The organism is Flavobacterium humidisoli (assembly GCF_023272795.1).
Taxonomy (GTDB): domain Bacteria; phylum Bacteroidota; class Bacteroidia; order Flavobacteriales; family Flavobacteriaceae; genus Flavobacterium; species Flavobacterium humidisoli.
Map to the genome: position 1 here is coordinate 5,478,269 of NZ_CP096829.1, position 115,343 is coordinate 5,593,611.

99 protein-coding genes and 2 tRNA genes (2 of these 101 running past the window's edge) are annotated in these 115,343 nt (G+C 33.3%); 47 read left to right on the forward strand and 54 right to left on the reverse strand.

Annotation, left to right across the window (positions count from 1 at the left end; genetic code table 11):
- The 5 genes from M0M44_RS23045 to M0M44_RS23065 all read left to right on the forward strand — a co-directional run.
- Window positions 1-451: the final stretch of a chloride channel protein gene (locus M0M44_RS23045; RefSeq protein WP_248727842.1), read on the forward strand. Its footprint begins 830 nt before the window's first position; 451 of the gene's 1,281 nt are visible here — the last part of the coding sequence; its start codon lies off the left edge, out of view; it ends in the stop codon at window positions 449-451.
- 82 nt (window positions 452-533) lie between these two features.
- Window positions 534-1,133, forward strand: a complete 600-nt coding sequence (locus tag M0M44_RS23050; RefSeq protein WP_248727843.1) for an HPP family protein — start codon at window positions 534-536, stop codon at window positions 1,131-1,133.
- A 163-nt stretch (window positions 1,134-1,296) separates the two neighbouring features.
- Window positions 1,297-1,836: a plasmid pRiA4b ORF-3 family protein gene (locus M0M44_RS23055; RefSeq protein ID WP_248727844.1), complete on the forward strand. Its 540-nt coding sequence runs from the start codon at window positions 1,297-1,299 to the stop codon at window positions 1,834-1,836.
- Window positions 1,837-1,929: 93 nt separating this feature from the next.
- Window positions 1,930-2,289 carry a four helix bundle protein gene (locus M0M44_RS23060; RefSeq protein WP_248727845.1) on the forward strand — a complete coding sequence of 120 codons (360 nt, stop codon included), beginning with the start codon at window positions 1,930-1,932 and terminating at the stop codon, window positions 2,287-2,289.
- 43 nt (window positions 2,290-2,332) lie between these two features.
- On the forward strand, window positions 2,333-3,391 hold the full coding sequence (locus M0M44_RS23065; RefSeq protein ID WP_248727846.1) for a nucleoid-associated protein: 1,059 nt from the start codon (window positions 2,333-2,335) through the stop codon (window positions 3,389-3,391).
- Between the two features lie 91 nt (window positions 3,392-3,482).
- Here the strand turns inward: M0M44_RS23065 and M0M44_RS23070 are convergent, their stop codons facing one another.
- Both M0M44_RS23070 and M0M44_RS23075 read right to left on the reverse strand, forming a co-directional pair.
- Window positions 3,483-4,064: a TetR/AcrR family transcriptional regulator gene (locus M0M44_RS23070; RefSeq protein ID WP_248727847.1), complete on the reverse strand. Its 582-nt coding sequence runs from the start codon at window positions 4,062-4,064 to the stop codon at window positions 3,483-3,485.
- Window positions 4,065-4,137: 73 nt separating this feature from the next.
- Window positions 4,138-4,890 (reverse strand): SDR family oxidoreductase, encoded by a 753-nt coding sequence (locus M0M44_RS23075; protein WP_248727848.1) that lies wholly within the window; start codon window positions 4,888-4,890, stop codon window positions 4,138-4,140.
- A 227-nt stretch (window positions 4,891-5,117) separates the two neighbouring features.
- Between M0M44_RS23075 and M0M44_RS23080 the strand changes: the two genes are divergently transcribed.
- Window positions 5,118-7,487: a GAF domain-containing protein gene (locus tag M0M44_RS23080; RefSeq protein WP_248727849.1), complete on the forward strand. Its 2,370-nt coding sequence runs from the start codon at window positions 5,118-5,120 to the stop codon at window positions 7,485-7,487.
- A 199-nt stretch (window positions 7,488-7,686) separates the two neighbouring features.
- Here M0M44_RS23080 and M0M44_RS23085 read toward each other — a convergent pair whose 3' ends face one another.
- The gene (locus M0M44_RS23085; RefSeq protein ID WP_248727850.1) at window positions 7,687-8,865 is read right to left on the reverse strand and encodes a Pycsar system effector family protein; all 1,179 of its coding nucleotides are present in this window, start codon (window positions 8,863-8,865) and stop codon (window positions 7,687-7,689) included.
- 26 nt (window positions 8,866-8,891) lie between these two features.
- Between M0M44_RS23085 and M0M44_RS23090 the strand changes: the two genes are divergently transcribed.
- Window positions 8,892-12,623 carry a metallophosphoesterase gene (locus M0M44_RS23090; protein ID WP_248727851.1) on the forward strand — a complete coding sequence of 1,244 codons (3,732 nt, stop codon included), beginning with the start codon at window positions 8,892-8,894 and terminating at the stop codon, window positions 12,621-12,623.
- 146 nt (window positions 12,624-12,769) lie between these two features.
- On the opposite strand, the gene M0M44_RS23095 is transcribed toward M0M44_RS23090, so the two are convergent.
- Both M0M44_RS23095 and M0M44_RS23100 read right to left on the reverse strand, forming a co-directional pair.
- Entirely contained in the window at window positions 12,770-13,633 is an 864-nt protein-coding gene (locus M0M44_RS23095; protein ID WP_248727852.1) for an SdiA-regulated/phytase-like domain-containing protein, read from the reverse strand.
- Between the two features lie 84 nt (window positions 13,634-13,717).
- The gene (locus tag M0M44_RS23100) at window positions 13,718-14,770 is read right to left on the reverse strand and encodes a hypothetical protein (RefSeq protein ID WP_248727853.1); all 1,053 of its coding nucleotides are present in this window, start codon (window positions 14,768-14,770) and stop codon (window positions 13,718-13,720) included.
- 106 nt (window positions 14,771-14,876) lie between these two features.
- Here M0M44_RS23100 and M0M44_RS23105 point away from each other — a divergent pair, with 106 nt between their 5' ends.
- From M0M44_RS23105 to M0M44_RS23115, 3 genes are read left to right on the forward strand one after another with little or no spacing between them, the layout of a single operon-like run.
- A complete protein-coding gene (locus M0M44_RS23105; RefSeq protein ID WP_248727854.1) occupies window positions 14,877-15,788 on the forward strand; it encodes an ABC transporter ATP-binding protein in 912 nt (303 codons plus the stop codon).
- A gap of 3 nt (window positions 15,789-15,791) precedes the next feature.
- Window positions 15,792-16,628: an ABC transporter permease gene (locus M0M44_RS23110; protein ID WP_248727855.1), complete on the forward strand. Its 837-nt coding sequence runs from the start codon at window positions 15,792-15,794 to the stop codon at window positions 16,626-16,628.
- Between the two features lie 13 nt (window positions 16,629-16,641).
- Window positions 16,642-18,993: a choice-of-anchor L domain-containing protein gene (locus M0M44_RS23115; RefSeq protein ID WP_248727856.1), complete on the forward strand. Its 2,352-nt coding sequence runs from the start codon at window positions 16,642-16,644 to the stop codon at window positions 18,991-18,993.
- 152 nt (window positions 18,994-19,145) lie between these two features.
- On the opposite strand, the gene typA is transcribed toward M0M44_RS23115, so the two are convergent.
- Window positions 19,146-20,942: a translational GTPase TypA gene (gene typA, locus M0M44_RS23120; RefSeq protein WP_248727857.1), complete on the reverse strand. Its 1,797-nt coding sequence runs from the start codon at window positions 20,940-20,942 to the stop codon at window positions 19,146-19,148.
- A 169-nt stretch (window positions 20,943-21,111) separates the two neighbouring features.
- Between typA and M0M44_RS23125 the strand changes: the two genes are divergently transcribed.
- Both M0M44_RS23125 and M0M44_RS23130 read left to right on the forward strand, forming a co-directional pair.
- A complete protein-coding gene (locus M0M44_RS23125; RefSeq protein WP_248727858.1) occupies window positions 21,112-22,821 on the forward strand; it encodes a PAS domain-containing sensor histidine kinase in 1,710 nt (569 codons plus the stop codon).
- A 5-nt stretch (window positions 22,822-22,826) separates the two neighbouring features.
- Window positions 22,827-23,237: a response regulator gene (locus M0M44_RS23130; protein WP_248727859.1), complete on the forward strand. Its 411-nt coding sequence runs from the start codon at window positions 22,827-22,829 to the stop codon at window positions 23,235-23,237.
- Window positions 23,238-23,465: 228 nt separating this feature from the next.
- On the opposite strand, the gene rpsT is transcribed toward M0M44_RS23130, so the two are convergent.
- The 4 genes from rpsT to proS all read right to left on the reverse strand — a co-directional run bounded on the left by rpsT (window position 23,466) and on the right by proS (window position 25,616).
- Complete coding sequence (gene rpsT / locus M0M44_RS23135; RefSeq protein ID WP_073417115.1) at window positions 23,466-23,717, reverse strand: 30S ribosomal protein S20; 252 nt, start codon at window positions 23,715-23,717, stop codon at window positions 23,466-23,468.
- Window positions 23,718-23,871: 154 nt separating this feature from the next.
- Window positions 23,872-23,943: transfer RNA gene (locus tag M0M44_RS23140), tRNA-Glu, on the reverse strand.
- Window positions 23,944-23,987: 44 nt separating this feature from the next.
- Window positions 23,988-24,059 (reverse strand) — tRNA-Glu (locus tag M0M44_RS23145).
- A 78-nt stretch (window positions 24,060-24,137) separates the two neighbouring features.
- The gene (gene proS / locus M0M44_RS23150; RefSeq protein ID WP_248727860.1) at window positions 24,138-25,616 is read right to left on the reverse strand and encodes a proline--tRNA ligase; all 1,479 of its coding nucleotides are present in this window, start codon (window positions 25,614-25,616) and stop codon (window positions 24,138-24,140) included.
- Between the two features lie 102 nt (window positions 25,617-25,718).
- Here proS and M0M44_RS23155 point away from each other — a divergent pair, with 102 nt between their 5' ends.
- The 5 genes from M0M44_RS23155 (at window position 25,719) to M0M44_RS23175 (ending at window position 31,300) form a co-directional block, all read left to right on the forward strand.
- Window positions 25,719-26,711, forward strand: a complete 993-nt coding sequence (locus tag M0M44_RS23155; protein ID WP_248727861.1) for a hypothetical protein — start codon at window positions 25,719-25,721, stop codon at window positions 26,709-26,711.
- Between the two features lie 42 nt (window positions 26,712-26,753).
- Window positions 26,754-28,256 carry an OmpP1/FadL family transporter gene (locus tag M0M44_RS23160; protein WP_248727862.1) on the forward strand — a complete coding sequence of 501 codons (1,503 nt, stop codon included), beginning with the start codon at window positions 26,754-26,756 and terminating at the stop codon, window positions 28,254-28,256.
- A 207-nt stretch (window positions 28,257-28,463) separates the two neighbouring features.
- Window positions 28,464-29,777: a 30S ribosomal protein S12 methylthiotransferase RimO gene (gene rimO, locus M0M44_RS23165; RefSeq protein ID WP_248727863.1), complete on the forward strand. Its 1,314-nt coding sequence runs from the start codon at window positions 28,464-28,466 to the stop codon at window positions 29,775-29,777.
- Window positions 29,778-29,818: 41 nt separating this feature from the next.
- Window positions 29,819-30,367, forward strand: a complete 549-nt coding sequence (locus M0M44_RS23170; RefSeq protein ID WP_248727864.1) for a hypothetical protein — start codon at window positions 29,819-29,821, stop codon at window positions 30,365-30,367.
- Window positions 30,368-30,394: 27 nt separating this feature from the next.
- The gene (locus tag M0M44_RS23175) at window positions 30,395-31,300 is read left to right on the forward strand and encodes an N-acetylmuramoyl-L-alanine amidase (protein WP_248727865.1); all 906 of its coding nucleotides are present in this window, start codon (window positions 30,395-30,397) and stop codon (window positions 31,298-31,300) included.
- A 569-nt stretch (window positions 31,301-31,869) separates the two neighbouring features.
- On the opposite strand, the gene M0M44_RS23180 is transcribed toward M0M44_RS23175, so the two are convergent.
- The 8 genes from M0M44_RS23180 to M0M44_RS23215 form a co-directional block, all read right to left on the reverse strand.
- On the reverse strand, window positions 31,870-32,964 hold the full coding sequence (locus tag M0M44_RS23180) for an outer membrane beta-barrel protein (protein WP_248727866.1): 1,095 nt from the start codon (window positions 32,962-32,964) through the stop codon (window positions 31,870-31,872).
- Between the two features lie 690 nt (window positions 32,965-33,654).
- Entirely contained in the window at window positions 33,655-34,668 is a 1,014-nt protein-coding gene (locus M0M44_RS23185; RefSeq protein WP_248727867.1) for a glycoside hydrolase family 5 protein, read from the reverse strand.
- Between the two features lie 12 nt (window positions 34,669-34,680).
- A complete protein-coding gene (locus M0M44_RS23190) occupies window positions 34,681-35,913 on the reverse strand; it encodes a glycoside hydrolase family 27 protein (protein WP_248727868.1) in 1,233 nt (410 codons plus the stop codon).
- An 88-nt stretch (window positions 35,914-36,001) separates the two neighbouring features.
- Window positions 36,002-37,261 (reverse strand): fasciclin domain-containing protein, encoded by a 1,260-nt coding sequence (locus M0M44_RS23195; RefSeq protein ID WP_248727869.1) that lies wholly within the window; start codon window positions 37,259-37,261, stop codon window positions 36,002-36,004.
- Between the two features lie 81 nt (window positions 37,262-37,342).
- The gene (locus tag M0M44_RS23200; RefSeq protein WP_248727870.1) at window positions 37,343-38,413 is read right to left on the reverse strand and encodes an IPT/TIG domain-containing protein; all 1,071 of its coding nucleotides are present in this window, start codon (window positions 38,411-38,413) and stop codon (window positions 37,343-37,345) included.
- A gap of 20 nt (window positions 38,414-38,433) precedes the next feature.
- Complete coding sequence (locus tag M0M44_RS23205; protein WP_248727871.1) at window positions 38,434-39,996, reverse strand: RagB/SusD family nutrient uptake outer membrane protein; 1,563 nt, start codon at window positions 39,994-39,996, stop codon at window positions 38,434-38,436.
- An 11-nt stretch (window positions 39,997-40,007) separates the two neighbouring features.
- Window positions 40,008-43,175 carry a SusC/RagA family TonB-linked outer membrane protein gene (locus M0M44_RS23210; RefSeq protein WP_248727872.1) on the reverse strand — a complete coding sequence of 1,056 codons (3,168 nt, stop codon included), beginning with the start codon at window positions 43,173-43,175 and terminating at the stop codon, window positions 40,008-40,010.
- A gap of 313 nt (window positions 43,176-43,488) precedes the next feature.
- Window positions 43,489-44,367 carry an AraC family transcriptional regulator gene (locus tag M0M44_RS23215; RefSeq protein WP_095931031.1) on the reverse strand — a complete coding sequence of 293 codons (879 nt, stop codon included), beginning with the start codon at window positions 44,365-44,367 and terminating at the stop codon, window positions 43,489-43,491.
- A gap of 305 nt (window positions 44,368-44,672) precedes the next feature.
- Here M0M44_RS23215 and M0M44_RS23220 point away from each other — a divergent pair, with 305 nt between their 5' ends.
- The 5 genes from M0M44_RS23220 to M0M44_RS23240 all read left to right on the forward strand — a co-directional run bounded on the left by M0M44_RS23220 (window position 44,673) and on the right by M0M44_RS23240 (window position 51,067).
- Window positions 44,673-45,809 (forward strand): glycoside hydrolase family 26 protein, encoded by a 1,137-nt coding sequence (locus tag M0M44_RS23220; protein ID WP_248727873.1) that lies wholly within the window; start codon window positions 44,673-44,675, stop codon window positions 45,807-45,809.
- A 36-nt stretch (window positions 45,810-45,845) separates the two neighbouring features.
- Entirely contained in the window at window positions 45,846-47,231 is a 1,386-nt protein-coding gene (locus tag M0M44_RS23225; RefSeq protein ID WP_248727874.1) for an MFS transporter, read from the forward strand.
- A 26-nt stretch (window positions 47,232-47,257) separates the two neighbouring features.
- Window positions 47,258-48,448 (forward strand): glycoside hydrolase family 130 protein, encoded by a 1,191-nt coding sequence (locus M0M44_RS23230; protein WP_248727875.1) that lies wholly within the window; start codon window positions 47,258-47,260, stop codon window positions 48,446-48,448.
- A 6-nt stretch (window positions 48,449-48,454) separates the two neighbouring features.
- Window positions 48,455-49,645: an AGE family epimerase/isomerase gene (locus M0M44_RS23235; RefSeq protein WP_248727876.1), complete on the forward strand. Its 1,191-nt coding sequence runs from the start codon at window positions 48,455-48,457 to the stop codon at window positions 49,643-49,645.
- Window positions 49,646-49,777: 132 nt separating this feature from the next.
- Window positions 49,778-51,067, forward strand: coding sequence for a glycoside hydrolase 5 family protein (locus M0M44_RS23240; protein WP_248727877.1), 1,290 nt, complete (start codon window positions 49,778-49,780; stop codon window positions 51,065-51,067).
- An 86-nt stretch (window positions 51,068-51,153) separates the two neighbouring features.
- Here M0M44_RS23240 and mgrA read toward each other — a convergent pair whose 3' ends face one another.
- The 4 genes from mgrA to M0M44_RS23260 all read right to left on the reverse strand — a co-directional run bounded on the left by mgrA (window position 51,154) and on the right by M0M44_RS23260 (window position 57,402).
- A complete protein-coding gene (gene mgrA, locus M0M44_RS23245) occupies window positions 51,154-52,110 on the reverse strand; it encodes an L-glyceraldehyde 3-phosphate reductase (RefSeq protein WP_248727878.1) in 957 nt (318 codons plus the stop codon).
- Between the two features lie 209 nt (window positions 52,111-52,319).
- Complete coding sequence (gene bglX / locus M0M44_RS23250; RefSeq protein WP_248727879.1) at window positions 52,320-54,617, reverse strand: beta-glucosidase BglX; 2,298 nt, start codon at window positions 54,615-54,617, stop codon at window positions 52,320-52,322.
- Between the two features lie 312 nt (window positions 54,618-54,929).
- The gene (locus M0M44_RS23255) at window positions 54,930-56,312 is read right to left on the reverse strand and encodes a sialate O-acetylesterase (RefSeq protein WP_248727880.1); all 1,383 of its coding nucleotides are present in this window, start codon (window positions 56,310-56,312) and stop codon (window positions 54,930-54,932) included.
- A complete protein-coding gene (locus M0M44_RS23260) occupies window positions 56,302-57,402 on the reverse strand; it encodes an SGNH/GDSL hydrolase family protein (protein ID WP_248727881.1) in 1,101 nt (366 codons plus the stop codon). Before M0M44_RS23260 ends, M0M44_RS23255 begins: the two co-directional genes overlap by 11 nt.
- Before the next feature lie 215 nt (window positions 57,403-57,617).
- Between M0M44_RS23260 and M0M44_RS23265 the strand changes: the two genes are divergently transcribed.
- Window positions 57,618-58,127, forward strand: a complete 510-nt coding sequence (locus tag M0M44_RS23265) for a C40 family peptidase (RefSeq protein ID WP_248727882.1) — start codon at window positions 57,618-57,620, stop codon at window positions 58,125-58,127.
- 98 nt (window positions 58,128-58,225) lie between these two features.
- Here the strand turns inward: M0M44_RS23265 and M0M44_RS23270 are convergent, their stop codons facing one another.
- The gene (locus M0M44_RS23270) at window positions 58,226-59,806 is read right to left on the reverse strand and encodes a L,D-transpeptidase family protein (RefSeq protein ID WP_248727883.1); all 1,581 of its coding nucleotides are present in this window, start codon (window positions 59,804-59,806) and stop codon (window positions 58,226-58,228) included.
- Between the two features lie 167 nt (window positions 59,807-59,973).
- Window positions 59,974-60,393, reverse strand: a complete 420-nt coding sequence (locus M0M44_RS23275) for a DUF1573 domain-containing protein (RefSeq protein ID WP_248727884.1) — start codon at window positions 60,391-60,393, stop codon at window positions 59,974-59,976.
- 164 nt (window positions 60,394-60,557) lie between these two features.
- On the opposite strand from M0M44_RS23275, the gene M0M44_RS23280 reads away from it, so the two are divergent.
- The 4 genes from M0M44_RS23280 (at window position 60,558) to M0M44_RS23295 (ending at window position 63,979) form a co-directional block, all read left to right on the forward strand.
- Window positions 60,558-61,823 (forward strand): sensor histidine kinase, encoded by a 1,266-nt coding sequence (locus M0M44_RS23280; RefSeq protein ID WP_248727885.1) that lies wholly within the window; start codon window positions 60,558-60,560, stop codon window positions 61,821-61,823.
- Entirely contained in the window at window positions 61,820-62,506 is a 687-nt protein-coding gene (locus M0M44_RS23285; RefSeq protein ID WP_248727886.1) for a response regulator transcription factor, read from the forward strand. The genes M0M44_RS23280 and M0M44_RS23285 overlap by 4 nt, the downstream gene beginning before the upstream one ends.
- Window positions 62,507-62,590: 84 nt before the next feature.
- Window positions 62,591-63,355, forward strand: coding sequence for an MBL fold metallo-hydrolase (locus M0M44_RS23290; RefSeq protein ID WP_248727887.1), 765 nt, complete (start codon window positions 62,591-62,593; stop codon window positions 63,353-63,355).
- 93 nt (window positions 63,356-63,448) lie between these two features.
- On the forward strand, window positions 63,449-63,979 hold the full coding sequence (locus M0M44_RS23295) for a hypothetical protein (RefSeq protein ID WP_248727888.1): 531 nt from the start codon (window positions 63,449-63,451) through the stop codon (window positions 63,977-63,979).
- A gap of 16 nt (window positions 63,980-63,995) precedes the next feature.
- On the opposite strand, the gene M0M44_RS23300 is transcribed toward M0M44_RS23295, so the two are convergent.
- Window positions 63,996-66,200, reverse strand: coding sequence for a B12-binding domain-containing radical SAM protein (locus M0M44_RS23300; protein WP_248727889.1), 2,205 nt, complete (start codon window positions 66,198-66,200; stop codon window positions 63,996-63,998).
- A 114-nt stretch (window positions 66,201-66,314) separates the two neighbouring features.
- Between M0M44_RS23300 and M0M44_RS23305 the strand changes: the two genes are divergently transcribed.
- Window positions 66,315-69,674, forward strand: coding sequence for a DUF7948 domain-containing protein (locus tag M0M44_RS23305; protein ID WP_248727890.1), 3,360 nt, complete (start codon window positions 66,315-66,317; stop codon window positions 69,672-69,674).
- A 72-nt stretch (window positions 69,675-69,746) separates the two neighbouring features.
- Here M0M44_RS23305 and M0M44_RS23310 read toward each other — a convergent pair whose 3' ends face one another.
- From M0M44_RS23310 to M0M44_RS23325, 4 genes are all read right to left on the reverse strand, one after another.
- Window positions 69,747-71,105 carry an alpha/beta hydrolase family protein gene (locus M0M44_RS23310; protein WP_248727891.1) on the reverse strand — a complete coding sequence of 453 codons (1,359 nt, stop codon included), beginning with the start codon at window positions 71,103-71,105 and terminating at the stop codon, window positions 69,747-69,749.
- A gap of 16 nt (window positions 71,106-71,121) precedes the next feature.
- Window positions 71,122-71,784, reverse strand: a complete 663-nt coding sequence (locus M0M44_RS23315) for an SdpI family protein (RefSeq protein WP_248727892.1) — start codon at window positions 71,782-71,784, stop codon at window positions 71,122-71,124.
- Window positions 71,785-71,788: 4 nt separating this feature from the next.
- Window positions 71,789-72,043: an autorepressor SdpR family transcription factor gene (locus tag M0M44_RS23320; RefSeq protein WP_111289072.1), complete on the reverse strand. Its 255-nt coding sequence runs from the start codon at window positions 72,041-72,043 to the stop codon at window positions 71,789-71,791.
- A gap of 103 nt (window positions 72,044-72,146) precedes the next feature.
- Window positions 72,147-73,424: an MFS transporter gene (locus tag M0M44_RS23325; protein WP_248727893.1), complete on the reverse strand. Its 1,278-nt coding sequence runs from the start codon at window positions 73,422-73,424 to the stop codon at window positions 72,147-72,149.
- Between the two features lie 273 nt (window positions 73,425-73,697).
- Between M0M44_RS23325 and bshC the strand changes: the two genes are divergently transcribed.
- The 3 genes from bshC to M0M44_RS23340 all read left to right on the forward strand — a co-directional run bounded on the left by bshC (window position 73,698) and on the right by M0M44_RS23340 (window position 77,222).
- Complete coding sequence (bshC, locus tag M0M44_RS23330; RefSeq protein WP_248727894.1) at window positions 73,698-75,287, forward strand: bacillithiol biosynthesis cysteine-adding enzyme BshC; 1,590 nt, start codon at window positions 73,698-73,700, stop codon at window positions 75,285-75,287.
- A gap of 123 nt (window positions 75,288-75,410) precedes the next feature.
- Window positions 75,411-76,682: an acyltransferase family protein gene (locus M0M44_RS23335; protein WP_248727895.1), complete on the forward strand. Its 1,272-nt coding sequence runs from the start codon at window positions 75,411-75,413 to the stop codon at window positions 76,680-76,682.
- Between the two features lie 120 nt (window positions 76,683-76,802).
- Complete coding sequence (locus M0M44_RS23340) at window positions 76,803-77,222, forward strand: nucleoside-diphosphate kinase (RefSeq protein WP_012026941.1); 420 nt, start codon at window positions 76,803-76,805, stop codon at window positions 77,220-77,222.
- A gap of 100 nt (window positions 77,223-77,322) precedes the next feature.
- Here M0M44_RS23340 and M0M44_RS23345 read toward each other — a convergent pair whose 3' ends face one another.
- Window positions 77,323-77,619, reverse strand: coding sequence for a DciA family protein (locus M0M44_RS23345; protein WP_248727896.1), 297 nt, complete (start codon window positions 77,617-77,619; stop codon window positions 77,323-77,325).
- Window positions 77,600-78,040, reverse strand: a complete 441-nt coding sequence (locus tag M0M44_RS23350; protein WP_248727897.1) for a lipocalin-like domain-containing protein — start codon at window positions 78,038-78,040, stop codon at window positions 77,600-77,602. The genes M0M44_RS23345 and M0M44_RS23350 overlap by 20 nt, the downstream gene beginning before the upstream one ends.
- Before the next feature lie 359 nt (window positions 78,041-78,399).
- Here M0M44_RS23350 and M0M44_RS23355 point away from each other — a divergent pair, with 359 nt between their 5' ends.
- Entirely contained in the window at window positions 78,400-78,912 is a 513-nt protein-coding gene (locus M0M44_RS23355) for a cupredoxin domain-containing protein (protein ID WP_248727898.1), read from the forward strand.
- Window positions 78,913-79,194: 282 nt separating this feature from the next.
- Here M0M44_RS23355 and M0M44_RS23360 read toward each other — a convergent pair whose 3' ends face one another.
- From M0M44_RS23360 to M0M44_RS23415, 12 genes are all read right to left on the reverse strand, one after another.
- Window positions 79,195-79,359 (reverse strand): hypothetical protein, encoded by a 165-nt coding sequence (locus M0M44_RS23360; RefSeq protein ID WP_248727899.1) that lies wholly within the window; start codon window positions 79,357-79,359, stop codon window positions 79,195-79,197.
- A 6-nt stretch (window positions 79,360-79,365) separates the two neighbouring features.
- Complete coding sequence (gene ftsY, locus M0M44_RS23365) at window positions 79,366-80,319, reverse strand: signal recognition particle-docking protein FtsY (RefSeq protein ID WP_248727900.1); 954 nt, start codon at window positions 80,317-80,319, stop codon at window positions 79,366-79,368.
- A gap of 188 nt (window positions 80,320-80,507) precedes the next feature.
- Entirely contained in the window at window positions 80,508-80,660 is a 153-nt protein-coding gene (locus M0M44_RS23370; RefSeq protein WP_008468081.1) for a DUF4295 domain-containing protein, read from the reverse strand.
- A 75-nt stretch (window positions 80,661-80,735) separates the two neighbouring features.
- Window positions 80,736-80,918, reverse strand: coding sequence for a 50S ribosomal protein L33 (gene rpmG, locus M0M44_RS23375; RefSeq protein ID WP_008253902.1), 183 nt, complete (start codon window positions 80,916-80,918; stop codon window positions 80,736-80,738).
- 27 nt (window positions 80,919-80,945) lie between these two features.
- Window positions 80,946-81,182: a 50S ribosomal protein L28 gene (gene rpmB, locus M0M44_RS23380; RefSeq protein WP_008468080.1), complete on the reverse strand. Its 237-nt coding sequence runs from the start codon at window positions 81,180-81,182 to the stop codon at window positions 80,946-80,948.
- A 71-nt stretch (window positions 81,183-81,253) separates the two neighbouring features.
- A complete protein-coding gene (locus M0M44_RS23385) occupies window positions 81,254-82,507 on the reverse strand; it encodes a CinA family nicotinamide mononucleotide deamidase-related protein (RefSeq protein ID WP_248727901.1) in 1,254 nt (417 codons plus the stop codon).
- A 178-nt stretch (window positions 82,508-82,685) separates the two neighbouring features.
- Window positions 82,686-83,030, reverse strand: a complete 345-nt coding sequence (locus M0M44_RS23390; protein ID WP_008468078.1) for an Hpt domain-containing protein — start codon at window positions 83,028-83,030, stop codon at window positions 82,686-82,688.
- Complete coding sequence (locus M0M44_RS23395; protein ID WP_111289096.1) at window positions 83,030-83,641, reverse strand: fumarylacetoacetate hydrolase family protein; 612 nt, start codon at window positions 83,639-83,641, stop codon at window positions 83,030-83,032. Before M0M44_RS23395 ends, M0M44_RS23390 begins: the two co-directional genes overlap by 1 nt.
- Window positions 83,642-83,728: 87 nt before the next feature.
- Window positions 83,729-84,499, reverse strand: a complete 771-nt coding sequence (locus M0M44_RS23400) for a 3'-5' exonuclease (protein WP_248727902.1) — start codon at window positions 84,497-84,499, stop codon at window positions 83,729-83,731.
- A gap of 218 nt (window positions 84,500-84,717) precedes the next feature.
- On the reverse strand, window positions 84,718-86,076 hold the full coding sequence (locus tag M0M44_RS23405) for a dihydrolipoamide acetyltransferase family protein (protein WP_248727903.1): 1,359 nt from the start codon (window positions 86,074-86,076) through the stop codon (window positions 84,718-84,720).
- A gap of 84 nt (window positions 86,077-86,160) precedes the next feature.
- A complete protein-coding gene (locus M0M44_RS23410) occupies window positions 86,161-87,324 on the reverse strand; it encodes a glycosyltransferase family 2 protein (protein ID WP_248727904.1) in 1,164 nt (387 codons plus the stop codon).
- Between the two features lie 31 nt (window positions 87,325-87,355).
- Entirely contained in the window at window positions 87,356-88,510 is a 1,155-nt protein-coding gene (locus tag M0M44_RS23415; protein ID WP_248727905.1) for a BamA/TamA family outer membrane protein, read from the reverse strand.
- A gap of 162 nt (window positions 88,511-88,672) precedes the next feature.
- Between M0M44_RS23415 and M0M44_RS23420 the strand changes: the two genes are divergently transcribed.
- Window positions 88,673-89,230, forward strand: a complete 558-nt coding sequence (locus M0M44_RS23420) for a hypothetical protein (RefSeq protein WP_248727906.1) — start codon at window positions 88,673-88,675, stop codon at window positions 89,228-89,230.
- A 66-nt stretch (window positions 89,231-89,296) separates the two neighbouring features.
- On the opposite strand, the gene M0M44_RS23425 is transcribed toward M0M44_RS23420, so the two are convergent.
- The gene (locus tag M0M44_RS23425; RefSeq protein ID WP_248727907.1) at window positions 89,297-90,487 is read right to left on the reverse strand and encodes a DUF5009 domain-containing protein; all 1,191 of its coding nucleotides are present in this window, start codon (window positions 90,485-90,487) and stop codon (window positions 89,297-89,299) included.
- Between the two features lie 111 nt (window positions 90,488-90,598).
- Here M0M44_RS23425 and M0M44_RS23430 point away from each other — a divergent pair, with 111 nt between their 5' ends.
- Window positions 90,599-91,336 (forward strand): tyrosine-protein phosphatase, encoded by a 738-nt coding sequence (locus M0M44_RS23430; protein ID WP_248727908.1) that lies wholly within the window; start codon window positions 90,599-90,601, stop codon window positions 91,334-91,336.
- 6 nt (window positions 91,337-91,342) lie between these two features.
- Here M0M44_RS23430 and M0M44_RS23435 read toward each other — a convergent pair whose 3' ends face one another.
- Window positions 91,343-92,761 carry an undecaprenyl-phosphate glucose phosphotransferase gene (locus M0M44_RS23435; protein WP_248727909.1) on the reverse strand — a complete coding sequence of 473 codons (1,419 nt, stop codon included), beginning with the start codon at window positions 92,759-92,761 and terminating at the stop codon, window positions 91,343-91,345.
- Between the two features lie 151 nt (window positions 92,762-92,912).
- On the opposite strand from M0M44_RS23435, the gene M0M44_RS23440 reads away from it, so the two are divergent.
- Window positions 92,913-93,881 carry a T9SS C-terminal target domain-containing protein gene (locus M0M44_RS23440; RefSeq protein WP_248727910.1) on the forward strand — a complete coding sequence of 323 codons (969 nt, stop codon included), beginning with the start codon at window positions 92,913-92,915 and terminating at the stop codon, window positions 93,879-93,881.
- Here M0M44_RS23440 and M0M44_RS23445 read toward each other — a convergent pair.
- Entirely contained in the window at window positions 93,865-94,554 is a 690-nt protein-coding gene (locus M0M44_RS23445) for a DUF4386 domain-containing protein (RefSeq protein WP_248727911.1), read from the reverse strand. The genes M0M44_RS23440 and M0M44_RS23445 overlap by 17 nt on opposite strands.
- An 18-nt stretch (window positions 94,555-94,572) precedes the next feature.
- Entirely contained in the window at window positions 94,573-95,004 is a 432-nt protein-coding gene (locus M0M44_RS23450; RefSeq protein ID WP_248727912.1) for a DUF6326 family protein, read from the reverse strand.
- A 204-nt stretch (window positions 95,005-95,208) separates the two neighbouring features.
- Here M0M44_RS23450 and M0M44_RS23455 point away from each other — a divergent pair, with 204 nt between their 5' ends.
- The 4 genes from M0M44_RS23455 to M0M44_RS23470 all read left to right on the forward strand — a co-directional run bounded on the left by M0M44_RS23455 (window position 95,209) and on the right by M0M44_RS23470 (window position 99,521).
- Window positions 95,209-97,071, forward strand: a complete 1,863-nt coding sequence (locus M0M44_RS23455; protein WP_248727913.1) for an ABC-F family ATP-binding cassette domain-containing protein — start codon at window positions 95,209-95,211, stop codon at window positions 97,069-97,071.
- Window positions 97,072-97,189: 118 nt separating this feature from the next.
- Window positions 97,190-97,672 carry an FKBP-type peptidyl-prolyl cis-trans isomerase gene (locus tag M0M44_RS23460; RefSeq protein WP_248727914.1) on the forward strand — a complete coding sequence of 161 codons (483 nt, stop codon included), beginning with the start codon at window positions 97,190-97,192 and terminating at the stop codon, window positions 97,670-97,672.
- Window positions 97,673-97,693: 21 nt separating this feature from the next.
- Window positions 97,694-98,473: an O-methyltransferase gene (locus tag M0M44_RS23465; protein ID WP_248727915.1), complete on the forward strand. Its 780-nt coding sequence runs from the start codon at window positions 97,694-97,696 to the stop codon at window positions 98,471-98,473.
- Window positions 98,400-99,521: a pyocin knob domain-containing protein gene (locus M0M44_RS23470; protein ID WP_248727916.1), complete on the forward strand. Its 1,122-nt coding sequence runs from the start codon at window positions 98,400-98,402 to the stop codon at window positions 99,519-99,521. Before M0M44_RS23465 ends, M0M44_RS23470 begins: the two co-directional genes overlap by 74 nt.
- Before the next feature lie 56 nt (window positions 99,522-99,577).
- Here M0M44_RS23470 and M0M44_RS23475 read toward each other — a convergent pair whose 3' ends face one another.
- Window positions 99,578-100,237: a DUF6565 domain-containing protein gene (locus M0M44_RS23475; RefSeq protein WP_248727917.1), complete on the reverse strand. Its 660-nt coding sequence runs from the start codon at window positions 100,235-100,237 to the stop codon at window positions 99,578-99,580.
- A gap of 290 nt (window positions 100,238-100,527) precedes the next feature.
- On the opposite strand from M0M44_RS23475, the gene M0M44_RS23480 reads away from it, so the two are divergent.
- The 4 genes from M0M44_RS23480 to secA all read left to right on the forward strand — a co-directional run bounded on the left by M0M44_RS23480 (window position 100,528) and on the right by secA (window position 105,751).
- Window positions 100,528-101,214: an ABC transporter ATP-binding protein gene (locus tag M0M44_RS23480; protein WP_248727918.1), complete on the forward strand. Its 687-nt coding sequence runs from the start codon at window positions 100,528-100,530 to the stop codon at window positions 101,212-101,214.
- 75 nt (window positions 101,215-101,289) lie between these two features.
- A complete protein-coding gene (locus M0M44_RS23485; protein ID WP_248727919.1) occupies window positions 101,290-101,859 on the forward strand; it encodes a cob(I)yrinic acid a,c-diamide adenosyltransferase in 570 nt (189 codons plus the stop codon).
- 240 nt (window positions 101,860-102,099) lie between these two features.
- Window positions 102,100-102,321 (forward strand): DUF2795 domain-containing protein, encoded by a 222-nt coding sequence (locus M0M44_RS23490; protein WP_007138072.1) that lies wholly within the window; start codon window positions 102,100-102,102, stop codon window positions 102,319-102,321.
- Window positions 102,322-102,406: 85 nt separating this feature from the next.
- The gene (secA, locus tag M0M44_RS23495) at window positions 102,407-105,751 is read left to right on the forward strand and encodes a preprotein translocase subunit SecA (protein WP_248727920.1); all 3,345 of its coding nucleotides are present in this window, start codon (window positions 102,407-102,409) and stop codon (window positions 105,749-105,751) included.
- 102 nt (window positions 105,752-105,853) lie between these two features.
- Here the strand turns inward: secA and M0M44_RS23500 are convergent, their stop codons facing one another.
- From M0M44_RS23500 to cysC, 4 genes are read right to left on the reverse strand one after another with little or no spacing between them, the layout of a single operon-like run.
- Complete coding sequence (locus tag M0M44_RS23500; RefSeq protein WP_248727921.1) at window positions 105,854-106,516, reverse strand: TrmH family RNA methyltransferase; 663 nt, start codon at window positions 106,514-106,516, stop codon at window positions 105,854-105,856.
- A gap of 60 nt (window positions 106,517-106,576) precedes the next feature.
- A complete protein-coding gene (locus M0M44_RS23505) occupies window positions 106,577-107,545 on the reverse strand; it encodes a sulfotransferase family protein (protein WP_248727922.1) in 969 nt (322 codons plus the stop codon).
- Window positions 107,546-107,549: 4 nt separating this feature from the next.
- Window positions 107,550-108,236, reverse strand: a complete 687-nt coding sequence (locus tag M0M44_RS23510; protein ID WP_248727923.1) for an aspartyl/asparaginyl beta-hydroxylase domain-containing protein — start codon at window positions 108,234-108,236, stop codon at window positions 107,550-107,552.
- 4 nt (window positions 108,237-108,240) lie between these two features.
- The gene (gene cysC, locus M0M44_RS23515; RefSeq protein WP_248727924.1) at window positions 108,241-108,768 is read right to left on the reverse strand and encodes an adenylyl-sulfate kinase; all 528 of its coding nucleotides are present in this window, start codon (window positions 108,766-108,768) and stop codon (window positions 108,241-108,243) included.
- A 167-nt stretch (window positions 108,769-108,935) separates the two neighbouring features.
- On the opposite strand from cysC, the gene M0M44_RS23520 reads away from it, so the two are divergent.
- From M0M44_RS23520 to M0M44_RS23535, 4 genes are all read left to right on the forward strand, one after another.
- Window positions 108,936-109,637, forward strand: a complete 702-nt coding sequence (locus M0M44_RS23520) for an SIR2 family NAD-dependent protein deacylase (protein WP_248727925.1) — start codon at window positions 108,936-108,938, stop codon at window positions 109,635-109,637.
- The gene (locus M0M44_RS23525) at window positions 109,634-110,326 is read left to right on the forward strand and encodes a sterol desaturase family protein (RefSeq protein ID WP_248727926.1); all 693 of its coding nucleotides are present in this window, start codon (window positions 109,634-109,636) and stop codon (window positions 110,324-110,326) included. The genes M0M44_RS23520 and M0M44_RS23525 overlap by 4 nt, the downstream gene beginning before the upstream one ends.
- 69 nt (window positions 110,327-110,395) lie before the next feature.
- Complete coding sequence (purB, locus tag M0M44_RS23530) at window positions 110,396-111,742, forward strand: adenylosuccinate lyase (RefSeq protein ID WP_248727927.1); 1,347 nt, start codon at window positions 110,396-110,398, stop codon at window positions 111,740-111,742.
- Window positions 111,743-111,957: 215 nt separating this feature from the next.
- Window positions 111,958-114,195, forward strand: a complete 2,238-nt coding sequence (locus M0M44_RS23535; protein ID WP_248727928.1) for a cation:proton antiporter domain-containing protein — start codon at window positions 111,958-111,960, stop codon at window positions 114,193-114,195.
- 145 nt (window positions 114,196-114,340) lie between these two features.
- Here M0M44_RS23535 and M0M44_RS23540 read toward each other — a convergent pair whose 3' ends face one another.
- Both M0M44_RS23540 and M0M44_RS23545 read right to left on the reverse strand, forming a co-directional pair.
- Window positions 114,341-114,979, reverse strand: a complete 639-nt coding sequence (locus tag M0M44_RS23540) for a peroxiredoxin (protein WP_248727929.1) — start codon at window positions 114,977-114,979, stop codon at window positions 114,341-114,343.
- A gap of 113 nt (window positions 114,980-115,092) precedes the next feature.
- A protein-coding gene (locus tag M0M44_RS23545; RefSeq protein WP_248727930.1) for an AEC family transporter crosses the window boundary here: on the reverse strand, window positions 115,093-115,343 show its 3' portion. The gene runs 661 nt beyond the window's last position; the window shows 251 of its 912 coding nt (coding positions 662-912); the start codon falls outside the window, past its right edge; the stop codon is at window positions 115,093-115,095.

The following is a 115,343-nucleotide window of genomic DNA, read 5'->3' on the forward strand; positions in this document are numbered from 1 at the left end:
TCAATTATATGGAGAAGGTTATCACGCCATTAAAGGAATTTTTGGAAATGCACCTCAAACCCAATTGACTATAACTTTGGCTTTAACATTTATCGGAATTTTAATTCTAAAACCAATTGTTACATCAATAACATTGGCTTCTGGAGGTGACGGCGGTGTTTTTGCTCCAAGTTTATTCATCGGAGCATTTTTAGGATTATTATTATCTTCAATCTTAAATAGCTTTTTCCATGTCAATGTAATTCCGGTTAACTTTATGATTATCGGAATGGCTGCGGTTCTTAGTGCAAGTATTCACGCACCTTTTACCGCGATATTCTTGGTTTGCGGATTAACAAACGACTATACGTTGTTTTTCCCAATTCTTGCAGTTTGTTTAATTTCAAAATACACGGCAAAAACAATTTATCCGTATACCGTTTATAGTTATTCTCCAAGTTTAGTTAAATAATTTACAGACTAATATAATCTGGACAAAAACATACAGCAAAGTATATTTAAAAGCATAACGAGTAAAATATAATACCACAATAATGCCAACTGAAAAAATAAAAAGAAGCTATCGCAAAACACGTTACATTCTTTATAAAGAAACCTTAATAGACTATAAAGAGCATTTTTGGTCATTTTTGGGTTCGTTTGTCGGAATTGGAATTCTGGCCTATCTGGAATCTTCACAATTTACAGGAAGCGATGTTGTTTATTTAATTGGTTCTTTTGGTGCTTCGAGTGTTTTAATTTACGGAATTATTCAAAGTCCATTTTCACAGCCAAGAAATTTAATTGGAGGACATCTTATTTCGGCATTTATAGGCGTTACAGTAAATAAACTTGTACCAGATATCGTTTGGATCTCTGCTCCTCTTGCTGTTTCTCTTTCAATTATTTTCATGCAGATTACAAAAACATTACATCCACCAGGAGGTGCAACAGCCTTAATTGCGGTTACAGGATCAGCACAAATAAAAGCTCTAGGTTATATGTATGTGATTTCGCCAGTTCTAATTGGTGTTTTAATTTTATTTTTAACTGCTTTGTTTTTCAATAATATTACTTCAAGCAGAAGCTATCCAAGCCATAGTACTTATCACAAACATTATCATAAAATTCGAAAAAGACTAACGAGAAAATAAAAGCTTTCAAGTCTCGTTTATTATTTCGAGATCGAGGCTTCGAGATCGAAATAATAAATAAATTGAAAATCAATCTTATAAAATCTTTTCAACAAATCGTAATTCGTAATTCGTATTTCGTTTTTTATATTTTACCTTTGACCTCTCAATAAAAACAAAGATTATGGTTTATAAATTTAGAGTTATTCTAGACGCCGAAGAAGATATTTTTAGAGACATTGCTATTCTTGAGGAAGATACACTTGAGGATTTACACAATGCAATCTTCAACGCTTTTGGCTTTGACGGATCAGAAGTGGCTTCATTTTATACTTGTGATGATACTTGGAATCAAGAAGATGAAATTCCGCTTTTTGATACTGGAGATGTTCCTGGCGAAATAAGAACCATGAACGATTATCCGTTATCTAGTATCTTAGACAAAGAAAACACAAAAATTATCTACGTTTACGATTTCATCAGTATGTGGACATTCTTAGTTGAATTGGCTGCAGTAGAAGACGAAACTGTTGGAGCAACTTATCCTGAAACTTTATTCTCTCATGGTGAAATGCCAGACGAAGCAACAGAAAAAAACTTCGAAGCAGACATGCACGACGATATCTACGGAGAATTTGAAGACGACTTAGACGAAGACGATCTTGACATGTTCGAAGGAGATGACAGCTTCGAAGATTATGGATTTGAGGAGAATTGGAATTAATCTAAGTTACTAAGATTCTGAGATGCTAAGATTCTGAGATTCTTTTAAATTGTAAATATTTTCCTGTTTTTATTAAATATTTAAAAATAAGAAATGAGTCATTTTAGAAAAATTTTAGTTTGGCAGAAGTCAATTTCCTTAGTAGCCAAAATTTACAAAGCAACAAGTACATTTCCAAAAGAAGAAATGTTTGGATTAACTTCGCAAATACGCCGAAGTTCAGTTTCAATTCCGAGCAATATTGCAGAGGGATCAGGTAGAGAAAGCAGTAAAGATTTTATACGATTTTTATATATTTCTCTTGGTTCTATATTTGAGATGCAGACTCAACTCGAAATTGCAAAAAATATAATTTACATAAACGAAGAAGAATTTAACCTTTTATATGAGGACAGTCGAGAGATCGAAAGAATGTTAGTGTCATTAATTAGAAAATTAAAAGACATTAATTAAAAACTTAGAATCTTAGAAACTTAGAATCTCAGAAACTCAAAATATGATCAACTTATTCAATACCCACATCGACACCCTTTCCATACACCGCGTTGGAAACAAAAGTCGTAACGAAGCTATTTTTTTATCAGAGCAGCCATTTAATTTAAATGATGAGATTGTTCCTTTGATTAAAGAATTCTTTTTTAAGCCTTTTAGAGAAAAAGAAGAAAACTATTATCAGTTTGCACACGAAGTGGACTTGGACTACAACGACATGTTTAAGTATGCAACTGAGATTTTTGCAAATCCGTCAAATGTTCATGAGGTTTCTAAAAACATCACAAAACATTTATACGAGCAGTCAAATCACCCACACATCAAAAACGGAGAAGTTTATGTAACGTATTTGACGAACCTAAGTATTGACAACAATGTTGTTGATGCAATCGGAATTTTTAAAAGTGAGCTACAAGCAGACTTTTTACAGTTTGAAGAAAAAAACAGCAACCTTGAAATGATCTTACAGCAAGGAATCAATCTGAATAAATTGGATAAAGGCTGTTTGATTTTCAATTACAAAAAAGAAGAAGGATACAAAATCTTAACTGTAGACAGCAACCGTTATGACGCACGTTACTGGTTAGAGCACTTTTTATCTGTTGATGCTTTTGAAGATGAAAATTTCATCACTAAAAAATATTTAAAATTCTGTCAAAACTTCGCAAAAGACGTGGTTTTGCCAGCAGAAGACAAGAAAGAGGAAGTAATGTTTATGAACCGATCTGTGAATTATTTCGCTAAAAATGATCAGTTTGAAGAACAGAATTTCTTGAATGAAGTAATTGACAATCCTGATTTGATCCCTGAATTTAAAAACTATAAAGTTGATAAAGGAGAAAAATACAGCATCGAAGATGTAACCTCATTCCCTATTGCCAACGCAGCAGTTTCTGACGCTAGAAAATCGATTAAAAATGTAATTAATTTGGATACTCATATTCAGATTAAAATGGATTTTATTAATCCTGAAAGTGCAGAAAAATTTGTTGAAAAAGGCTGGGATGAAGAAAAACAAATGTATTACTACTTAGTTTACTTCAATAAAGAAGAGAAAAGCTAAGAAGTTTTCATTTTCTATTACTTACTTATTAATACAGAAAACGGCAGTTACATTTGTAATTGCCGTTTTTTTATTGTCATAAATTTGAATGCTATAAAACCGAGAATACGGCTTTAACAATATCATCATAAACTTGTTTATCTTTTTCTCCTGTGCGAGCCAAAACTCTAATTCCAGAATAATTATTAAAGATGAATCTAGCTAGAACTTTTGCATCCAGCTGTTTGGAAATATGTCCTGCCTCCTGCCCTTTTTTAACGGCATTTGTAAAAACTTCTTCCATAGTTTGACTGTTGCTTTTTACAATTTTGGCAATTTCTTCATCATGCATAGCGAGTTCTACAGAAGAATTAACCATGAAACAGCCTTTTGTTATTCGGTCTTCTAAACTTTCAATCACCGCTTGCTTAAAAATAGCCTGTAATGTTTCTTTAACATTCTCGGAGTTCTCTAAAAGTTCTTTTACAGCATTTTGAGCCTGCTGCTGATAACGCTGTAAAGACTTCGTAAACAATTGCTGTTTGTCTCCAAAAGTATCATACAAACTAGAACGGCTCAAACCTAAATGAGTTACCAAATCCTGAGCCGATGTTCCGTTGTAACCTTTGTGCCAAAAAATTTCCACTGCTTTATCTAAAGCCTGATCTTCATTAAATTCCTTTGTTCTAGCCATGACTGCAAAAATTAAATTTCTTTACAAAGATAAAAATTAAACGGAACAATCGTTCCTGAATTAGTCAAAAAAATTACACCACAGCATTTACAGTAAGTCCGCCGTCAATTACAATTTCAGTTCCAGTAATAAATGAAGAGTCATCTGAAGCTAAAAAAGATACTGTTTTTGCAATTTCTGAAGATTGAGCAAAACGTTTCAATAAGATCTTTTCACCCAAAACTGCTCCAAAACCATCTACTTCTTCTTTTTGCAAACCTAGCTTTCCGTACAGCGGAGTTTCAACAGGACCAGGAGAAACCGCGTTTACTCTAATTTTTCTTGGCGCCAATTCTACAGCAAAAACTTTATTAAAAGATAAAACTGCTGCTTTGCTTGCTGCGTAAACGCTTGAGTTTGGCATTCCAACATGAGCATTTATAGAAGTATTAAAAATAATAGAAGCACCATCATTTAAAATTGGAAGTAATTTTTGAACTGTGAAATAAACTCCTTTTGTATTTACATTCATAATAGTGTCATAATGATCTTCAGGAGCTAATTCGAGTGGAGCAAAAGAAGCTACCCCGGCATTTAAAAACAGAATATCAACTTTTCCGAATTTTGCTTTTACTTCTTCAACTAAATTATCAATTGATTTTAAGTCAGATTGATCAGCCACAATTCCAGTAACGTTTAATTCAGTTTCTGCTTTTGCCAATGATTCTTTATTTCTTCCCGTTATAATTACTTTTGCACCTTTTGCTGCTAAATCAGCTGCAGCTGCATACCCTATTCCGCTATTTCCTCCTGTCACGATTGCTACTTTGTTTTCTAAATTTTTCATTTTATTTGTTATTTAAGTTATTGATTATTCAATTATTATGATACAAAGATATAATAACGGAACGATCGTTCCGTTATTATTAAAGTTAAAAATATGTTAAAATAATCAACCGATAATAAAAATGCCCGCCAAATAAGGAATTTGTCTATAGAATGATAAATGAAAGAAATCGCAAAATGGCTTTAATTCTTAATTTATGCTTAATTTTGGATTAAAAAATAACTCAGATGGATATTCAGTTTTTCAAAGAAAGTCCTTTTACCACTATAATTTCATTTCACAAGCTAATTGAATCTTTTGAAGAAATTGCACAGTCAGACGTTGATTACCGATCAAATTATGCCAAAGCGATTTTACAACAGATTGAACTAATTCCGGAACTTAGAACTGGAATTCAGGATTATTCGGTTATCAAAAACAATGAAGCTTTAATCAAAAACATATTAGCCGATTTATTTCCGACTGCATTGACGCACAACGAAATAAAAGCGGTAACGATTCCATTTCAAAATATTTCCTTCAATTATACCGAACGTTTCAAGAAAATCTTGAAAAATGCGGGAGACGAGTTTTACATGGAAATTCGTGATTTTAGCGAACATCAATTTTACATCAATAACTGCTGTTTAATTCTCAGTAATTATTACAAACAGCATATTGACTTCAACCAGCCATTTTTCTACGACATTCCAGATGAAAATGGTATTGAAAAGCATTACAGAATTTTGTACAATGCTGATTTCATGGAAATTATTCCGACTGAAAATGCCATTCAGTTGACTCAGGAAGATATTGACCAACTGATTGATAATTACAATGATATCAATTTATGGAAATCTAAATTCCCAAAAGGAAGTTGGATTTTAAGAGGTTTCGGAATTGTTTCATTATTTGATGCCACAACAGAAAGTGCCATTTCCATCTTGAAAAGCAATTTGCTCAAACCTGGACCAAAAACAGTTGCAACAGATCAAGAAGTTTCTAATATTTTTCAGTCCATTTTTAATCTTCCAAATTTAAAAGTCGGATTCATTATTTACAATCCTGAAGAAGAGAAATTTATCAGACCAGCAAAATACGAAAATCAGATGAAAAGTTTTTTACTTTCCGCTGATCAGGAAGTAGATTGCAAAAATGCTTTTTTTGGATGTTCTTTTGAAAATTTATTGGACAACAGAGAACCTTTCGTTATTTCTAATGTCGGCAAATTCACTGAAGAGCAAACCAATAAAAGACTTGGTGAACATTTACTAAAACAAGGAATTCAGAGCTGTATTTTTGCACCAGTAATCAAAAGTGGGCATTTATTAGGTGTTGTCGAATTGGTTTCTGAAAATCCGAGAGATTTAAATAGCGTAAATGCTACAAAACTGGATTTGGTTCTTCCTTATTTGACTGACACAATTGATCGTTACAATACTGATATGCAGCATCAGATCGAAGCGATTATTCAGAGAGAATATACTACAATTCACCCTAGCGTTTACTGGAAATTTAAAAGGGAATCACAGAATTACTTTCAAAATATGAATCATACTAAGGATTATATTTTTAAAGAAATTGTTTTTAAAAATGTATATCCGCTCTATGGCCAAATAGATATTAAAGGTTCGTCTGAACACCGAAATGAAACTGTAAAAATCGATTTAAAAAGTCAACTTACAGCTCTTTTAGAGATCTTTGATAATCAAGAATCTAATTCAAATCTTGTTCTGCTAGAGCAAAGAAGATTTGAACTGGAATCGCTTAGAAGCGAATTGGATTTTCCTTTAAAAGCAGATACAGAGCAACATGTTCAGCGTTATATTGAAGAAGAAATTCATCCTATTTTAAAAAATACTAAAAGCAATGCAAAAAGCGAAAAGCTGGAAGAATTGTACTTTGAAAAACTGGATGAAAAAACAGGAATGTTTTACCACGAAAGAAAAAAATTCGACAATGCAATGTCGATTATCAATAAAAGATTGGCAACTGTTTTAGACAGAAAACAAGTTGAAGCACAACAGATTTATCCGCATTATTACGAACGTTTTAAAACAGATGGCGTAGAACATAATTTATATATTGGTGCTTCAATTTCGCCAACAAAACCATTCGATATCATGTATCTGCACAATCTTCGTTTATGGCAATTGCAGACTTTATGCGAAATGGAATTGGAACATCATGACCTGAAAACTTCGTTACCATACGAATTGGATGTTACTTCCTTAATTTTGGTTTTCAGTTCTGCTCTTTCAATCCGTTTCAGAATGGATGAAAAACGTTTTGATGTTGACGGAACTTATAATGCAAGATATGAAGTTGTTAAAAAACGAATTGACAAATCGCATATTAAAGGGACAAACGAAAGAATTACTGAGAAAGAGAAAATCACAATAGTATATTCTCAAAATAGCGAAGAAGCAGAATATTTAAAATACATTAAATATCTGCAGCATAAAAAAATTCTTGAGCCTTCTATTGAACAATTTGAAGTTGAAGATCTTCAGGGAGTTTCAGGTTTGAGAGCTATTCGTGTTAAAGTAATCAACAATAATGCAGACCCAGGGGTTAAAAAAATAACCTATCAAGATTTATTAGATGAGCTCAACTAAATAGTTGAGCTTTTTTATTTTTTAAACACATAGAAACATAGATTTTGAAACTTAAAAAAGGCGTTTCACTTACATCAATTCACATAGCATGTGTGAAGAAAGTAGTTTCTTTCTTTATTCTTTTAGATCAAGAAAAACATGTTTCTATGTGTTTAAAAACATATTTCTGTATAAAAAACTTTGACTAAGCTCTCTAAAACTAGATTGATTTAAAAGCAATCACAAACGCGATTACGGTTATGATAATTCCGAACATGAAAAAGTTATAGGCAATTCGGAGTAAATTATATTTTCGCTGTAAAACCAAGCCTAGGTAATACAAATCTTTGATCATGGTTGAATACAAATAATCTCTGTCTTTCATCATTTCATTCATTGCCCAATCGTAATCTTCAAGAGGCATTTTATAGAAATTTCCAAAAAACATTAAATTCACTTTTTTAGCTTCCACGTCATCTCTAGTAAAAAATCCAGAAGTTACTTTTGGACGTGTAGAAAGAATTGCAAAAATAATCGTAATTACACTCGACATCAGCATAATAAAAGTGGGAACGACTAAATGTGCATTTTTGGGGCTGTCTAATTTTGGAATAATAGAAGATAATGCAATCGAAATAATAATCGCATTTACCGACAACAATATATTGGCTTTACTATCTGCAATACCACTTAAACGAGTGTGATTTCCAAGCGTAACGCGAAATAAAGTGTCAATTCCGCGGTCTGGTTTTTCTGTTTTATCTTTCTTCTTGTTTTCTTCTTCAAGTGCAGCGGCTGCTTTCAATTCCTGTTTATTGATTTTTTTCTGAATCATCAATAGATTTTTTTCCTTCAAAGGTTGCCATTTTCTTAAGGCGTAATCGGTATAAAATCTATGTTTATTCAACAAGAAATTCAAATTTTCTCTTGTCCATTCGGCATTAGAAAAACTAACTATTCCTGCATTTTTCAATTCCAGACGTAATAATTCGCAAGTTGTAGCATATTCTTCTCCCATTAAATGCGCGTAATCGGCATCTCTTATAATTTTTTCTAAATGCGTTTTAGGCTCATATTCTTTAACTGTCGCCAAAATTAAACTTGAAACAAGCGCAATAAATTCCTCCGATTTTCCTTTTTCGCGCAGAAAGTCAGCAGCAATTTTGGTGCTTTTCTTTTCATGATTTTCATATCCTTCTATATATCCAGTGTCGTGAAACCATGCCGCAACCAAAAGTGCTTCTTTATCCTCACCTTCTACATCTTCTTTTTTACAAAGTTCTTTTACCGCTGTAACCACCGTAAAAGTATGATTAAAATTATGGTAAGAATATAAATTAGAAAGTTTATCTTTGAGTAAATTACCGACAAAATCTTCGGATTGTTCTATTAGATTCATAAAGAATATTTTTATACCACTAAATTATGAAATTGTTTTTGGATAATCATTTTATTGCCAAGATTAAAAATTTTTCTTTGGCAATTATGGCCCTATTCATCGTTTACTCTTGTTCAACGCGCAAGCCGCAGTACGGGAAAAACGTTAGTGCCAACGAAACAGAAAACGCAACTGACACTATAAAAATTGCACATACATTTTTTCTTGTTGGAGATGCTGGAAATGCCGACGAGGAACAAGCGCAACAAACGCTAGAACTTTTGCACCAAAAGCTAAAAAAAGCAAATAAAAAATCAACACTTCTTTTCTTGGGTGACAACATTTACCCAAAAGGTTTCCCGGGTAACAAAAAACCTGAAGACAAGGCTTTAGCAGAAACGAAATTAACGAATCAATTAAAATTAAGTGAAGGTTTTAGAGGAAGAACAATCGTAATTCCTGGAAATCATGATTGGTACAGCGGAATTAAAGGTTTAGAACGCCAAGCCGATTTTGTAACGAAATATTTGAACGATAAAAAAGGATTTCTTCCGAGAAAATCATGCCCGATTGAAGATGTAAAAATCGACAGCACAACAACTTTGATAGCTATTGATAGTGAATGGTTTTTGGAAGATTGGAATAATCATCCAACCATAAATGATAATTGTGAAATTAAAACCAGAGAAGCATTTTTTGAAGAATTAGAAAGTCTTTTAAACAAAAATCAAGAAAAAACAGTTGTCTTAGCCATTCATCATCCATTATTAAGCAACGGAACGCACGGCGGGCAATTTTCTTTAGAAAAACAATTATTTCCTCTAGAGCAAAAAATTCCGCTTCCTGTAATTGGTTCCTTCATTAATTTAGTTCGAAAAACATCTGGGGTTAGTCCGCAGGATATTCAGAATAAGCAATACACAATTTATGCGAAAAGAATAAAAACGCTTTTGCAAAAACAGAAAAATGTAATTGTAGTTTCTGGACACGATCATAATCTGCAATATATCAGCAAAGAAAACATTCAGCAAATCATTAGCGGTGCAGGATCAAAATCGGAAGCTGCAAGAGCGATAAATCCTTATGATTTTTCATATGGCGGAAATGGATATGCTGTCTTAACAATGTTTAAAAGCGGTGATGCAAAAGTTTCATATTATGGAAATGAAAACAACAAAGAGAAATTACTTTTTGAACGTGAAATTATAAAAGCCAAAGAAATTAACTGGGCTTCAGATATTCCGAATAAATTTCCTGCTACAGTAACCACTTCGATTTATTCTCCAAAAATGACTCAAAAAGGTGCGTTTCACAGATTTTTATTTGGCCAACATTACAGAAAATATTACAGTCTCCCTATTAAAGCTACAACTGCAACTGTAGACACTTTGAAAGGTGGCTTGAAACCAATTCGAGAAGGCGGCGGACATCAATCGGTTTCGTTAAGAATGTCTGATCCTCAAGGTCGTGAGTTTATAATGCGTGCGATGAAAAAAAGTGCTACGGTATTTTTACAGTCAGTTGCTTTTAAAGATCAATATGTGGTAAATGATTTTGATAAAACCTATGTTGAAGATTTCTTATTTGATTTTTACACAACATCTCATCCTTATGCTTCTTTTGCAATTGGCGGAATGTCCGATCAAATTGGTTTGAGACATACCAATCCGATTTTATATTATATCCCTAAACAAAATGGTTTAGGTGAATTTAATGCTAGTTTTGGAGATCAATTATATATGGTAGAAGAAAGACCGGCTGATAATCATTTAGACGGAAAAAATTTCGGTAAGCCAAGCAACATCATCGGAACTGATGATATGATGCTAAATCTTCATAAAGATGAAAAATATGGGGTTGATGAAAAAGAATATATAAAAGCACGTTTATTTGATATCCTTTTAGGAGATTGGGATAGACACAGCGATCAATGGCGTTGGGCTGAATATAAAGAAGATGGAAAAGTAATTTATAGACCTATTCCGCGAGATCGTGATCAGGCTTTTGTAAAATACGATGGCGCTTTACTTTCGCTTATCATGAATATGCCTCCGCTTCGTCATATGCGATCTTTTAAAGGCGACAGAATCAATGTGAAATGGCTGGGAAGAGAACCTTATCCAATGGATTTGGCATTTCTAAAAACTGCTCAAGAAAAAGATTGGGTGGAACAGGCTAAATATATTCAGGAAAATCTAACCGACGCAGATATCGATGAAGCTTTCAAAAATATGCCAAAAGAGGTTCAGGACGAAACGGTCGATGAAATAAAAGCAAAACTAAAAAGCAGAAAAAGAGATCTTCAAAAGTATGCTCGCAGATATTCTGATGTTCTAAGCAAAACCGTTATGATTGCTGGAACAGACAAAAAAGATAAATTTGTTTTAAACCATAATGTAAAAAAAGGAATTGAAATTCAGGTTTTCAGAATTAAAAAAGAAGGCGATGAATTGCTTTACACTAAAAATGTAACTGACGATAAAACAAAAAATCTTTGGATTTACGGACTGGACGATAATGATGTTTTTGAAGTAAAAGGAGACCAAAAATCGAGCATTAAAATTCGTTTAATTGGAGGTCAAAATAATGACACTTATAACATTGAAAACGGAAGAAAAGTTATTGTTTACGATTTTAAATCAAAAGAAAACACTTATAATCTGGATTCTAAAACACAAACGCAGTTAACAGATGACTATGATGTTAATTTGTATAACTATGAAAAGCCTAAATACAACGTAATTGCAGGACTTCCGAACATTGGATATAATCCTGATGATGGTGTAAAAATGGGAGTGAACGTAAATTATACCGTTAATAATTTCAAACAGAATCCGTATACACAAAGGCATATTTTTAATGCTTTCTACTATTTTGCTACTGGAGGTTTAGAATTTAATTATGCAGCACATTTCCCAGGCTTATTAGGAAAATGGGTTATTGATGTGGAATCTTTATATACGACTCCAAACTTTGCCATGAACTATTTTGGTTACGGAAATGAGTCGCAGTATGATGATGATTTAGGAATGGATTATAATCGTGTTCGTATCCGAAAATTTAATGCCTCAGGTGCTGTCAGACACGTTGGAAGATTTGGAAGCGAATTTAGCATACAGCCTATTTTTCAGAGAATGACTGTTGAAGAAACCGAAAACCGATACATTAATATTCCTGGAATCGTAAATCCTGATGTATTTAATACCCAGAATTTCGGAAGTTTAAAAGTAAAATACCTTTTTAAAAATTCAGATTTTGCTGCAAAACCAACTTTAGGAATGGCCTTTATGGTTGCTGCAACTTGGACAACTAATTTGGATGATACTAAGAAAAATTTCCCTACTTTGGAGAGTTTCTTAGGTTTTACACACAAGATTGACCACAACGGAAAATTGATATTGGCTACTTACGTAAAAGGAAAGGCTATCTTCAACAATAATTACGAATTCTATCAAGGTGCTTCGCTTGGTGGCGATACCGATTTACGAGGTTTTAGAAACGAACGTTTCTTAGGAAGTTCGTACTTTTCCCAAAGTTCAGATTTACGCTTAAGTATTGGAAAAATTCGTAAAACGATCGTTCCTTTTACTTATGGAATTTTAGGTGGGTTTGACTACGGAAGAGTTTGGCTTGATGGCGAAGATTCTAAAAAATGGCATCACGATTACGGCGGCGGACTTTGGCTAAATGCCATAAATGTTATTACAGCCAGAATTTCTTATTTTAAATCTCCTGACGAAATTGGAAGGGTGATTTTTGGAGCGGCATATAGTTTTTAAGATGCTAAGGTACTGAGGTACTGAGCTGCTAAGATTCTAAGGTTTTCTCTACTTTGAGTTAAAAATAGCCCCGAATTAACGAATAATTTAAGTAAAATCGTCAATTCGGGGCTAATCTTTTCTTAGCACCTCAGTACCTCAGTACCTTAGCGACTTAGAGTAAACTCATAAATCTTTCCTCCTATTTTATTTGTTTTTTCGTCGGCGATTAATAAAGTATTGTTGTCTTTAAAGACGATGGCTTCTTTTTGTGAAAAGTGATTTAGATTTAGTTCTGTATGTGTTCCTTTATGGAATAAATCTCCTTTAAAATCTTTAAACAGTAAAACCTTATCATGGCTTAACAAGGCAACTTTTTTCCCGTCTGGACTTATTGTTGCACTTGTCAGCACACAATGATTGTAATTGCTGCACGTCTTAAATTCGCCAATTTTTACTGCTTTCTGAGTTCCTGCAGCATTTTTTATCTTGTAGATAAAAGCTGTCCCATCAAAACCTTTGCTTCTGTTTTTGGTAAAAAGATAGAAATATCCATTTTGTTCAAAGAAACCTTCAACGTCATAAAACATTTCTTTTTTCTTTGGAGGAAATTCTTTTTGTTCTGGATACGAAAATGAAATTTTATATTCGGCTTTGGCCAGATCAGCATTCAATTGATTTTTTGCCACTTTATAAATACACAAATCTTTTCTTTCGTTATCATTATTTCCAAAATCTCCAATGTAGATATTTCCAGCTTTATCTTTTGTAATATCTTCCCAATCAACATTAGTAGCATTTGAAATTGTGATTGTTTTATCCAATTTTCCTTGAGAATTGATAGCATAAATAGCATTTTTATTCCCGCTGTCTTCCAAAGTGTAAAGAGTGCTGGTTTCAGTAAAATAAGTAATTCCAGAAACTTCTTTTAATTTTTTTGGAAGAGAATAAAGTTCTTTTAACTCAGTATCTGACTGCTGCTGACAAGCCAATAAAACTATCGAAACGGCTACTAAAAAAGATTTTTTCATGATATTATTTTTTATTTGCCACAGATTAAAAGGATTATAATGATTTGAAAATCCTTTTAATCTGTGAAATCTGTGGCTAAAACTTTAAACTAAGTTAGTGTTTTTAAAATTACGTGTAATAAATTCAAACGCGGCTTGCATAACGTGCCCCATCGATTTTGCATTTTTGAACTTCATATCGTTAGTATAACGATACAATTCCATTTTTAACTGCATAAGATGTTCATGCGTCGAAATAGTGTCATGACACATTATATTCAGTAATTTTTTTATTCTGGTTTCAGCAGAATGAATACGTTTTGCCAAAATTGCTCTTTCCTCATCTTTATACTGAATAATCGAACGCTCTTCTAATTTCTCTTTGATCAATTGAATCATTGGAAAATTTTCCTTGAAAAACTGCGGGCGGTACACTTTGAAATTTCCTTCATAACATTGCTGATCAAAATCGATTGGACGAATTTTGTAAACAACCTGATCAAAATCGTGAATTGGAACAATTACATAATTGTAAGCGCGCATATCTCCTAAAAGCCGAATCATACAGCGTTCGTTAAATTTCACAAATTCTTTCGCTATCTGCGCTTTTTCCATTTCGCTGCATTTATCAAGAAGTGTGTCCATAAAAACATCACCCGGAATTCCGATAATATGCTCTTCAATCAAGGTATCTTTATACACCAGAAAGTTGATTTTATCCGGAGAAAGAATATCTTCCAATTCTAACCCATAAATACGAGAAGCATCGGCTTTTTTGATATAAAAATGAACATAGTTGTCGTTGAGAATATTTCGAACTTTTATTCTAAAAGGCTTTGAATTTCCAAAAGTGCAATAATCAATAGCATCGACATTCAAAAATTGAATAATCTCATTATTTCCGTCAGAGTGTAAAAGCGAGTATATTTTCTTTAGATTTAAATCAATTTCATTACGCTCAAATTCACCATAATACACCCTAATCCAAAGCGTGTCTGTGTCATGTTTATCATAGACATTTACAGAACCTGAAAATCGAAGCAAGTCGTCGTAAAACACAGAAACTTTAGAAATACGTTCGTATCGCTCTAAATAACTTAAAAGTGGCTGTGTTAAAGGGTAAGACGGTTTTTTTAAAACCATTAAAGGCTCGCTCATTTTGAATATCTTTATTACAAATTTACGTCAATACGATTTAAAGTTAGAATTTAAAGTAACAAAAATCTATTTGGCTCGTCATACTAAAAACTAAAACCAGAAAAATTTGGAAACCATATTAACCATTGAGAATTTAAGTAAAAGATACGGCCGAATTCAGGCTTTGAAAAATGTATCTTTTCAAATACAAAAAGGTCGAGTTTATGGCATTCTAGGGCCAAACGGCAGCGGAAAATCGACTACATTAGGAATTGTTTTGAATGTTGTTAATAAATCGTCTGGCAGTTATCGCTGGTTTGATGGCAATGTGGAAACTCATGATGCTCTGAAAAAAGTTGGCGCCATTATAGAAAGACCCAATTTCTATCCGTACATGACAGCGGAACAAAATCTGAAATTGGTTTGCAAAATCAAAAACATCAACTATTCTAAAGTCAATGAAAAGTTAGAATTAGTTGGATTAAGCGAAAGAAAAGACAGCAAATTTAGCACTTTCTCATTAGGAATGAAACAGCGTCTGGCAATAGCATCAGCACTTTTGAACGATCCCGAAATTTTAATTTTAGATGAACCAACCAACGGACTAGATCCTCAGGGAATTCATCAAATTCGAGATATCATTAAAAAAATTGCTTCGCAAGGAACTACTATTTTGCTTGCTTCTCACTTATTAGATGAAGTAGAAAAAGTTTGTTCGCAAGTAATTGTTTTAAGAAAAGGTGAAGTTTTATATTCTGGTTCTGTTGACGGAATGTCTTCTAACGAAGGTTTCTTTGAGTTGCAAGCCGAAGATAATTTAGTTTTAAAAACAGTTCTATCAGAACATCCTGCTATTGATAGAATTGTTGAAGAAGAGGGAAAAGTTTTAGTTTACTTAAATTCTAACTTATCTGCCTCAGAGTTAAACCAATTTTTATTTTCTAAAAATATTATTTTAAGCCATTTAGTAAAACGTAAAAACAGTTTAGAAGCACAATTTTTAGAATTAACCAAAAACGCCATCGCTCAAAAAAACTAAACCATGAAAAGACTTCTCTCTATAGAACTTCAAAAAATCTGGATGAACAAAGCCAGCCGTGTATTGACCTTAACTTACTTTGTCTTACTTTCTTTTATCGCCTTAATCGCCGCAATAAAATTTGATATAGGTCCTTTCAAATTTCACTTGGCAGAAATGGGGATTTTTAATTTTCCTTTTATCTGGCATTTCAATACGTATGTCGCAGCTTGGCTGAAATTCTTTTTAGCCATTGTAATCGTTTCTATGATGGCGAATGAATATAGCTATGGGACTTTAAAACAGAACTTAATTGATGGTTTAAGCAAAAAAGAATTTATTTTATCCAAATTCTTAACTGTCGTTTTATTTGCTTTTGGATCTACTGTTTTCGTTTTTATTATGAGCTTGCTACTAGGATTATCTTTTTCATCTTATACCGAATTTGGAATTATTTTTTCTGACTTAGATTATCTTTTAGCCTTTTTTGTAAAATTAACAGGATTCTTTTCGTTCTGTTTGTTTTTAGGAATCTTTGTAAAACGTTCTGCTTTTGCCCTTGGTTTTCTTTTAGTTTGGAGCATAATTGAAGCAATCATAAGAGGCACATTAGCTTTTAAAATTTTTCCAAACAGCGATACTGATGAAAAAATCACACAGTTTTTGCCTTTAGAATCAATGTCAAATCTAATTGTTAATCCTGGACCAAGATTATCAGTAATTAAAAATATTGGCACTCAAATGGGAATCGAAACAGAAGGCAATTTCAGTGTAGATTATAGTGCCGTTTTAATCGTTTTAGCTTGGACTTTTGTGTTCATATATTTTTCTTACAAATTATTAAAAAATAGAGATTTGTAGTATATTTGCTACTATGAGTCTTTCAAGATCTTTATTCACAATTTTTATTTTGTGCTGTTTTTATAATAAAATCAGCGCACAGAATATTTCTGTTGATGATACTACGACACCATCCTATTTAATTCAGAATGTTTTAATAAATAGTTCTTGTATTGATGTAGAAAGCGTGACGGCATCGGGAAACCCGAATCTAGGTGGACAGAGTTACGGTTCCTTTACAGCTGGTGCCAATTTTCCTTTTTCAGGAGGAATTGTTTTAGCTACTTCGCCTAGCAAAAATGCAGAAGGACCTTTTTACAAACAAGATTCCAAAGGAGTAAGGATTTTAGGTTGGAATGGTGACGCTGATCTTAATAAAGCTTTAGGAATTACGAATAGCACGCAAGCAACACTTATAGAATTTGATTTTACAGCGCTGACCAATTCAATAAGCTTCAATTATATTTTTGCTTCGAATGAATATCAAACTAATTTTCCTTGCACTTATTCAGATGGATTTGCTTTCTTAATTAAAGAAGTTGGAAGTTCTGAAGAATATAAAAATCTTGCCGTTCTACCTAATTCAACTACAGCAGTGTCAGCTACAACGGTTCATCCTAAAATTGAAACCGTAAAAGACAGTTATGGACAGCCTTTAGAGGGATGTGAAGCTTTAAACGAAAGCTATTTTAATGGCTATAATGCAAATGGAAGCCCCATCAATTATGCAGGGCAAACTATCGTGATGAATGCCTCTACAAGTGTAATTCCGAACAAAAAATACCATTTAAAATTGGTCGTTGCCGATGATGAAACCAGACAATACAACTCTGCCGTTTTTATCGAAGCGGGTAGTTTTATAACTAAAATAAATTTTGGAGAAAACAGAACTGTAGCCAATAACAATCCAGTTTGTTATGGCGAAACTTACGTTTTAAATACCAACTTGGGTACAACAGGATATACTTTTAAATGGTTTAAAAAAGATGCTTCTAACACTTATGCTGAAATTTCAGGTGCTACATCTCCTTCTTACAACGTAACATCGTCGGGAACGTATAAAGTAGAAGCAACCTTGGATAATACAACTTGTGTTTCTGTTGGAGAAATCACTGTTGAATTTGCTCCCGAAATCCCATCGACAAATACTTCTTTGCTTCAATGTGATGATGATACAGATGGTATTTCAATTTTTGATTTAACTAAAGCTGGAAATTTCATCAAAAACAATGATTCTCAAATTATTAATCAGGGATATTATGAAACTTTGGCAGATGCTCAGGCAAAAACAAATCCAATTTCAAATCCCGAACGATACACCAATAAAGGCGCAGATCAAATTATTTTTGCACGAATTGAAAACAAGTTTGGCTGTTATAAAATAGCTGAAATTACACTCAACATCTCTAATTCTACTATTCCAAACCAATCTCCTGTAGAAACTTGCGATGGAGACGATGTGCAAGACGGTTTATATCAATTTGATTTAAACGCAGAAGTGACTCCTCAAATTTTAATGGGTTTGCCGACAGGCTTGGCAATTAATTATTTTTTAACAGCTACTGATGCGCTTACAGAAACCAATCAGCTACCTAATATTTTCAAAAATACAACTCCAAACAGCCAAACGATTTATGCTCGTGTCGTAAATGGCCCAAGTTGTTATGATATTACTTCAATAGAATTAATTGTACACACGTTTGATCCTCCTAATTTTGAAGACGAAACTCATTATTTATGTAAAGGAGACGAAATGACGCTAACCGTTGCGACGGGCTATAGCAGTTATTCATGGTCTAATGGGGGCAGTACTAATTCTACCATAATTAATGGCGCTGGCGATTACTCCGTAACTGTAAAAGATGCAAATGGCTGCCAAAAAACTAAAAATTTTAAAATAATTTTATCCGAACCAGCTTCAATTACTGGAGCAGATGTAAAAGATTTCTCTGGAACTGATAATACAATTCAAGTTCAGTACACTGGTGTTGGAAATTATGAATTTTCTCTCGACGGAACTGTTTTTCAAGATAGCCCTACTTTCACACAAGTAAATCCGGGCATATATAATGTTAAGGCTAGAGACAAAAATGGTTGCGGTTTATCTAATTCATTTTTAGTATATGTTTTGGATTATCCGCGTTTCTTTACTCCAAACGAAGACGGATACAATGATCTTTGGGTCATTAAAAACATTGATCAAATGCCAGATTACACCATTTCTATTTTTGATCGTTACGGAAATTTGCTAAAACAAATGAATCAAAATGGTACAGGCTGGAACGGGATTTTTAACGGAAGACAAATGCCTTCAGACGATTACTGGTTTACTCTTCAATTTATTAATGGAAAAAATGTAAAAGGTCATTTCTCTTTGAAAAGATAGCTTTTTAAGATCTAAAATCTGAAATTCTAAATTTCAATACTGGGTCAAAAACTCCAAACTTTATAAATTCCACTTGTAAACTAAAGCATAAAAAAGAATCCCAAACTCCTTGATTGGAATTTGGGATTTTTTATATTGAAAATTAAATCGAATTAGATTTTATATCTTTTTCTGTCTGTTTCGCTTAAGTAGATTTTTCTTAAACGTAAAGATTTTGGAGTAACTTCAACATACTCATCTTTTTGGATATACTCTAAAGCTTCTTCTAATGAGAATTTGATAGCAGGAATAATTCTAGCTTTATCATCAGCTCCAGAAGAACGTACGTTAGAAAGTTTTTTCGTTTTAGTTACGTTAACCGTCATATCGTCGCTACGAGTGTTTTCTCCAATTACTTGACCTTCATAGATATCCTCGTTAGGATCAACGAAGAATTTACCACGATCTTGTAATTTATCGATAGAATAAGGAATAGCTTTTCCGTTTTCCATAGAGATTAATGAACCATTGTTACGTCCAGGAATTTCTCCTTTGTATGGTTCGTACCCGATGAAACGGTGTGCCATAATAGCCTCACCAGCAGTAGCAGTAAGCAATTGATTTCTTAAACCAATGATTCCACGAGATGGAATGTTGAATTTAATAATCATACGCTCTCCTTTACCTTCCATAGAAAGCATTTCTCCTTTACGGATCGTTACGAACTCAACCGCTCTACCTGAAAGGTTTTCTGGCAAGTCGATAGTTAATTCCTCAATTGGCTCACATTTCACACCATCAACTTCTTTGATGATAACTTGCGGCTGACCAATTTGAAGCTCATACCCTTCTCTTCTCATTGTTTCAATAAGAACAGATAAGTGAAGTACACCACGACCAAAAACCATGAATTTATCAGCAGAATCAGTTTCTCCAACTTTCATCGCCAAGTTTTTCTCAAGCTCTTTTGTTAATCTCTCACGAATATGTCTAGAAGTAACAAATTTACCTTCTTTACCAAAGAAAGGAGAATCATTAATTGTAAACAACATACTCATAGTTGGCTCGTCGATAGCGATTGTCTGTAAAGCTTCTGGATTTTCAAAATCAGCAATAGTATCACCAATTTCGAAACCTTCAATACCTACAACAGCACAAATATCTCCAGCAACAACCTCTTCTACTTTTCTACGGCCTAAACCTTCAAAAGTGTGTAATTCTTTAATTCTAGATTTGATGATTTTACCATCTCTTTTTACTAAAGAAATTGGCATTCCTTCTTTTAAAGTTCCTCTTTCAAGACGTCCGATAGCGATACGACCTGTAAATGAAGAGAAGTCTAAAGATGTGATCAACATTTGAGGAGTTCCTTCAGAAACTTTAGGCGCTGGAACATTAGCGATAACCATATCTAATAATGGTTCAATGTTTTCTGTTTGATTTCTCCAATCATCAGACATCCAGTTGTTTTTAGCAGAACCGTAAACCGCTGGGAAATCCAACTGCTCTTCAGTAGCACCTAATTCAAACATTAAATCAAAAACTTTCTCGTGAACTTCTTCTGGAGTACAGTTTTCTTTATCTACTTTATTGATAACTACACAAGGTTTCAATCCTAAATCGATCGCTTTTTGCAAAACGAAACGAGTTTGAGGCATTGGACCTTCGAAAGCATCAACTAGCAAACATACACCATCGGCCATGTTCAATACACGTTCTACTTCACCTCCAAAATCGGCGTGGCCAGGAGTGTCGATAATATTGATTTTTGTTCCTTTATATTGAACAGATACGTTTTTAGAAGTAATTGTAATACCTCTCTCACGCTCCAAATCATTATTATCTAAGATTAAATCACCTGTGTTTTCGTTCTCACGAAATAACTGACAGTGATACATAATTTTATCAACCAAAGTTGTTTTACCGTGATCGACGTGGGCAATAATTGCAATGTTTCTAATAGATTCCATCTGTGATTTTTAATGGGCGCAAAGGTACACTTTATTTTTTAAAAAAAAATGTTTCTATCATAGTTTGCGTATATACAATCAATTAGTTAATATAAATCATGCAAAATATCGGTTTCAAAATGATATTAACATACGTTTAGTTATAGTTAAATTAACTATATTTGAAGTGATGAAAAGTAAAACTCTCCAAATTACTCTTATTTATACCATCATCTCGATAATTATGGCGGTCCTATGTCATAAATTACTCATAACCTACTTTTCCTCATCAGAATATCTATATCTATCCTTAGTAAAAGATGTTATATTTATTCTAATTACAGTATTGGTTTTTAGCTTTATCCTTTCAAAAAACGAAAAAAGAAACATAACCATTTTTGAAAAGTTAAACAAAACTAACGAAGAAATAAAAGAATCTAATGAGAAATATGACATTGTAGCAAAAGCGACAAGCGATACTATTTGGGATTGGAAAATTCAAGAGGACAGTATTAATTGGAATAAAGGAATTGAAGGTGTTTTTGGCTATGACCCAAAAGAAGTAGGAAAAACTTCTAAATGGTGGTTTGACAAAATTCACCCAGAAGACAGTATCCGAATGTCAATAAAACTATATTCTTTTATAGAACAGAAAACTGAAAAATGGCAAGACCAATACCGTTTTAGATGCGCTGACGGATCGTACAAATATGTTCTGGATCGAGGTTTTTTATTAAAAGATGAAAACGGAAGAGCCATCAGAATGATTGGAGCCATTCAAGATATTACAAAACAAAAGGAAGAAGAACAGCGATTAAAGCTTTTAGAAACCGTAATTACGCAATCTAAAGATTCAATTTTAATTACCGAAGCCAATTCTTCTGAAAGAAAAATACCGAAAATAGTTTATGTAAATCCTGCATTTTCTCAAATGTCGGGTTATCAGTCAAACGAAATCATTGGAAAATCACCGAACATTTTTAAAGGTCCAAAATCGGATTCAGATGAATTAAAAAAACTTCTGAGAGCCATAAAAAATGAAGAGGAATGCTTAATTGAAACCATTACATACACTAAAAGCAAAGAAGAATACTGGGTACGCTTTTCTATGATTCCTATTTTTAATAACGAAGGCGTTATCTCGCACTGGATTTCGATACAAAGAGATATTACAGATGAGAAAAAACTAGAAACAGAAAAAGAACATCTAATTCGAGAATTAACACAAAACAATAAAGACTTAAAGCAATTCTCTTACATTACATCACACAATCTTAGAGCTCCACTTTCTAATTTAATTGGACTATTAAATTTAATGGAAGACATTCCTATAGAAAATGAAGAACTCCAAGAAATAATAGCAGGATTTACAAAATCGACACATTTACTAAATGAAACCATTAATGATTTAGTAAAAGTTATCATTATTAAAGACAATCCTTCAATGCAAAAAGAAGAAGTGTCTCTAAAAGAAGTTTTTGAAAATGTTTTCAGCCAGCTTTCATTTCAGATTGAATTACACAAACCTATAATAAAACTAAAATTTGATAAAGTCCCTGAACTTATTACCAATAAAGCCTATATAGAAAGCATTCTATTAAATCTGCTTACTAATTCTATAAAATACAAATCGGAAAATAGAAAATTAAAAATATCAATAACAGCCGAACAAATAGAACAAAAAACAATCTTAACCTTTAAAGACAACGGAATCGGAATTGACTTAGAAAGAAATCGCGACAAAGTATTTGGACTTTATCAAAGATTCCACAATTATCCCGATAGCAAAGGATTAGGATTATACCTTGTAAAATCGCAGGTAGAAACTATGGGAGGAACAATCTCTATCGAGAGCGAAGTCAATAAAGGAACCACATTTACAATAACATTTAAAAATTAATTATTATGCTTGAGCAGATTTTATGCATCGATGATGACCCTATCACGCTGATGCTATGCAAAAAGGTAATTTCAAAATCTTCATTTTCACATGAAGTCATTACAGCTCAAAACGGTGAAGAAGCCCTTCATCATTTCAATGTTTTAAAATACACCAACGATCAAGCTAAGAAAAGACCAGAATTAATTTTTTTAGATTTAAATATGCCAATTATGGGAGGATGGGAATTTCTGGATCATTTCACTTCTTCAGATTACAAAGAATTTAATACCGTTCCAGTAATCGTATTATCTTCCACTATTGATCCCGAAGATCTTGCTAAAGCAAAAAAATATCCTATTATAATAGATTTCCTTTCCAAACCTATTACACAACCAATGCTAGAATACCTTAAAAAGAAAATTGATTTAGAATAAAATTTAAATCCCAATATCTTAAATTCCAAATCCCAAAACCTTCAATATAAAATTACATTAAGGTTTATAAAATTTTGAATTTCACAAATAGCAAAATTCCAAATTCCAACTATTCATAAAGATTGGAATTTGGAATTTATTTTTTATTGGAATCTCATTTAAATTAGGGGTAAAAACAAAAAAGTCCTCTAAGAAGAGGACTTTTATATATCTTACAAACTGTATTAATTACAATTTAGCAACGTGTTTCGTTAATTTAGACTTCAAGTTAGAAGCTTTATTATCGTGAATGATGTTCTTTTTAGCTAATTTATCAATCATAGAGATTACAGTTGATAATTTTGCAGTAGCATCAGCTTTATCAGTAGCTAATCTTAACGCTTTAATAGCATTACGAGTAGTTTTATGCTGATATCTGTTAAGAACTCTTCTTTTTTCGTTACTTCTGATTCTTTTTAATGCTGACTTATGATTTGCCATTTTCTTTTAATTTTAGATGTAATAATTATTATAAATACTAGTTAAAAAAGAAAAACCTCCCACAATTGTAAAAACAATCACTTTGGTTTTAACTAATAAAACAAAAACCGAGACACCAATTTTTGTTTTACAAAACTTATTTACAACTAATTTGTAGTCCGTAGGGGAATCGAACCCCTGTTACCAGGATGAAAACCTGGCGTCCTAACCCCTAGACGAACGGACCAATATTCTCCTAAGTTGGAAACTTTTCAATATGTAATAAACTTGTAGTCCGTGGGGGAATCGAACCCCCCTTACCAGGATGAAAACCTGGCGTCCTAACCGATAGACGAACGGACCGCGCTTCTGTATTGCGGATGCAAAGATACATCTATTTTTTATTTGCGCAACACCTAATGCAAAAAAATCTATATTTTTTTAATATGCCTTAGCAAAAAGCACTCTTTTAGAAGAAGGTTTCCCAGTAAATACGCAGGTTCCCGCCTCTTCTACAGCATCCAAAGGAATGCAACGAATCGTCGCTTTTGTCAATTCTTTTATCTTCTCTTCTGTCTCAGCAGTTCCATCCCAATGAGCAGATAAAAAGCCTCCTTTTCCTTCTAAAACTTCTTTAAATTCCTCAAAATTATTTACTTCCGTAATATGAGTATTACGATAATCTAATGCTTTTGTAAATAAGTCCGTTTGAATCTGTTCTAAAAGATCATTTACGTGTTCAACGATTTTTTCGTTAGAAACAACTTCTTTTGTCAAATTATCACGTCTTGCCACCTCAAAAGTTCCGTTCTCAAGATCTTTTGGACCAACTGCAATTCTAACAGGCACTCCCTTAAGTTCCCATTCTGCAAATTTAAATCCTGGCTTTTGTGTTGTTCTATCGTCAAACTTGACAGTGATTTTCAGTTTTCTCAATCTAGCTGTCAAATCCTTAACTGCCTCTGTAATTTGAGCCAATTGTTCATCTGTCTTATATATAGGAACAATTACTACTTGAATTGGAGCCAAATTAGGAGGCAACACCAATCCTTGATCATCAGAATGCGTCATAATTAATGCCCCCATTAAACGAGTAGATACTCCCCAAGAAGTTCCCCAAACATGCTCTTGCTTTCCTTCAGCATTAGCAAACTTAACATCAAATGCTTTTGCAAAGTTCTGCCCTAAGAAGTGAGATGTTCCTGCCTGTAATGCTTTTCCGTCTTGCATCAATGCTTCAATACAATATGTTTCGTCTGCTCCAGCAAAACGCTCTGTTTCAGTTTTAAAACCTTTTACAACTGGAATTGCCATAAAGTTTTCTGCAAAATCAGCATAAACATTCATCATTTTCTCTGATTCCTCAATTGCCTCATCTTTTGTAGCGTGAGCAGTATGCCCTTCCTGCCATAAAAACTCAGCAGTTCTTAGAAATAAACGGGTACGCATTTCCCAGCGAACCACATTAGCCCATTGATTAATTAACAAAGGTAAATCTCTATAAGATTGCACCCATCCTTTATATGTAGACCAAATAATAGCTTCACTTGTAGGTCGAACAATAAGCTCTTCCTCTAATTTTGCGTTTGGATCAACCATTAGTTTCCCAGGTCTATCCTCATCGTTTTTCAACCTATAATGCGTTACAACAGCGCATTCTTTTGCAAATCCCTCAGCATTTTTCTCCTCCGCCTCAAACATGCTTTTCGGTACAAACAAAGGAAAATATGCATTTTGATGTCCAGTTTCTTTGAACATACGATCCAACTCAGCTTGCATTTTTTCCCAAATAGCATATCCGTATGGCTTTATTACCATACATCCTCTAACTCCTGAATTTTCAGCTAGATCTGCTTTTACAACCAGTTCGTTATACCATTTCGAATAATCTTCTGATCTTGTAGTAAGGTTCTTACTCATATTATATTTTTTGGCACAAATTTTGTTTTATACAATTTTAACTAAATAGTTTGACAAAACTAACTAATTTTGTAATGTGCAACAATAAAAAACACCACAGATATGAAAACTTACCTTTCACTCCGCCAAAACTCTAATCATTTTTACTTAATCGGATTACTGAGTTTACTGCTAGCATCATGTGGTTCTTACCAAAATTCATCTTATTACGATAATGATGGAGTATATGGTGGTTCATCAGTTAAATATGTACAGACAGGTACAAACAACCAATACAAAGAATATTTCAGATCATTACAAGATGATAATCAACCGACTGAGATATTTACAGACGTTGACAATTACACTAATTATTCAGACAGCACCCAAACTGCATCTGTAGGTTATCCTGCATGGGGAAGCAGCAGCTCTGACGTTTCTGTAAATGTTTATTCTAACCCATCATGGTCAATCGGATTTGGATGGGGATATCCTTACTACGGATGGGGATATGGAGGTTATTACGGATGGGGCTACCCATATTACGGATGGGGATATCCAGGATGGGGTTACCCTGGTTGGGGCTACCCAAGTTGGGGATATCCATACTATGGATACAATTACTCTTATAACTATGGAAGAAGAGGCTCTGCAGGATATTATGGTGACAGAAACTATGCTTATAACAGAAATTACAGCACCAATAGAAACTATACTTCTAACCGAAATTATACCACAAACAGAGGAAGCTACACAACAAATAGAAATTATACCACAAATAGATCAAACGGTTACACTGATTTCAGACGTTCTAATATGAATGGAAGAACAAGCAGCCCTACGTTTACAAACAGAAGATCTTACAACAATAGCTCAGACTACAGCAATAGCAATTACAGCAATAGAAGATCTTACAATAATAGCGGAAATACCACAACAAATAGGACTTATACACCTAGCAATAGTGGCTCATCAAGAACCTATGCCCCTAGCAATAGTGGATCATCAAGAAGCTACACCCCTAGCAATAGTGGTGGAGGTTCTAGATCATACAGCGGCGGTGGCGGCGGTGGCGGAATGAGATCTGGCGGCGGTGGCGGTGGAGGCAGAAGATAATTATTCCTCAACCCTCTAAATTTCTAACTTAAACTTATCAAAATGAAAAAAATATTATTCCTATTTATAACAGGACTAACTGTCAGCGCGTCATATTCACAAGAAGTTTCAGATGCTTTACGTTATTCTCAAGAAAATCTTACTGGAACTGCACGCTATAGAGCCATGAGCGGTGCTTTTGGAGCAGTTGGAGGAGACATTTCTTCTTTAAGCGTAAACCCAGCAGGATCTGCAGTTTTCAATAGCAACCAAGTTGGCGTAACCTTTAGCAATCAAAATATAAAAAACAATTCTAATTATTTTGGCACTCAAACTTCTGATAAAGAAAACTCTTTTATTTTAAATCAAGCGGGAGGTGTTTTTGTATTCAAAAACAACAACCCAAACGTTGGATGGAATAAAATTGCAATTGGTGCAACTTATGAGAATACAAACAATTTTAACAACCAAGTTTTTTCAGCTGGAACCAATCCCACCAATTCTGTAGATGGCTATTTCTTAGATTACGCGAACGGAATTCCATTGGGAAACATTGCAAATGCAGATTATAGAGATTTAAATTATAGTCAACAACAAGCTTTTTTTGGACTTGAAGGATACGTAATCAATCCCGTAACAGGAGACAACAACAACACACAATATTTCACAAACGTTCCTGCTGGAGGAAATTACCATCAAGAAAATGAAATCTACACCAGAGGCTATAATAGCAAAATAGGCTTTAACATTGCAACCTCTTATAAAGACAGATTATATTTTGGAGCGAACTTAAATGTCCACATCACAGACTACAGAAGAACGTCAAGTTTCTATGAGTACAACAACAACCCTTTAGAGACCTACGAAACTATTTCTAATGTACGTTTCAATAATGAACTTTATACATACGGAAACGGTTTCTCTTTCCAACTTGGAGCAATTGGCAAAGTTACTGATGCTTTTAGACTTGGAATAGCATACGAATCAAATACATGGTATGAACTTTACGATGAATTATCACAAAGTTTATATTCAACTACAGAAACTAGCGCCGGTGAGACTTTTAATAATTCTATAAATCCAAACATTGTAAACGTATACGAGTCTTACACTTTACAAACTCCAGACAAATGGACTTTTAGCGCAGCTTATGTTTTTGGAAAATCAGGTTTATTAAGCGTTGATTATGGCATAAGAAATTATGGCAACAGCAAATTTAAACCTACAAATGATGCTGCTTTTAGAGGGATCAATAATGACATCAGTAATACTTTAACTAGTACTGGCGAACTTCGTATTGGTGCCGAATATAAAATCAAACAGCTAAGCCTAAGAGGCGGATATCGTTATGAAGGAAGCCCTTATAAAAACGGAATTACAGTAGGTGAATTAAACAGCTATTCTGCTGGTTTAGGTTATAATTTTGGATCTACAAAGCTTGACCTTGCTTATTCCTATTTGGAAAGAGAGTCAAATCAAGGTTTCTTTTCAAGAGGATTTACAGATGGAGCTAACATTACATCAAAACTAAACAATGTTACTATGACTTTATTATTTGAATTGTAATTAAAAATCAAAATAGATGATTGAAAATTTCCATCAGGTTTTACTTGATGGATTTTTTTTTACCATTTGAAAGACCTTTGTTTTTAGTTTAATTTAAAATGAATAGTCAAGAAGTCAGAACTACTTCATAAAAAACAGCTAAAACAAACTGAAACTAGTGTTGTTTGAATAAAAAAAGTGTAATTTTGCACTCCAATTTATAAAAGTATGAGAACCAAGTCTTTAAAAAAGAACAAAATTAACGTAATCACTCTTGGGTGTTCAAAAAATGTTTATGACAGTGAAGTCCTAATGGGACAGCTGCGTGCAAATGGAAAAGAAGTTGAACATGAAGCTCCTGCAGAAAAAGAAGGAAACATTATTGTAATCAATACTTGCGGATTTATTGATAATGCAAAAGCAGAATCGGTAAATATGATTTTGGAATATGCCGACAAAAAAGACAGAGGACTTGTAGACAAAGTGTTTGTAACAGGATGTTTGTCTGAGCGTTACAGACCAGATTTAGAAAAAGAAATTCCGAACGTTGACCAATATTTTGGAACAACAGAATTACCTCAATTGCTAAAAGCTTTAGGTGCAGATTATAAACATGAATTACTTGGAGAGCGTTTAACGACAACTCCTAAAAATTATGCTTATTTAAAAATTGCCGAAGGATGCGATAGGCCTTGTAGTTTTTGCGCAATTCCTTTAATGAGAGGTTCTCATGTTTCGCAACCAATTGAAAAATTGGTCAAAGAAGCTCAAGGTCTTGCTAAAAATGGGGTTAAAGAATTAATATTAATTGCTCAAGACTTAACTTACTACGGACTTGATCTTTATAAAAAAAGAAATTTAGCAGAACTATTAGAAGCTCTAGCAGCTGTTGAAGGAATCGAATGGATTCGTTTACATTATGCTTACCCTACTGGTTTCCCTATGGACGTTTTAGAATTAATGAAACGTAAGCCAAAAATCTGCAACTATATAGATATCCCACTGCAACACATTTCAGATTCTATTCTAAAATCGATGCGTCGCGGGACAACTCAAGCTAAAACTACTCAGTTATTAAAAGATTTCCGTGCAGCAGTTCCTGGAATGGCAATTAGAACTACATTAATTGTTGGTTATCCAGGCGAAACTCAAGAAGATTTTGAAATTTTGAAAGATTTCGTTCAGGAAATGAAATTTGATAGAATGGGATGTTTTGCTTATTCTCATGAAGAAAATACTCATGCTTATTTATTGGAAGACAATGTTCCAGATGATGTAAAACAAGCTAGAGCAAACGAAATTATGGAACTGCAATCTCAAATTTCTTGGGATTTGAATCAGGAGAAAGTTGGCAAAGTTTTCAGATGTATTATTGACAGAAAAGAAGGTGCTCATTTTGTGGGACGTACAGAATTTGACAGTCCAGATGTTGACAACGAAGTTCTAATTGATGCTTCTAAACATTATGTAAAAACTGGAGAATTTGTTAATATAAAAATAATTGAAGCAACAGAATTTGATTTATACGGAGAACCTGCTTAAATTTACACATAACTATTGCTAACATTAGACAAAATACTTTTATGAAACCTACGCTAAACTTAATTATTTTCGTTTTCACTTTATTCTGTTTCAATACTGTTTCTGCTCAATATGGAAACGGATACTACAATAATGGTTATGGTAACGGTTATGGACGAGGGGGCGGAATAGGCATGGATAGAAGTATGATGGCTGGTCCGCAAAGCACACCAAGCAAGCCTAAGGAAACTCCTCCTGAGCAAACTGCAGCACTGATTGTGGATCAGATGAAACAGCAAATCAATTTAGATGAATTGCAGTCAATTGCAATTTCTAATGTTTTGGCTGATAGTATACGCGAACAAGGTATTTTATTAAAAAACGAAAGTAGTAGCCAAGATCAAAAAATTGAGCAGATAAAAGCGTTACGCGAAAGTACCGATAAAAAAATTAGCGCTTTTTTAAATCCAGACCAAGTTGAAAAGTATAAAACTTTCATGGATTCTTTAAAAGAAGTAAAAAAGACTAAATCAAAAAAGAAAAAAGATAAAGATTCTAAAGAAGATTCCAAAGAAGTAAAAGACCTTCCAGATACGAAAATTTCAGAATAATCGTTATTAACTATAAAACAACGAATTATGACAAAAAAGCATTTTTGTTATCTGATTTTAGCTATTATAATTAGTTCTTGCTCTACAAATCCGTACAAGACTACAGAAAAAGCTTATGATCAGCAACTGAAAACTTTAGAAAACCAGATTACAAGCAAAGAAGCCAAAACAATTCCTGCGGTTCCACCTTTGGCAATTGACACTTCTTATGCACAACAGCTAGGAATCGTAAAAGACACTTTATCTAAAACCGGCTCTACTTATTTGGTAAACGGAATAAATACAGAATGGGTTGGTACTGTAAATTTTAATTTAAGAAAACCAAGTTTTGTTATTATTCATCATACTGCGCAAGATTCGCTACAGCAGACGATTAATACTTTTACAAAAACCAAAACTCAAGTAAGTGCTCATTATATCATTTCTGAAAACGGAAAGGTGGTCCAAATGCTTAATGATTATCTAAGAGCTTGGCATGCTGGAAATTCTACTTGGGGAAAAACAACAGATTTAAACTCTTGTTCGATTGGTATTGAATTAGACAATAATGGTTTTAAACCTTTTACTGAGGCGCAAATTAACAGCTTACTGGCTTTGTTAACTAAACTAAAAAAGGATTACAACATTCCTACTCAAAACTTTTTAGGCCATGCTGATATTGCACCAGGAAGAAAACAAGATCCGAGCGCGTTATTTCCGTGGAAAATTTTAGCAGAAAAAGGATTCGGAATTTGGCCAGACGAAATCTTAGAACCTGCTCCCTTTGATTTTAAAATTGAACCAGCACTTAGAATAATAGGCTATAATACTAAAAATTTAAGTGCCGCAATTCAAGCTTTTAAACTGCATTATATTCAAACTGATGCAACATCAGTTTTAGATAGAAAAACCATCGATACAATTTATTCGATATATAGAAAACAGGTTCAATAAACCTCAGCAATAAAATTTAAAAAGCGTTTCTATTAATTTAGGAACGCTTTTTTATTTCCATATAGTGGGTAGCTTCAAATAGAGAGTCAAGAACAAAGAAGAAAGAGGAAAGAGGAAAGAACAAAGAACAAAGAAGAAAGAACAAAGAAGAAAGAAGAAAGAAGAAAGAAGAAAGAAGAAAGAGGAAAGAAGGAAGAATAAGGAGCTGAGAAACTTTATATTGAAGTTTAAAACAAACACAAAAAAGAGCCAAGAAACCCGAAACTTGGAACTTGGAACTTGAAACTTGAAACTTGAAACTTGAAACTTGAAACTTGAAACTTGAAACAACTAAACCACTCTGCACTGAAAGTGCAGAGGTTTGTTTGACCAGAGACTGAAAGTCTCTCAATTTTGAAAACTTTTTATCAAAACTAAAAAAGTCAAAAGATTATATTTTTTCGTATTACTAAAGTACTGCAATAAATTGCAGGGTTTTAAACCCCGATCTGAGACCAATAAAAAAGCTGCCAAAACATTAGAATGTTTCGACAGCTCCAAAAAAAAAAAAAAAATATCAATCTTTATCTCTAGAAAGAGTATGTTGTTGCAATTAAACCATAGAAGCTTCCTCCTGTTGGCAATGCATTTTTATCTAAAAATATATCCTCAGAAGCAGCATCGTATCTTAATTCAGGAATTATTGTAAGTTTACCAACTTTGTAATTTAAAGAAACTGTGTTGGCAAATACACTTGATCCTGCTAAAGTTCCTAAACTTGGAGCAGCGTCTTTTGCATCAAAATATTCTATTCTGTAAGCCAATAATAATGCTGGGTTGAAAGTATAATTAGCATAACCTACCACAGAAAACCAATCTCCATCTAAATTGCTATCAAAATCATTTGTTGTTTTTGCATAAGTTGCATTTAATCCAAGAGCAAAACTATCACTAATTGTTTTAGACGCAGTTAAATCAAACTGTGTTTTATTTTCGTCTGAAACTGGAATTGTACTTCCTGGAATTGGATTACTACTTCCTGTTGTAAAATTTAAATACGCACTCCCTGTATCGCCAATATATCCTACTTGACCGATGAATGTTTTTTGGTAAGAACCTGCATCCATAGCCGATTTAAAATCTGTCGGGTTGGTTAATCCTAACATCGCAGTAAATTGACCTGAAGTATATTGTGCTTTAACCCCAGTATTAAAAAATGGCCCATAAGAAAACGCATACGACATACTGTAATTTTTGTTATCTACTGCATCTAACACTTCATATCCAATGTGGGTTCCGAAACTACCTGCCACTACCTTAAACTCTTCAGTTAAATTGTATGTGAAAAATAATTGTTTAATCATAAATTTTGCGCTTGCATCTTTATCTGGCGTTTCATTATATGAAAATTCTGCTGCTCTTTTTCCGAAACCTAAGTCTACAAAAACAGAAGCTTTTCCAAAAGTATGACCTGCTTCAATCGACGCCATTCCTAATTCGAATGAATTCTGTGAGTTGGTAAAGCTCGTTAATCCATTCATTTGTTTTGAAAAATCATATTTATAGTACGCATCTGCAGAACCTCCCCATGTGGTTGCTGGAGCGGTAGCGGCTGCTTCCTCTTCTTGGGCAAAGGCAAAAGAACTTGTTAACATCGCGGCTAAAATGTGAAATGCTTTTTTCATGTTTTAATTTGGTTTTTAGTTATTAATTGATTCTGGTTAGTTAATCTTTTTATATATCTATTTTAATAGTATAAGTCATTTCTAAAACCTTGCATGCGCCCTTCAAATCATCATCATTTTCATTAGCGAATTTATTAACTTTTGTATGAGTAGAATAATTCAAAACCGCTTTTTTGACGTTTTAGACGAAGAATTACGGATTACAAAAATTAAATCTCCAATAATCGTGATTTGACATTTATAGATTATTGTTTTTGAAAATTCAACAACAAAATTTTAAGCGTTTTTTTAATTTTTACACATCATAAAGCAAAAAATACTACAAAAACCCATAGTAATTCAATAAATAAATCAACACAAAAGACAAGTACCCCTATTTTTATAGGGGTGAAATCCAAAATATATAAAAATTAAAAAAAATAATAATATTCAAAAAACAATATAACCTTATCTTTTTACTTCAAATAAATTCTTACAAAAACAAACCATTTAAACCCTATGCTACGCTATAAACCTCAACTTCATTTCTCAAAAAAAATGAAGAGAAAAAAAACTGTACTTGTATGTCTAATAAAGGTTGCTGGAAATTACATTTGTTCAAATATTGGCATAAAAAAAAGACGCACCTTCGAGTGCGTCCGTTTTTTGTCAATCCTATTAAATACAAAGCATTAAAATCTTTTCATGATTTTAGTCCTTAAGGCGATATCCTGTCTCTTTCCAATTTGCAGGCAAATATCTTTCATAAGTCCATTGATTGTATTTTTTAAAATATTCACGGGCCTTTACGCCAGATTCTTTCAGGTCTTTATTTTTCCATTTTCCTCCCGACTTAGCAGATTTATATAAAATCGAGCAGGTTTCATCTTTATCAGAAACAGACCATAAAATCCAACTCAATTTTCTCTCCTCCATCCAATCTATATAGTCTTGCCAAGCTTGGTAATTTAATGGGCCGTCACCGGAAGCCTCCATCCCTGCAGATTCTGAAATAAAAATTGGAAGTCCTTTTTTTATTGCGGCATCAGTTCTGTCTCGTAATTCTTTCCCGTGGGTAGCGGCGTAAAAATGCATTGTGTACATTATATTATCATACCCCAAAATAGGATCTGAAGCAGGAAGATCTATATCTTGATCCCAATGCGGTGAGCCTACCAAAATTATATTATCAGGATCATTTTCTCTAATTACCTTAATTATCTCTTCAGAATAAGCTTTAACCTCTGCCCACGTTTCATAATCAGGTTCATTAAATATCTCATATATAATGTTAGGATAGTTACCATACTTTTTTGATATCTTTTCAAAGAACTCTTTAGCTTCTTTCAAATTAATATTATGGGTATGCCAATCAACAATCACATACATATCCTCTTTTATTGCTCCTTTAATAACGGCTTCTATTTTCTTTTTTGAAAATTCTGGATTCTTCATATACGAATACTCACCAAGCTCCACTCCTAATGCAGCACGAACAATGTTGCAATTAAAATCTTTTCTTAACCAACTTACTGCCTTTTTATTGTAAAATCTTGGCCACATACTATGCCATCCAAAACTCATTCCTCTTAAAACAATTGGCTCTTTATTTTTATTTACTAATTGCGTACCATTTACACTAAGTTTTCCATGTGTCTCCACCTGAGCATTTGAAAATGAAAACCCCAACATAAAAACAAGCGCTAAAATTTTACTCACCTTCATAATCAGTTAGATTTAAGGAATTAACTTTAAAGTAATCACATCATGAGGAGCTATTTCAGCCGTAAAAGCCTTTTTTGTATTTCCGATTTCTTTGTTTTTCCAAAGGTCTTTTATTTTGAAAATTGTCTTATCAAAATCGGCTTCATAACCAAAATCAGCATCTTTGATATTGTTTTTCTTCCAATCGAAATATACTTTTTTTGAAGTTTCGGTTCTATTGACAAAGCTTACTGCCCATGCTCCATCAGAAAGTGGTTTTACCCATACTTCCACTCCATCTAAAATTGCATATTTAAAACCTTGAATTCCAAGCTTATCTTGATTTACAGAAAGCAATTCTTTATTGGTTAAAATTGCCAAAGTTTCTTTAGACATTTTACGATAATCGTTTCCTGTAAATAAAGGAGAAGAAAGCATACACCACATTGCGAAATGCGTTTTATCTTCGGTATCATTCATTTCATTTCCAACTTCCATCATATCAAAATCATTCCAATGATCTGGACCTGAATATTTACGAATATCTTTTCTCATATCAGCAATTTTCATGAATCCCCAAGATGACCAATTTTCAGGATGTTTGAATTCGCAGTCAAAACAAGGATAAATATCTCCTGAAATTCTCCAAAGATTTCCAACTGGTTTTCCCCATTCCCACGGCTGATTATCTCCCCATTCGCAAAGACTAAAAACAATTGGTCTTCCAGCTGTTTTTAAGGCATTACTCATTGTGGTGTAAGCTTCTTTGGCCGTGATCCCTTCTGTATTACACCAGTCGTATTTCAAGAAATCAATTCCGAGTTTTGCATAAAATCTAGCATCTTGATATTCGTAACCTCTTGTTCCAGGATAACCTGCGCAAGTTTTTGTTCCAGCACAATTATACAATCCGAACTTTAAACCTTTATTGTGAACATACTCTATAAGCGCTTTCATTCCGCTTGGAAATTTTTCTGGATCAGGTACTAAATCACCGTTTGTGTCACGCTCGTGCGTCATCCATCCGTCATCTAAAACAATATAATTATAACCCGCCGCTGCCAAACCAGAAGAAACCATGATATCGGCCGTTTCTTTTACTAACTTTTCATCAATATTAGTGGCAAACGTATTCCATGAATTCCACCCCATTGGCGGTGTCATTGCAAGACCATCAAATTTTCCACCTTGCTGTTTATGAGTATTCCCTTGACCGAAAGCAAAACTTGAAATACCGAGAAGAAGTCCTAAAACTATTTTTTTCATTTTTTACGTATTTAAAAAATATTATAAAAAGATATTCCCTAATTTCTCAATTAGGGAATATCTCAAACTAACTCAAAAACCTATTTTTTTATAAAAATCCTATATCATCTATATAAAGAATACTAGATGGAGTAATTGTTCCTCCCGAAAATTCTTGAATAAACACACTATCAAAATTTCCATCAGTTAAAAGTTCAGGATGCAAAGCTGAAATAGGAATTGAAATATTATTCCATTGCCCTGGCACTAAAGTTACAGTCGTACCTTTAGCAGAATCGCCTGTATCACTATTTATGGTAACCATAATTTTAGTGCTTTCTGTTGGGAATATAGACATTTTGACAAATTGGTAATCTGTAGCATGCAGAAGAAGATCGGAGTGCATGAAAAGTCCGCTCCAAGCTTCTGCAACTTTTTTGATTGCATTAGTTCCTCTGCTCACTTTTTCGGTGCTTTCCCAGGTAATGTCGCCTCCCCAGCCCCAGCCCCATCCTTTCAATGAGTCTTCGTATAATAAATATTTAAGCCCTATTCCGCTTGGAGCAGACACTCCAAACTCAGTTTCTACAACAATAAGCGCATATGAATCAAAATCAGCTGGAACTGTTGCTTTTATTTCTGTTTTAGAAACCGCAGTAAACGTAGCTTCAGTAGATCCGAACTTAACACTTTTAACTTTTACAAAATTCTGTCCGGTAATTGTAATAACATCTCCCGGAGAAGCCAATACTTGCGATAATCCTGAAATTACTGGCGCTGGCGGAGTTAACTCAATAACATTGCTTAAAACATTTACGAAACCATTTGTTCCGTAATAATCTAATCCTGGAGCTTCTTTATCAGATCCGTTTACCTTTAAAACACCGTTGGTTACGTTAATGCTTAACAAGTATAAATCTGAATTTACAGCATTTGCCATTGTAGCATAATCTCCCGTTTCTAAATAATCGGCTTCAACTCCTGCAAGTTTGCCCACTCTTTTTTTAACACCTTTAATAACGTGACTTAAAACAAGTTGCTTTAAATCTTCTACAGGAACTAGCGTAATATCTGGATATCCAAGTTCATTCACATAACCACTGGCTACCAAATAAGCATCGAAAGTAGCGTCGTTAGGAACAAAATACGTGTAATTATCAGGTGTATTTAATGTCGATTCTAAACCCGCTAATTTTATTGCTTTTGTAAACGTAGTTAAATTACTATTTGCCTGAATTAAGCCATACGCTGTATTATAATTTTGCTGTGCTCCCCCAATATCTTCAATTTCGTTATCGCAGGAAGAAGCTGCAACAACCAAAAAGACACTTAGAGCAATATGTTTTATTTTACTATATATATTTTTCATAAATTCTCTTTTAGTTTTTTAATTATGGATTCTGATTAATAGACTGAACTTTTGTCGAAATCTTTATTTGAATCCTAACCATTATTTTAACACCAATCCGATATCATCTAGATAGATCACATTACCTCCAAAACCGCCAAATTCTTGATATCCAATTTGAGTTAATTCAGTTGGATTACCTAGCGAACTATATGGCACCTCAACATAAGTCCAAGAAGTTCTGACATCAACGATCACGATGTTTTTCTCAGCATCTCCATTTGCAAAAAACTTCACTTTTCCAGCTTTTTCACCCTTAACCCAAAACCTTACCGCTTTGAATTTATCTGTATCATGATAAGACCAATTGTTAATTCCAATAACATATCCATCCCATTCACCAGCTTTCCATTGAACACACTTAGTTCCTTGATAAACATCTTTGGCGTAGGCTGCATCAAACTCATTAGTTCCATCCCAAAGAGATTGCCATCCCCAAATATTAGTGAAAGCGTCATCATAAATTTCTGAACCTATTACTTGTGGAGCCACTGTTGTTCCCGAGACATTTGTTACTGATAAATTTTTCAAATAACTTCCTTCGGGAACTTTAACTACAATTTCTGTTAACGTAGAAGATACAGGCTCAACTTGGATATCGCCAAAATTAACGACAGGACGCAAGAAATATTCGCCTGTAATGGTAATAATATCTCCTGGATTTGAATTGACAGGAAACCCTGTAATATTAGGACTTGGAGGTCTGATAGCCACTTTATAGTTCAAGGTGCCTAAATTGGTTACGATCTTCATTTCGTCCATTTCATTATAGTATGGCGTTTTTGAATCTACCAAAACCACAATTGCATTATCTGTTACAAATGTTGGATTAAAATAAGATTCTAGACCATTGAATGAGATTGATTTTAATGTCGCAAAACCAGATCCTCTAATTATATAGTAATTTCCAGCATTGATAACTTCTGTAGGAACATCAACCTGTCTATCTCCTTCAACCAATGGATCATCTACAACAGATCTGCTAATTCCTGTTACTTCAAGCTTTCCAGATGAACCCGTTGAATCATCATTTGAACAAGAAGCGAATAGGAAAATTGAAATCGAAGCTAAAAAATACAACTTCAATAACATTCTATTTTTTATATTTTTCATAGTGATTTACTTTTAAAAAATTATTTGAAAGTGTAAGGAACTGGTGCCTCTTTCAATTTTGGATTTTTTCTAACTTCGACATCTGGTTTTGGATAAATAAAATCAGTTGGAGTTGGCGTGTAATGTGTTACTCCCTGAGAATCGAAACCTCTGTCTTGCTGAGAAATAATATTGATTGCTTCCTGACGTGGCAGTCTTCCTAAATCGAACCAAAATTCTCCTTCAAAAGCAAATTCAACTCTACGCTCATGAAACAAAGCTGCTTTTGTTAAAGGCACATTAGTTCCTAAAATTCCAAGACCTGCTCTAAGTCTCACTTTGTTATACGATTCTTTTGCCGCAGCATTAGTCGTCTCATCAGCTCCAGCCATAGTTGCTTCAGCATGAATTAGCAAAAGGTCTGCATAACGCATAATATAATTACAGTTACTCATTCCTCCCCATCCATCAGCTGGACCTGTCTCGCTAGTAACTTGCCCTACAACATATTTCTTAACCGCTGCTCCCGTATTGGCTAATACATCTGGATATTTTGTTTTATCCATAACAAAACCTACAACACCATCTCCTTTAATGTTAGGATAAGAATCTCCATAAATCATAAAAGATTCTTTTCTTCTTAAATCTCCAATTTCAAAAGCATCTTGAACGTCATTGCTTGGTACATAAGTAGCACCATACGAAGCGTTATCATTCAAAATATCTAAACCATATTGGATATTAGAGAAATTTCCTCCTCCGTAAGTATTTATAGCGCCTGACCATTGCCAAGAATAAATAGATTCTTCGTTATTGTTTTTACTTGTCAAAAACAAATCTGCAAAATTTGGCAGTAATCCAAACTCACCTGAGTTAATCACTTTTTCAGCCATTGTTTTAGAATCAGCATATTTTTTTTCATATAAATATACTTTGGCTAAAAATGCTTCTGCCGAACCTTGCGACACAAAAATATTTTCTCCGTTAGCAGATCTAGATCTAATTTTTGATTTTAGATTGGATGCTGCAAATTTTAAGTCGTTTTCAATGAATGTATAAACATCTTCAATTCTATTTGTATTCACCATCGGATCTTTTGCCAAAGCTAAATTATCTTCAATAATCGGCACTGGTCCATACAAACGAACCAAATAGAAGTAAGCTATCGCTCTAAAAAAATGTGCTTCTGCAATAGTGTTTTTAATAACTGCTCTGTTAACATCGGCAGTAGCATTTTTTTCTATGTTATTAATTAAATTATTAGACTGTGCTACGATTGCAAAACAAGCTCTCCAAGGATCCAACAATATTGGACTATCAGAAGTCAATTTAAACTGAATCAGTTCTGGCCCATCAGCATACGCCAAGCAATTTCCTGATGACAGCTCTGATAATGCGTAAAAGTTTTTAGTATAATAAGGAGCCCACATTGCACCATACATTCCATAAGTGGTTCTTGCAACTTGCTCATCAGTATTATAAAACTGGTCACTGCTGTAACTATCTTCAGATGGGCGATCCAAGAAATCTTCGCTACAAGAAGTAGTTGCCAAACCTAGCGTTAAGAATAAAACTAAGGTCTTTATATTGATACATTTTTTCATAAGAGTAGTAATTAAAATTCTAAATTCATTCCAAAAGTGAAACTACGATTGGTTGGGTAACGCCCTGAATCGATTCCAGATAATAATGGATCTTGGTTATATGATCCGATTTCAGGATCATAGCCTGTATATTTGGTAAATGTGTAAAGATTTTGAATACCAAAATAAAATCTTAATTTACTAATGCTCGCTTTTGAGATCACATCTGAAGGCATGTTATACCCTAAAGTAACTTGCTGAATTCTTAAATACGACCCATCTTCTACATAGCGATCAGAGATTGCAATATTTGGATGTCCGTCTCCGCCATCAGGTCTTGGATATTTTGCATCGGTATTTTCTGGTGTCCAAAAATCGGCTGCTTCTGCCAATTGATTTTCATACAAACGTTGGTTTTTAGTACCTGCACGTCTTGTTAAGTTCATTACTTTGTTACCATACGATCCTTGCAAAAAGACTCCTAAATCGATATTTTTATATTTAAAAGTATTATTGAATCCGTAAGTAAATTTTGGTGCTGGATTACCAATGTAGGTTAAGTCCTTATCATCAATCAAACCGTCTTTATTTTGATCTACATACTCAACATCTCCCAACTGGCTTTTTACTGCTTTATTTCCTGTAAAAGGAATTGGAGCATTGGCCAATTGTTCGTTGGTTCTGATAATACCAACTGCTTGATATCCGTAAAATTGACCAACTGGCTGACCAACTATCGTTTTAGTTACCGCTTTTGTCGTATAATCATTAAGTAACACATCTTTTGTCAAATCGAAATTATCTTGTAAACTCAACAATTTATTTTTGTTTGTAGAGAAAATTACTTTTGAATTCCATGAAAAATCTTTTCCAAACTTCTCATTATAATCCAAAGTCATCTCAAAACCTTGATTTCTTAAACTCCCTAAATTTACACTTGGCGCTCCTAAACCTCCTTGATACGCATCTGTACCTGTAACATAGTAAGGCAATGGCAACACAAATAAAAATCCTTCAGACTCTTTTCTGTATACATCAAATGTTGCTTGAAGTTTTGAATGGAAAAGTGTAAAATCCAAACCAAAGTTGGTTTGTTTAGAAGTTTCCCAAGTTAAATCTGGATTGGCAATATTATTAACCGTAAAGAAGTTACCCATTGCCGATTTTATTGCACGAACCGTGCTCATGTAACCGCCACCGCCAATATTTTGATTTCCAGTTTCTCCATATCCTCCTCTGAACTTGATATTATCAATATATTCTCTAGTTCCCTCCATAAACTTTTCGTTCGAAAGTTTCCAATAACCTGAAACTGATGGAAAGTAACCCCATCTTTCACCTGGACCAAAATTAGAACTTCCGTCTGCTCTCATGGTTGCCTGCAAACCATATCGATTATCATAGTCATAATTAAAAGATCCGAAGAAAGAATACAAAGCAGAGCTTCCCTTATATTCTGAAGCAACAACTGAATCGGGATCTCCCAAACTAATAGAATGAATATCATTACTTAATAACCCAGAAACAGATTGCGAATTACCGAACCAATGACTATCATTTGCCTCTTGACCAACCAAAACATTAAAATGGTGATTACCAGCATCAGCTTTATAAGTTAAAACGTTTTTAACGTTAAGTCCATACCAATTGTTTGCTCTCTCTGTCAGCATATTAGTTTCTCTAACCGCTGCACCCCATTTATAAGTAGGCTGAAAACCTTCAAAATTATCTATATTAGTAGATCCGCCAAAGTCAAAACGATACTCCAATCCTTTTGCTATTCTAAAATTGGCATAAAAATTTCCTATAAAATTCTTCTTAATCAACTTGTTCGTATTCATCAAAGCCGAAGCCACCGGATTGATCCAAACCCCAATTGATCCATCTGCTGGCGGGCCAGCGTAGTTACCATTCGTGTCTTTTACCGCAACATCTGGTGTAGACAAAATAGAAGTACTGATAATACCATTGCTAGCACCATTGATTGTAATATCTTCATTGGTTACACCTGCCCCAACAGAAACTCCAACAGTTAACCAATCTTTTAGTTTGCTGTCAACATTTGTTTTAAAACTATACCTTTTGAAACCAGAACCAATAACAATACCCTCCTGATTGGTATAACCACCTGAAATATAATAGTTAGTACCGTCTTTTGCTCCTGAAAATGAAATCTGGTGATTGTTCATTATCGCGGTTTTATAAATCTCATCTTGCCAATTTGTTCCTTTACCTAAAACAGATGGAACAGCAAATTCATCTCTTGGCGCCACACCATAAACTGCTGCCAAAGCATTTTGCTGTTCAGCGTATTGGCTCAAAGTCATTGTGTCTAATAAACGAGTAACATTTTGAATAGAAAAATAGGTATCATAAGTAATTTTTCCTGCCCCTTTTTTTCCTCTTTTTGTAGTTATAATTACAACTCCATTCGACGCTCTAGAACCATAGATAGCAGTTGCAGAAGCATCTTTCAAGATATCCATTGTTTCAATATCGTTAGGATTTAAAAAAGCTATTGGGCTCGAAGTTACATTTCCTGTGTTTGATCCTAAATAACCTGTAACAATTGAACCTCCAGTTGCAGTATTGGCGGCATCTCCAGAAATTGGAATACCATCGATAATATACAATGGCTCATTGGTTCCGGAGATAGAAGTAGTACCACGTATTTTAACCGACACACTACTTCCTGGCTGTCCAGAATTGTTCGTAACGGTTACCCCAGCGGCACGTCCTTGCAACAATTGATCTACAGATACTTGTGGAGAGTCTGCAATATCCTTAGAAGTAACAGTAGAAATAGCCCCTGTCAAATCCTTTTTCTTTACACTTCTATACCCTACGTTTACCAAAACCTCACGCAGATCTTCGGCGCTAAGTTTCAAAATAACGTTTACTGTTCCACCATTTTTAACGTTAATCGTTTGCGAAACATATCCAATAAATGAAACAGAAATAGTAGAGTTTGCAGGTGCTTCGATAGAATATTTACCATCGAAATCTGTGGAGGCCGTCTTCTTTGTAGCTGTAACTATGATATTGGCACCTGGTATAGATAACCCCTTTTCATCAGATACAGTTCCCGAAACCTTTACCTGAGCCGTAGCAAAGTTACAGGTCAGTAACAAAAATAATATCAAAGGAATAGCTTTGTGGTCAGCCTTCCAATGAATGAAGCTAGTCATTAGTTTTTTCATAATAAGTGTTTGGTTAGTTAAATTTGTTTATTGCATAATCTTAAAGTAAATGCCAGGGTAATTTTTACTTCTAAATTATTTAACAAATCTATAACAGAGAGGATTATCAAATCGATAGTATTATATCATTTAATGATAATATTTTTACTATAAGCGTCTAAAAAAACACATATAAAAATAAAAGCGTATAAATTTTAAATTATTCGCAATCACATCACTCTCAAGAACACAAACACTGAATAAAAACCAATGAAATCTTAAAAATCAAACGTTTTCGTTAAAAATAATATTTACTTGTGATAAAAAAGTATCACTATAAAATTCGTTTTAAACCAGAAAACTCTTCACGATATTGGCTTGGAGTACAATTTTTTGTCGCCTTAAAACTGCGATTGAAGTTCGCTATATTATTAAAACCAGATTTAAAAGCAACTTCAGAAACACTCATATCTTTTTCTACCAGCCAGCGCGCTGCGTATCCAATTCGAATATCATTTATATAATTGACAAAAGTTTTACCCGTACGTTTTTTAATAAATCGGTTAAAAGAAATGATAGACATACTCGCCACATTTGCCACGTCTTCTAAAGTGATTTTTTCAGCAAAATGTTTTTGCACATATTCATAAACTAATTTCATTTTATCATAATCATCAAAAGTATCATAGTCTACTGTATAAGTTGAAAGCAAACGCTGATTTCTAGAATTGGCCAGATCATAAAGTAAAGAAGTAATCTCTAAAAAATAGTCCATACCATCCAATTTAGAAAGCCTTACAAGCCTTGGCATCAACTCTTCGGCTGTTTTTTTAGAAAAAAGAATTCCATGAATTGATCTATTGAACATATCTCGAATCGGATTCATGATACGTCTTGCAAGTAAAGATTCATGAAATAAGTCGTTATGAAATTGAATCGTAATTTCGTGTATTTTTTTATTTGTGCATTTATTCAATTCCCAGCCATGATATAAATTTGGACCAATCAAAACCAGCTCGACATTATCAATTTCTTCAATATTATCTCCTACAACCCTTTTAACCCCTTTCCCATTTTGAATAAAATTGATCTCAAATTCCGGATGATAATGAACAGGAAAATCAAAACTATCTTTTACGCGATCAAAAACCAAAAAGCTGTCACTCGCAGCAAGCGGAGCTATTTCTCTATAAAAATTCTTCGTATTACTCATCTTAAAAACTATTTCAGGAAAACAAACCTTCTTTTTTTGATTGCAATAATATGATATATAATTGATAAAATAATATTAATTACACTATAATCATCCGTTTATCTTTGAAAAAATTAATTTATCATTTCTTTAAAAAGAACATTAATAATAAACATTAATCATTTTTTATTAAATAACTTTTTATAGTTTTAATAATTTTAACGCTAATCGCATAGAGAATTTTCGACAGAAGAAATGCTATTTTTTAAAAACCGTAACCACTTGTTTAGCTAGCATTTAGCTAAACAACCAACTCATATTTTTCGATGAAAAAACATTTTTTAACGCTTTTAACTATAACTGTACTAAGCAGTTCATGTTTGTCTCAAAAAAGTACTAATAATACTAATTTGTCACTTTCAGATAAAAAAGCAACAATAGAAACTAAAACTTTATATAAAGAACTTAATTCTTTAACTCAAAAAGGTTTCTTATTCGGACATCAAGACGATTTGGCTTATGGTGTAAAATGGAAATACGAAGAAGGCCGCAGCGACATACAAGATGTTGTGGGAGATTATCCTGCAGTTTATGGCTGGGATATTGCAGGTTTAGAAAATGACAGTCCAAATAATATTGATGGAGTTCCTTTTGCTAAAATGAAACAATACATTATTGAAGCAGATTCTCGAGGCGGAATTTCGACTATCAGTTGGCATTTTGACAATCCTGCAACAGGAAAAAATGCTTGGGATAATGTCCCAAATTCTTTAAAAACGATTTTGCCCGGAGCAGAAAATCATAAAAAATATACTTCTTGGCTAGATAAAGCAGCTGTTTTCTTTTTGTCTTTAAAAGATAAAAACGGTAAAAACATTCCGATACTTTTCAGACCTTTTCACGAACTTACTGGCGGGTGGTTTTGGTGGGGAAAAGGAAACTGTACTCCAGAGGAATTCAAAACCGCTTGGAAATTCACTTTTGACTACCTTCAGAAAAAAGGTGTCCACAACTTGATTTATGTTTATAACACAGGAAGTTTTGGAAGCGAAGCAGACTTTTTAACCAATTATCCTGGAGATAATTATATTGACATGTTGAGTTTTGATACTTACCAAAACAGTAATCATCCAAATGGCGAAAAATTCATTGCTGAAGTTCAAAACCAGTTTAAAATATTAAACGAAATCAGCTCTAAAAAACACAAATTAATGGCTCTCGCAGAAGCTGGTTATGAAGCCGTTCCAGATCCAAAATGGTGGACAGGAACTCTACTAAAAGCAATTGGAGATTATAAAATTTCTTATGTATTGCTTTGGAGAAACCACGGATGGCAGGAAAAAGAGCAAAAAATGCATTATTATGCTCCATTTTCAGGTCAGCTAAGCGAAAAAGATTTTATCGATTTTTACAATCGTGACGAGACTATCTTTGAAAAGGACATTCAGAAAAAATTAAAATAATTGCCCCAAACAAATTACAACCTTAAAAAATAACCAATGCACGACAAAATTAGTTTAAAAGAAAAAATCGGTTACGGACTTGGAGATGCTGCTTCTTCTATGTTTTGGAAAATTTTCAGCATGTATCTGCTGTTTTTCTACACCGATGTTTTCGGATTAGCGCCTGCTGTAGTAGGAACTATGTTTTTAATTACTAGAATCTGGGATTCTTGTTTTGACCCAATTGTTGGAATTCTGGCTGACAGAACCAAAAGCAAATGGGGAAAATTTAGACCCTATTTACTTTGGGTAGCGATACCTTTTGCCGTGATTGGAGTTTTAACTTTTTACACTCCAGATTTTGATGAAAAAGGAAAAATCATTTACGCTTACGTGACATACTCGTTAATGATGATGATTTATTCTTTAATCAATGTTCCTTATGCATCACTTTTGGGTGTAATGTCTTCTGATAGAAAAGAAAGAAATACACTTTCGTCTTACCGAATGGTTTTTGCTTTTGGAGGAAGTTTATTGGCGCTTTGGCTAATTGAACCTTTGGTAAATTATTTCGGAGGAAATTTAAATTCTAAAACGGGCTGGCTGGCTACAATTGCCGTTTTCGGATTAATTACAACTGTCTTTTTTTGGGCCTGTTTTGCATTCACAAAAGAAAGAATCAAACCTATTGCAGATGAACAGAACAATTTGAAAGAAGATTTAAAAGATCTTTGGAAAAATAAACCTTGGTGGATTTTATTGGGAGCAGGAATCGGAGCTTTGGTATTCAATTCAATTCGTGACGGAGCTGCTGTTTACTACTTCAAATATTATGTAAGCAGTTCTGTGAACTTTGATTTTTCGCTTTTCGGAACCGATTTTCACATGACACCAACTTCAATTTATTTGGTTTTAGGACAAGCAGCAAACATTATCGGAGTAATCATTGCAACACCAATTGCCAATAAAATCGGTAAAAAGAAAACTTTCTTCGGAGCAATGGCTTTGGCGGCAATTTTAAGTCTGATTTTCTATTTATTCGGAAAAGAAGATGTTTTCCTAATCATGAGTTTTCAAGTTTTAATCAGTATTTGTGCCGGCTGTATTTTCCCATTAATCTGGTCAATGTACGCCGATAGTGCCGATTATTCTGAATGGAAACAAGGGCGAAGAGCAACAGGATTAGTTTTCTCTGCTTCATCCATGTCGCAAAAATTCGGATGGACCATTGGCGGCGCAGGAGCTGGATGGCTTTTAGGATATTACGGTTTTCAGGCCAATGTCGAGCAGACTGCAACAGCTCAAAACGGAATTCAATTAATGCTGAGTATTTTACCAGCAATTGCGGCTGCAATATCAGTAGCCTTCATATTATTTTACCCTTTATCAGAAGAAAAATTACAGATTATAGAACAGGATTTAAACGAAAAGAGAAATCATTAAAAAACAAAGACAAAGAATTAATTTATATGACAACAATAACATCTTCAGCTCGTTTTCAAGAAAGAAAATCGGCATTAGAAAAACAACATAAAACACTGCTTGAACAAAAAAACGAACCTCAGGAAAGTGTTGGAAACGGGATTTACGAACGTTACAAAAATCCAGTTGTTACCGCAGCGCATATTCCGTTAAACTGGCGTTTTGATTTTAACGAAGATTCAAATCCGTTTTTACAAGAAAGAATTGGCGTAAATGCAGCTTTCAACGCTGGAGCAATGAAATGGGATGGAAAATATTTATTGGCTGTTCGTGTCGAAGGAATCGACAGAAAATCTTTTTTTGCTATCGCCGAAAGTCCAAACGGAATTGACAATTTCAAATTTTGGGACAAACCATGCGTAATTCCACAAACTGAAGAACCTGACACAAACGTATACGACATGCGTTTGATTCATCACGAAGATGGATTTGTTTACGGAATTTTCTGTACCGAAAGAAAAGATCCAAAAGCTCCAAAAGGCGACACGAGTTCGGCTGTGGCCAATGCAGGAATCGTTCGTTCTAAAGATTTAGTAAACTGGGAAAGACTTCCAGATTTGATTTCGAACACAGGACAGCAGCGAAATGTAGTGTTACATCCAGAATTTGTAAACGGAAAATATACTTTATATACACGTCCACAAGATGGCTTTATTGATGTTGGAAGTGGTGGAGGAATCGGTTTAGGATATGTTGAGGACATGGCAAATCCTGTCGTAAAAGACGAAAAAATCATTTTTGGAAAACAATATCATACGATTTACGAACTGAAAAATGGTTTGGGTCCTGCTCCAATTAAAACTTCAAAAGGCTGGTTGCATTTAGCACACGGAGTTCGAAATACGGCCGCAGGTTTACGCTATACTTTGTATATGTTCATGACCGATTTGAATGATATTACAAAAGTTACGCACGTTCCAGCCGGACATTTTATGGGGCCAGAAGGAATTGAAAGAGTCGGCGATGTTTCGAATGTTTTATTCTCTAATGGATGGATCGAAGACGAAGATGGAACGGTTTACGTTTATTACGCTTCTTCAGACACGAGAATGCACGTGGCAGTTTCATCTGTAGATAAACTTGTTGATTATGTAATAAATACTCCAGCAGATACTTTTATTTCGGCAGGTTCAGTGCAAACAATCCTTAATCAAATCGAAAAAAATAACGCAATTTAAAATACCGTGTCATTACAAAGAAAGCTTTTAAAATCGGAATTAACCGCAGAACTTGATTCTATCCTAAACTATTGGTCGGAACGTACTATTGATGATCAAAACGGAGGTTTTGTTGGCCAAATCGATTTTAATGATCAAAGAATTGAAAATGCAGAAAAAGGTTCGGTTTTAAACGCCCGAATTCTTTGGACTTTCTCTGCCAGTTATCAAACCACAAAAAACGAAAACCACAAAAAGTTGGCAAAAAGAGCATTCGATTTTCTTGCTGCTAATTTTTATGACACACAGTTTGGAGGTCTTTTTTGGAGTATAAATGAGGATAAAACTCCAAAAGACACCAAAAATCAGATATATGCATTAGCTTTTGCGATTTATGGATTGTCTGAATATTATGCAATTTCGAAAGAAGAAAAAGCTTTAGAAATTGCTAAGAACTTATATGCAAAAATCCAAGAACATAGCTATGACAAGATAAATAAAGGTTATTTCGAAGCTTTTACCAGAGATTGGCAACCAATTGAAGATTTGCGTTTAAGCGCAAAAGATGCCAATGAAAAGAAAACCATGAATACCCATCTTCATATTATTGAAGGTTTTGTCAATTTATATAAAGTCTGGAAAGACGATAAATTGCTCCTGGATATTGTAGAATTATTAGAAACAATAGAAAAATATTTTATCAATACTGAAACAGGACATTTACGCTTGTTTTTTGATGAAAACTGGAAAGAAAAACCAGATGTCATTTCGTACGGACATGATATTGAAGCAGCTTGGCTTTTACAGCAATGTGCTGAAATTTCTGGAAATGAAATTTTGATTGCCAACTATAAAAAATATGCCGTACAAATTGCCGAAGCAACCAAAAAAGGTTTAGATGCTGATGGCGGTTTATGGTACGAATTTGATCCAGAAAAAAACCATTTAATTGCAGAAAAACATTGGTGGCCACAAGCCGAAGCTGTAATTGGTTTTTACAACGCTTATCAGTTAACTGGAAAAGAAGAATATCTTGATATTGTTTATAAAAACTGGAAATTCATAAAAAAGTACATGATCGACCAGCAAAATGGAGAATGGTATTGGGGAGTTTATGACGATTATAGCGTAATGAAAAAAGACAAAGCTGGTTTCTGGAAATGTCCCTATCATAATGGTCGAGCTTGCCTGGAGCTTATCCATCGAATCGAAAATTGAGATTTCAAATAAAAATCAAAACGTCTTACAGAACGTAAAGTCCTAGCCCCGATAGAAGCGGCATCCTTTTATGGTGGGGTTCACCATAAAAGATACAGCGGATAGTGGGATTAGCTCCTTAAAATATAAATTATGAAAAACAGATTTTTTAAAACCCTTTCATTGACCTTGATTTTTACTGCAATTGCTTGTCAGGCACAGGAAAAAATTACCGTAAAAGAAAACGAATTTTATAAAGGCGATAAACCTTACGCTTATATTGGAACCAATTATTGGTACGGAAGCATGCTGGCTTCTAAAAAAATAGGCGATCGTAAAAGACTTTTGCGCGAATTGGATTTAATGAAGAAAAACGGAATCGATAACTTACGGGTTTTAGTGGGTGCTGATGGCGGAAAATACGATTTTACAGTTCGTCCAGCACTGCAATACGAACAAGGAAAATATGATGAAGATTTATTGGACGGATTGGATTTCTTGATTAACGAAATGAGCAAACGAAACATGTACGCCGTTTTGTACTTGACCAATAACTGGGAATGGTCGGGCGGAATGTCACAATATTTAGAATGGAATGGAAAAGGAGCAATTCCGGTTCCGAATATTCCGCCGAATACTTGGCCTCAATTTATGTCGTACACAGAACAGTTTCACAGCTGCGAACCGTGTATGGAAGCTTTAAATAATCATGTAAAGTTTATTATTGGAAGAACAAACGCCTATTCCAAAAAGAAATATAACGAAGACAACACGATTATGTCGTGGCAGGTTGGAAATGAACCTAGACTTTTTACGGTAGAAAACGAAGCTAAATTCACCAAATGGTTGAATAACATTGTCGATTTAATTGACAGTTTGGATAAAAATCATTTAGTTTCTACAGGTTCTGAAGGAAAAAACAGTTCGAACGACAGCATGGAAATCTTCGAAAGAACGCATCAAAATCCAAACATTGATTATTTAACGATGCACATCTGGCCAAAAAACTGGAACTGGTTTAAAGCCGATAATGCCAAAGCTACAATGACAAAAACAATCGAAAACGCTGGAAAATATATTGATGATCATATTAAAGTTGCCAATAATCTAAACAGACCAATTATTATTGAAGAATTTGGTCTTCCGAGAGAAAATGAAAATTTAAATGCTGGAGCTTCCTCTGTTTACAGAGATCAATTTTACAGCTATATTTTTGGAAGAGTTGCAGAAAGTGTCAAAAATAATGGTCCTTTAAGAGCAGCCAATTTCTGGGGTTATGGCGGCGAAGGAAAAGCAGTAAACGAAACGGGAAAATGGAATCCAGGCGATCCTTTAACAACAGATCCTCCGCAAGAACCACAAGGTTTAAATTCTGTTTTTAATGGAGATCAATCAACATTAGAAATTGTAAAAGATTATAATTTGAAATTGAAAAATAAATAGATTCCTATTTTTCTTTAGAGACGCACTGCAGTGCGTCTCTACAATTCCGTATTACGAATTGCATTTCACATTTTACCAAAAACAATTTACGTCAAAATCTCTTCAATCGCATTCAATTCATCATTCGAAAACTCTGTATTCTGAAGACAATCAATATTATTGCATAATTGTTTCACAGAACTTGCGCCAATTAAAACAGATGTAATTCGTTTGTCTTTTTGCAGCCAAGCCAAAGCCATTTGAGCCAAAGACTGGTTTCTATTCTGAGCAATTTCATTCAGCTGAATTAATTTCTGAATCCTTTCTTGTGTAACCTCATCTTCTTTGAGATGTCCGTTCGGATTATGCGCTCTAGAATTTTCTGGAATTCCCTTTAAATATTTATCTGTTAAAAGTCCTTGCGCCAAAGGTGAAAATGCAATACAGCCAACTCCTTTTTCTTCTAAAACATCTAATAAGCCATTTTCTACCCAACGTTCCAGCATTGAATATTTTGCCTGATGAATCAAACATGGAGTTCCCAATTGTTTTAAAACCTCAACTGCAACACGAGTTTGCTCTGCCGAATAATTACTGATTCCAACATACAACGCTTTTCCACTTCTCACAGCATGATCTAATGCCATCATCGTTTCTTCAATTGGCGTTTCAGGATCTGGACGATGCGAATAAAAAATATCAACATAATCGATACTCATTCGTTTCAAACTCTGATCTAAACTAGACAACAGATATTTTCTTGAACCCCAATCGCCATAAGGTCCGTTCCACATCGTGTAACCCGCTTTGGTAGAAATTACGATTTCATCACGCAGATTTCCCTGAAAATTATGCCATAGTATTTTTCCAAAATTCTCTTCAGCAGAACCAGGAACCGGCCCGTAATTATTTGCTAAATCAAAATGAGTTATTCCTTTATCAAAAGCCTCAACGGCAATACTTTCGGCATTTTCAAAATTATCAACCGAACCGAAGTTATGCCATAATCCTAAAGAAATTTCAGGCAGTAACAATCCGCTTCTTCCACATCTGTTATATTTCATTATTTTAATTTAATGGTTGGAGTTTTTATAGGTTTTAAAAATACAAAAAACTCTCGAAGTTTTGCCACAAAGACACTAAGACACAAAGATTTTTATCCAAAAATGAAATCGCCACGAATTCACGAATTTTTAAACAATTAATTCGTGAATTCGTGGCGAAAAAAACCTTTGTTTCTTTGAAGCTTTGCAACTTTGCACCTCAAAAAAACCTATTCTTTTATTTCAAAACCACCCTGCAAACCTTTATCAGAGCTACCTCCAACCATAATTTTAAAAGTTCCTGGCTCAACTAAATAATTTCCTTCGTTATCATAAAAACCAAGTTCTTTATCCGTTAAAGTAAAATTTACCGTTTTAGTTTCACCCTTATTAAGATTCACCAATTCAAAGCCTTTCAATTCTTTTATTGGGCGAACGATACTTGCAAATTCATCATGAATATATAATTGCACTACTTCTTTTCCATCATAGTTTCCTAAATTCGTTACTTCAACACTTACCTCAACTTTTTCTCCTTTTGCAAAAGCAGTTTTATTCAATTTCAAGTTTTTATAATCGAATTTGGTATAACTCAAACCAAAACCAAACGGAAATTGAGGCGTTTTCTCCACATCCATATAATGCGACCAGAAAACATTTTTATCACTGTCTATTGGTCTTCCTGTACTGTATTTGTTATAATAAATTGGCACCTGACCTACATTTCTAGGAAATGACATTGGCAATTTCCCACTCGGATTATAATCTCCGTATAAAACCTGCGCAACAGCATTTCCAGTCTGTGTTCCTAAATGCCAAGCTTCTACAATTGCTGGAACATTTTCTGCTGCCCACGGAATACTTAACGGACGACCATTATTTAAAACCAAAACTACATTTGGATTTACTTTGTAGATTTCTTCTAACAATTCCTGCTGCAAACCTGGAAGATTCAAATCTGTTCTACTTCTTCCCTCCCCGCTTTGGAAACCGTATTCGCCTAAAACCATTACCACAACATCGGCATTTTTGGCTGCTTTTTTAGCCGCTTCAAATCCGCTTTTATCTGTGGTATTGAAAACTGTTTCAGTCAAAAAAGTCGCTTTTTGTTTTAATAAATCTACTCCTTTTTCAAAAACTAGCTGATTGTCTTTATATTGCTGCATCCCCTCTAAAACTGAAACCGCTGTATTATCATCAGCCGCAATTCTCCAGCTTCCCAACGGACTGTTTTTGTCATTTGCTAAAGCTCCGATCAAAGCGACTTTCTGCCCTGATTTTTTCAGCGGAAGTAAATTCTTTTCATTCTTTAACAAAACGATTGATTTTTTCGCCATATCCAAAACGCCGTCGTTGTTGGCTTTACTTCCTACAACTTCTTTTTCGCGTTTTTCATCACAATATCTGTATGGATCATCAAATAATCCCAATTCAAATTTCACTCGTAGAATTCTGCGAACGGCATCATCAACCAAAGCTTCTTTTACTTTTCCAGATTTTACCAAATCAACCAGTTTAGACACATATAAATAAGATTCCATATCCATATCAGAACCAGCGATTACAGCTTTTGATGTTGCATCAGCTTCATCTTTTGCATATCCGTGCGCTATCATTTCACGAATCGAAGCATAATCAGAAATTACAAATCCGTCAAACTTCCATTTTCCTTTTAAAATATCTCTTTGCAGAAAAGCATTTCCAGTTGCTGGAACGCCATTTAAGGTATTAAACGAATTCATAAACGTACGAACTCCTGCTTCAACAGTAGCTTCAAAAGGAGGCAAAACCGAGTTGTACAATTTAGAATTGCTGATATCCACAATATTATATTCCAGACCAGCTTCAACATAACCATAAGCCGCAAAGTGTTTCGCGCAAGCCGCAATCGTATTTACTTTCTGAAGATCTGCAACCGTTTCTCCTTGAAAACCTTTTACCCTTGCATAACCTACTTTACTGCCTAAATACGGATCTTCTCCCGCACCTTCCATCACACGTCCCCAGCGCGCATCGTTTGCAACGTCAACATTTGGTCCAAAAGTCCAGTTAATTCCTGATGCCGAAGCTTCATCTGCCGCAATTGCTGCCGATTTTTTTATCGCTTCTAAATCCCAACTCGCAGCTTCTGCCAACGGAATTGGACTTAACGTTTTATAACCATGTATAACGTCAAAACCAATTATCAACGGAATTCCTAATCTGGTTTCTTCCACCGCAATTTTCTGCACGGCACGAACTTCTTTCACTCCGCGAACCGTCAGCATCGATCCGACTAATCCTTTTCTTAAATGTTCGTATTTTAATTCGGCTGTTCCGCCTTTTGGTGCTGGTCCTGTAACATCCCAGAAACCATTATATTGATTCATCTGCCCTACTTTTTCCTCCAGCGTCATTAACGGTAAAAGCAAATCTATACGCTGCTCAACAGTTTTATTTTTATCCAGATACGGCTTTTTTTGTGCATTCATATTTCCAATCGTAAGAAGGGCAAAAACCCCAATAGTTATTATTTTTTTATTTTTCATATGTGTGGTTTAGTTAGTTTTTTTTTAAAGATGCTGAGATTCTAAGCTGCTAAGTTTTTTGGGCGTGTCCCTCCGGGCCGGGCTATCCGTTTCAAGTCCTCGCACTTCCTTCGTCAGGCTGTGGGCTTTCCACTGCTATCCCTCACGCAAACATTTTCAAAAGACACAATCTTGTCATTTCGACTGAAAGGAGAAATCGCACTAGAAACTCCACACAGAATATTCCCAATCTTTGGCGAATCCCGAGTGTGATCCTTCGTTCCTCAGGATGACAAAAATTGCGCAAAAGATCTAAAATCTACATTCTAAAATCTAAAATTCCGACGTAAAACAAGAAGCCGGCAAATTCGCTTTATTAAACAAATCAGACTGTATTGTATTTCCCCACGCAAACCTCACTTTTACTGGATTTACAACTTTTTTACTCGTCAAAATCACTTCGTTATTTTTAATCGAAGCTTCAGCTGGATAGAAAACTCCATCTGTTCCAGCAACTTCAAATTGATTCGATTTTTTATCTTTAAAATACAATCCATCAGCATAATCAAAAGAAACTACCAGTTTATTTTTCTCAATTTTAATGTCTTTAAAAAGTGGCCCATTAACCAAATTGGAATTGGCTTTGTAGGTTTCAGCCAAAGCCAAATTGACCAGACGAATTCCAACATCTTTCTTATTTTTTGGATGAATATCAATTGTGTCTGAAATATCGCTGATAACGACCATTCCAGTTTTTGACACTTCTTTCAATAATTTTCTTTGAGAATCTCTAACCGTCACATTTGAAAAGTTGTTTGTTCCCGTTTTAAAAGGCGCGATTTGAACATAATAAAAAGGAAAATCATCTTTCCATTCTTTTCTCCATGAAGTAATTAAGGCGCCTAAAGTTTTATCATAAACCAAAGAACCCACATTTGATTCTCCCTGATACCAAAGCGTTCCAGCAATTTTAAATCCGACAATTGGATAAATCATCGCATTATACGCACGTCCAGGTTGTCTTGGTCCGTATTCTTGTTCGTTTAATTTTTTAGCATTTTCTAGTAAAAGTGGATCATTATTAACCACATCTTCGGGCATCCAGATTTCTGCAGGAGTTCCGCCCCAATTCGAAGAAATTAATCCGATTGGAACATTTTTTAAATCTTCACGAAGGCGTTTGGCAAAAAAGTAACCAATCGCACTAAAATATTTCATGGTTTCTGGAGTTGATTCTGTCCAATTTCCTAAAAGATTATTTTGTGGACTTTCTGCAGTCAATTTCGGAACGGTAAAAAATCGAATATTTGGATTTGCAGCATTTTTTGCTTCTTCTTCGCCATTGTCAATTCCCCAGCTTGCCGACATTTCCATATTTGATTGTCCAGAACAAAGCCATACTTCTCCAATCAAAATATTTTTTAAAATGACTTCATTGTATCCTTTTATCGAAATAGAAAAAGGTCCGCCAGCCTCTGGAGTTTTAATCGTGATTTCCCATTTCGCCTGATTATTGGCAATGGTTTTATATTCCTGATTATTCCAGCCAGAAACCAGTTTAATTTCTTCTTTTGGATTTGCCCAACCCCAAATTTTCACTTCAGAATTGCGCTGTAAAACCATATTATCACTAAAAATATTCGGAAGCGAAACGTTTGCCATCATAGTACTGGAAATCAATAGAAAGAAAACAAACTTATAAATATTATTTTTCATGTAATAAGCTTTTTAAAAATGGAGCATATTCATCTGCCAAAACTTTATGATCTTCTACGTCTGGATGTCCTGAACAGCCTTTCGGTGTCATTGGCTTAAATTTGAAAATCTGAATTGTTTTGTGTGTTTTATCTGTATCAAACGCTGCTTTTACTTTATTCAGACAATCTTCAAAAACAACTGCTCTTTCTCCGCCAACCATTGGACTGTTTGTAATTACAATCTGCACATTCGGATTGTGTTTATATAACATTTTGATGAAATTGATGTAATTCGAAACGTACTTTTCTGGATTAAAAGGCAGACGCTCTTTTTTTCCGTCTCCGCCAGAAAAGTCATTTGTTCCTAAAGCAATACTAATAATGTCGGGTTGAAAAGCAAAATCATATTTAGGTTTTGAAGCATCTTTCGTCAAATACAAATTCTGATAAACATCTGGCATGATCGCTTCGTCTTTGTTTTCATCATTCCAATTACGATACATTCCAATTCCAGATACAGAACTCATTAAATAATCGACACCAATTGTTCTCGAAAGTCTTGGCCCATAAGCATAATAACTATTATGATGATCCATATATTCACCTTTATCGCAAGCAACATCTGACGGATCACTTGCCGCACCACAAGTAATAGAATCGCCGATAAATTCGATTTTCTTTTTCTTTTTAAAAGAAATTGTAGTCAGTTTTGCCGTTGTTCCAGCAAATAAAATATTACCGCTTTGCGCTTCTGTATTTTTATAGATTTCTAAACGATGTTCTTTTTGATTTGAAGTAACCTGCACTGGAAAAGATTGAACCGCACCTTTTTCAATTCTAATTTTTCCAATATACTTTCCATCCAAAACCAACTGAACATAATTATGATGTTCGTAAGCATCTACACTTTGAAGCGTAATTGAACATTCATTTCCTGTAAAATTGAAAGAAACAGAAGAAGCTGTTCCAATCAAAATAACATTATCATGCTGCAATTTTTCTATGCGACCTTGATATAAGAAAGTTTTATTTGAATTCAGTGTTTGTGAGTTCGAAATGATCGAAATCAGCAAAAACGAAATTAAAAGCACTATTTTTTTGGGAAACATAATTTATTTGTTAAATCTAAATACGATTCACAAATATATTGGAAAGAGATTATCTAAAAAGATACTAAAATGTCAAAAAGTAATAAAAAAACACCACATAAACACATCATTTTTTGCTAACAGAAAGTTAATTCTTACAATTAAACAAGTAGTGATCTATTGAAATTCTAGATTTAAGGCTTATCTTTACCGTTTAACCCCTTTTTGTATACAAAATGAGATTATCTTTTTTTATTTTTCTATCAGCCTTTATTTTATTTTCTTCTTTTAATTTAAAAAAGAGTGAAAAAGAATTTCCTATCCAAAATCCTAAAAATCAAACCGAAATCAATCGTGATTCTCTTATCGTTTTTGCAAAAAAGCATTTGGGAATTCCTTATGTATATGCAAGCAGTAATCCGCAAAAAGGTTTTGACTGTTCGGGTTTTGTTAGTTATGTGTTTAAAAATTTTGGAATGACGCTTCCTAGAAGTTCAAGCGGATATAAAAACATCGGTAAGGCTTTAAAACCAGAAGAATTTAAAGTTGGAGATATTTTAGTTTTCTACGGATACAAAAACAGAAATGTTGTGGGGCATGTCGGCATTATTTGTGAAGCCAACGGAATGCAGTCGAAATTCATTCATGCTTCATCAGGAAAAGCGCAGCAAGTAACTATAACAGCGCTTGATACAGAACACTATACCAAACGCTTTTATAAATGTGTCGATGTTTTATCGGAATAAGTTTATTGCTGTTTTTTCGTGCAGATTTTGCAGATTAGTTGATCAATGAAGTCTTTTTTAGCTTGTTGTCATAAATAAATCTTCGTGAAATCCATTTTTTACTCTTCAGTCAAAAGTTTTATAAGACTTTCATCTCTTCCATAAATATCTTTATAAAAGTTTAGATTTCCTTCGCGATCTACCCAAGCCGTAAAATAACCGATGTAAACGGGAACTTTTTTCTTTAAAGTGTACCAGCTTTCTTTTCCAGCGTGCATTGCTTTATCAATTCTTGCAGGATTCCATTGCGGATCGACTTTTAATAATTCTATTGCCAATTCACGAGGTTTTGCCACGCGTACGCAACCATGACTAAAAGCTCGGCTCTCTCTTTCAAACAAACTTTTTGAAGGAGTATCATGCAAGTAAATATTACTTGAATTTGGAAATAAAAACTTTACCAAACCTAAAGAATTATTTTTTCCTGGAAGTTGGCGAACTGCACCATTATTCCATTCTAGATTTTTTTTCTGCAAATAGTTTTTATCTTTTGCCATTCCAGGTTTAATCTCCGATTTGATAATGCTTGGAGGCACATTCCAATACGGACTGAAGACAATATTACTCATCATTCCGCTAAAAATAACTGTTTTTGTCATCGCACGTCCTACCACAACTGGCGATACAAAAGCGATTTTTCCGTCTTCAACTATATATAATTTAAATTCAGGAATATTAACTTCAATGTATTTTTGACCTTTTTCTAATTCAGGATCAATCCAACGACAGCGCTCCATATTAACAATAATCGTTTTAATGCGTTCCGAAACTGGAATATTCAAATCAGTAATATGTTCTAATAAAATGGTGTTTTTGGGAGTGTATCCATGGCGAACTTCATAGTTTTTAATCGCTTTCATTAAAGTGGTATCGCAAACCGCACTTTTATTATCTTCTTTAAGGTCTTTGGTCACAAAAAGCCTTTCTCTTATCTGAGCCACAACATTTGATGAATCGCCAACTTTTATAGCTTTATAATCTTCATCTGTTTCGATCGTTTTCCAACCACCATTTTTTTCAATTTCTCTATACTCTTTTAAAGCATCTCGAAGTTTGTAATATTGGCTAAACATCTTTCTTTTCTTATCGTCAAGAATAGTTGTTTTTTTAAAAATAGAATCTGAAAGCACTTGATAGTTTAACTTTTTTCGAGGTAAAAGCCATTCCAAAGAAATACTGGTTTTTTCATCAAAACCTGCATATACTTTTTCGGCATAATAGTAATACAAGTTAGAGAGCAGTAGATCGGTATCTTCTTTGGATAATTTCTTGGTTGGATTATTTTCGAAAACAGAATTTAGTTCTTCTTTATAAGGATAATTAGCTTTCAATCCTTCTTGATCTAGATTTTTGTATTGATTGAATAATGTATTACCAAACTCAACTACTCCTTTATTATCCTGCCATAATTGAGTTGATTTGTTTTTTTGATACAAAGAAGTTACATCGCCTTTAAATTTCTCCAATTTCGGATAATTTTCATAAAATTTTGCGATTCGGGCAGTATCGATAGTAAGTTTTAATTCTGGAATTTTTTCAACTTTTTTTATCGCTTTTTCCTCTTTTTTATCAGCTTTCGAATTACACGAAAAAACAACGAAAAAAGCAACAGCAATTACAGGCGCATACCAAATTTTCATAACTTAAAATTTTTGATTAAAAGTAGAAAAAATTCTATTAAATCAAAGAACTCAGCAATAAATCTTAATCTTATTTTTTTGAAGTTTAAGCGGTTAATAAAAAAATAAAAGCTCCAAACAATTTACATGTCTGGAGCTTTCGCCATATAACCAACCTATTAAAAATCTTAGATAACTGTACCTTTTAAAGTAAGTACTTTTGGTGTTGTTTCTGCACTAGTTGTTACAGTAACTGTTTTTGTAAAAGCACCTTTGTTTGCAGCATTGTAAGTCGCAGTAACTTTTGCAGATTTACCTGGCTGAACTGGTTCTTTTGTGTAATCTGTCGCTGTACATCCGCAAGATCCTTGAACGTTTGTAATAACTACAGCTGTTTTTCCTGTATTTTTAAATTCGTAAACAATTGCTTTCGGAGTTCCCTGCGGAATTTGTCCAACATCAATTGTTTCTGCTTTCCAAACAATTGTAGAAGCAACTGTAGCTTCTGAAATTTCATTCTCTGAAACTAAAGATTGTACTGGTGCAATTGCCGAAAAAGACATAAGGCCTAAAGCCAAAGCTAACATCGAAATTTTGATCATTTTCATAACTGATATATTTAAAATGGTTTGTAGTTCATTTTGATATTACAAAGGTAATTCAGACAAATTCATGTTGCTGTTAACTGGTTCCAAACGTTTGTTAATGACTTGTTAACCGCCTGTTTTTAGGCCAAAATTGATTAATATTACACTCTCAAAATTCTTTATTCTTGAAAATTAATAAACTCAACAGCATCATTCTCTTAGGATTGGTAGCCATCATCAGTATTTTGGTGGCACAATTGTTATGGACAAAAGAGGCTTTTACAATTGAACAAAAAAAGCTTAGCCAGAAAGCACATATTGCTTTATTGGAAGTAGCTAAAAAACTATACGAAGGAACTAATCACGAACTGCCTGTTCAAAATCCCGTTCAGAAAATTGCAAACGACTATTATATAGTAAATGTCGATAACGAGTTTGAACCTGATATTTTAGAATTTTATCTAAAGACAGAATTCAAAAAAATGAACATCACGACCGATTTCGAATACGCGATGTACAACTGTCAAAGCGACGAAATGATTTATGGTGATTACATTTCACTTTATAAGAAAAAAGCAGAATGTAAAAAGACCGTTTATTTCCCTAAACATAAAAATCTCGTCTATTATTTTGCCGTTCGTTTTCCAAATGAAACTACTTATTTATTTAGTTCGATGCGTTTTTGGTTTATACTTTCAACAGCATTGATTCTGATTTTATTGATTTATGTTTATTCTATTTTTAAGCTTTTACAGCATAAAAAATATTCTGAACTACAGCGTGATTTCATTAATAATATGACGCATGAATTTAAAACGCCGCTGGCTTCAATTCTTATCGCTTCTAAATATTTGATTGAACAAAAGCCTATTAAAGAAGACAAAAAATTGTATACGTACACTGATATTATTATCAATCAAGGAAATAAATTAAATGGCCATATCGAGAAGATTTTAAATATTGCAAAATCCGATTATGCCCCTTTGGAACTTAAAAAAGAAAGTATTTTAATTGTACCCATAATTGAAGAGGCAATTGAAAACATCCAATTAAAATATCCTGAAGCTTCTATCAAAATTGAAACTTCTTCAAAAGAATATTTGCTGGAAACCGATGTTTTTCATTTTGGTAATTTAGTTTATAATTTACTGGATAATGCAGTGAAATATTGCAATGAAAAACCAGAAATTACTATTAAATTCACAGAAGAAAACAATTGTTTAAAACTAGAATTTATTGATAACGGAATTGGAATTACTCCTAAACAAATATCTTTTATCTTTGATAAGTTCTATAGAGTTCAAAACGAAAAGAGTAATGAAGTTAACGGATTTGGACTCGGTTTATATTATGTGAAAGAAATCTGCAGTCTGCAAAACTGGAAAATAAAAGCCGAAAACAATAAAGAAAAAGGTGTTACTATAACTTTATCAATTCCTAACAAAAAATGAGAAATTTCAAGATACTATATGCCGAAGACGACGAAACCCTTGCGTTTTTAACCAAAGATAATTTGGAGCAAAATAATTATGAAGTTATTCATTGTTCTAATGGAAAGTCTGCGCTTAAAATTTTCGAAGAAGAAGAATTTGATATTTGCATTTTTGATATTATGATGCCAAAAATGGATGGTTTTGAGCTTGCCGAAGCAGTTCGAAAAATTGATGTCGATGTTCCGATTATTTTCCTTTCGGCTAAAACTTTAAAAGAAGACCGCATAAAAGGTCTTCGTCTAGGCGCAGATGATTATTTGGTAAAACCTTTCAGCATTGAAGAATTACTGCTGAAAATTGAAATTTTCTTGAAACGTTCACAAAAAAATATTTCTCCTGCAAAAACAATTTATGAAGTAGGAAAATATCATTTTGACACTAAAAATTTCATTCTTTTTAATGATGAAGAAAAGGTTGGTTTAACGCAGCGTGAAGCCGAATTATTGAAACTTTTTCTAGATCATAAAAATTCTGTCTTAAAAAGAGAACAAATCTTAACCTCTTTATGGGGAACCGACGACTATTTTATGGGAAGAAGTTTGGATGTTTTCATTTCTCGTCTTCGTAAAATCCTTGCCAATGAAGAAGGAATATCAATTGAAAACCTTCATGGAATTGGGTTTCGATTTTCTATTGGGTAAATCACAATTCTGTTAAAAATAAAGAAAAATCTGTAAGTAATTTTTAGAAAAACTTTGTATTTTTAATATCTAATTTTCTTGGATATGAAATTACATCATTTGCGAAATGCCTCGTTGGTAATTGAAACAGAAAAGCATGTCATTTTAGTTGACCCAATGTTAGGTAAAAGAAAAACAATTCCGCCTTTTACTATTTTCAGATACAAACCAAAACGAAATCCTTTGGTGGCTTTGCCAAAAAACAGTCGTGACATTTTAAGTCGAGTTACACATTGCTTGATTACACATTTACATCCGGATCATATAGACAAAGCTGGTGAAGTTTTTTTAAGACGAAAAAGCATTCCTGTCATCTGCAGTTCTAAAGATGAAAAAGCTCTTGTTCAAAGGGGTCTTAGTGTAATTCAAACTTTGGAATACTGGGAACCGCAAAAATTTCTTGATGGAAAAATCACTGGAATTCCTGCTATTCATGGCTACGGGTTTATTGCGAAGTTAATGGGAAATGTAATGGGATTTCTTATCGAATTGGCAGATCAAAAATCAATCTATATTAGTTCCGACACCATTTTTACAGCACATGTAGAAAAAGTTTTAACGCAATTTAAGCCCGACATTTCAATTGTTGCCTGTGGCACTGCAAGATTAGATATCGGACAGCCTTTATTAATGCGAATGGACGATATTTTGAAATTTGTGACACTTGCTCCAGGAAAAGTTCTCGCCAATCATTTAGAAGCATTAAATCACTGCCCTACAACAAGATTGCAATTACGAACTGCACTTTCAGATCATGGACTTTTAGCCAAAACTTCTATTCCGAACGATGGCGAATGTTTGGAGTATTAATTCGTAAATAATCTTAAAAAAACGAATATCATTTTTTTTATTTCTTATTCTTTTATAAATATTATATTTGGCTCGCTAACCAAATCAAAATAAATGAACGATTTTTTAAGAAAGATACATTTAGTTAAAGATATTTCTATACAATTACCTGTTTCAAAAATAGATTTCATACAAAAGTTTAGAAATCATGTTGACCAATCTGATTTAAGTTTTGTTCCTTTTGAAGTTTTTCAATCAAGCAGAAATGAATATAAAGGCAATATCTCTAACAACAGTTTTGAATTAAGAAAAAGAAGAAAATTATTTGACACCAACTATTCATTTGCAAAAGTAACTGGTCATTTTACAGAAGAAAATAACCAATTGAATATAAATGCCGAAATTAATGGCTTTAGAAAAAGAATGCTTTTATTTTTAGGAATAGTGGTGATGTTCTATTCCATATTTCTTTTTGCATCTCTTTTTTTAGGCAGCGACAGTACTGTTCCTTTTTTTATTTTACCTTTTCTTTTATTTCATATGTCTTTAATGCTAGGAATTCCCTATTTCGTTATAAGACGAAGTGTAAAAAGAATGATTTATGATATAGAAAGAGATCTTCACTATTGGGTAACAAAAAATTAGTTGCGCATTTTTTTTACTAAAGCACCAATAATCCGAATTCACGCAAAGTATTTACTGGTTTTGAATACCAAAATAATTCGAAATCTTCTAATGAAGTTTCGAAATCATTTTTGACTTCTTGGAAGGTATAATTTTTAGCATTTGAAATAGAAATTTTAGACAAGACTGAAATCAGCCACTCCCCTTCTTCTTTGCTGGTTTGAATATTGAAGCTTTCTTTTTTATCGTGAAAGGTTAAAGACATCATTTCCCAGCTTCTTCCTTTTTTCGATTTGGTAAAAATTTCTACAGATGATTTTCCGCCAAGCCAAACCACTTTTGCATTTGGTTTTGTATTGAAGTCATTTTGTTCCTGAAGTGCATCAAAAATAAAATCGGGATGAATTTTGGTTTTCGGAATTTTAAAATCAAACCAATCTTGCAATTCGTAATCAAAACAAATTCCGTGCATAAAATTAAAAAGCGATTTCTTCAATCCGAAACTGAACTTGTCATGATTGATTCCTGTCGCATCCGTATACTCGATATCGTTATTTGCAAAAGTTCCAATTGTTTCTGTTTTCTTAGTCACACCAAATTTTTCAGGATATAACCCAACGGGGCTATGCGCCGTTAAAGCAAACTGATGCCAAAATCCAGACTGTAAAACTCCTGCTTCAAACAATTGGCGAACCATTTCTAAACTATCAACCGTTTCTTGGATTGTTTGCGTTGGATATCCGTACATTAAATAGGCATGAACCATAATTCCTGCTTCGGTAAAATTTCGGGTTACTTTTGCAACTTGTTCAACCGTAACACCTTTGTCAATTAATTTCAATAATCGATCTGAAGCAACTTCTAAACCACCTGAAACAGCAATGCAACCTGAAGCCTTCAGTAACAGACATAAATCTTTTGAAAAACTTTTCTCAAAACGAATATTAGTCCACCAAGTTACGGCTAGTTTTCTTTTTAGAATTTCAAGCGCTAAAGCACGCATTAAAGCTGGTGGTGCAGCTTCATCAACAAAATGAAATCCGTTCTGACCTGTTTTTTCGATCAATTCTTCCATTCGGTCGCAAAGCAGACTTGCAGCAACAGGTTCGTATACTTTGATGTAATCTAAAGAAATATCACAAAAAGTACATTTTCCCCAATAACAGCCGTGTGCCATTGTGAGCTTATTCCACCTTCCGTCACTCCACATTCGATGCATCGGATTAACAATTTCGATAACCGAAATATATTTATCCAAAGGCAGATCTGAATAATCTGGAGTTCCTACGTAAGCTTGTTTATAATCGTGTTTTAAGGAATTATTTTTATAAACTACTTCTCCATTTTCCAATAAAAATGTTCTTTTGAAAGAATTTGAGTCTGGATTTTCTAAATGAAAAATTAATTCTTCGATAGGAACTTCTCCATCATCTAAAGTGATAAAATCGAAAAATTCGAAAACACGTTTATCAGAAAGCGAACGCAATTCGGTATTGGGAAAACCTCCACCCATCGAAATTTTAATTTCAGGATGATTTTCTTTTACCCATTGCGCACATCTAAATGCGCTATATAAATTCCCTGGAAAAGGAACAGAAATTAGAAATAAAGTTGGTCTTACAGCTTCAATTTTGGCTTTTAAAAGAGATATTAAAATCGAATCGATATAAGTTGGTTCTTGCTGTAAAGTGTCGTACAATTCATCAAAAGAATTGGCGCTTCGTCCTAAACGTTCGGCGTATCGGCTGAAGCCAAAATTCTCGTCAACACATTCTACAATAAAATCTGAAATATCTTCGAGATATAAAGTTGCCAAATGTTTTGCTTTATCCTGCGTTCCCATTGTTCCAAAAGCCCAATCTAGTTCTTCTAGCTGTGCAAAACGTGAAGCTTCTGGCAGAAAATCTTCCTGACAAATCTGCAAAGCCAAAGTTGGATTTTTTCCCTGCAAAAACTGGATTACAGAATCGATCGTTTTAATATATTCGTCTTGAAGAGCAAAAATTCGCTTAGAATTATCTGAAACCTCAGCGTTTGCAACTTCAAACCTGAAACTTGAAACCTGAAACAAATCAACTAATCCCTTTTTAGAAAACAATTCCAAAATCACATCAATACCCAAATCAGCCTGAACTGATTCTATATTTTTAGTATTCAGAAAACCTTTTATATACGCCGTTGCCGGATACGGGGTATTCAGTTGTGTAAATGGCGGCGTAATTACAAAAAGTTTCGTTTTCAAAAGAGAATTATTTTTTTGCAAAAATACGGGATATTTTGAGACTTTTCAGCGTTTCAATTTTTGATTTGAATTTGTAAACATTTAATTACATTTGTCGTAATCCAAATGACTCTAATGAAACATAGATTACTTTTTCTTTTTTTCTTACTAACGCTACAACTATTTTCACAAAGCAAAAATCAATCAATTGGTTTTAAAGAAAATAAAGGTCAAATTATCGATCAAAATGGCAAACCTAATGCCGACGTTAAATATTTACTGAATTCGGCAGGCTTAAATGTTCAGTTAAAGAAAAATGGATTTTCTTATGATATTTATGAAGTAAAGAAAATACCGATTGATCGTTCATTAACAGCAAAAATACTTCCCGAAAAAGATAATAAAGAAAAAGAAGATTTCAATCTAGGATATATTTTTCATAGAGTAGACATTGATTTTGTAAATTCAAATTCTAAAGTTGAATTAATTACAGAACGAAAGTCATCTGATTTTGACAATTATTATAACATAATAAATAGACCCGAAGGCATTCTGGAAGTTCATCAATACCAACAGATTACCTACAAAAATATCTATCCTAATATTGATGTTGTCTTTACAATTCCCGAAGATCCAAAAAAAACAGTTGAATATAATTTTGTTATTCATCCAAAAGGAAAAATTTCTGATATTCAATTAAAATTTAACGGAACCAAAACCGATTTGATTGATAATAAAATCCAAATGAATGTTCGTTTTGGAAAAATGGAAGAAACAATTCCTGCGAGCTGGATTGACGAAAAAGGACACAAAAAACAGATAATTGTTGGATATCAAAAACTAAAAAAAGACGTCTACGGATTTCGTTCTGCCAATTTCTTAAGTGGCAAAACAGTTGTTATTGATCCTACTCCAGTAAGATTATGGGGGACTTATTACGGCGAAGGCGACTCAAATGACTTTGGCGATATAGATACTGATAGTTTTGGCAATATCTATTTTACAGGCTATACCACTAGTACATCAGGAATTTATGCTACGTCTGGAACACATCAGACTACAGCTTTCGATTCGAGAAATATGCAATCTGACGCAATAATTGTAAAATTTGATCCTTCAGGAAAAAGAGTTTGGGGTACTTTTTACGGAGGAGAAAGTTGGGATCGCGCCTTTGGTCTAAAGATTGACAAACAAAATAACGTTGTAATTACTGGAAGTACAGACAGTAAAAGAAACATATCTTCAATTGGGGCTTACATTCAAACTACAACGAGTAATACTACTTATGCATTTCTTGCAAAATTTAACTCCTCTGGAACGAGATTATGGGCAACATACTTGGGTAATTCTGGTACAGATTCTGCCGAAGATGTAGATATTGATAGTAATGACAATATTTATATTGTAGGAAGCACAAACAGTTATATTGGATTTTCTACAAACAATAATTTTCAGGCTTTATTAAATCACTCCGGTATGCCTGCAAATAGTTTAACCGATGGTTTTTTGGCTAAGTTTAGCCCTAATGGAAATCTTATTTGGAGTACTTATGTAGGTGGCGAAAGCAATGATTATTTACATACCATTAAAGTTGCATCTGATTATCTTATTGTAGGAGGGAAAACTTTTAGTTTAAACTATATTTCTACTCCCGGAACATTACAAGAAAGCAATTATAAAAATGGCGTTAATGGTACGGTTTATAAGTTTAGTTTAGATGGAAATAGAATTTGGAGCACTTATTATGGTTCTGGCAATAGAATAAAAGCTGTTGTAAATGATGATGAAAATAATGTTTACATTGGAGGAGATTTATTTGGAAGTGATAACGATGATAATATTGCCTCGTCAGGAAGTTTTGATGACTACAACAGATGGACTCAAACTGGTTTTTTAGCAAAACTAAATAAAGATGGCCAGCGAGTTTGGGGAACATATTTAGGAACATCATCGGCTGTATATTCTTTAATTTTTAAAAACAATCATATTTATGTTGGTGGCGAAGGCGGTGATCAATCAATTACTACACCATGTGCCTACAAAAGAAATGGATTTGCTGAAGGTTACATTGGCAAATTTAATAAATCTGGCGGCTTAGTTTTTGGGACTTATGTAAATGGATTCGATCAATATTCTGAAAATAAAATTTGCTTTGAACATAATAATATTGTCATTGGAGGTACTACAGCGCAAGCCAATAACATAACAGATTCTAATTCTTATCAAAAAAATATAAACGGAAGAAAGAATTTTTATTTAATCAATTTTTCTGAAGAAAATAGCTGTAGCATTGATGTTCATCCTTCAACAAGTTCTCCTGTATGTCTTGGCGAAACATTATCTTTTAAAGCTGATTCTAATTCTGGATATAATTATTTATGGACTGGACCAAATGGTTTTACAAGTAATTTGCCTAATCCAACAATTGCAAATCCGTCAAGTGTAAATAATGGCGAATATCATTTAGTAGTAAGCGATGATTGCAATTGTGAGAAAACATACACTTTTGACGTTGTAATTGGAGACACACAGGCTCCTGTGCCAAACATTCCAGATCTTACAACTATATTAGGAGATTGTCATACTGAAGTAAAAATATTTCCAACAGCCACAGATAAATGTGCTGGAGCAATTACTGCTACAACCACGGATCCTTTATCTTATTCTGTTCCTGGAACTTATACAATAAAATGGGATTATGATGATGGAAACGGAAATCGATCATCTCAAAATCAAACCGTTATTATTACAAATCAACTTCCTGAGATAAATTCTTCACATACATTTTGCGTACAGCAAAACGCAACTTTAAGTGACATTCCAATTATTGGACAAAATATAAAATGGTTTGATACTTTTTTTTCAGCATCTGTTTTACCAGAAACAACTTTACTAGAAAGTCGCATTTATTATGTTTCGCAAGCACAAAACGATTGTGAAAGTGAAAGATTACCCATTACTGTAAAAATACAAGACACAACAATTCCGATTGCAAATTCTCCACAGGAATTCTGTATTCAAAAAAATGCAAAAATTAGTGATGTCATAATTGATGGTCAAAACGTCAAATGGTATGAAAGTTATTCTTCCACAAATAATTTAGCAGAATCAACTGCACTTGAAAACGGACTTACCTATTATGCTTCTCAAACAATAAGTGGATGCGAGAGTGATAGAATTCCAGTAACAATAGAAATTATTGAAGCAAAAAGTAGAGATTGCGTTCATTTGACTGAAGAGCTTCCTTATCCAAAATTCTTTACTCCAAATGGAGATGGTTTTAATGATACTTGGACAATCGATCCCGCTTATTTAGCTCCAAATTCATCTATTAGAATATTTGATCGTTACGGAAAACTGATAAAAGAATTAGCATTAAACACTTCTTGGAACGGAACTTATCTAGGAAATCAACTGCCTGCATCAGATTATTGGTTTACGGTTACAAGAATTAATGGGGCAGAATATAGAGGCCATTTTTCTTTAAAACGATAAAAAATAAAATCGTAAAGATTTATACTAAAAAGAAATTCTTTGTACTGTATAAATCTTTGCGATTACATAATTTTATTTCGTTTGTATTAAAACCCAACTCGAAATTTCTTCTAAAGCTATTGGTGAAAAGGTTTGTTCAATAGTTGCATATTCACTTGGAGAACCTGTCTTACATTCTTGAAATAAGTGATTTAAATTTGGTAATTCTTTAGTTGTTACTTTATTATTTCCTGCTTCGGTCAAAACTTTTTTAATATTTTCAAGATTAACTTGGGACGGAACCTGCAAATCTTTACTTCCGTTAAGTGCTAAAACTGGACATTTTACTTTTTCTAAAAAAAGCTTTGGATCAAGTTTTAAAAGAGTATAATTCCAAGGACTTGTAATTTGATCTGTAATGGTTTTAGCCATATCATCATTCCCTAATTTTGATCTAAAATAAGAATTGACCTTGGCTTTCAAATCATCATCGTTAACTATACTTTGCAAAATAAGGTCATAAGCACCTTTAAAATTTTCTTTATTCTGCTGTACAACTGCATCTGGAGCTCCCATTTGTTTTTCTATCAATTCTCTTTGCAACAGCAACAATTTATCGCCGCGAATTCCTGGTCCGGCAAGTAGAACTATAAATTTAACATCTTTAGAATTTCCAGCTATCATTGGAGCAATTATGCCTCCTTCGCTATGTCCGATCAAACCAATTTTATTTTTATCGATTTCTTTTCTCGTTTTCAAATAGTCTACTCCAGCTTGTACATCTTTTGCAAAATCATTAGTAGTTGCTTTTTTAAAATCGCCTGTAGATTCACCAAAACCGCGATCATCAAAACGTAAAACAGCTATTCCTTTTTTGGTAAGATAATCTGCTAAAACTAAAAACGGTTTATGCTCTAGTATTTCTTCATCTCGATTTTGCGCGCCACTTCCAGAAATTAAAATAACTACTGGAAAATTACCTTCTTTTTTAGGCATTGACAACGTGCCTGCGAGAGTCACTTTATCTGTTTTATTTTCAAATTTCACATCTTCTGTATAATAAGAAAATGGCTCTTTAGGTTCCTGAGGTCTTACAACTTCAACATTTCCCTTTGATAAATTAAGATCTAATGTATGTCCGTTTTGAATCAATTTCCCAACAAAAACATTATCAGCGCCCAATCTTCCTTCATATAAACCACCGATAGCAGCCATATTTAATTTCAATACCGAATTTTCAAAAGTAGTTGATGCAACAGGAATTCCTTTTGCATTTTGATCCGGACTATCCACTGTAGAACTATACCCTTTTTCTGTTTTAGTAATATTAAATAGGATCCTAAGTTCATTATTTTGAATTTTTAAGATACCCTTCCATTGTCCTGAAATATCTTGTCCAAACGATTGTGAAGAACTAAAAATTATGAATATAAAAAGTATTATTTTTTTCATTTATATGCTTAATTACTTAAAGGTTGTTTTCTTTTTTTTCTAAACTTTTAAACTTAAAATAAGAATAAATTATAGGAACAAAAGCAATGGTAAGGCCAATACCCACAAAAATTTTAGAAAAATTAAATCCCGAAAATAACAAGCCCCCTAAGATGAAAACAAAACCAGCCACAAGCCATAATTTTCCCGCAAAAGCATGAGTAGCTTTCCAAACCTGCTGATTTTCTAGTGTCCATGGTGTGCGAATTCCAATAAAATAATTAGGCTGAATGACTTTAAAATAATTTCCAAAAATTATTAGTAAAATTCCAACTGCAACATACATTAAACCCGGACTTGAAAAAGATTGATTTTTGGTTATATAAACAATAAATGTAGCCAGTAAAGACATAAATAAAACCAAGAAAAATTTAAGCTGATAAAATTTTCTCCCCATTAATGAAATTCTTTTTTTAGGATCAATTTTAGATGCTGCGGTCATTAAACCGTACATTAAAACAGGAAGCATAAAAACTAGAAACAGTAAACTAAACTTATTTCCCCAATTGTCAATTTGCCCTTCGTAGTTCCAATGTATCGGAACTCTTTCGGGAAGACTATTCCAAACTGTTGCCAAATAAATAAAAGGAATCGAAACAATTCCAATTATAGGGAGCTCTTTTCTTAATTCTAGATTCATATTATTATTGTTTAAAGGTTAGTATCCATTGTAAAACATCTTCCATTATGGTGGTATTGATGGAGTAAATGATGAATTGTCCGTTTTTTTCAGATGTAATTAAATCGGCCCGTTTTAAAATATCTAAATGATGTGAAATGCTCGGTTTAGAAATATTAAAAGCGTCTGCAATCTCTCCTGCAGATAAATCCTTCTGCTTTAAAAGATCCAGAATCTCTCTTCTAGTCGCATCATTTAATGCTTTAAAAATATCATTCATTATATTTATATATTTAGACAAATATCTAAATACTTTTCTAACAAACAAAAAAAAAGCAGTAATTTTTTACATTACTGCTTTTGAAATATTTTAAATCTATAGTCTAAAACTTATGTTCGTCTTTGCTAATTACCAAAAATGAAACTATAGATATAAGTGCCGCGGTTACCAAATAGAAACCTACATAACTCACATCATATGTCTTAGCTAACCAAATTGCGATCATTGGTGCAAAAGCAGCTCCTAAAATTCCCGCCATATTAAAAGTTAAAGAAGCTCCAGAATAACGAACATTTGTTGGAAATAATTCAGACAGAAAAGTTCCCAAAGGTCCGTAAGTAAAACCCATTAATGACATTCCGATGCAAGCAAAAATGGTAACCAAAACGATATTTCCAGAACTTAAAAAGTAAGAAAAGAAAAATCCAAAAACGGCAATAGCCGCAGTTGCGACGATAAGCATTTTGCGACGACCAATCTTGTCGGCCACAACAGCAGAAACTGGAATAAAAAGCGCAAAAAACAATACAGAGAATAATTGAATCAATAATCCATCTCTTTTTACAATTCCTAAATCTGAAGTAGCCCAGCTAAGTGTAAATACAGTCATTAAATAGAAAACCAAGAATGTTGTTATTGCTGCGAATGTTCCAAAAACCAACTGATTTTTATATGATTTTACTAATTCTAGAAAAGGAACTTTTACCTCTTCTTCCTGTTTTTTGGCATTTTCAAACGAAGGCGTTTCTGTAATTTTAGTTCTAATATAAAAACCAACTATTACTAAAAATGCACTGGCAATAAAAGGAATTCTCCAACCATAATTCATAAAATCTTCATTACTCATAGAATCTGTCAATAACAAGAAAGTTCCGCCAGAAAGCAATAAACCTATTGGAGCGCCTAATTGTGGAAACATTCCGTACCAAGCACGTTTATTTGGTGGTGCATTTTCTATCGCCAATAAAACAGCACCTCCCCACTCGCCTCCTAAACCAACACCTTGTCCGAATCTGCAAAGCATTAATAATAACGGAGCCGCGACACCAATACTCGCGTAGCTGGGCAAGAATCCAATGGTTACTGTCGAAATTCCCATTGTCAATAAAGCGGCTACAAGAGTAAATTTACGTCCGATCTTATCACCATAATGCCCAAAAAATGCCGAACCTAAAGGGCGTGACAAAAACGCAATAGAAAAAGTAGCCAAAGATTCCAGAGTCGCCATTGTCGAATCTGAACTAGGAAAAAATAATTGAGGAAAGACCAACACTGCTGCATTGGCATAAATATAAAAATCAAAAAATTCGATTGTGGTACCAATAAGGCTTCCAAAAAGAACATGTTTTAGAGAGTTCTTTTTATTCTCGTTAGTTTTCATGTAAAATAGATATAACTTTTTTTTTTGATTACAAAAATATAGTTTCATTATTAATAATTCATGTTTCAAAGAATTAGTTTTAAAACATCATTCGTTTTTTAACAAATCTCATGTTTTTTCCATTTTAAAAACATGAATTTTATTCCAATTTAAAAACTTGATTTTAGGTGCTTTAAAACAAAAATCAAAAATCAAATCTTAAGCATTCGTTAAAAGCATTTTTAACTGTATATTTTCATTAAATTTACAGCTGTCAAAAATAAATTTAAAATTATGCCTACCGACTGTATCAGCTTTCAATCTTCTGGATATTTCTCTAAACTAATGCAGGATTATTTAGATCAAAAACCAGAGTTAAAACCGCTGTACAATAATTTTCCAAGCCTAGAAAATTTTGAAAAACAAATAGCCGAAAAATCAGCCAATTTTGATCATAACAATAGAACTGCATTGGTTGAAACGCTGGAAAAACAATATCAAAATATTGAAATTTCGGATTTAACGAGACAAAATATTACGCTTTTAAAACTCGAAAATACTTTTACAATTACAACTGGACATCAGCTAAATTTATTTAGCGGACCGCTATATTTTTTATATAAAATTATTTCTACTATTAATTTAACTAAAGAATTAAAGTCGAAATATCCTTCGTACAATTTTGTTCCAGTTTACTGGATGGCTACAGAGGATCACGATTTTGAAGAAATTAATTATTTTAATTTTAAAGGAAAAAAAATCCGCTGGAATGCAGAAAGCACTGGTCCTGTTGGAAGGCTTTCAACCAATGGTTTAGAAGATTTATTTGAAGTCTATTCGAAAGAATTAGGTTCAAGCACTAATGCCAATACACTTAAAAAGCTTTTTGAAGAAGCCTATTTAAAACATGAAAATCTAGCCGATGCAACCCGTTATTTGGCCAATGCACTTTTTTCAAGCTATGGTTTAGTGATTATAGATGCAGACGATCGCGATTTAAAACGTGCTTTTATTCCGTTTGCCAAAGAAGAGTTAGAAAATCAGACTTCGTTTAAAGCGGTTCAAAAATCAATTGAAGAACTTGCAGATTATGCCGTTCAGGTAAATCCACGTGAAATTAATTTGTTTTATATCGAAGATAAACTGCGCGAAAGAATCATTTTTGAAAATGACAAATATTGGGTGAACAACACCAAAATTTCATTTTCTAAAGAAGAGATTTTAAAACTATTAGAAAGCAATCCAGAAAAATTCAGTCCAAATGTAATTATGCGTCCGTTATATCAGGAAATTATACTTCCTAATCTCTGCTATATCGGTGGAGGCGGCGAGATTGCATACTGGCTAGAATTAAAAGCCTTTTTTGATGCTGTACAGATTACTTTTCCAATATTATTAGTTCGAAATTCAGTTCTTTTAGCAACTGAAAAACAAGTTAAAAAAGCCGATAATTTAAATTTATCATGGAAAGATTTATTTAGTAAATCGGAATATTTAGTTAATGAGATTACTCATAAACTTTCGCCATTTCCAATTGATTTAAAAGAACAAAAAGAAGCACTTGAAAAACAGTTTGCGTATTTATTTGAATTAGCCGAAAAAACAGACAAATCTTTTTCTGGAGCCGTAAAAGCACAAGAAGTAAAACAAAAGAAAGGTTTGGAAAATCTAGAAAAACGTCTTTTAAGAGCACAAAAAAGAAAACTCCAAGATCAGTTACAAAGGGTAACCGATTTGCAGTGCGAATTATTTCCAAACAATAGCCTTCAAGAACGCCAAGCCAATTTTTCCGAATTTTATTTAGAAAAAGGAGAACAATTGATTCCGCTTTTAATTCAAAAATTAAAACCTTTAGAACATAATTTTGACATCATAATAATCTAAAATAATTATCTTTAGAAATTAAAAAGTACAGATTTAGAAACAAATAACCAGCACATTTTCTAAATCTTTACTCTCTCAAACCAAATAGAATTATATTTTATAACCTATTAACTAACTAACCTAATGGTAAGAGAACGACTAATTTCGCTTGATGTCTTTCGCGGACTGACAATTCTATTGATGACTATTGTAAACAATCCAGGTGATTGGGGAAATGTTTATCCTCCGCTTTTACACGCGCACTGGAATGGCTGCACACCAACCGATCTTGTATTCCCGTTTTTTATTTTTATAATGGGAGTTGCTGTACCGCTTGCAATGCAGGAGAAAACATATGATGAAACAACATTCAATAAAATTCTCATTCGCTCTTTACGAATGCTTTGTTTGGGGATTTTCTTTAATTTCTTTGGAAAAATTCAGCTTTTTGGATTAGATGGAATTCCGCTTCTAATTGGACGATTGGTCATTACTTTTGCGGTTGGTTATGCTTTGATGGGAAGTTTTAGCACACGCCTAAAAAACATTTTTGCATTTGGCATATTGGCTATTTATCTCATTTTAGCCTACGGCGGATTTGAAAACTATCAAGATGTTCGGCTTCCCGGAGTTCTACAGCGTATTGCAGTAGTCTATTTTGTTGTTTCGCTTTTATATTTGAAAACATCCCGAAAAACCCAAATTATTACAGGAGCTGTTTTGCTTTTAGGATATTGGGCAATTATGACCTTAATTCCTGTTCCGGGATTTGGAGAAGCAAATCTAGAGCGAGGCACCAATCTCGCTGCTTGGGTTGACAGCGTCGTCTTAAAAGGACATATGTATCACGAAACCAATACTTGGGATCCAGAAGGAATTTTAAGCACAATTCCTTCAATTGTAAATGGAATTATTGGTTTGTTTATGGGCCAAATTTTACTACTTAGTGTAACCAAAATCCAAAAAGCACAAAGAATGGGAATGATAGGTACTGCGCTAATTTTTTTCGGTTTAATCTGGGATTTAGTTTTCCCTATAAATAAATCCATCTGGACAAGCAGTTACGTTTTATATACAACTGGTTTGGCTACAGTCTGCCTTACGGCATTGTACTATATCATTGACATAAGAGAATACAAAAAGGGCTTTAAACTATTTGTAATCTGGGGAGTGAATCCTATGATTGTTTTCTTTGCTTCACAGATTATCCCACAGGCTTTGGTAATGATACGTTTTCAAAACCCATCTATCCCAAGCGAACAGACCAATCTTTTAGATTATTTATATCGCTTTGGCATTGCACCGTTTTTCAGTAATCCTATGTCTGCTTCCTTGGCAGGAGCACTAACCTATGTTGCGATCTGGACATTTATTTTATGGATATTCTACAGAAACAAATTAATATTTAAAGTTTAATTTTTTAGCATATAACCTTTTCTTAATCAAAACATCATTCTAAAGAGTTTTAATTATGATTTTATTAAAATCAATTCATAAAAAAAGTATACTTTTGCACAAAATTTAATAAAATAAAAAATGGCAACAAATAGAACTTTTACAATGATTAAACCAGATGCTGTTGCAAACGGACACATCGGGAATATCTTAGCAATGATTACTAATGGTGGTTTCAAAATCGTTTCATTAAAATTAACTCAATTAACTGTAGCAGATGCAAAAGCATTTTATGCAGTTCACGCAGAAAGACCTTTCTACGGAGAATTAGTTGAATTTATGTCTCGCGGACCAATTGTTGCTGCTATTTTAGAGAAAGATAACGCAGTAGAAGATTTCAGAACTTTAATTGGAGCTACAAACCCAGCTGAAGCTGCTGAAGGAACTATTCGTAAAGCATACGCTACTTCAATCGGAGAAAATGCAGTTCACGGATCTGACAGCGATGAAAATGCTGCTATCGAAAGCGCATTCCACTTTGCAGGAAGAGAGCAATTTTAATTTATGATTTTAGAGTTCAGATTTTAGATTGCTGAACTTAATATCAAAACAAAAAATCCATTTCAATTGAAATGGATTTTTTTATATATAAAATCTAAAATCAGCGTAAAACAACATCTTTTACAACCTCACGACCCAATTCTTCATTAATCATTTTTACTATCTTGTATTTTCCGTGAGTTAATTCTTCGCGCAGAACAGACGACCCTAATTCTACATAAAGTGTACTGCCTTTCAATACAACATTCCGAGTATAAGTATTCACTCCGCTCCCCATAAGATTTTTCCAGGCGTCACGAACATCAATTTGATCCATACCTGGCTGCAATTTATTCACTTGAATAATCTGCTGTAATACAGCACTAATAGTACTTTCGTTATTTATTCTTTTCGCCATCTTTCAAAAGGTTTACTGGTCCAGCTTTTTTATAATGATATTCTATTTTTTGTGCATTTTTAACCACCAATTTGTCATCAGAGAGCGAGATAATCTCTTCGCTCCATTTTGCATAATCCGTTTTATAATCTAAGAAAACTTGTTCTCCAGCAAAACGAACCGAAACATTCTCAAATGTGTCTGTTGTCAAAAATGTACCGTCAAATTGTGGCATCACTTTCGTTCGAACTCCTTTATTATTTTTAATTTGGAAAAAATCAAAAGTCTCGTTCATTTTATACTCCTTCTCTTCCCCTTTCTCAAAAACCACTTTTTCAATTTCCCAATAACCATTTAATTTGGTGAGATCTGCAGGTTTTATTTCCTGTTTACAGCTCACAAATAAAAGTGAACAAAACAAAACTATAAAAGCGTTTTTCATAAATAAAAATATTAAAATTTATTCTTTTTTAATCTAAATGAAGTCGAAGAATTAGGAGCTATTTCCTGCTGTCCGCTGTATCTTTTGTGCCGAACCCCGGCACAAAAGGATGCCGCTTCCATCAGGGCTAGGGCTCTTGTTTTCAAAAGAAATTTTCTCGGACTACAAAGATAACCTTATAATCATCAAAAGAAATACTTTGTCTATTAATTATTTTAAAAGATAAAAGTGCCCTATTCTAATACATATAAGACTTTTAAAGACAAGCAATATCTAACATTATACAGAACTTTATTTCATTTACACATCAAAAAATCTATCAAAAAAGAATAATAATCAATAACTCAAAACTAAAAGCAGTGAAGACCATATCATTATTAATAATTACTATTTTATTTTTTAATTGCACTAAACAAAAGCAGTCAAGTCATAGTTATACAAAAAACAAAAAACAACATCTGACAGAAGACAACAACATCCTGAAAGACAGTTCACATTTTCACAAAAAAGATTCAACCAAAGAAAACAAAAAAGAAAACATTGATATAAAAATCATAAGAACAACAATACGAGAAAGCTCTTATTCTGACCATAAAGACATTGAAATAGTTTTTAAAAATACAGGCAAGAAAACAATTAAAGCTATCAAATTTGAATGGTCTTGTGTCAATTCTTTCGACGAACCTGCAAGTGGCAAGTACTTTTATGGAGAAGGAAATTACCAAGAAAAATCCGCCATTCTTTTAAAACCAGGTCAAACCCAAACAGAATATTGGGAAGATTTCTCAACAGATGCCGATAAAGTTACAAAAATAAAAGCTACCTATATTGTTTATACTGACGGCACAAAAATGGAAACTTCACAACCATGACAATTCCTTACAAAGACAAGGAATCAACATTAATCTCAAATAATTGATTAAACTATTTCAACAATCAAACTAGCAGACAAACTTGGGTGAATTATTTTAAACCCAAATTAAAAGACAAAATTGACACGAACGGAATCTTGCCCTTAATTTTGCAAAACTGCCTTTATTAAAACACAACAAAAGAATGGCCCGTTTAAAAAAAAGCTTTTAAACAAAGTTTCATTAAAAACCTTTATTTAAAAGCTCAATATTTTTAGAACGCTATACGTTGGAGCAAAAAAACTAGCGATTTGTTTTTATTCTCTTAAGAACCCCTAAAAAGAACAAAATTATTCCAGCCACTAGCAAAATATAATAGACCGAAAGATTTTTATCCTTTAAAACATTTGCCAGAACAAAAGAGAGTACACTAGCAAAATAAAAAGTTAAAGCAGAAATATTTTTCATTATTAATTATTTAAAGAAACTATCTACAAATTCATACTTATTAAAGACTTGCAAATCTTCAATTCCTTCGCCGACACCAATATATTTTACTGGGATTTGAAATTGATCTGAAATACCAATTACAACACCGCCTTTTGCAGTTCCGTCCAATTTAGTTACCGCCAATGAAGTAACCTCTGTAGCCGCAGTAAATTGTTTAGCTTGTTCAAAAGCATTTTGACCTGTAGAACCATCTAAAACCAAAAGTACATCATGAGGCGCATCAGCAACCACTTTCTGCATTACACGTTTTACTTTTGTCAGCTCATTCATTAAGTTTATTTTATTATGAAGACGTCCAGCTGTATCAATAATTACAACATCAGCATCTTGAGCAACAGCAGATTGCAAAGTATCGAAAGCTACGGAAGCAGGATCACTTCCCATTTGCTGTCTTACAATTGGTACATTTACGCGATCGGCCCAAACTTGCAATTGATCAATGGCCGCTGCACGGAAAGTATCCGCCGCACCTAAAACCACTTTATGACCCGCTTTTTTAAATTGATAAGCCAGTTTACCAATTGTTGTTGTCTTTCCTACCCCATTTACCCCAACAACCATTAAGACATAAGGTTTTTTATCTTTCGGAATTTCGAATTCTGTTGCCTCACCGGTATTCGTTTCAGATAATAAAGCACCAATTTCATCACGAAGAATTTGATTCAATTCTTCTGTTCCTAGATATTTATCTTCAGCAACACGCTTTTCAATTCTTGTAATAATTTTCAAAGTAGTATCTACCCCAACATCAGAAGCTACAAGAACTTCCTCCAGATTATCTAAAACATCATCATCAACTTTAGATTTCCCAGCAACGGCTTTACTTAACTTCGAGAAAAAAGTAGTTTTCGTTTTTTCAAGACCTTTGTCTAAAGTCTCTTTTTTTTCGGTAGAGAATAATTTTTTAAAAAAACTCATTTTTTGTAGATTATTTAGATTTACTAGATTTCTCAATTTTCACGCAAGAAATCCAAATCTTTAAAGAAAGAGCAATTGTTTTCCAAAAAAAGGCCAATTGTTACGATTCTTTAAATTTATAGACAAATATAGGTAATAAAAAAGCTACTTCCGAAAGAAAGTAGCTTTTCTATATAATGTAATTATAATTATTTCTTTTTCAAGAACTCATCAACTTCTTCAGGAGCCATAATAGATTCTACGAATGTATATGCACCAGTTTTAGGAGATTTTACCATTTTGATGGCTTTTGATAATCTCTTAGAAGATGTTTGTAACGATGCTACGGTTTTCTTTGCCATGATTCAAATGTTATTTGAAATTCATTAAATCTTCAAATGAAAAACCATTTGAGATTTAATCAAAATCTCTAATTATTACTTAATTTCTTTGTGAACAGTTACTCTTTTTAAGATTGGATTAAATTTTTTAATCTCTAATCTATCTGGAGTATTTTTTTTGTTCTTAGTTGTAATATATCTAGAAGTACCTGGAACACCAGAAGTTTTGTGCTCAGTACATTCTAAAATTACTTGGATTCTATTACCTTTCTTTGCCATCTTGCTATATATTTATTTAGGAAAAGATTATTTGATAAATCCTTCTGACTGCGCTTTTTTCAAAACTGCAGTGATTCCATTTTTATTAATTGTTTTTATCGTAGATGCTGCTACTCTAAGAGTAATCCATCTATCTTCTTCTGGAAGATAAAAACGCTTTTTAACTAAGTTTACAGAAAACTTTCTCTTAGTTTTGTTCATAGCGTGAGAAACGTTATTTCCTACCATCGCTCTTTTACCTGTAAGGTCACAAACTCTTGACATTATACTTATCTTTTATCGTTATTCAAAATCAGGGTGCAAAGAAAAGAAAAATAAACCATTTTAGCAAAAAATTATTGCACAATTTTTAAAATTTCTTTCTGTAATATTTCCAAACTCTTAACAGACGCCCTATCTATCACTTTTTCACGAGGTTGTCCGAAGTTAAATTCCTCAACAATTACCCCATCTGGTGTTGCCAAAGCAATAAAAACAATGCCTATTTCAGCATCAGAATCGCCTTTTGATGGACCTGCATTGCCCGTCGTTGCTAGCGCATAGTCGGTTTTCAGCAAATCTTTAACACTCAAAGCCATAGCCGATGCAACCTCAGCACTAACTACCGAAAATCGATCAATTAAATTTTGCGGTATTCCCAAAACATTTATTTTGACTTCTGTTGCATAAGAAACGACACTTCCTTTAAAATAGCTTGATGAGCCTGGAACAGCCGACAATAATGAAGCAATTCTTCCACCAGTACAACTTTCTGCCGTTGAGATTGTTTTATTTTGCTTGGTAAGCAGTTTACCTATTACCGTTTCAATTGTTTCATTCTCTTCGTAACCTACAATTATATCGTGAATGATAGCGTCCAAGGACTGCACATTACTTTCTATCGCTTCTTCTAATTCTTCTTTATTAGTCCCGCGAGCGGTTAAACGCAGACGAACTCGCCCCGGATTGGGCAGATAAGCCAGTTTTATAAACTCTGGAAGATTATTCTCCCATTGTTCAATACGTTCTGCCACTAAACTCTCCCCTTGTCCATAAGTCAAAATGGTTTTATGAATAATGTAAGGACGTTTATATTCGCGGACAATTTTAGGGATTATTTCTTCTTCTACCAGATATTTCATTTCGTACGGAACTCCTGGAAGCGAAATAAAAACGGTATTTTCCTTCTTCATCCACATTCCTGGCGCTGTTCCTACTTTGTTATGCAAAACAGTACAAGTAGAAGGCACCAAGGCTTGATCTTTATTGAGTTGCGAAATGGGCCTGTTATAAAACCCTTCAATTAATTCAGTCACGTGCGCCAAAACTTTTTGATCAACTACTAGTTCATCATCAAAGTATTCACAAAAAGTTTTCTTTGTTACATCATCTTTAGTTGGCCCTAATCCGCCCGTCACAATCACAACATCTACTTTGTTTTGTAGTTGTGCAAAAGTGTCTAAAATATGTTTTTTGTCATCGCTTATGGACAGCATTTCTGCCACCTCAACTCCAATTCTATCGAGTGATTTGGCAATAAAAGCCGAATTTGTATCTACGATTTGGCCAATTAAGATTTCATCTCCAATAGTAATAATTGCTGCTTTCATAATCAGTGGAATATTTTTGTCGCTTAAATAAATTAAGCCAATAATTTATAAGTAGAAAATTAAATTTTGTCTAGGGGGAAGGTATTAACGGCTTTTACAAACTATAAGCCCGTTTACAAAATTTAAAAATGTTTTGACTTATTCCTTTTATAAAAACAGGAATAAGTCAAATTCTATATTAAAGATCAAAATCTTTTTTAATTTCTTTAATCGCTTCTTTTACTTGTACTTTAATACTTTTAAAAGTTTCGATAATATCCTTTTTTTTGCCTTCAGCTTTTGTCCAAGCTTCTACCTGCAAAATTTCTTCAAAAGCCACATTTAACCCCATTAAATCTAGTGTAGGCTTTATTTTATGAGCATAGGAATAGGCGTATTTATGATCCTTCTTTTTTATTCCTTCTTTAATTTGTTTTAAATCTTCTGGAACCTCTGTAACAAATAAAGTTAAAATCTGATTTACAAATTCAGGATCGTTATCTGAAAGCGCATATACTTTCGAAAGGTTGTATTTTAAAGCCATTATTTTACTTGTATTCTGAATAATTTTTTATCTTCTAAAAAGCCTTCTAAAACATCATTTGGTTTTACAGCCGCAACACCTGCAGGCGTTCCTGTAAAAATAATATCTCCAATTTTTAAGGTAAAAAACTGAGACACATGAGAAATCAATTCATCAATCTTCCAAAGCATCATACTAGAGTTTCCTTTTTGAACTGTTTCTGAATTGCTCCTTAATTCAAAATTAAGATTTTCCATAGAAACAAAATCAGTTTTTGGCAAAAAATCTCCAATAACTGCAGAACCGTCAAACGCCTTGGCTTTTTCCCACGGAAGTCCTTTTTCTTTCAATTTACTTTGCAGGTCTCGTGCAGTAAAATCTATTCCAACACTTATTTCATCATAATATTTATGAGCAAATTTTGGCTCAATATATTTCCCGACCTTATTAATCTTTACGATTATTTCAACTTCATGATGAACATCTTCAGAAAACTCCGGAATAACAAACGGATGTTGCTTCAACAAGACCGCCGAATCTGGCTTCATAAAAACAACTGGCTCGCTTGGGCGTTCGTTTTTCAACTCTTCTATATGATTGGCATAATTCCTGCCGACACAGATAATTTTCATTCTTTTTTAAGTTACTGAGATACTGAGATGCTAAGATACTAAGAATCTAAAAAAATTAGAATCTCAGAACCTTAGCATCTTAGAAACTTATTTAGTATTTAATTTTCTTAATTTAATTGCTGTCAAAACTTTTTTGGTGTACAACGGAAAATCAGCATTTTGAATCCAGCTGAAATATCCCGGTTCTGTTTCTAGAACCTTTTCTACTTTTGCTCCTTTATGTTTTCCAAAAGTAAAAATTTCTTCATCATCTTGATCAAAAGCAATCATTCCCGCAAAATCGGCGATTTTTTTACGTGTTGTAAATTCAGACAAAGATTTCATGTCGTTCTCTAATTCTGGATAGCGATCTAATTGCGCTTTCAAGATTTCGTAAGTTGCCATTGTATCTGCTTCTGCCGAATGCGCATTGTCTAAACTTTTTCCACAATAAAATTTCAAAGCAGCGCTTAAAGTACGCTCTTCCATTTTATGAAAAATAGTCTGTACATCTACAGAAACTTTGTTTTTCATATCAAAATCAACTCCTGCGCGAAGTAATTCTTCAGCCAAAAGCGGAATATCGAAACGATCTGAATTAAATCCGCCCAAATCACTGTCCTTAATCATATTATGAATATGCGGAGCAAGTTCTGCAAAAGTGGGTTCGTTGGCTACTTTTTCATCTGTTATACCATGAACTGCAGTTGTTTGTGGAGGAATTGGAATTGTTGGATTAACCAACCAGGTTTTACTTTCTTTGTTTCCGTTTGGAAAAACTTTGAATATTGAAATTTCTACGATTCTATCTTTACCGATATCAATTCCCGTTGTTTCGAGATCAAAAAAGCAAATTGGCTTGTTAAGTTTTAATTCCATTTCTAATTTTTATAAGTTTACAAATGTAATTTTTAAAGCGGAATATCTCTCTTTATTCTGATTTTTTTTGTCGAAAAATGCTTTCAATTAGTCAATTTTAACTTTTCAAAAATAAGCTTTTAATAAGTCTGCGTACTACTGCTTAATTCTTTTCTTACAAAACAAAAAATCCGATAAGTTTAAAACCTATCGGATTTGATTTTATTTGTATTTTATTTTTAGAAATCTCTATCTACATCAAAAGCTTCCAAATATTCTGCTACTCTTTTCACAAAACTTCCTCCAAGTGCTCCATCAACAACTCTATGATCGTACGAGTGCGACAAGAACATTTTCTGACGAATTCCGATAAAGTCACCTTCTGGAGTTTCAATAACTGCAGGCACTTTACGAATTGCACCAAGAGCTAGAATTCCAACTTGAGGCTGATTGATAATTGGTGTTCCGAAAACGCTTCCAAAAGTACCAACATTTGTCACCGTGTAAGTTCCACCTTGTGTGTCGTCTGGTTTTAATTTTCCAGCTTTTGCACGGTTTCCTAAATCGTTAACCGCTTTTGCCATTCCAACAAGATTTAACTGATCTGCATTTTTAATTACAGGAACAATTAAATTTCCGTTTGGCAATGCTGCAGCCATTCCTAAATTGATGTTTTTCTTTTTAATAATATAATCTCCGTCAACAGAAATATTCATTCCTGGGAAATCTTTTAAAGCTTTTGCAACTGCTTCCATCATAATTGGAGTAAAAGTCAGTTTCTCGCCTTCTCTTTTTTCGAAAGCCGCTTTTACTTTATCTCTCCATTTTACAATATTTGTCACATCTACTTCAATGAAAGATTGTACGTGAGCAGAAGTCTGAACTGATGCTACCATGTAACCCGAAATCAGTTTACGCATTCTGTCCATCTCAACAATTTCGTCAGCACCATTTACAGAAACTGGCACTGCTTGCTGGCTTTTTTGTACAACTGGTTCAACTGCCTTTGGAGCTTCAGCTTTTGGAGTTTCTACTACAACTTTTGGAGCAGCTTCAACTGCTTGAGAAGCTTGAACAGAACCCGATTTACGAGCCTCTACATATTTTAAAATATCTTCTTTAGTCACACGGCCATCTTTTCCAGAACCCGCAATATTTTCAAGTTCGTTTAAAGAAAGACCTTCTTCTTTTGCAATATTTTTTACTAATGGAGAAAAGAATTTATCTGACCCTGAAAAATCTTGAGAAGTTACAGTTTCTTTAACCGATTCGATTGTTTTTTCGATTTCTGCTACTTCTGCAGGAGCTGCAGTTTCTTGAACTGTATTTACATTTTCTGGAGCTGCTGTTTCTCCGCCTTCAGTTTCAATAATAGCAATAGTCTGCCCTACCTGCACTAAATCATCTTTACCAAACAATTGCTCAACTAAAATTCCTGATACTTCGCTAGGCACTTCACTGTCAACTTTATCTGTTGCAATTTCGAGTACAGCTTCATCAGCCTCAATTTTGTCTCCAACTTCTTTCAACCAATTTGTAATAGTTGCTTCAGCGACACTTTCTCCCATTTTAGGAAGCTTTAATTCAAATCTTGCCATATTGTTAATCTAAAAGATGTTTTTGATTTTCAGATTGCGAAATTAATGAATATTTTAAACATAAATTTCATTTAATATAATTTTTTACTCGATTTTTACAATTTGCCCTCTGTCATTTCTGGAATTACTTCCAATAATAAAATAGGTATTTTTAGGCAAAACTTTAAAAGTAATACTCTTATCTTTAATAGTTTCTATGATTTCGATACATTTTTTGAATGAAATGTACTGATTATCCAAAATTATTTCGACGTTTTTTCCCTTAAAAATCAGGCACGAATTTACCATTTTTTCTTTCGGGATTTTTAAAAATTGGACTTTATTTTTTAAAATTAAGGCTATTTTGTGAGACAAATCTTCGTTTAAAGAATAAAAAACATGCAATTCTGGATTTGGTTTTATTCTTGTTTTGCCTTGAAACATTTTTAAAAAAGAGAAAAACCAAGTTCCAATTTGAATGAAAAAACTAAAAAACAGCGATTTCTTAAAATGCTTCTGATAAAAGAAATTCATAGCTTCCTGAAAACGTTTCATATATTTTTCGTCTTTTATGGTGCTTTCTCCTTTATAATGCAAGACTGTAGTTTCGTGAAAGTAGAAATTTGTCTTTTGTTTTTGCAATGCCCTATACGACAAATCGATATCATCAGCATACATAAAACAATCTTCATCAAAACCTTTTAAATCCTCATAAAGCTCTTTTTTCAAAAGCATAAAAGCGCCAACGAGAATATCTACTCTTCCCGTTTCATTTTCATCTAAATGCTTTGCGTAATATTGATTGAAGAGTTTGGTTTTAGGAAAAACTTTATACAATCCGAAAATTTTGGTGAAAGCAACCCAAGGCGAAGGAATTCCGCGTTTGCTTTCTGGAAGAAACGCTCCTGTTCCGTCAATTAATTTACAGCCAACAATTCCGAGATTTTTTTGCCTTTCGGCGAAAGCCAAAATTTTCGTAAAAGTATCTTCTGCAACAACGGTATCTGGATTTAAAATACAAATGTACTTTCCTTTCGCTTGACGAACACCAATATTATTGCCTTTTGGAAATCCAAAATTTTCTTTGTTTTCAATCAGTTTTACGTCTGGAAATTTTTCTTTCATCATCAAAACACTTTCGTCTGATGAATTATTATCAATCACGATAATTTCTGCATCGATTGTCGCAATTGACTCCTGAACACTTAAAACGCATTGTTCTAGAAAGTAACGCACATTGTAATTTAAAATGACAACCGATAACTGCATGAAAAATTGAGTATGTAGATTTTGGCCGAAGTTAGAAATTTTCTGATAACCCTAAACGCAGTGACCAATCGTTTTTACTAATTCCGTAATCTAATGCCAAATTACTTCCGTTTCTTTTATTCCATTTGATACGAATTCCGGTTCCAACCGCAGGATTCCATTTTTTAAATTGATAGGTATCTAACTTAGAAACCGAAGAAACATTAGTAAAGAAAACAGCTCCAAAAAATCCGTTTCGGCTTATATCGGTTCTGTATTCGGTTTCAAAATAAATAAGGGCATTGCTTCGATATCTATTTTTGGTAAATCCGCGTCCCGTTTTGCCTTCACGATCCCAACCAATACTTGGCAAATCTAAATAGTGCGGTTTTCCTCCAAATGTTGACCAGTAAAAAGCTCTTGAAGCCCAAACGCGATGTTTGGTTTTGCTAAAAGAATGGTATTTTCTTGCGTCAAAATATATAGATTGCCATTTGTCTCCTTCTACTCCGCTAGTATTTATTCGCAAGTCGGCTTCGATATACAAACCTTTTTGAGGATTAATAATATTTTCCCTCGAATCGTAAAGTCCCTGTAAGGCAAAACCAAACGAAGTCTCGTTAGAGTAATCGCCATTCATATATTTGTAGTAATCGGTTTCTCCATCTATATAAGATTCTTCAGAAATATTTTTATAATCATCTAAAAGAAAGCCAACTCCTAAACGATAATTTCCGAAAACCTGCCTGGTAATAAACTGATAAAAACGCCATTGCTGGTAATCGAGCGTTGACATTTCTTTTTTTAAATTGTCTTCACCCAATCCATACGTATCTTGGGGATAAATCATGTAGCGATAATCTCCAATAAGACTCCATTTATTATCTTTTGAATATATATAAGATTGGATTGGAAATACAAATTGCTTACTAAAACTAAAATAAGGCGAAAAAGTAATCTGAGACATTCTGGTTGTTTTGGCATCTCCTAAATAAAATGTAGTCAGAAAAGAAACAACCAAACCTGTGCTGGAATTAACGCCAACTGGAACTGGCAATAAGGAAAAAGCTAGTTTTCTATTTCTTTCTGGACGAATGGTGTCTTGCTTATCAAAAACTCTATGTATAACATCTAAAATATCTCGTGTACCCACATTTGTGCTATCATTTTGAGCTTGACAAAACGATCCAATTAAAAATAAAATCACAATGTACTTATTTTTTAAACCATTCACGCACAATATTTTAAAAACAACCTCTTACAAATTTAAAATTTTATTAAGAATATCAATCATTTTTTTATGCTAATCTGAATTATATAAAAAGTTATATTTGAAATACTAAATTATTTGATTTTGAAAATCTTTTCTATGTTACGTTATTGTCTTTTTCTTCCATTGATTATACTCTTTGGCTTCTCAACAACCTATCGGAAAAATGAAGTAAATCTTGTAAAAACAAACAAATGGTTTATTGCTGGGCCTTCTGTAGAAAATGAAGACACACTAAATAAGTTGCGTCTGAAAAATGGAATTGTTACCGTTACAACAAATGACAACCCTAAGGGTCAAATAGAATTGAATGTCATGATTACGCCCTCCGAAATCAATGACGGAATTCCTGCAAATCTTTCAGACGATTCTAAATACCTCAAAATTACTTACCAATCTACACAAGTTATAAAACTACAAGCAAGAGAAGGAAATCAAGAAGGCACTGGTTGTGTGCACGGAGGTTCGCATCCAAGAGTTTCTATACCTGCTTCTCCCAAACGCTTTTCGACAATAAAAATTCCATGGTCAGACTTCAGACAAGATGAACTCACTGATGGAAAACTTTTAAACATCCATAATTTATGCAAGCTTAATTTTGTCAATTACAATCCTACTGCAGGTTCTGTTCTGAAGATAAAATCGTTGAGTTTTTAGTTTCTTTTTGTTTCAGGTTTCAAGTTTCAAGCTTTATGCAGAACTTGAAACTTGAAACCTGAAACATTAAAGATGCAACTGAATCTTATATCGATTCAAGATTTTCATTACGAAAAGCATAATGACAGAAAATACTAAAGACCAAATAATTCCAGGAATCCCTTCTCTAAAATATCCAGGAATAATATGTAGATTAAAAGCTTTACAGAAGTAATAAATTACGCCTGGCAAAATATAAATCAATAACGGATTTGCCGCTGCAGGCATAAAAAAATCGCTCCATTTGGTCTGTTTTTTAACTTCCATCAGCCAATATAACAAATAGAACAAAACAGTGCAGATTGCCGCCGAAAACATGGTCCAAGACGGCGTTCCTTTAATTTTTGAAATTCCAAAATAAGGACGAAGCAAAATAGCCGTTATCGTAAATAGTGCAACAAAACCAATTACAGGCCAGTTAATTTTGGAGCTGATTTTTCGATCAAAAAACAATAACGAAATTATTATTCCAGCTGAAGCTAAAGAAGCATGTGTTAGATGTCCCGCTATAAAACTCAACCAAGAAGTATTTTGTACAAAAGAGTTTTCAATTAGATTAAGCGAATTCATTGCAACAGAAAAAACTAGAAATGCAATCATTGCCCATAGATTTCCAGAAACTAGCCAATAATAAATTACCGTAAAAAGATACGCCCAACCGATTAACCCAAGTATTCCCCACCATTTTGGAGTCATTCCTCTATCTCCTGTTTCTTGAACATATAAAAAATACAGTGTTATTAGAACTAAAATACCTCCATATTGAAGTACATTTTTTAATCCTAAAGGAAAATCTTTTGGATATTTATTCCAGATCGGAATTGGCATCGCATAGGCTAAAAGCCCCCAAAAAGCAGGCGCGATTATCATTTTAGAAGCATCGTAACCATATTCTGCATTGACCATAAAAACACCAATTACAATAAGAGCGATAGCTCTTTTAAGGGTATGTGTCCAAATTATTTTCGGACTATCACCTTTTATCAATCTGGCATTAAACGCAAACGGAATAGACATTCCGACAATGAATAAAAAAGCAGGAAAAACTAAATCAACAAAAGTCATTGCATCGGCATCTGCAGGCATATGTTTCAACCATTGTGGCACATTTTGAATGCTCGCTAGCTCATTTACAAAAATCATTACAAAAATGGTAATTCCGCGCAAAGCATCAATAGAAATAATACGCTGATTAAACAAATTCTCTTTTATTTTCATAATTTTTTACTTTTTTACTAAAAATCAAATATAACATAAATCTAAAATGTCTCGTTACAAATTCTAGATTAATTTTGCACGCTATAAAACTGATTTATACTTTTTTGTTGCATGCTATCATTCCTTAAACCAAAGCCCATATTAAAAGAACTGCTTGATGGAAGTTTTGTTGACATTCATTCGCATGTTTTACCAGGAATTGATGACGGAGCAAAAAACATAAAAAAATCGGCTGAACTAGTTTCGTCTTTACAAAAGATTGGGGTTTCTCAAATTATTACATCGCCACATATTAGTCATTACGTCTGGAATAATTCGCCAGAAATCATAGCGTCTAAACTTCTGGAAACAAAAAAAGCATTAGAAGAAAATAAAATTAAAATTCCTGTTCAAGCTGCAGCAGAATACTTTATTGATAGCTGGTTTGAGAATCATTTTAAAGAAGAAAAACTTCTGACTTTAAAAGACAATTATATCTTAGTAGAAATATCTTATCAAAGTGCTCCTTTAAATATTTACAAAACTATCTTTGAGATACAATTGGCTGGTTATATCCCTGTTCTAGCTCATCCAGAACGGTATCTCTTTTATCACAATAAATTTTCTGAATATGAGAAGTTAAAAAATGCAGGCTGTATTTTTCAGCTAAATCTGCTTTCTACTGTTGAGTATTACGGTTCTAAAATTGCTAAAGTTACCGACGAACTTTTAGCGAAAGGAATGTACTCTTTTTGCGGAACAGACGTTCATCATAAAAAACATATCGAAGCTTTTGATGGCAAGTTAAAGATTAAAAACATTCAGCCTTTGAAAGAAGTAATTGCGAATAATCAGTTTTTTAAATTTTAAAAAAGCTTAATAAGCGTTTTCTTCGCCTTTAAAAATATTAATGACTGTTTTTACAATAATCTTTATATCAAGCAAAAAACTCCAGTTTTCGATATACCAAATATCATATTCCACCCTGTTTTCCATATCGCTTAACACTTTTGTTTCGCCTCTATAACCATTAACTTGAGCCCAGCCCGTAATTCCCGGTTTAGCATATTGTCGAACCAGATAATTATTTATAAGATCGCTGTATTCTTTAGCCAGATTAACCATATGCGGTCTTGGCCCTACAACTGACATGTCTCCCCAAAAAACATTCAAAAACTGAGGCAACTCATCAATGCTTGTTTTACGAATAAAAGCCCCAAATTTTGTTATACGACTATCGCCTTTTTCTGCTTGCTTATTATGAGCAAGGCCGTTCACATACATGCTTCTAAATTTCAAACAGACAAATGATCGATTATCTCTACCTGATCTTTTTTGTTTAAAAAATACAGGACCTCGCGATTCGAGTTTTATAATAATTGTAATAATCGGAAACAGCCAAGGAAAAATTAGCAAGATTACCAAACTTGAAAAACAGACATCAAAAATCTTTTTTAAAAGTCTGTTTGAAGCAAATTCTAAGGGTTCTGTACGAAACATTAATACAGGAGTGTTTTCGTAAAAAGCTACCTCAACTTTACTTGCTTTTGTATACAGTTGAAAATCTGGAATAAACTTAATTCGAACCATTTTCTGCTCGCAGATTCTTGTGAGCTCGTTAATTATTTCGATATTATCGATATGCAGGGCAACATACATCTCATCTACTTCATTCTCCTCTAAAAATGTTTCTATACCTTCAAACTTCCCAATAATAAGAGCAGGATCAACAATTTTACCCTCCTTTCTTTCGTCAAAAAAACCTAAAAACCGATATCCGTAAGTTAAATCTTTAGCTAATACTTTTCGAATTTTTTCTCCAGATTCGTTGGCTCCAACAATTATAAAAGTCTTAAAATTATATCCTTTTGCTCGAACATATTTTAAAAGTTTCATCGAGAAATAGCGAGAAAACATTAGCAATCCGAAAAATATCATGTAGAAATAAACCAAGCGAAGCCTAGAAATATCTGTATATTTTAGATAAACTACAAATATAGAAACTAAAGCGGCATGGATTGAAATCTTTTTGATTGTTCTCCACAATATCGATTCTATTGGCTCTACTCTCACACTGCGATTAGAATCTTTTTGAAGCAATAATGCCACCCATATTAAAATTGCTAAAAGCGAAATTGTCTTTTCTTCTTTAGACAATAATTTATCCAAGTTCCCAAATCTTGCCAATGCAGAAAGCAACGTGGCAGAGTTTAATAAAACAACATCAACTACTACAAACAAAAGTTTATAATAACGTGAAATTCGAAAGTGTGATAATTTTTGTAAAATTTTCATGATGGGGGCGAAATCTTATCCAAAAGGAATAAAAAAGACTCTTATAATAAAAGTGCTGCAAAATAACATTTAAATTATATTTTTTGATACTTATTTCATTCTAATTATTTAAAACTTTACTTTTATCTTATGCTGACTTAATAGTGCAATCATGCTAAAAATTATTTTTTTCTTTTTAACAATTACTTCCGTTTATTCTCAAACTTCTGGCTGTACCGATCCGCAAGCAGAAAATTATAGTTCATCATCTACGCAAAATAATGCAAGTTGCAATTACAAAAGTCTGAAACTAAAACCCGAATATTCTTTTCGCCTAAGCGATTCCATACGAGAAACCTCTGGATTAATTGCTTTTCAAAATTTACTCTGGACACATAACGACGATCATGACACCACAATTTATGGCTTGGATACTTTAGGAAAAATCCAAAAGAAAATTATTCTATCTGAAACTATCAATCACGATTGGGAAGAAATCTCGCAAGACAGCACACATCTTTATGTCGGCGATTTTGGCAATAATTATTCTGGAAATAGAGCTGATTTGAAAATTCTTAAAATCGAAAAAAAATCTTTTTTAGAAGAGAATCCAAAAATTGAAACTATTGTATTTTCTTATTCTGACCAAACTGATTTTTCTCTATCAAAACCCAACAAAACCGATTTTGAATGCGAAGCATTTATTGTTTCTAAAGACAGTATCTATCTGTTTACCAAACAATGGAAATCGTCTAAAACCAATATTTACGCTTTGCCAAAGCAAGAGGGAACACAAATTGCAAAATTCAAAGCAACACTTGAAGTCAAAGGTCTGGTTACTGGTGCCACTTATTTAGAAGACAAAAAACTAATTACTTTGTGCGGCTATACCAAAATGGGAAAACCTTTTTTATATCTGCTCTATGATTTTAAAAATCAAGATTTTTTATCTGGAAATAAAAGACGAATTGATTTAAAACTTCCTTTTCATCAAATTGAAGGAATTGCGACGAAAGACGGGCTCCATTACTTTATCACAAATGAATCTTTGGTTCGAAAACCTGTCATAAATAATCCGCAACAGCTTCATTATTTTGATTTGAGTTCTGTTTTAAGTCAATATCTCAATCAGCAGCAATAGTTTCGTTTTTTGCTCCCATTATTAAAAGCCATAAGCAAGTTCCTATTTCTCCAAGACTTGCTGGAAGCCGTACATAAGAAGATATCCCCATTTCAGAATAATTAGAAAATAAGGCATTTGCGAAAAAATTGATTAAATACCCCACGCAGCCAAGCATTAATAATACTCCAAAAAACTTAGGAATTATTCCAGATTTAAAAATTAAGTATCCGAGCGGAAACAGCCAAAGCCCCCAAAATATTTGAACGATTAGATTTCCATAATCATACTGAGTGAGATAAAACATAACCTGTTTTTCTTCTGGTTGGGCAGAACTGATTATAGAAAGGATAGCAAATTTATTCTGCATGTTTACAAAAGAAATTGGTACACTTACAGCTGCCAAAACCACCATGTAAACAGCGTACGTTTTATTTACAATTTTCAATAATCTGTATAAAAAAAAAGGCAGAAATAAAAAGAAGGTATAGCAAATTAATCCGCTTACGATACCGAGCCTAAATAGAAATTCAGAATGCACAATATTCTTAAAAGTAACAGAAGCATCATTCCAGACAATTAATTTTGACGGAACATATCCTAAACTGAAAATTCCAGTCAATACCACTACTAAATATAACAAACCGGCAATTCTTCCTGTGTTTCTAAACGATAGAGTTGATTCTTGATTCATAATTTTATCTTTTAAAATTTAAATCTGTCTTGGCCATTTATATGCAGTCCAAAATAATATTGATGTGAGTATACTTTCTATTAATGCTAAAAAAACATAAAAACTCCACCAAGGTGCAATTGTTGTAAATGCAATTAAAAGCATTATTAACGTATAAATAATCCCAAAAATCATATTCAACAGGCGGTTAATTTTTGGTTTTAGAACAACAGATGCAAAAATCATCAATGCTGGAATAGTCATTAAAATTGTAGCAAGAAATAGTTTCATTGGAGAATCAAGAAGTGTTTGCCCACTTATAAAGTCCTCAACTTTCTTAGGCACATAAAGCGAGAAATAATCTCCATACACATAACAAAACATTACTGAAGTCCAAATCGCAGCAAGTTTAAGTTTGGTATTGATTTTAAAATCTTCAAAAACACTAGCATTTATTTGTTTTTCGCTCATATTTAAAGAATTAAATTTTAAATAGGACGGCAATAATTAAAAAATGTTACAATCTGTTTTTAGGATTCACTTTCTTTCCAATTTTATAAAACCCTTAAAATCAGTTTTAAACACCGTTTTTTTTCTCACACTCAAAAACCTATCTTTGCGCATTATTATTAGAGTTTTAATTATTAGAAACTGATATTTCAGTTAAAAATCTTCATGAATTACTTATCTGTAGAAAATATATCGAAGTCATTTGGCGAAAGAGTCCTTTTTGACAACATTTCTTTTGGGATCAACAAAGATCAAAAAATCGCTTTTATCGCAAAAAATGGTTCTGGAAAAACGACTATTATGAGCATTATCAATGGCTTGGAAGAACCAGATACGGGACAAGTTGTGTTGCGAAAAGGAATCAGAATGGCATTTCTATCGCAAGACAATAATCTTCAGGACGAACTTACCATCGAAGAAAGTATTTTCGCTTCAGACAATGAAACCCTTAAAGTTATTGAGGCTTACGAAAAAGCTTTAGAAAATCCATCTGATGAGGAAGCATATCAAAAAGCTTTTGATGCTATGGATCAGCATAATGCATGGGATTTTGAAACGCAATACAAACAGATTTTATTTAAACTAAAACTAGAAGATTTTAAACTTAAAGTTAAAAATCTTTCGGGAGGACAAAAAAAACGTCTTTCTTTAGCCATAATTCTAATCAATCGCCCAGATTTATTGATTTTGGATGAGCCAACCAACCACTTAGATCTAGAAATGATCGAATGGCTTGAAAGTTACTTTGCTAAAGAAAACATCACTTTGTTTATGGTAACGCACGACCGTTTCTTTTTGGAGCGCGTTTGTAATGAAATTATAGAATTAGACAACGGAAAACTATACCAATACAAAGGAAATTACTCTTACTATTTACAGAAAAAGGAAGAAAGAATCACTTCTGAAAATGCAAGTATTGACAAAGCAAAAAACTTGTTTGTAAAAGAATTAGAATGGATGCGCCGCCAGCCAAAAGCGAGAACAACCAAATCTAAATCACGTCAGGATGATTTTTATGTTATTAAAGAAAAAGCACAAAGCCGACGAAAAGAAAATAAAGTTGAACTTGAAATTAATATGGAAAGAATGGGAAGCAAAATCATTGAGCTTCATAAACTTTCTAAAAAATTCAAAGACCGTGTTATTCTCGACAATTTCAGCTTTGATTTTCAACGTGGAGAAAGAATCGGAATTATCGGTAAAAACGGAACTGGAAAATCGACTTTCTTAAATCTTTTGACAGGAACAATTGCGCCAGACAGCGGACGTGTTGTTAAAGGAGATACTATAAAAATTGGTTATTATACACAGTCTGGAATTAACCCAAAACCTGGGCAACGTGTTATTGATATTATAAAAGAGTACGGAGAGTATATTCCGTTAACAAAAGGAAAAATTATTTCGGCTTCGCAATTATTGGAGCGTTTTCTTTTTGATGCCAAAAAACAATATGACTACGTTGAGAAATTAAGCGGTGGAGAATTAAAGCGTTTATACTTGTGTACCGTTTTAATTCAGAATCCGAACTTCTTGATTCTAGATGAGCCTACAAACGATTTGGATATTGTAACGCTTAATGTTCTAGAAAGTTTTCTTTTGGATTATCCTGGATGTTTACTGGTAGTTTCTCACGACCGTTATTTTATGGATAAAATTGTCGATTATTTATTTGTCTTTAGAGGTCAAGGTGAAATAGAGAACTTCCCTGGAAACTATTCTGATTTCAGAGCGTACGAAGACAGTGCTGATGTTGCTCAAAAAGAAGAAAACAAAGCAGAAAAGAAAGATTGGAAACAAAACAACCCAACGGGAAATCTAAGTTTTAACGAACAAAAAGAATATCAGAAAATCGAAAGAGAAATTAAAGATCTAGAAGCTGAAAAAGCCAAAATCGAGCAATTATTCTCAGATGGAAAAATTGCAGATGATGATATCGAGAAAAAAGCAAACGAACTTCAAAACATAATCAATAAAATCGAAGCAAAAGAAGAACGCTGGTTTGAACTTTCTGCAAAAATTGAAGGATAATTTTTTTATTTCAAGTTTTGGGTTTCACGTTTTGCGTTCCTGCAATGACTTAAAAACTTAAAACCAGAAAATATTATTCAATTTTCTATATTTACAATATATTTTAAAAAATACCATAATGAAAAAATTATTAGCCGCAGTATTTACATTAACCTTATTTATTTCTTGTAACAACGCAGAAAAGGATACAGAAAAAGACACATCTGAACCAGCAAAAGATTTCACAGAACAAAACGAACAGGAAATTAAAGAGTACTTAACGAAAAATAATTTAACTGCAACCAAAACCGATTCAGGTCTTTACTATATCATTACAGAACCAGGGAATGGCGCTCAACCGACTTCTACTTCTAATGTAACTGTTGCTTATAAAGGTTATTATACAAATGGAAAAGTTTTTGATCAAAGTAAAGATACAGGAATTTCATTTGGTTTAAATCAAGTAATTAAGGGTTGGACAGAAGGCATTCCTTATTTTAAAGAAGGAGGATCTGGAGTTCTATTAATACCAGCTCGTTTAGGTTACGGAAGTTATGATTATATGACAATACCAGGAGGTTCTGTACTTATTTTTGATGTAAAGCTGATCAAAGTAAATTAATATTTCATTCTAAATTTCTAGATGCTTTTTCAATTAAAATCTTATCTGACCTTTCTTTGGCATTCTAAGAACGAACATGCCGTACATTCGCCGTTTGTTTTTAATTTACTGACAAAATGTTTTTATGATAAGAAAACAAAACCTGAATATGCAATTCTAAAAAAATATAGAAAATCGCTTTTAGGAAACAAAAACTTTATTGAAGTAACCGATTTTGGAGCAGGTTCGAGAGTTTTTAAATCAAATAGAAGACAAATTTCTAAAATTGCACAAACAGCAGGAATTTCGCCAAAACGCGCTGAATTATTGTTTCGTGTCACCAACTATTTTAAGCCTTCAACTATTTTAGAAATAGGAACATCGCTTGGTTTGGCAACTTCTGCTATGGCTTTAGGAAATCCGAAGGCAAAAGTGGTTACAATTGAAGGCTGCCCAAATACAGCAAATGTTGCCCAAAATCAATTAGCTGAATTTGATTGTAATAATGTCGAAAATGTAATCTCTGAGTTTGAATCTTTTTTAATTTCTGAGAACATTCAAGCCACAAATTACAATCTGATCTATTTTGACGGAAATCATTCTAAAAAAGCAACTTTAGCTTATTTTGACCTTTTATTACCAACGATCGACAATGATTCTGTATGGATTTTCGACGACATTCATTGGTCGGAAGACATGGAAGAAACTTGGGAAATCATTAAAAATCATCCCCAAGTAAAAGTTACCATTGATACTTTTCAATGGGGATTTGTATTCTTTAGACGAGAACAACCAAAAGAGCATTTTACAATTCGAGCATAAAAAAAAAGACGAAAAAAAAACTACATTTGCATTTTATAAAACTAATCTAATTTTAAAAAAATGTATGCCACACAGATTATTAACAAAAAAATGCGTTACAGCAATTTTATTGTTTTCTGCAATTGCAGCAAAAGCTCAATTTTTCACTCAAAATGCAATTAGTGATTTAAATTCTTTTCCTAATGATCTAGGAATTTATACCCCAACTACAGCCAATAAAGCACCATCAAACTACGGTACTATTTTAGGACTAAGGTTTTCTAACGAAAGTGGATCTGATTGGAGAACTCAATTAGCATTTACAACAGAAAAAGATTTTTATTTCCGTCAATCAATCAATAATGCAGGAAATGTATGGACAGAATGGCTAAAAATATTTCATTCAGGAAATTTAAATAACAGTGATACCGATTTTCATGCAAATCACTTAATTGCAAAGGAATTAGCAATCTATAGTAATGATGATAATAGCGGATGGGGCACTTCACATATTTACTGGAAAGGTCATTCATTAATTATGGGATCTCCAAAAGGAGCATATGCACACAATAGCCTGATATTAAGACCTGGCGGAGCAACTAATGGCTATCTAGATAATACATTTGAAATAGATGTTGCCCATGGAATAGATAATTACGAAACTCGAATACGATTTTCAGCATCAGGCAATTCCTTTATTAATTCAGGAAATGTTGGAATAGGGACAAAGAATCCTCAAAACAAATTAGACGTAAATGGTACTATTCATTCAAAAGAAGTAAAAGTAGATATGTTCGGTTGGGATTGGCCAGATTATGTTTTTAAAAAAGAATACCACTTGCCAACTCTTTTAGAAGTTGAGAAACATATTAATGAAAAAGGTCATTTAGAAAATATACCAAGCGAAAAAGAAGTAATAAAAAATGGTCTAAATTTAGGTGAAATGGATGCTAAACTTCTTCAAAAAATTGAAGAACTAACATTATATGTCATAGATTTAAATAAAAAATTGGAAGAACAAAATGAAGAGCTAGAACTAATGAAAAAAGAACTAGCATGTAAAAAATAGAAAAAAAGACGATCAGCAACGATCGTCTTTTTTTCCTAATTCAAAATTTTAAAATATTATTTTTTTGCGTCTTTGTTTTCTTCAGATTTAGCTCCCATTCTGTTTACAGTGTACATTGGTGCGAACTTAATTTTCAAACCAGCAATTTTTCTGTTATCCTCAGCAGATAAACCTTCTTTTTCAACTGTATTTTTTCTGCTGTCTAAAGCTTCATACATTAATTTAATTTCATCCCAATCTTCTCTAGAATACTTATCTTTATTATTTTCTACAGTATGAACAAACTGCTGATAAACACTATGAATGTTTTGGGCATTAACCCAATTAAAACTCATATCATCACCAATTTTTCCTGCACCAAACAAAGCATCTCTTAACTGTTGTTTAGGACTAGGAGCTGGAGGGGCAAATTGGGCGGTAATTTCATTTTTAAATTCCTCGTACTTAATTTTGCTTGCATTTATTTTTTCTGTTGCGACAGCATTGTCTTTAATATCAGCCAACGCAGCTTGCGCTTCCTGAGATCTTCTATCATATTCTGCTTCTACACTTTTCCAATTGTCTTTTAAGTCAGCAGCTGCCACATTTTTAACAGAGTCAACATAGACTACATAGTTATCTACTGTTTTTTGAGCTCTTTCTTGTTTTTCATCTTTACATGATGTAAACCCTAATACTAATAAAGCAATTCCTGTAGCTATTTTGATATTTTTCATAATCTTGATTATTTAATTAATTGATTAATCAAATTTACTAAACACATATCTTAATAAATTACATTATTATCATGTTTTTAAAAGCAAAAACATCTTAAAACTATAAAACATAAAAAATAATGATAATATTGCAAAATAATTCAAAAAAGATATAACATTTTTCTCTTTTTTAAATGTAATATCCAAAAGCGTATTTACAAAAGAGCTTTTGTAACAAAAACCAATTCTCAACTACTTATCCTTTTATTGAAAAGTGTTTTGTACTTTTAAATCCAAAATTGTAAAACAAAATGGCTGAACCATTAATTAAAATAACCGACATCAAACGAAATTTTACTTTAGGAAATGAAATCGTTTATGTTTTAAAAGGAATAGATCTAGAAATACAAAAAGGCGAATATGTTGCTTTAATGGGGCCTTCCGGATCAGGAAAATCTACATTAATGAATTTATTAGGCTGTTTAGACACGCCAACTTCAGGTCGATATATTTTAAATGGAAAAGATGTTAGCAAAATGAAAGATGATGAACTGGCAGAAATTAGAAATAAAGAAATTGGTTTCGTTTTTCAGACTTTCAATCTTTTGCCAAGAACTACAGCTTTAGACAATGTTGCCTTACCAATGATTTATGCCGGCTACGGAAAATCTGAAAGAATTGCTCGTGCAACCGAAGTTTTAAAACAAGTTAATCTAGCTGATAGAATGGATCATCAGCCGAATCAGCTTTCTGGAGGACAACGCCAGCGTGTTGCTGTTGCCCGCGCTTTAGTCAACAAACCTTCGATTATTTTGGCCGATGAACCTACAGGAAATTTAGACAGTAAGACTTCTGTAGAAATAATGAAACTCTTTGGAGATATTCACGCACAAGGAAATACTGTCATTCTAGTAACTCACGAAGAAGACATTGCAGCTTATGCGCACAGAATTATCCGTTTGAGAGATGGTTTAATTGAAAGCGACACCACAAAATAATTTTAGATTTCTGATTTTAGATTTTTAGATTAAAAAAAAAACTTAGAACCTCAGAACCTTAGCATCTCAAAAAAAATGAAAGTATATACCAAAACAGGAGATAAAGGCACAACGGCTCTTTTTGGAGGAACGCGTGTACCAAAAGATCATATCAGAATTGACAGTTACGGAACCGTTGATGAATTGAATTCTTATATCGGATTAATTCGTGACCAGGAAATCGATTCTCATTATAAAACTATTTTGATCGAAATTCAGGATCGTCTTTTTACTGTTGGTGCCATTTTGGCAACACCGCAGGAAAAAGAAGTTTTAAAAAATGGCGAGCTTAGATTAAAAAATTTAGGAATAATTGATTCAGATATTGAGTTGTTAGAAAAAGAGATTGATAAAATGGACGAAAGTCTTCCGCCAATGACTCATTTTGTTTTGCCTGGCGGCCACCCAACTGTGTCACATTGTCATATTGCGCGATGTATTTGCCGTCGTGCAGAGCGTTTAGCTGTTCATTTAAGTCATAATGAGCACGTTCCTGAAATAGCAATCATGTACTTAAACCGACTTTCTGACTACCTTTTTGTCTTGGCACGAAAGTTGTCCTCAGACTTAAAAGCGGAGGAAGTGAAATGGATACCCAGAAAATGAATTTTCTGAAAATTCCAAATTTAAAAATTCCCAAATTCCAAAGGAAAAATTAAAAATATCAGGAATTTAAATCACATATTAAAATTCCAAAACTAGGCGCTATGACTGTCTTTTTTGGAGTTTGGAATTTAAAAATTGGAATTTAATAATCGACGTTCTTAAATTTTATTAAAATAAATCAAAATTTACTTGTCTTTTTCAGTAAAAAATTTATTTTTGCACAAACTAAACAGATAACAGATGTATTGGACATTAGAATTAGCATCTTATTTAAGTGATGCGCCATGGCCTGCTAACAAAGATGAACTTATAGACTACGCTATCAGAGCAGGTGCTCCATTAGAAGTAGTAGAAAACCTTCAATCAATCGAAGACGAAGGTGAGATATATGAATCAATGGAAGAAATTTGGCCTGATTATCCAACAGACGAAGATTATCTTTGGAATGAGGATGAATATTAAAAAATAAACCAAAGGAAAAAGTCTCTCATCATAGAGACTTTTTTTTTGGTTCAAATACATATATAATAAAGAAATACAATAAATCATGAGTTTCATAAACAGTATTATTAAAGTCTTTGTCGGCGATAAGTCGCAGAAGGATGTCAAAGCTTTACAACCTTACTTAAACAAAATTAAAACATTCGAAGCTCCTTTAATGAGTCTATCAAACGACGAATTGAGAGGAAGAACCGTTTATTTTAAAGACAGAATAAAAGAAGCTAGAGCTGATAAAGATGCTAAAATTGCTTCGCTTAAAGCAGAAGTAGAGAACATCGAAGACATCGATAAAAGAGAAGATATTTATGATGCAATAGATGCTCTTGAAAAAGAGGCTTATGAAATTTCTGAAAAAACTTTATTGGAAATTCTTCCAGAAGCGTTTTCTGTTGTAAAAGAAACGGCTCGCCGTTTTAAGGAAAACTCTCATATTGAAGTTACTGCTACTCCAAAGGACCGCGAATTCTCAGCAACAAAATCATACATTACTATTGATGGCGAAAAAGCTATCTGGGCAAACAAATGGAATGCTGCTGGAAAAGACATCACTTGGGACATGATTCACTACGATGTTCAGTTAATTGGTGGTATGGTATTACATGAAGGTAAAGTTGCTGAAATGCAAACAGGAGAAGGTAAAACTTTGGTTGCTACTCTTCCTCTTTACTTAAATGCTTTGACAGGAAATGGAGTTCACTTAGTAACGGTGAATGACTACTTGGCAAAACGTGATAGTACTTGGAAAGCTCCTTTATTTGAATTCCACGGTTTATCTGTTGACTGTATCGATAATCACCAGCCAAGTACAGAGCAAAGAAAAAAAGCTTATGATGCTGATATCACTTACGGAACTAACAATGAGTTTGGTTTCGATTACTTAAGAGATAATATGGCGCACTCTCCAAGCGATTTAGTGCAGAGAAAACACAATTTTGCAATTGTCGACGAGGTTGACTCTGTATTAATTGATGATGCTAGAACACCTCTTATCATTTCTGGACCAGTTCCTCAAGGAGATCGTCACGAATTCAACGAATTGAAACCAAAAATCGAAAACTTAGTTGCACAACAACGTCAGTTAGCGAATGGTTTCTTAGCTGAGGCTAAAAAATTAATTAAAGAAGGTAATACTAAAGATGGAGGTTTCCAATTATTAAGAGCTTACAGAAGTTTACCTAAAAATAAAGCATTAATTAAATTTTTGAGTGAAGAAGGAATCAAACAATTACTTCAAAAAACTGAAAATCAATACATGCAAGATAACAATCGCGAAATGCACAAAGTGGACGAAGCTTTGTATTTTGTGATTGAAGAGAAAAACAATCAAGTAGAATTAACAGACAATGGTATTAAATACCTTTCTGGAGATACTGATGCAGATTTCTTCGTTTTACCAGACATTGGAACAGAAATCGCTGCAATTGAAAAACAAAAATTAGATAAAGACGCTGAAGCTGAAGCTAAAGAAAGATTATTCCAAGATTTTGGAGTAAAAAGCGAGCGTATTCATACTCTTACTCAGCTTTTAAAAGCATATGCTTTATTTGAAAAAGATGTAGAGTACGTTATCATGGACAACAAAATTATGATTGTCGATGAGCAAACAGGTCGTATCATGGATGGACGTCGTTATTCAGACGGTCTTCACCAGGCGATTGAAGCAAAAGAAAACGTAAAAATCGAAGCTGCTACACAAACTTTTGCAACTGTTACATTACAGAATTACTTCAGAATGTACAACAAGTTGGCAGGTATGACGGGTACAGCAGTTACAGAAGCTGGCGAGTTATGGCAGATTTATAAATTAGATGTTGTTGAAATTCCAACAAACCGTGGCATTGCAAGAATTGATAAAGAAGATTATATCTACAAAACAACACGCGAGAAATTCAATGCTGTAATCGAAGATGTTACCGAACTATCTCAAGCTGGAAGACCAGTATTAATTGGAACAACTTCTGTAGAGATTTCAGAATTATTAAGCCGTATGCTTAAAATGAGAGGAATCACACACAACGTATTGAATGCTAAAATGCACAAGCAAGAGGCACAAATCGTTGAAGAAGCAGGTAAAGCTGGAGTTGTAACTATTGCAACAAACATGGCCGGTCGTGGTACCGATATTAAATTATCTCCAGAAGTAAAAGCTGCAGGAGGTTTAGCAATCGTTGGTACAGAGCGTCATGATTCTCGTCGTGTAGACAGACAGTTACGTGGTCGTTCTGGTCGTCAAGGAGATCCAGGAAGTTCTCAATTTTATGTTTCTCTTGAAGATAACTTAATGCGTTTATTTGGTTCTGAAAGAGTTGCGAAAGTAATGGACAGAATGGGATTGAAAGAAGGTGAAGTTATTCAGCATTCTATGATGACTAAATCTATCGAACGTGCACAGAAAAAAGTAGAAGAAAATAACTTTGGTGTTCGTAAACGTTTATTAGAATATGATGACGTAATGAACTCACAACGTGAAGTAGTTTACAAACGTCGTCGTCACGCATTGTTTGGAGAGCGTTTGAAACTGGATATCGCGAATATGCTTTATGATACTTGCGAATTAATCGTAAGCAATAGTAAAGCAACAAATGATTTTAAAGGATTTGAGTTTGATTTAATTCGTTATTTCGGAATCACTTCTCCAATTTCTGAAGCAGATTTCTTAAAATTATCTGACATTGAAGTTACTGGAAAAGTATACAAAGAAGCTTTAGCTTTCTATACTGAAAAAACAGAAAGAAGCGCTAGAGAAGCTTTCCCAATTATCAAAGGAGTTTACGAAGAGCCAAACAATCATTTCGAAAGAATTGTAGTTCCATTTACAGACGGAATCAAAACTTTGAATGTGGTAACTGACTTGAAAAAAGCTTATGACAGCGAAGGTGCTCAATTAATTGCTGATTTTGAGAAAAACATTACACTTTCTATCGTAGATGAGGCTTGGAAAAAACACTTACGTAAAATGGACGAATTGAAACAATCTGTTCAATTGGCAGTTCACGAACAAAAAGATCCATTGCTTATCTATAAATTAGAAGCTTTCAACTTGTTTAGAGGAATGTTGGACAACGTTAACAAAGAAGTTATTTCATTCTTATTCAAAGGTGATTTACCAGCTCAAAACACTCCTGAAATTCACGAAGCAAGAGAAGTAGCTCGTCCAAAAGAAAATTTACAATTAAGTAAAGACGAAATTCCAAATAGCGAAAGCATCAACCGTGAAGCTGGAGAAACACAACAGCGTCAAGTTACTGAAACTATCGTTAGAGATATGCCAAAAATCAACAGAAATGATACGGTTGTAGTTCAAGAAGTTGCTACTGGTAATACAGAAACAATGAAGTACAAAAAAGCTGAAGCTTTGATTGCTGCTGGAACTTGGGTTTTAATTAACTAACTAAAGGTCCAACCTTAAATATAAAATCCCCGACTACATTAGTAATCGGGGATTTTTTTATTTCAAAAACTTACAATCCTAGAATCTTTGCTTCTCAGAATCTTATCTAGGATTATCTTGATAATAACGCGCTTCAATTCGTTTTATATCTCGTATCGAATTTTTAGCCCAATCTAAACGTTTTACTAAAATTTCTTCCTCTGTCAATTTCCAGTTAATATCAGATCTGCGAAGTCTATTCGTCAAACTTTGAATGATAATTGCTGCTGATACTGAAATATTTAAACTTTCTGTAAAACCAACCATTGGTATTTTTAAGAAACCGTCGGCATTGTCCATAATTTCTTGTGACAATCCTTCTTTTTCTGTTCCAAAGAATAAAGCACTTGGTTTTGTAATATCGAAATCTTCCAACATACAATCCTTTTCGTGCGGAGTAGTGGCAATAATTTGATATCCTTTACTTCTTAAATCAGAAAGACATCCTGAAACCGAATCAAATCGATTGATGTCAACCCATTTTTGCGCACCTAAAGCAATTTCCTTATCGATTCTTTTTCCAAAACGCTGTTCAATTACATTTAATTCCTGAATTCCAAAGACTTCACAGCTACGCATTACTGCGCTTGTATTATGCATTTGATAAACATCTTCTACCGCAACTGTAAAATGTTTTGTTCTATTTTCTAGTACTTTTAAAAAATTAGCTTTTCTATTTTCTGTCAATATATTTTCTAAGAATGCGAGGTAATCTAAATCAATCATTTTATTTATGTTTGGCGCAAAAATAATAAATAAAAGAGAAAGAAAACTTCACCTTATTTTTCAGCCTGCTAAATCTTCAATAAAATTGGCATTAAGCTTTTTGTGCAAAACATTAAGTTGAGCCAAATTCACAGACAAAATATCGTCTTTGTATGAATCTCCCGTAAAAACTGCCTTTTCATTTTTAGAATGTTTTTTAAGACGTTCCAGCATACTATTCAATTCACTTTCAGAAAAATCAATAGCAATAAAAGCTATAAATTGCTCTATTACATTCTTCATTCCGTCATTATAATTAAGCATTATTATATTTTGGTCTCTTTCATAAAAATCCAGAAAACCTTGAAAATACTTTTCTAAAACCAAAACTTGATATTGCTGAAAGCTTATTTCTTCAATTTCTTTAGAAGTAATTCCGAAAACACTTGACGGAATTAAATTAGGCACCATATGCATGCCTGCCATTTTTTGGTGTGATCTTAAAACTTCTCCTGGATTTCGGTACAATAATGCAAACGGAATTTCAGGAAAAAGAGATCTTAAATAAGAAGCCTCAAAAATACTCCAAGCATCTAGTTTTATAATCAAATGCTTTTGTTCGGAAAATCTTTTTTGCCCCAAAAATTTCAAAACCGATTTCAGTAAATCGGCTTTGATTGCTGAATTAAAAGCATTACTTCTTAAAATTTGATCAATAATAGGAGCTTCAGAAACCATTATATTTTCAGATGAAGTGGCAAGAGACTGACTTAACATTGTAGATCCGCATCTTGACACATGAAAAACCAATCCTTTTAATTCTACAAAATCGAGTTCTTCAGACCAGTCCATAATATTTTCTGCTGTACTTATTAATTTAAATGATTTTGAATTAAAGTCATGGCTTTTACATTTTACAATGGTTTCTTCAAAAAAAGGTTCTGCAAATGGTATATCTGCAAAATAAATCCATTCGAAATAAACCTCATCATCTTTTTCGATCAATTTAATCGGAATCCAATTTGAAATAAAATCTTTTACATTTTCCATTTTGTTATTCCATTTGTGATTGAAGTTCGGCAATAATCTTGGCATTTGTCTCCGATGGATTTCTAGAAAGCTCAGCAATAACTTTTCTTTTCACTTCGTCTGAACATTCATGTTTTGGCACATAATTCAGATCAAAACCCATTTTAGAAAATAATTCATCAGACCATTCATTTCTAATGCAATCCAAAGTTAAGTGAATTCTAGGTTCTAGGCTTTTGTTCAGCACGCTATGTGGCAACTGAAAATTGGCGTACCAGCACTCTCCCATTTTCATTGGAACCAGCTGATGATTAACATAAAAATAAACTTCTGAGTTTGTAATAATTGGAACATGAATTCTAAAAAATCCATCTTCATACGAAGTATCATTATCAACATGTTCTTTAATTTCGCTATTAGGCCCAAGTCTTAATAATCTCACAGCTTCTTTTTCGCATTGAAACCAATCCATTATTTCTTTAAAATAAGAGCAACTGTCAAGTAAAGGCGTATTTTTATAGGCTTTGTCTGGAAAAGAAAAAATATCATTCTCTAAACCCGATTGCGATCGTAAAGAAACACTTGTCCATTTTCCTTCATACCGATTGGTATTAAAATGTGGTGTCCATAAATTGGTTTCGCAAATCAATAAATCATTTTGCAGTTTTTCTATTGAGAAAGAAATCGGAAGCTGACAAGAAGAAGGATTCATAACCTTAAAAATTTAAATTGCTAAGTATAAAATTGTAGAGTTTATTGGTAGAAATTGAAACGTTTTCAGAATCTGTTTTTAATACTAAATCGGCTTTTTTCGGAATTTCAAAAACATCGCTTATACCTGTAAAACTTCTAATTTTATTTTGATCACTGTCTGGCAACAAGGCTCTTTTGTACAAGCCTTTTGGATCTCTTTCGATCAAACTAGAAATGGCACAATCCAGAAATACCGTTTTTACAAACTCAAAAGACCTTAATTCATTTCTAAGATTTTCATATGGATTAATAACCGACATGAGAACTATTTTCTTTTCCTGAATTAGATTTCGCCCAACATTAAAAAGACGTCTTACATTTTCGCAACGGTCCTCTTTAGAAAATCCCAAATCTTTACAGATCGTTTGTCGGTACACATCACCATCTACAATTTCGGCTTCATAATTATTTTGAAGCAAAAGATGTTTGACATTTTCTGCCAATGTCGTTTTTCCCGAACCAGATAACCCTGTAAATTGAATTAAAATCATTTTAGCATCACTTTTATAAAACGCGACATTAAAACTAAGTAATTTAGAACGAGAGGCAAAGAGTATAAATACCCTTTATTTTCTATAAAAAAGCATTATTAATGCTTTGCATTTACTAGACATTTGAACAAAGAAATCACTATTTTTATCTTTTAATTAAACTGAAAATGAAAAAGAAACTTGTTATTTTAACAGGAGCAGGAATAAGTGCCGAGAGCGGAATTAAAACTTTTCGAGATAGTGATGGTTTATGGGAAGGGCATGATGTAATGGAAGTTGCAACTCCAGAAGGCTGGCATAAAAATCAGGAATTGGTTCTCGATTTTTACAACAAAAGACGCCAACAGTTAAAAGAAGTAAACCCAAATCTTGGACATATCATTTTGGCTGAATTGGAAAAAGATTTTGACGTACAAATTATCACTCAAAATGTTGATGATTTACACGAACGTGCGGGAAGCACAAATGTTTTGCATTTGCATGGCGAATTATTAAAAGCGCGAAGCACACAGAATAAAAATTTGATTTTAGATTGGACAGAAGATTTGCTTACTGGAGATTTAGATACAAACGGACATCAATTGCGCCCTCATATTGTTTGGTTTGGCGAAGAAGTTCCTGCACTCGAAGAAGCTATTGACATTACAGAAACAGCAGATTATTTTGCTGTAATCGGAACTTCACTGCAAGTTTATCCAGCTGCTGGCTTAATTTCTTATACACCAAGTACAACACCTGTTTTTTATATTGATCCGAAACCAATTTCGATTCCGAACCTTCGAAATAAAATCGAAACCATTGCCAAATTTGCTTCTGAAGGAGTCTCAGATTTAAGAGAAAAATTACTGATCTTAGAAAAAACAACATGATTTTTGAAAGCGGGTTACAACAGTTATTTCAGTTTCATATATTCTGGCTCTTTGTTTTCTTTTTAATAGAAAATGCAGCGTTAGTAGGTTTATCTGTTTTAATTGGAAAAGCAATCGAATCTGAAAATACCTTTTTAAAGAATAAAGATCGAAAATGGGTGTTTTCTACCCTACTTTGCAACACGCTCATCACTTTAATAGGATTTGAATTATACCGTTACGGAATCTTGAAAATAGATTTTTCTGGATCCTTAAAACTTATCATTTTTGATACACTTTTATTAATTCTTTTAATGGATCTTTTTATGTTCCTTTTTCATTTTCTGGTTCATCATTTAAAATGGCTTTATCCCATTCATAAACTGCATCATACTCATGTTGAAACGAATGTTTATAGTTTGTATGTGCTTCATCCCATGGAAACTCTAGGTTTTGGTTTTATATGGCTGTTTTTAATTACGATTTTAAAGTTTAATTATCTGAGTATCATTATTTATTTGATTCTAAATCTTTCTTATGGAATATTTGGACATTTAAAAAAAGACATATTTCCATCTTTTTGGTATAAAAATTACTTCACAAAATGGATTTCGACTACTAAATTTCATAATGATCATCATAAAAATGAATCTCACAATTACGGTTTTTACTTTACAATCTGGGATAAAATTTTCAAAACCATAATTTAAGCATCAATATAGCTTTCAGAAGTTTTAACAATAGCTTATATTTGCACCTTTCGAAAAAACGACATCATAATGACTACTCTAAACGAATTGAATGCTATATCGCCAATTGATGGAAGATATAGAAATAAAACTCAAAATTTAGCACCTTTCTTCTCTGAAGAAGCTTTAATAAAATACCGCGTTTTGGTTGAAGTGGAATACTTCATTGCTTTATGCCAAATTCCATTGCCTCAACTGCAAGGTATTGACTCAAGTTTGTTTGAAAGCTTGAGAAATATCTACAAAAACTTTTCTACTGAAGATGCCCTTTGGATTAAAGAGACAGAGAAAGTAACCAACCACGATGTAAAAGCGGTTGAATACTTCATTAAAGATGCTTTTGAGAAATTAGGTTTATCTCAATACAAAGAGTTCATTCACTTCGGATTAACATCTCAAGATATTAATAACACTGCAATTCCGCTTTCTACAAAAGAAGCGTTTGAGCAAGTTTATATGCCAACCTTAATTGCTGTAATTGCAAAATTAAAAGAATTAAGTGTTGAATGGAAAGACATTCCAATGCTAGCACGTACGCACGGACAACCAGCCTCTCCTACTCGTTTAGGAAAAGAGATTTTGGTTTTCGTAGAACGTTTAGAAGAACAATTACGTTTGCTATTTAATATTCCGTTTGCAGCTAAATTTGGAGGAGCAACAGGAAACTTTAATGCGCACCACGTTGCATATCCGCAAATTGACTGGAAACAATTCGGAAACAAATTTGTTGAAACCGATCTTGGTTTAAAACATTCTTTCCCAACAACTCAAATTGAACATTACGATCATTTTGCAGCTTTCTTTGATGCTTTAAAAAGAATCAACACCATTCTTATCGATTTAGATCGTGATATTTGGACGTATGTTTCAATGGATTACTTTAAGCAAAAAATTAAAGCTGGAGAAATTGGTTCGTCTGCAATGCCTCATAAAGTAAACCCAATCGATTTTGAAAATTCTGAAGGAAACTTAGGAATTGCAAATGCTATTTTTGAACATTTATCGGCAAAACTTCCTGTTTCAAGATTACAGCGCGATTTAACTGACAGTACTGTTTTACGTAATGTTGGAGTTCCTTTTGGACATACAATTATTGCTTTTGAAGCAACTTTAAAAGGTTTGAACAAGTTGCTTTTAAATGAAAGCAAATTTGCTGAAGATTTAGAGAAAAACTGGGCTGTTGTGGCCGAAGCTATTCAGACTATTTTACGTCGCGAAGCTTATCCAAATCCATACGAAGCTCTAAAAGGTTTGACTAGAACGAATGAAGCAATTGATAAAAATGCGATTCATAATTTCATTGCAACCTTGGAAGTTTCAGATGCAGTTAGAGCAGAATTATTAGCGATAACACCTAGTAACTACACAGGAATTTAAGAAAAACACCAAATATTTTATCAAAAAAAGCTATCTTTATCGAGATAGCTTTTTTTATTTAACCCGGAGTAGTCCAGATTACTTCACTTAACTTTATTTTAGTTGAAGTTCAGTGAATTATATTAAAAAAGTCTTTTTGTTTAGAAAGCCAGAGTTTGAACAAAACACTTTAAATAAAAAGCTGGATCAAGCTCACTGAAACTAAAATACCACATATGATTGCACTAAGCGCCGCTGCTGAAAGTACACACCACTTACAACCTTTAATTAGTGATTTAGGTTTAATCCTAATGACTGCCGCAATTGCCGTTCTATTATTTAGAAGATTGAAACAACCTTTGGTTTTAGGCTACCTGATCGCAGGTTTTTTGGCTGGAAACCATTTTGATTTTTTCCCCTCAATAACCGACATGAAAAGTGTTGAAGTCTGGGCCGAAATCGGGGTTATATTTTTACTTTTCAGTTTAGGACTCGAATTCAGCTTTAAGAAACTAATGAAGGTTGGAGGAACTTCGTCTGTTACCGCCATAACCCAGATTCTATTTATGACCGTAATTGGTTATTGCGTCGGGCAATGGATGGGCTGGGGGAAAATGGATAGTATTTTCTTAGGAGCCACACTTTCTATTTCATCCACAACCATTATTATTAGAGCTTTTGACGAATTGGGAGTTAAAGGAAAAAAATTCGTCGGGATTGTTTTCGGAGCTTTAATTGTAGAAGATATCGTTGCCATCTTGATGCTTGTTTTATTATCAACTATTGCTGTAAGCGATCAGGTTTCTGGAACTGCATTATTACAATCTGTTTTAAAACTTGTTTTCTTTTTAATTATCTGGTTTTTAGGAGGAATCTTTATTATTCCAACTATTTTCAAGAAAGCAAAACATCTCTTAACAGACGAAATGCTCTTAATAATCTCATTAGCCTTATGTTTAATGATGGTGATTTTTGCTTCAAATGTTGGTTTCTCTCCAGCTTTAGGCGCTTTCATTATGGGATCTATTATTGCTGAAACTACAATGGCAGAAAAAATTGAGCATTTAATTCAGCCAGTAAAAGATTTCTTTGGTGCTGTTTTCTTTGTATCGGTAGGAATGTTAATCAACCCTATAACATTGGTTAATTATGCACTTCCGGTGGCTATAATCACTTTATTGACCATATTCGGAAAAGCATTCAGTTCTTCTATCGGAGCTTTAATTTCTGGCCAACCTTTAAAACAATCTGTTCAAACCGGAATGAGTTTGGCACAAATTGGAGAGTTCTCTTTTATTATTGCAACTCTTGGAATGACTTTAAAAGTTACCAGCGATTTCCTATATCCTATTATTGTTGCAGTATCTGCAATTACAACATTTACTACTCCATTTTTAATTAAATATTCGGAGAGATTTGCACTATTTTTAGAAGCAAAAATGCCTAAAAGATGGGTTAAAAATATTAACCGTTATAGTGTGAATGCGCAAGCTATTAAATCTGTAAGCACTTGGCAGATTGTTCTTCGTTCTTCGATTACACAAATTGTTCTTCATACGATCATTATTACTGCTATCATATTATTGTCATCCAAATTTGTAGCACCTTTAGTAGCCGATACAAGATTTGGAAATACTTTGGCCGCTTTACTGACTTTGGTTGTAATTGCACCCTTTTTATGGGCACTTTCGCTTCGTCGTGTAAAAGTAGATGAAGTTGAAACTCTTTGGGAAGAACGCAAATATCGTGGCGCACTTTTAATGCTTATTTTGATTAGAATGAGCCTTGGTCTATTCTTTGTTGGGTTTTTATTGAATATTTTCTTCTCTCCTTTGGTTGCTTTCGTCGCCCTGATTATTGCAATTGGAGCTTACCAAATTTTTCCTAAAAAATTAAACGAGCAATACCATAGAATTGAAAGTCACTTTTTAAAAAATCTTAACGATCGTGAGAACAAAAAAATCGACAGAAGATATGCTAATTTAATGCCATGGGACGGACACATGTCTTTCTTCGAAATTAAAAAAGAATCGAATCTGGTTGGACAAACTTTACAAGAACTTAAAATTCGTGAGCAATTAGGAATTAATATCGCTTACATTAAACGAGGAGAAGTCACAATTCCGATTCCTACCAAAACCGAACGTTTATTTCCAAGTGACGAAATTTGCGTAATTGGAACCGATGCTCAAATTACAGAATTCACAAAATTCTTAACTCAAAATGAAACAGAACCACCTACAAAAGTAGAAGAAACGAATATTGTTTTACGTCAGCTTGAAGTTTCACAAGACGAATTTATTCAAAAAAGCATTGGACAATTCAGAGCCAAAACAGATGGAATGGTAGTAGGAATTGAACGAAACGGAAATCGCATCTTAAACCCAGAATCAAGTCTAATCTTAGAGAAAAATGATATTCTGTGGGTTGTAGGAGACAAGAAAAAAATGAATACTTTGTTGGCAGCCAAGTAAGATTCTAAGGGACTAAGGCAAAAAAACAGAAAAAGCGGTAAGATTTTAATTTATGAATCTTACCGCTTTTTCTGTTATAAAGTTTAGAAGGAATTAAGCTAAAAACTTAGAACCTTAGCATCTCAGTATTTTAGCACCTCAAAAATTACTTATTCGGCTGTGGTGTCAAACGTAAATAAGGTTTAATTGGTGTATGTCCTTTTGGGAATTTCGCTGGAATGTCGCTGTCTGGAATTGCTGGTGCAATTACTACATCTTCTCCATCTTTCCAGTTTGCAGGAGTTGCAACGCTGTAGTTTGCTGTCAATTGTAAGCTATCAATTACACGAAGTAATTCATCAAAATTTCTTCCTGTAGAAGCTGGGTACGTTAAAGTCAGTTTGATTTTTTTATCTGGACCGATAACAAAAACAGAACGCACTGTAAATTTATCACTTGCATTTGGATGAAGCATATCATACAGATTTGCTACTTTTTTATCCTCATCAGCAATAATTGGGAAATTTACTTCTGTATTTTGAGTTTCGTTAATATCTTTAATCCACTCTTTGTGCGAGTCTAAACCGTCTACACTCAAAGCAATAACCTTAGTATTTCTTTTTTGAAATTCTGGAACATAGTTCGCTACAGTTCCTAATTCAGTAGTACAAACCGGTGTGAAATCTGCTGGATGAGAAAATAAAACACCCCAAGAATCTCCTAACCATTCGTGAAAATTAATTGGTCCTTGTGTGGTTTCTGCCTGAAAATCTGGAGCTATATCACCTAATCTTAATGTTGACATAATTTATATTTTTTTAGTTCCTCTAAAATTAACCAAAAAATGCATTTAGAAAACATTTAAAAGGTAAAAAAAAGTTAAAATTCTACTTTGTCGATATAATTAGTATTTTACTCTTAGATAAAACTTAGAATGAAGTACCAAAAAGCAAGCGTTACAAACGAAATCGGTATCCCAAAACCAATCATCATACTGCTTAATTTTGGTTTCAATCCGTATGTTGAGGCTAATATTGCGCCTGTTATCATTGGCGCCATAGCGGTTTCCATTATAGTAATTTTTATAACTTCAGAATGCTGGTTAAAAATGAAAACGTAAAGAACAAAAATCACAAAAGGAATTAAAAGGAGTTTAAAGAAAAGCCCCA

Bases quoted from the DNA above. Each gene is read 5' to 3' on its own strand.
- M0M44_RS23050 (WP_248727843.1), top strand. From the start codon at position 534: ATGCCAACTGAAAAAATAAAAAGAAGCTATCGCAAAACACGTTACATT.
- M0M44_RS23055 (WP_248727844.1), top strand. From the start codon at position 1,297: ATGGTTTATAAATTTAGAGTTATTCTAGACGCCGAAGAAGATATTTTT.
- M0M44_RS23060 (WP_248727845.1), top strand. From the start codon at position 1,930: ATGAGTCATTTTAGAAAAATTTTAGTTTGGCAGAAGTCAATTTCCTTA.
- M0M44_RS23065 (WP_248727846.1), top strand. From the start codon at position 2,333: ATGATCAACTTATTCAATACCCACATCGACACCCTTTCCATACACCGC.
- M0M44_RS23070 (WP_248727847.1), bottom strand. From the start codon at position 4,064: ATGGCTAGAACAAAGGAATTTAATGAAGATCAGGCTTTAGATAAAGCA.
- M0M44_RS23075 (WP_248727848.1), bottom strand. From the start codon at position 4,890: ATGAAAAATTTAGAAAACAAAGTAGCAATCGTGACAGGAGGAAATAGC.
- M0M44_RS23080 (WP_248727849.1), top strand. From the start codon at position 5,118: ATGGATATTCAGTTTTTCAAAGAAAGTCCTTTTACCACTATAATTTCA.
- M0M44_RS23085 (WP_248727850.1), bottom strand. From the start codon at position 8,865: ATGAATCTAATAGAACAATCCGAAGATTTTGTCGGTAATTTACTCAAA.
- M0M44_RS23090 (WP_248727851.1), top strand. From the start codon at position 8,892: ATGAAATTGTTTTTGGATAATCATTTTATTGCCAAGATTAAAAATTTT.
- M0M44_RS23095 (WP_248727852.1), bottom strand. From the start codon at position 13,633: ATGAAAAAATCTTTTTTAGTAGCCGTTTCGATAGTTTTATTGGCTTGT.
- M0M44_RS23100 (WP_248727853.1), bottom strand. From the start codon at position 14,770: ATGAGCGAGCCTTTAATGGTTTTAAAAAAACCGTCTTACCCTTTAACA.
- M0M44_RS23110 (WP_248727855.1), top strand. From the start codon at position 15,792: ATGAAAAGACTTCTCTCTATAGAACTTCAAAAAATCTGGATGAACAAA.
- M0M44_RS23115 (WP_248727856.1), top strand. From the start codon at position 16,642: ATGAGTCTTTCAAGATCTTTATTCACAATTTTTATTTTGTGCTGTTTT.
- typA (WP_248727857.1), bottom strand. From the start codon at position 20,942: ATGGAATCTATTAGAAACATTGCAATTATTGCCCACGTCGATCACGGT.
- M0M44_RS23125 (WP_248727858.1), top strand. From the start codon at position 21,112: ATGAAAAGTAAAACTCTCCAAATTACTCTTATTTATACCATCATCTCG.
- M0M44_RS23130 (WP_248727859.1), top strand. From the start codon at position 22,827: ATGCTTGAGCAGATTTTATGCATCGATGATGACCCTATCACGCTGATG.
- rpsT (WP_073417115.1), bottom strand. From the start codon at position 23,717: ATGGCAAATCATAAGTCAGCATTAAAAAGAATCAGAAGTAACGAAAAA.
- proS (WP_248727860.1), bottom strand. From the start codon at position 25,616: ATGAGTAAGAACCTTACTACAAGATCAGAAGATTATTCGAAATGGTAT.
- M0M44_RS23155 (WP_248727861.1), top strand. From the start codon at position 25,719: ATGAAAACTTACCTTTCACTCCGCCAAAACTCTAATCATTTTTACTTA.
- M0M44_RS23160 (WP_248727862.1), top strand. From the start codon at position 26,754: ATGAAAAAAATATTATTCCTATTTATAACAGGACTAACTGTCAGCGCG.
- rimO (WP_248727863.1), top strand. From the start codon at position 28,464: ATGAGAACCAAGTCTTTAAAAAAGAACAAAATTAACGTAATCACTCTT.
- M0M44_RS23170 (WP_248727864.1), top strand. From the start codon at position 29,819: ATGAAACCTACGCTAAACTTAATTATTTTCGTTTTCACTTTATTCTGT.
- M0M44_RS23175 (WP_248727865.1), top strand. From the start codon at position 30,395: ATGACAAAAAAGCATTTTTGTTATCTGATTTTAGCTATTATAATTAGT.
- M0M44_RS23180 (WP_248727866.1), bottom strand. From the start codon at position 32,964: ATGAAAAAAGCATTTCACATTTTAGCCGCGATGTTAACAAGTTCTTTT.
- M0M44_RS23185 (WP_248727867.1), bottom strand. From the start codon at position 34,668: ATGAAGGTGAGTAAAATTTTAGCGCTTGTTTTTATGTTGGGGTTTTCA.
- M0M44_RS23190 (WP_248727868.1), bottom strand. From the start codon at position 35,913: ATGAAAAAAATAGTTTTAGGACTTCTTCTCGGTATTTCAAGTTTTGCT.
- M0M44_RS23195 (WP_248727869.1), bottom strand. From the start codon at position 37,261: ATGAAAAATATATATAGTAAAATAAAACATATTGCTCTAAGTGTCTTT.
- M0M44_RS23200 (WP_248727870.1), bottom strand. From the start codon at position 38,413: ATGAAAAATATAAAAAATAGAATGTTATTGAAGTTGTATTTTTTAGCT.
- M0M44_RS23205 (WP_248727871.1), bottom strand. From the start codon at position 39,996: ATGAAAAAATGTATCAATATAAAGACCTTAGTTTTATTCTTAACGCTA.
- M0M44_RS23210 (WP_248727872.1), bottom strand. From the start codon at position 43,175: ATGAAAAAACTAATGACTAGCTTCATTCATTGGAAGGCTGACCACAAA.
- M0M44_RS23215 (WP_095931031.1), bottom strand. From the start codon at position 44,367: ATGAGTAATACGAAGAATTTTTATAGAGAAATAGCTCCGCTTGCTGCG.
- M0M44_RS23220 (WP_248727873.1), top strand. From the start codon at position 44,673: ATGAAAAAACATTTTTTAACGCTTTTAACTATAACTGTACTAAGCAGT.
- M0M44_RS23225 (WP_248727874.1), top strand. From the start codon at position 45,846: ATGCACGACAAAATTAGTTTAAAAGAAAAAATCGGTTACGGACTTGGA.
- M0M44_RS23230 (WP_248727875.1), top strand. From the start codon at position 47,258: ATGACAACAATAACATCTTCAGCTCGTTTTCAAGAAAGAAAATCGGCA.
- M0M44_RS23240 (WP_248727877.1), top strand. From the start codon at position 49,778: ATGAAAAACAGATTTTTTAAAACCCTTTCATTGACCTTGATTTTTACT.
- mgrA (WP_248727878.1), bottom strand. From the start codon at position 52,110: ATGAAATATAACAGATGTGGAAGAAGCGGATTGTTACTGCCTGAAATT.
- bglX (WP_248727879.1), bottom strand. From the start codon at position 54,617: ATGAAAAATAAAAAAATAATAACTATTGGGGTTTTTGCCCTTCTTACG.
- M0M44_RS23255 (WP_248727880.1), bottom strand. From the start codon at position 56,312: ATGAAAAATAATATTTATAAGTTTGTTTTCTTTCTATTGATTTCCAGT.
- M0M44_RS23260 (WP_248727881.1), bottom strand. From the start codon at position 57,402: ATGTTTCCCAAAAAAATAGTGCTTTTAATTTCGTTTTTGCTGATTTCG.
- M0M44_RS23265 (WP_248727882.1), top strand. From the start codon at position 57,618: ATGAGATTATCTTTTTTTATTTTTCTATCAGCCTTTATTTTATTTTCT.
- M0M44_RS23270 (WP_248727883.1), bottom strand. From the start codon at position 59,806: ATGAAAATTTGGTATGCGCCTGTAATTGCTGTTGCTTTTTTCGTTGTT.
- M0M44_RS23275 (WP_248727884.1), bottom strand. From the start codon at position 60,393: ATGAAAATGATCAAAATTTCGATGTTAGCTTTGGCTTTAGGCCTTATG.
- M0M44_RS23285 (WP_248727886.1), top strand. From the start codon at position 61,820: ATGAGAAATTTCAAGATACTATATGCCGAAGACGACGAAACCCTTGCG.
- M0M44_RS23290 (WP_248727887.1), top strand. From the start codon at position 62,591: ATGAAATTACATCATTTGCGAAATGCCTCGTTGGTAATTGAAACAGAA.
- M0M44_RS23295 (WP_248727888.1), top strand. From the start codon at position 63,449: ATGAACGATTTTTTAAGAAAGATACATTTAGTTAAAGATATTTCTATA.
- M0M44_RS23305 (WP_248727890.1), top strand. From the start codon at position 66,315: ATGAAACATAGATTACTTTTTCTTTTTTTCTTACTAACGCTACAACTA.
- M0M44_RS23310 (WP_248727891.1), bottom strand. From the start codon at position 71,105: ATGAAAAAAATAATACTTTTTATATTCATAATTTTTAGTTCTTCACAA.
- M0M44_RS23315 (WP_248727892.1), bottom strand. From the start codon at position 71,784: ATGAATCTAGAATTAAGAAAAGAGCTCCCTATAATTGGAATTGTTTCG.
- M0M44_RS23320 (WP_111289072.1), bottom strand. From the start codon at position 72,043: ATGAATGATATTTTTAAAGCATTAAATGATGCGACTAGAAGAGAGATT.
- M0M44_RS23325 (WP_248727893.1), bottom strand. From the start codon at position 73,424: ATGAAAACTAACGAGAATAAAAAGAACTCTCTAAAACATGTTCTTTTT.
- bshC (WP_248727894.1), top strand. From the start codon at position 73,698: ATGCCTACCGACTGTATCAGCTTTCAATCTTCTGGATATTTCTCTAAA.
- M0M44_RS23335 (WP_248727895.1), top strand. From the start codon at position 75,411: ATGGTAAGAGAACGACTAATTTCGCTTGATGTCTTTCGCGGACTGACA.
- M0M44_RS23340 (WP_012026941.1), top strand. From the start codon at position 76,803: ATGGCAACAAATAGAACTTTTACAATGATTAAACCAGATGCTGTTGCA.
- M0M44_RS23345 (WP_248727896.1), bottom strand. From the start codon at position 77,619: ATGGCGAAAAGAATAAATAACGAAAGTACTATTAGTGCTGTATTACAG.
- M0M44_RS23350 (WP_248727897.1), bottom strand. From the start codon at position 78,040: ATGAAAAACGCTTTTATAGTTTTGTTTTGTTCACTTTTATTTGTGAGC.
- M0M44_RS23360 (WP_248727899.1), bottom strand. From the start codon at position 79,359: ATGAAAAATATTTCTGCTTTAACTTTTTATTTTGCTAGTGTACTCTCT.
- ftsY (WP_248727900.1), bottom strand. From the start codon at position 80,319: ATGAGTTTTTTTAAAAAATTATTCTCTACCGAAAAAAAAGAGACTTTA.
- M0M44_RS23370 (WP_008468081.1), bottom strand. From the start codon at position 80,660: ATGGCAAAGAAAACCGTAGCATCGTTACAAACATCTTCTAAGAGATTA.
- rpmG (WP_008253902.1), bottom strand. From the start codon at position 80,918: ATGGCAAAGAAAGGTAATAGAATCCAAGTAATTTTAGAATGTACTGAG.
- rpmB (WP_008468080.1), bottom strand. From the start codon at position 81,182: ATGTCAAGAGTTTGTGACCTTACAGGTAAAAGAGCGATGGTAGGAAAT.
- M0M44_RS23385 (WP_248727901.1), bottom strand. From the start codon at position 82,507: ATGAAAGCAGCAATTATTACTATTGGAGATGAAATCTTAATTGGCCAA.
- M0M44_RS23390 (WP_008468078.1), bottom strand. From the start codon at position 83,030: ATGGCTTTAAAATACAACCTTTCGAAAGTATATGCGCTTTCAGATAAC.
- M0M44_RS23395 (WP_111289096.1), bottom strand. From the start codon at position 83,641: ATGAAAATTATCTGTGTCGGCAGGAATTATGCCAATCATATAGAAGAG.
- M0M44_RS23400 (WP_248727902.1), bottom strand. From the start codon at position 84,499: ATGGAATTAAAACTTAACAAGCCAATTTGCTTTTTTGATCTCGAAACA.
- M0M44_RS23405 (WP_248727903.1), bottom strand. From the start codon at position 86,076: ATGGCAAGATTTGAATTAAAGCTTCCTAAAATGGGAGAAAGTGTCGCT.
- M0M44_RS23410 (WP_248727904.1), bottom strand. From the start codon at position 87,324: ATGCAGTTATCGGTTGTCATTTTAAATTACAATGTGCGTTACTTTCTA.
- M0M44_RS23420 (WP_248727906.1), top strand. From the start codon at position 88,673: ATGTTACGTTATTGTCTTTTTCTTCCATTGATTATACTCTTTGGCTTC.
- M0M44_RS23425 (WP_248727907.1), bottom strand. From the start codon at position 90,487: ATGAAAATAAAAGAGAATTTGTTTAATCAGCGTATTATTTCTATTGAT.
- M0M44_RS23430 (WP_248727908.1), top strand. From the start codon at position 90,599: ATGCTATCATTCCTTAAACCAAAGCCCATATTAAAAGAACTGCTTGAT.
- M0M44_RS23435 (WP_248727909.1), bottom strand. From the start codon at position 92,761: ATGAAAATTTTACAAAAATTATCACACTTTCGAATTTCACGTTATTAT.
- M0M44_RS23440 (WP_248727910.1), top strand. From the start codon at position 92,913: ATGCTAAAAATTATTTTTTTCTTTTTAACAATTACTTCCGTTTATTCT.
- M0M44_RS23445 (WP_248727911.1), bottom strand. From the start codon at position 94,554: ATGAATCAAGAATCAACTCTATCGTTTAGAAACACAGGAAGAATTGCC.
- M0M44_RS23450 (WP_248727912.1), bottom strand. From the start codon at position 95,004: ATGAGCGAAAAACAAATAAATGCTAGTGTTTTTGAAGATTTTAAAATC.
- M0M44_RS23455 (WP_248727913.1), top strand. From the start codon at position 95,209: ATGAATTACTTATCTGTAGAAAATATATCGAAGTCATTTGGCGAAAGA.
- M0M44_RS23460 (WP_248727914.1), top strand. From the start codon at position 97,190: ATGAAAAAATTATTAGCCGCAGTATTTACATTAACCTTATTTATTTCT.
- M0M44_RS23465 (WP_248727915.1), top strand. From the start codon at position 97,694: ATGCTTTTTCAATTAAAATCTTATCTGACCTTTCTTTGGCATTCTAAG.
- M0M44_RS23475 (WP_248727917.1), bottom strand. From the start codon at position 100,237: ATGAAAAATATCAAAATAGCTACAGGAATTGCTTTATTAGTATTAGGG.
- M0M44_RS23480 (WP_248727918.1), top strand. From the start codon at position 100,528: ATGGCTGAACCATTAATTAAAATAACCGACATCAAACGAAATTTTACT.
- M0M44_RS23485 (WP_248727919.1), top strand. From the start codon at position 101,290: ATGAAAGTATATACCAAAACAGGAGATAAAGGCACAACGGCTCTTTTT.
- M0M44_RS23490 (WP_007138072.1), top strand. From the start codon at position 102,100: ATGTATTGGACATTAGAATTAGCATCTTATTTAAGTGATGCGCCATGG.
- secA (WP_248727920.1), top strand. From the start codon at position 102,407: ATGAGTTTCATAAACAGTATTATTAAAGTCTTTGTCGGCGATAAGTCG.
- M0M44_RS23500 (WP_248727921.1), bottom strand. From the start codon at position 106,516: ATGATTGATTTAGATTACCTCGCATTCTTAGAAAATATATTGACAGAA.
- M0M44_RS23505 (WP_248727922.1), bottom strand. From the start codon at position 107,545: ATGGAAAATGTAAAAGATTTTATTTCAAATTGGATTCCGATTAAATTG.
- M0M44_RS23510 (WP_248727923.1), bottom strand. From the start codon at position 108,236: ATGAATCCTTCTTCTTGTCAGCTTCCGATTTCTTTCTCAATAGAAAAA.
- cysC (WP_248727924.1), bottom strand. From the start codon at position 108,768: ATGATTTTAATTCAATTTACAGGGTTATCTGGTTCGGGAAAAACGACA.
- M0M44_RS23520 (WP_248727925.1), top strand. From the start codon at position 108,936: ATGAAAAAGAAACTTGTTATTTTAACAGGAGCAGGAATAAGTGCCGAG.
- M0M44_RS23525 (WP_248727926.1), top strand. From the start codon at position 109,634: ATGATTTTTGAAAGCGGGTTACAACAGTTATTTCAGTTTCATATATTC.
- purB (WP_248727927.1), top strand. From the start codon at position 110,396: ATGACTACTCTAAACGAATTGAATGCTATATCGCCAATTGATGGAAGA.
- M0M44_RS23535 (WP_248727928.1), top strand. From the start codon at position 111,958: ATGATTGCACTAAGCGCCGCTGCTGAAAGTACACACCACTTACAACCT.
- M0M44_RS23540 (WP_248727929.1), bottom strand. From the start codon at position 114,979: ATGTCAACATTAAGATTAGGTGATATAGCTCCAGATTTTCAGGCAGAA.